Origin of the sequence: uncultured Sphaerochaeta sp. (assembly GCF_963676625.2) — a bacterium.
Taxonomy (GTDB): domain Bacteria; phylum Spirochaetota; class Spirochaetia; order Sphaerochaetales; family Sphaerochaetaceae; genus Sphaerochaeta.
Genome location: NZ_CAXXYB010000013.1, coordinates 115343 through 230685, shown reverse-complemented (window position 1 = coordinate 230685; position 115343 = coordinate 115343). Strand labels below are relative to the sequence as shown.

At 44.2% G+C, this 115343-nt stretch carries 109 protein-coding genes, 1 pseudogene and 1 riboswitch (2 of these 111 running past the window's edge); of the genes and pseudogenes, 39 read left to right on the top strand and 71 right to left on the bottom strand.

The genetic code is table 11. From position 1 onward, the window contains the following. Both ACHZBG_RS17470 and ACHZBG_RS17465 read right to left on the bottom strand, forming a co-directional pair. On the bottom strand, positions 1 to 655 hold the start of the coding sequence (locus ACHZBG_RS17470; protein WP_320130748.1) for a glutamine--tRNA ligase/YqeY domain fusion protein. It extends 1055 nt beyond the left edge of the window; only the first 655 of its 1710 coding nucleotides appear in the window; the start codon lies at positions 653 to 655; its stop codon lies beyond the left edge, outside the window. Between the two features lie 92 nt (positions 656 to 747). Next, positions 748 to 1281 carry a hypothetical protein gene (locus ACHZBG_RS17465; protein WP_320130747.1) on the bottom strand — a complete coding sequence of 178 codons (534 nt, stop codon included), beginning with the start codon at positions 1279 to 1281 and terminating at the stop codon, positions 748 to 750. A gap of 79 nt (positions 1282 to 1360) precedes the next feature. On the opposite strand from ACHZBG_RS17465, the gene ACHZBG_RS17460 reads away from it, so the two are divergent. The 4 genes from ACHZBG_RS17460 to uvrB are packed head-to-tail and all read left to right on the top strand — an operon-like array spanning position 1361 to position 6557. Continuing rightward, positions 1361 to 2167: a phosphohydrolase gene (locus ACHZBG_RS17460; protein ID WP_320130746.1), complete on the top strand. Its 807-nt coding sequence runs from the start codon at positions 1361 to 1363 to the stop codon at positions 2165 to 2167. Between the two features lie 13 nt (positions 2168 to 2180). Continuing rightward, positions 2181 to 3152 (top strand): carbohydrate kinase, encoded by a 972-nt coding sequence (locus ACHZBG_RS17455; RefSeq protein ID WP_320130745.1) that lies wholly within the window; start codon positions 2181 to 2183, stop codon positions 3150 to 3152. A 36-nt stretch (positions 3153 to 3188) separates the two neighbouring features. Continuing rightward, positions 3189 to 4481: a trypsin-like peptidase domain-containing protein gene (locus ACHZBG_RS17450; protein ID WP_320130744.1), complete on the top strand. Its 1293-nt coding sequence runs from the start codon at positions 3189 to 3191 to the stop codon at positions 4479 to 4481. Positions 4482 to 4487: 6 nt separating this feature from the next. Then, a complete protein-coding gene (gene uvrB / locus ACHZBG_RS17445) occupies positions 4488 to 6557 on the top strand; it encodes an excinuclease ABC subunit UvrB (protein ID WP_320130743.1) in 2070 nt (689 codons plus the stop codon). On the opposite strand, the gene ACHZBG_RS17440 is transcribed toward uvrB, so the two are convergent. Next, on the bottom strand, positions 6547 to 7536 hold the full coding sequence (locus tag ACHZBG_RS17440; protein WP_320130742.1) for a caspase family protein: 990 nt from the start codon (positions 7534 to 7536) through the stop codon (positions 6547 to 6549). The two genes, uvrB and ACHZBG_RS17440, sit on opposite strands and share 11 nt — an antisense overlap. Before the next feature lie 193 nt (positions 7537 to 7729). Here ACHZBG_RS17440 and ACHZBG_RS17435 point away from each other — a divergent pair. The 3 genes and pseudogenes from ACHZBG_RS17435 to ACHZBG_RS17425 all read left to right on the top strand — a co-directional run. Further along, a pseudogene (locus tag ACHZBG_RS17435) lies at positions 7730 to 8482 on the top strand (helix-turn-helix domain-containing protein); the annotation flags it as partial. Between the two features lie 22 nt (positions 8483 to 8504). Beyond that, positions 8505 to 9056, top strand: a complete 552-nt coding sequence (locus ACHZBG_RS17430) for an IS3 family transposase (RefSeq protein ID WP_320130753.1) — start codon at positions 8505 to 8507, stop codon at positions 9054 to 9056. Next, a complete protein-coding gene (locus ACHZBG_RS17425; RefSeq protein ID WP_394699429.1) occupies positions 9040 to 9120 on the top strand; it encodes an IS3 family transposase in 81 nt (26 codons plus the stop codon). The genes ACHZBG_RS17430 and ACHZBG_RS17425 overlap by 17 nt, the downstream gene beginning before the upstream one ends. A 3-nt stretch (positions 9121 to 9123) precedes the next feature. Here ACHZBG_RS17425 and ACHZBG_RS17420 read toward each other — a convergent pair whose 3' ends face one another. From ACHZBG_RS17420 to ACHZBG_RS17395, 6 genes are read right to left on the bottom strand one after another with little or no spacing between them, the layout of a single operon-like run. Continuing rightward, entirely contained in the window at positions 9124 to 9489 is a 366-nt protein-coding gene (locus tag ACHZBG_RS17420; protein ID WP_320130741.1) for a TfoX/Sxy family protein, read from the bottom strand. A 25-nt stretch (positions 9490 to 9514) separates the two neighbouring features. Beyond that, entirely contained in the window at positions 9515 to 10468 is a 954-nt protein-coding gene (locus ACHZBG_RS17415) for a caspase family protein (RefSeq protein WP_320130740.1), read from the bottom strand. Continuing rightward, positions 10465 to 11037 carry a hypothetical protein gene (locus ACHZBG_RS17410; protein WP_320130739.1) on the bottom strand — a complete coding sequence of 191 codons (573 nt, stop codon included), beginning with the start codon at positions 11035 to 11037 and terminating at the stop codon, positions 10465 to 10467. The genes ACHZBG_RS17415 and ACHZBG_RS17410 overlap by 4 nt, the downstream gene beginning before the upstream one ends. A gap of 26 nt (positions 11038 to 11063) precedes the next feature. Continuing rightward, positions 11064 to 12128, bottom strand: a complete 1065-nt coding sequence (locus ACHZBG_RS17405) for an ABC transporter ATP-binding protein (protein WP_320130738.1) — start codon at positions 12126 to 12128, stop codon at positions 11064 to 11066. Beyond that, positions 12118 to 13812, bottom strand: a complete 1695-nt coding sequence (locus ACHZBG_RS17400; RefSeq protein ID WP_320130737.1) for an iron ABC transporter permease — start codon at positions 13810 to 13812, stop codon at positions 12118 to 12120. Before ACHZBG_RS17400 ends, ACHZBG_RS17405 begins: the two co-directional genes overlap by 11 nt. Next, positions 13809 to 14852 carry a thiamine ABC transporter substrate binding subunit gene (locus tag ACHZBG_RS17395; protein WP_320130736.1) on the bottom strand — a complete coding sequence of 348 codons (1044 nt, stop codon included), beginning with the start codon at positions 14850 to 14852 and terminating at the stop codon, positions 13809 to 13811. The genes ACHZBG_RS17400 and ACHZBG_RS17395 overlap by 4 nt, the downstream gene beginning before the upstream one ends. A 44-nt stretch (positions 14853 to 14896) precedes the next feature. Next, a riboswitch (TPP riboswitch) is annotated at positions 14897 to 14989 on the bottom strand. 74 nt (positions 14990 to 15063) lie between these two features. Here ACHZBG_RS17395 and ACHZBG_RS17390 point away from each other — a divergent pair. Genes ACHZBG_RS17390 through ACHZBG_RS17370 form a run of 5 tightly spaced genes read left to right on the top strand, consistent with a single transcriptional unit; the run spans position 15064 to position 17408 of the window. Then, positions 15064 to 15729 carry an NAD(P)H-hydrate epimerase gene (locus tag ACHZBG_RS17390; protein WP_320130735.1) on the top strand — a complete coding sequence of 222 codons (666 nt, stop codon included), beginning with the start codon at positions 15064 to 15066 and terminating at the stop codon, positions 15727 to 15729. Between the two features lies 1 nt (position 15730). Beyond that, complete coding sequence (locus ACHZBG_RS17385; protein ID WP_320130734.1) at positions 15731 to 16120, top strand: NAD(P)H-hydrate dehydratase; 390 nt, start codon at positions 15731 to 15733, stop codon at positions 16118 to 16120. After that, a complete protein-coding gene (locus tag ACHZBG_RS17380) occupies positions 16065 to 16571 on the top strand; it encodes an ADP/ATP-dependent (S)-NAD(P)H-hydrate dehydratase (protein ID WP_320130733.1) in 507 nt (168 codons plus the stop codon). Before ACHZBG_RS17385 ends, ACHZBG_RS17380 begins: the two co-directional genes overlap by 56 nt. Then, entirely contained in the window at positions 16568 to 16993 is a 426-nt protein-coding gene (locus tag ACHZBG_RS17375; RefSeq protein ID WP_320130732.1) for a hypothetical protein, read from the top strand. The genes ACHZBG_RS17380 and ACHZBG_RS17375 overlap by 4 nt, the downstream gene beginning before the upstream one ends. Before the next feature lie 10 nt (positions 16994 to 17003). Further along, positions 17004 to 17408, top strand: a complete 405-nt coding sequence (locus tag ACHZBG_RS17370; RefSeq protein WP_320130731.1) for an NUDIX domain-containing protein — start codon at positions 17004 to 17006, stop codon at positions 17406 to 17408. A 42-nt stretch (positions 17409 to 17450) separates the two neighbouring features. Here the strand turns inward: ACHZBG_RS17370 and ACHZBG_RS17365 are convergent, their stop codons facing one another. Then, positions 17451 to 17675, bottom strand: a complete 225-nt coding sequence (locus ACHZBG_RS17365) for a hypothetical protein (RefSeq protein WP_320130730.1) — start codon at positions 17673 to 17675, stop codon at positions 17451 to 17453. A 128-nt stretch (positions 17676 to 17803) separates the two neighbouring features. On the opposite strand from ACHZBG_RS17365, the gene ACHZBG_RS17360 reads away from it, so the two are divergent. From ACHZBG_RS17360 to ACHZBG_RS17345, 4 genes are all read left to right on the top strand, one after another. Continuing rightward, positions 17804 to 18805, top strand: coding sequence for an ABC transporter substrate-binding protein (locus tag ACHZBG_RS17360; protein ID WP_320130729.1), 1002 nt, complete (start codon positions 17804 to 17806; stop codon positions 18803 to 18805). A gap of 71 nt (positions 18806 to 18876) precedes the next feature. Continuing rightward, positions 18877 to 20400, top strand: coding sequence for a sugar ABC transporter ATP-binding protein (locus ACHZBG_RS17355; RefSeq protein WP_320130728.1), 1524 nt, complete (start codon positions 18877 to 18879; stop codon positions 20398 to 20400). A gap of 2 nt (positions 20401 to 20402) precedes the next feature. Further along, positions 20403 to 21497, top strand: a complete 1095-nt coding sequence (locus ACHZBG_RS17350; RefSeq protein WP_320130727.1) for an ABC transporter permease — start codon at positions 20403 to 20405, stop codon at positions 21495 to 21497. Then, entirely contained in the window at positions 21497 to 22525 is a 1029-nt protein-coding gene (locus ACHZBG_RS17345) for a sugar ABC transporter permease YjfF (RefSeq protein ID WP_394699427.1), read from the top strand. The genes ACHZBG_RS17350 and ACHZBG_RS17345 overlap by 1 nt, the downstream gene beginning before the upstream one ends. A 143-nt stretch (positions 22526 to 22668) precedes the next feature. On the opposite strand, the gene ACHZBG_RS17340 is transcribed toward ACHZBG_RS17345, so the two are convergent. Then, the gene (locus tag ACHZBG_RS17340; protein WP_320130725.1) at positions 22669 to 23727 is read right to left on the bottom strand and encodes a LacI family DNA-binding transcriptional regulator; all 1059 of its coding nucleotides are present in this window, start codon (positions 23725 to 23727) and stop codon (positions 22669 to 22671) included. 261 nt (positions 23728 to 23988) lie between these two features. Here ACHZBG_RS17340 and ACHZBG_RS17335 point away from each other — a divergent pair, with 261 nt between their 5' ends. From ACHZBG_RS17335 to araA, 4 genes are all read left to right on the top strand, one after another. Beyond that, positions 23989 to 25077: a sugar-binding protein gene (locus ACHZBG_RS17335; RefSeq protein WP_320130724.1), complete on the top strand. Its 1089-nt coding sequence runs from the start codon at positions 23989 to 23991 to the stop codon at positions 25075 to 25077. A 145-nt stretch (positions 25078 to 25222) separates the two neighbouring features. After that, positions 25223 to 26779: a sugar ABC transporter ATP-binding protein gene (locus tag ACHZBG_RS17330; protein WP_320130723.1), complete on the top strand. Its 1557-nt coding sequence runs from the start codon at positions 25223 to 25225 to the stop codon at positions 26777 to 26779. A 2-nt stretch (positions 26780 to 26781) separates the two neighbouring features. Beyond that, the gene (gene mmsB, locus ACHZBG_RS17325) at positions 26782 to 27963 is read left to right on the top strand and encodes a multiple monosaccharide ABC transporter permease (protein ID WP_320130722.1); all 1182 of its coding nucleotides are present in this window, start codon (positions 26782 to 26784) and stop codon (positions 27961 to 27963) included. A 150-nt stretch (positions 27964 to 28113) separates the two neighbouring features. Continuing rightward, complete coding sequence (araA, locus tag ACHZBG_RS17320) at positions 28114 to 29598, top strand: L-arabinose isomerase (protein WP_394699426.1); 1485 nt, start codon at positions 28114 to 28116, stop codon at positions 29596 to 29598. Between the two features lie 153 nt (positions 29599 to 29751). On the opposite strand, the gene ACHZBG_RS17315 is transcribed toward araA, so the two are convergent. The 12 genes from ACHZBG_RS17315 to ACHZBG_RS17260 form a co-directional block, all read right to left on the bottom strand. Beyond that, the gene (locus ACHZBG_RS17315) at positions 29752 to 31353 is read right to left on the bottom strand and encodes an FGGY-family carbohydrate kinase (RefSeq protein WP_320130720.1); all 1602 of its coding nucleotides are present in this window, start codon (positions 31351 to 31353) and stop codon (positions 29752 to 29754) included. Positions 31354 to 31772: 419 nt separating this feature from the next. Next, positions 31773 to 33068, bottom strand: a complete 1296-nt coding sequence (locus ACHZBG_RS17310; protein ID WP_320130719.1) for a glucose-1-phosphate adenylyltransferase — start codon at positions 33066 to 33068, stop codon at positions 31773 to 31775. Beyond that, complete coding sequence (locus ACHZBG_RS17305; protein WP_320130718.1) at positions 33062 to 34525, bottom strand: glycogen/starch synthase; 1464 nt, start codon at positions 34523 to 34525, stop codon at positions 33062 to 33064. The genes ACHZBG_RS17310 and ACHZBG_RS17305 overlap by 7 nt, the downstream gene beginning before the upstream one ends. 61 nt (positions 34526 to 34586) lie before the next feature. Further along, positions 34587 to 35522, bottom strand: a complete 936-nt coding sequence (trxB, locus tag ACHZBG_RS17300) for a thioredoxin-disulfide reductase (RefSeq protein WP_320130717.1) — start codon at positions 35520 to 35522, stop codon at positions 34587 to 34589. Then, complete coding sequence (gene tsaB / locus ACHZBG_RS17295; protein ID WP_320130716.1) at positions 35515 to 36228, bottom strand: tRNA (adenosine(37)-N6)-threonylcarbamoyltransferase complex dimerization subunit type 1 TsaB; 714 nt, start codon at positions 36226 to 36228, stop codon at positions 35515 to 35517. Before tsaB ends, trxB begins: the two co-directional genes overlap by 8 nt. Continuing rightward, entirely contained in the window at positions 36225 to 36644 is a 420-nt protein-coding gene (gene tsaE, locus ACHZBG_RS17290) for a tRNA (adenosine(37)-N6)-threonylcarbamoyltransferase complex ATPase subunit type 1 TsaE (protein ID WP_320130715.1), read from the bottom strand. The genes tsaB and tsaE overlap by 4 nt, the downstream gene beginning before the upstream one ends. Before the next feature lie 7 nt (positions 36645 to 36651). After that, positions 36652 to 38010 carry a tetratricopeptide repeat protein gene (locus ACHZBG_RS17285; RefSeq protein WP_320130714.1) on the bottom strand — a complete coding sequence of 453 codons (1359 nt, stop codon included), beginning with the start codon at positions 38008 to 38010 and terminating at the stop codon, positions 36652 to 36654. 350 nt (positions 38011 to 38360) lie between these two features. Continuing rightward, a complete protein-coding gene (locus ACHZBG_RS17280) occupies positions 38361 to 38720 on the bottom strand; it encodes a hypothetical protein (RefSeq protein ID WP_320130713.1) in 360 nt (119 codons plus the stop codon). A gap of 37 nt (positions 38721 to 38757) precedes the next feature. Next, entirely contained in the window at positions 38758 to 39117 is a 360-nt protein-coding gene (rplT, locus tag ACHZBG_RS17275; protein ID WP_320130712.1) for a 50S ribosomal protein L20, read from the bottom strand. Positions 39118 to 39128: 11 nt separating this feature from the next. Continuing rightward, complete coding sequence (gene rpmI / locus ACHZBG_RS17270) at positions 39129 to 39326, bottom strand: 50S ribosomal protein L35 (protein WP_320130752.1); 198 nt, start codon at positions 39324 to 39326, stop codon at positions 39129 to 39131. 88 nt (positions 39327 to 39414) lie between these two features. Further along, positions 39415 to 39963, bottom strand: a complete 549-nt coding sequence (gene infC / locus ACHZBG_RS17265) for a translation initiation factor IF-3 (protein ID WP_320130711.1) — start codon at positions 39961 to 39963, stop codon at positions 39415 to 39417. A gap of 176 nt (positions 39964 to 40139) precedes the next feature. After that, positions 40140 to 41132, bottom strand: coding sequence for a class II fructose-bisphosphate aldolase (locus ACHZBG_RS17260; protein WP_320130710.1), 993 nt, complete (start codon positions 41130 to 41132; stop codon positions 40140 to 40142). Positions 41133 to 41255: 123 nt separating this feature from the next. On the opposite strand from ACHZBG_RS17260, the gene ACHZBG_RS17255 reads away from it, so the two are divergent. Continuing rightward, entirely contained in the window at positions 41256 to 42191 is a 936-nt protein-coding gene (locus tag ACHZBG_RS17255) for a hypothetical protein (RefSeq protein WP_320130709.1), read from the top strand. Here ACHZBG_RS17255 and ACHZBG_RS17250 read toward each other — a convergent pair. After that, the gene (locus tag ACHZBG_RS17250; RefSeq protein ID WP_320130708.1) at positions 42124 to 42912 is read right to left on the bottom strand and encodes a TatD family hydrolase; all 789 of its coding nucleotides are present in this window, start codon (positions 42910 to 42912) and stop codon (positions 42124 to 42126) included. The two genes, ACHZBG_RS17255 and ACHZBG_RS17250, sit on opposite strands and share 68 nt — an antisense overlap. A 117-nt stretch (positions 42913 to 43029) precedes the next feature. Between ACHZBG_RS17250 and ACHZBG_RS17245 the strand changes: the two genes are divergently transcribed. Continuing rightward, the gene (locus ACHZBG_RS17245) at positions 43030 to 43527 is read left to right on the top strand and encodes a flavodoxin (RefSeq protein WP_320130707.1); all 498 of its coding nucleotides are present in this window, start codon (positions 43030 to 43032) and stop codon (positions 43525 to 43527) included. A 44-nt stretch (positions 43528 to 43571) separates the two neighbouring features. Here ACHZBG_RS17245 and ACHZBG_RS17240 read toward each other — a convergent pair whose 3' ends face one another. The 6 genes from ACHZBG_RS17240 to ACHZBG_RS17215 form a co-directional block, all read right to left on the bottom strand. Beyond that, complete coding sequence (locus ACHZBG_RS17240; protein ID WP_320130706.1) at positions 43572 to 43736, bottom strand: hypothetical protein; 165 nt, start codon at positions 43734 to 43736, stop codon at positions 43572 to 43574. Between the two features lie 65 nt (positions 43737 to 43801). After that, positions 43802 to 44215: a hypothetical protein gene (locus tag ACHZBG_RS17235; RefSeq protein WP_320130705.1), complete on the bottom strand. Its 414-nt coding sequence runs from the start codon at positions 44213 to 44215 to the stop codon at positions 43802 to 43804. Continuing rightward, complete coding sequence (locus ACHZBG_RS17230; protein ID WP_394699424.1) at positions 44193 to 44357, bottom strand: hypothetical protein; 165 nt, start codon at positions 44355 to 44357, stop codon at positions 44193 to 44195. The genes ACHZBG_RS17235 and ACHZBG_RS17230 overlap by 23 nt, the downstream gene beginning before the upstream one ends. 145 nt (positions 44358 to 44502) lie before the next feature. Further along, positions 44503 to 45939: a Na+/H+ antiporter NhaC family protein gene (locus ACHZBG_RS17225; RefSeq protein WP_320130703.1), complete on the bottom strand. Its 1437-nt coding sequence runs from the start codon at positions 45937 to 45939 to the stop codon at positions 44503 to 44505. A gap of 30 nt (positions 45940 to 45969) precedes the next feature. Further along, complete coding sequence (locus ACHZBG_RS17220) at positions 45970 to 47145, bottom strand: aminotransferase class I/II-fold pyridoxal phosphate-dependent enzyme (protein WP_320130702.1); 1176 nt, start codon at positions 47143 to 47145, stop codon at positions 45970 to 45972. A gap of 51 nt (positions 47146 to 47196) precedes the next feature. Beyond that, positions 47197 to 48381 (bottom strand): aminotransferase class I/II-fold pyridoxal phosphate-dependent enzyme, encoded by a 1185-nt coding sequence (locus ACHZBG_RS17215; RefSeq protein WP_320130701.1) that lies wholly within the window; start codon positions 48379 to 48381, stop codon positions 47197 to 47199. Between the two features lie 187 nt (positions 48382 to 48568). Between ACHZBG_RS17215 and ACHZBG_RS17210 the strand changes: the two genes are divergently transcribed. After that, on the top strand, positions 48569 to 49219 hold the full coding sequence (locus tag ACHZBG_RS17210; protein WP_320130700.1) for a PAS domain-containing protein: 651 nt from the start codon (positions 48569 to 48571) through the stop codon (positions 49217 to 49219). A 168-nt stretch (positions 49220 to 49387) separates the two neighbouring features. On the opposite strand, the gene ACHZBG_RS17205 is transcribed toward ACHZBG_RS17210, so the two are convergent. From ACHZBG_RS17205 to ACHZBG_RS17195, 3 genes are all read right to left on the bottom strand, one after another. Then, positions 49388 to 50578: an IS256 family transposase gene (locus ACHZBG_RS17205; RefSeq protein WP_320130699.1), complete on the bottom strand. Its 1191-nt coding sequence runs from the start codon at positions 50576 to 50578 to the stop codon at positions 49388 to 49390. Positions 50579 to 50882: 304 nt separating this feature from the next. Beyond that, complete coding sequence (locus ACHZBG_RS17200; protein WP_320130698.1) at positions 50883 to 52283, bottom strand: radical SAM protein; 1401 nt, start codon at positions 52281 to 52283, stop codon at positions 50883 to 50885. A 435-nt stretch (positions 52284 to 52718) separates the two neighbouring features. Then, positions 52719 to 54821, bottom strand: coding sequence for a DUF5054 domain-containing protein (locus ACHZBG_RS17195; protein ID WP_320130697.1), 2103 nt, complete (start codon positions 54819 to 54821; stop codon positions 52719 to 52721). 86 nt (positions 54822 to 54907) lie between these two features. Here ACHZBG_RS17195 and ACHZBG_RS17190 point away from each other — a divergent pair, with 86 nt between their 5' ends. The 3 genes from ACHZBG_RS17190 to ACHZBG_RS17180 all read left to right on the top strand — a co-directional run bounded on the left by ACHZBG_RS17190 (position 54908) and on the right by ACHZBG_RS17180 (position 57734). Next, complete coding sequence (locus tag ACHZBG_RS17190; protein ID WP_320130696.1) at positions 54908 to 55813, top strand: AraC family transcriptional regulator; 906 nt, start codon at positions 54908 to 54910, stop codon at positions 55811 to 55813. A gap of 214 nt (positions 55814 to 56027) precedes the next feature. Beyond that, the gene (locus ACHZBG_RS17185; protein WP_320130695.1) at positions 56028 to 56417 is read left to right on the top strand and encodes a hypothetical protein; all 390 of its coding nucleotides are present in this window, start codon (positions 56028 to 56030) and stop codon (positions 56415 to 56417) included. 24 nt (positions 56418 to 56441) lie between these two features. Next, positions 56442 to 57734 carry a CehA/McbA family metallohydrolase gene (locus ACHZBG_RS17180; RefSeq protein WP_320130694.1) on the top strand — a complete coding sequence of 431 codons (1293 nt, stop codon included), beginning with the start codon at positions 56442 to 56444 and terminating at the stop codon, positions 57732 to 57734. A 39-nt stretch (positions 57735 to 57773) separates the two neighbouring features. Here ACHZBG_RS17180 and ACHZBG_RS17175 read toward each other — a convergent pair whose 3' ends face one another. The 10 genes from ACHZBG_RS17175 to ACHZBG_RS17130 form a co-directional block, all read right to left on the bottom strand. Further along, positions 57774 to 58487 carry a hypothetical protein gene (locus ACHZBG_RS17175; protein ID WP_320130693.1) on the bottom strand — a complete coding sequence of 238 codons (714 nt, stop codon included), beginning with the start codon at positions 58485 to 58487 and terminating at the stop codon, positions 57774 to 57776. Beyond that, entirely contained in the window at positions 58484 to 59167 is a 684-nt protein-coding gene (locus ACHZBG_RS17170) for an ABC transporter permease (protein ID WP_320130692.1), read from the bottom strand. Before ACHZBG_RS17170 ends, ACHZBG_RS17175 begins: the two co-directional genes overlap by 4 nt. Beyond that, the gene (locus tag ACHZBG_RS17165) at positions 59164 to 60009 is read right to left on the bottom strand and encodes an ABC transporter ATP-binding protein (protein ID WP_320130691.1); all 846 of its coding nucleotides are present in this window, start codon (positions 60007 to 60009) and stop codon (positions 59164 to 59166) included. Before ACHZBG_RS17165 ends, ACHZBG_RS17170 begins: the two co-directional genes overlap by 4 nt. A gap of 9 nt (positions 60010 to 60018) precedes the next feature. After that, the gene (locus tag ACHZBG_RS17160; protein ID WP_320130690.1) at positions 60019 to 60609 is read right to left on the bottom strand and encodes a TetR/AcrR family transcriptional regulator; all 591 of its coding nucleotides are present in this window, start codon (positions 60607 to 60609) and stop codon (positions 60019 to 60021) included. A 504-nt stretch (positions 60610 to 61113) separates the two neighbouring features. Continuing rightward, positions 61114 to 62094 (bottom strand): oligopeptide/dipeptide ABC transporter ATP-binding protein, encoded by a 981-nt coding sequence (locus ACHZBG_RS17155; protein ID WP_320130689.1) that lies wholly within the window; start codon positions 62092 to 62094, stop codon positions 61114 to 61116. After that, positions 62084 to 63139 carry an ABC transporter ATP-binding protein gene (locus ACHZBG_RS17150; protein ID WP_320130688.1) on the bottom strand — a complete coding sequence of 352 codons (1056 nt, stop codon included), beginning with the start codon at positions 63137 to 63139 and terminating at the stop codon, positions 62084 to 62086. The genes ACHZBG_RS17155 and ACHZBG_RS17150 overlap by 11 nt, the downstream gene beginning before the upstream one ends. Positions 63140 to 63149: 10 nt before the next feature. Continuing rightward, on the bottom strand, positions 63150 to 64274 hold the full coding sequence (locus tag ACHZBG_RS17145) for an ABC transporter permease (RefSeq protein WP_320130687.1): 1125 nt from the start codon (positions 64272 to 64274) through the stop codon (positions 63150 to 63152). Then, positions 64274 to 65284 (bottom strand): ABC transporter permease, encoded by a 1011-nt coding sequence (locus tag ACHZBG_RS17140; protein ID WP_320130686.1) that lies wholly within the window; start codon positions 65282 to 65284, stop codon positions 64274 to 64276. The genes ACHZBG_RS17145 and ACHZBG_RS17140 overlap by 1 nt, the downstream gene beginning before the upstream one ends. Before the next feature lie 68 nt (positions 65285 to 65352). After that, positions 65353 to 67395 (bottom strand): ABC transporter substrate-binding protein, encoded by a 2043-nt coding sequence (locus tag ACHZBG_RS17135; RefSeq protein ID WP_320130685.1) that lies wholly within the window; start codon positions 67393 to 67395, stop codon positions 65353 to 65355. Positions 67396 to 67451: 56 nt separating this feature from the next. After that, a complete protein-coding gene (locus ACHZBG_RS17130; RefSeq protein WP_320130684.1) occupies positions 67452 to 68795 on the bottom strand; it encodes a sulfatase-like hydrolase/transferase in 1344 nt (447 codons plus the stop codon). 287 nt (positions 68796 to 69082) lie between these two features. Here ACHZBG_RS17130 and ACHZBG_RS17125 point away from each other — a divergent pair, with 287 nt between their 5' ends. The 3 genes from ACHZBG_RS17125 to ACHZBG_RS17115 all read left to right on the top strand — a co-directional run bounded on the left by ACHZBG_RS17125 (position 69083) and on the right by ACHZBG_RS17115 (position 70652). After that, on the top strand, positions 69083 to 70123 hold the full coding sequence (locus ACHZBG_RS17125; protein WP_320130683.1) for a substrate-binding domain-containing protein: 1041 nt from the start codon (positions 69083 to 69085) through the stop codon (positions 70121 to 70123). A gap of 60 nt (positions 70124 to 70183) precedes the next feature. Then, the gene (locus ACHZBG_RS17120) at positions 70184 to 70345 is read left to right on the top strand and encodes a hypothetical protein (protein ID WP_320130682.1); all 162 of its coding nucleotides are present in this window, start codon (positions 70184 to 70186) and stop codon (positions 70343 to 70345) included. 91 nt (positions 70346 to 70436) lie between these two features. Continuing rightward, positions 70437 to 70652, top strand: coding sequence for a hypothetical protein (locus ACHZBG_RS17115; RefSeq protein ID WP_320130681.1), 216 nt, complete (start codon positions 70437 to 70439; stop codon positions 70650 to 70652). Here the strand turns inward: ACHZBG_RS17115 and ACHZBG_RS17110 are convergent. The 5 genes from ACHZBG_RS17110 to ACHZBG_RS17090 all read right to left on the bottom strand — a co-directional run bounded on the left by ACHZBG_RS17110 (position 70641) and on the right by ACHZBG_RS17090 (position 76852). After that, positions 70641 to 71126: a transposase gene (locus ACHZBG_RS17110; protein ID WP_320130680.1), complete on the bottom strand. Its 486-nt coding sequence runs from the start codon at positions 71124 to 71126 to the stop codon at positions 70641 to 70643. The genes ACHZBG_RS17115 and ACHZBG_RS17110 overlap by 12 nt on opposite strands. 300 nt (positions 71127 to 71426) lie before the next feature. Then, positions 71427 to 72662, bottom strand: coding sequence for an ATP-binding protein (locus ACHZBG_RS17105; protein WP_320130679.1), 1236 nt, complete (start codon positions 72660 to 72662; stop codon positions 71427 to 71429). Between the two features lie 424 nt (positions 72663 to 73086). Continuing rightward, a complete protein-coding gene (locus ACHZBG_RS17100; protein ID WP_320130678.1) occupies positions 73087 to 74214 on the bottom strand; it encodes a glycerate kinase in 1128 nt (375 codons plus the stop codon). A 25-nt stretch (positions 74215 to 74239) separates the two neighbouring features. Next, positions 74240 to 75511, bottom strand: coding sequence for a nickel-dependent lactate racemase (larA, locus tag ACHZBG_RS17095; RefSeq protein ID WP_320130677.1), 1272 nt, complete (start codon positions 75509 to 75511; stop codon positions 74240 to 74242). A gap of 219 nt (positions 75512 to 75730) precedes the next feature. Beyond that, a complete protein-coding gene (locus ACHZBG_RS17090; protein WP_320130676.1) occupies positions 75731 to 76852 on the bottom strand; it encodes a sugar diacid recognition domain-containing protein in 1122 nt (373 codons plus the stop codon). Between the two features lie 299 nt (positions 76853 to 77151). Between ACHZBG_RS17090 and ACHZBG_RS17085 the strand changes: the two genes are divergently transcribed. Further along, on the top strand, positions 77152 to 77937 hold the full coding sequence (locus ACHZBG_RS17085; protein ID WP_320130675.1) for an HAD-IIB family hydrolase: 786 nt from the start codon (positions 77152 to 77154) through the stop codon (positions 77935 to 77937). Positions 77938 to 78283: 346 nt separating this feature from the next. Further along, positions 78284 to 79909 (top strand): phosphoenolpyruvate--protein phosphotransferase, encoded by a 1626-nt coding sequence (ptsP, locus tag ACHZBG_RS17080; RefSeq protein ID WP_320130674.1) that lies wholly within the window; start codon positions 78284 to 78286, stop codon positions 79907 to 79909. 27 nt (positions 79910 to 79936) lie between these two features. On the opposite strand, the gene ACHZBG_RS17075 is transcribed toward ptsP, so the two are convergent. Then, positions 79937 to 80632 (bottom strand): MgtC/SapB family protein, encoded by a 696-nt coding sequence (locus ACHZBG_RS17075; RefSeq protein WP_320130673.1) that lies wholly within the window; start codon positions 80630 to 80632, stop codon positions 79937 to 79939. A 417-nt stretch (positions 80633 to 81049) separates the two neighbouring features. Between ACHZBG_RS17075 and ACHZBG_RS17070 the strand changes: the two genes are divergently transcribed. Genes ACHZBG_RS17070 through ACHZBG_RS17050 form a run of 5 tightly spaced genes read left to right on the top strand, consistent with a single transcriptional unit; the run spans position 81050 to position 86563 of the window. Continuing rightward, a complete protein-coding gene (locus tag ACHZBG_RS17070; protein WP_320130672.1) occupies positions 81050 to 81727 on the top strand; it encodes a TetR/AcrR family transcriptional regulator in 678 nt (225 codons plus the stop codon). Positions 81728 to 81785: 58 nt separating this feature from the next. Next, on the top strand, positions 81786 to 83399 hold the full coding sequence (locus ACHZBG_RS17065; RefSeq protein ID WP_320130671.1) for an FGGY-family carbohydrate kinase: 1614 nt from the start codon (positions 81786 to 81788) through the stop codon (positions 83397 to 83399). Continuing rightward, the gene (locus ACHZBG_RS17060; protein WP_320130670.1) at positions 83396 to 83845 is read left to right on the top strand and encodes a GtrA family protein; all 450 of its coding nucleotides are present in this window, start codon (positions 83396 to 83398) and stop codon (positions 83843 to 83845) included. Before ACHZBG_RS17065 ends, ACHZBG_RS17060 begins: the two co-directional genes overlap by 4 nt. A 59-nt stretch (positions 83846 to 83904) precedes the next feature. Next, on the top strand, positions 83905 to 85380 hold the full coding sequence (locus ACHZBG_RS17055) for an aminotransferase class III-fold pyridoxal phosphate-dependent enzyme (protein ID WP_320130669.1): 1476 nt from the start codon (positions 83905 to 83907) through the stop codon (positions 85378 to 85380). A gap of 13 nt (positions 85381 to 85393) precedes the next feature. Then, the gene (locus ACHZBG_RS17050; protein ID WP_320130668.1) at positions 85394 to 86563 is read left to right on the top strand and encodes a class II aldolase/adducin family protein; all 1170 of its coding nucleotides are present in this window, start codon (positions 85394 to 85396) and stop codon (positions 86561 to 86563) included. A 201-nt stretch (positions 86564 to 86764) separates the two neighbouring features. On the opposite strand, the gene ACHZBG_RS17045 is transcribed toward ACHZBG_RS17050, so the two are convergent. From ACHZBG_RS17045 to ACHZBG_RS17005, 9 genes are all read right to left on the bottom strand, one after another. After that, on the bottom strand, positions 86765 to 87841 hold the full coding sequence (locus ACHZBG_RS17045) for a M42 family peptidase (protein WP_320130667.1): 1077 nt from the start codon (positions 87839 to 87841) through the stop codon (positions 86765 to 86767). Continuing rightward, positions 87841 to 88602, bottom strand: a complete 762-nt coding sequence (locus tag ACHZBG_RS17040) for a creatininase family protein (protein ID WP_320130666.1) — start codon at positions 88600 to 88602, stop codon at positions 87841 to 87843. Before ACHZBG_RS17040 ends, ACHZBG_RS17045 begins: the two co-directional genes overlap by 1 nt. A gap of 119 nt (positions 88603 to 88721) precedes the next feature. Then, positions 88722 to 89570, bottom strand: coding sequence for a M55 family metallopeptidase (locus ACHZBG_RS17035; RefSeq protein WP_320130665.1), 849 nt, complete (start codon positions 89568 to 89570; stop codon positions 88722 to 88724). Beyond that, on the bottom strand, positions 89570 to 90436 hold the full coding sequence (locus ACHZBG_RS17030; protein ID WP_320130664.1) for a MurR/RpiR family transcriptional regulator: 867 nt from the start codon (positions 90434 to 90436) through the stop codon (positions 89570 to 89572). Before ACHZBG_RS17030 ends, ACHZBG_RS17035 begins: the two co-directional genes overlap by 1 nt. 68 nt (positions 90437 to 90504) lie before the next feature. Next, complete coding sequence (locus tag ACHZBG_RS17025; RefSeq protein ID WP_320130663.1) at positions 90505 to 91551, bottom strand: ABC transporter ATP-binding protein; 1047 nt, start codon at positions 91549 to 91551, stop codon at positions 90505 to 90507. Next, a complete protein-coding gene (locus ACHZBG_RS17020) occupies positions 91544 to 92572 on the bottom strand; it encodes an ABC transporter ATP-binding protein (RefSeq protein ID WP_320130662.1) in 1029 nt (342 codons plus the stop codon). The genes ACHZBG_RS17025 and ACHZBG_RS17020 overlap by 8 nt, the downstream gene beginning before the upstream one ends. A 6-nt stretch (positions 92573 to 92578) precedes the next feature. Continuing rightward, positions 92579 to 93430, bottom strand: a complete 852-nt coding sequence (locus tag ACHZBG_RS17015; RefSeq protein ID WP_320130661.1) for an ABC transporter permease — start codon at positions 93428 to 93430, stop codon at positions 92579 to 92581. A gap of 10 nt (positions 93431 to 93440) precedes the next feature. After that, positions 93441 to 94379 carry an ABC transporter permease gene (locus ACHZBG_RS17010; RefSeq protein ID WP_320130660.1) on the bottom strand — a complete coding sequence of 313 codons (939 nt, stop codon included), beginning with the start codon at positions 94377 to 94379 and terminating at the stop codon, positions 93441 to 93443. Between the two features lie 113 nt (positions 94380 to 94492). Continuing rightward, a complete protein-coding gene (locus tag ACHZBG_RS17005) occupies positions 94493 to 96103 on the bottom strand; it encodes an ABC transporter substrate-binding protein (RefSeq protein ID WP_320130659.1) in 1611 nt (536 codons plus the stop codon). A 232-nt stretch (positions 96104 to 96335) separates the two neighbouring features. Between ACHZBG_RS17005 and ACHZBG_RS17000 the strand changes: the two genes are divergently transcribed. Next, on the top strand, positions 96336 to 97664 hold the full coding sequence (locus tag ACHZBG_RS17000) for an aminopeptidase (protein WP_320130658.1): 1329 nt from the start codon (positions 96336 to 96338) through the stop codon (positions 97662 to 97664). A 249-nt stretch (positions 97665 to 97913) separates the two neighbouring features. On the opposite strand, the gene ACHZBG_RS16995 is transcribed toward ACHZBG_RS17000, so the two are convergent. From ACHZBG_RS16995 to iolG, 13 genes are all read right to left on the bottom strand, one after another. Beyond that, the gene (locus ACHZBG_RS16995) at positions 97914 to 98609 is read right to left on the bottom strand and encodes an MgtC/SapB family protein (protein WP_320130657.1); all 696 of its coding nucleotides are present in this window, start codon (positions 98607 to 98609) and stop codon (positions 97914 to 97916) included. 177 nt (positions 98610 to 98786) lie between these two features. Continuing rightward, positions 98787 to 99671, bottom strand: a complete 885-nt coding sequence (locus tag ACHZBG_RS16990; protein WP_320130656.1) for a PfkB family carbohydrate kinase — start codon at positions 99669 to 99671, stop codon at positions 98787 to 98789. Next, the gene (locus tag ACHZBG_RS16985; protein ID WP_320130655.1) at positions 99661 to 100764 is read right to left on the bottom strand and encodes an ABC transporter ATP-binding protein; all 1104 of its coding nucleotides are present in this window, start codon (positions 100762 to 100764) and stop codon (positions 99661 to 99663) included. Before ACHZBG_RS16985 ends, ACHZBG_RS16990 begins: the two co-directional genes overlap by 11 nt. A 10-nt stretch (positions 100765 to 100774) precedes the next feature. Continuing rightward, positions 100775 to 102466 (bottom strand): iron ABC transporter permease, encoded by a 1692-nt coding sequence (locus ACHZBG_RS16980; protein ID WP_320130654.1) that lies wholly within the window; start codon positions 102464 to 102466, stop codon positions 100775 to 100777. A 106-nt stretch (positions 102467 to 102572) separates the two neighbouring features. Next, positions 102573 to 103592 (bottom strand): ABC transporter substrate-binding protein, encoded by a 1020-nt coding sequence (locus ACHZBG_RS16975; RefSeq protein WP_320130653.1) that lies wholly within the window; start codon positions 103590 to 103592, stop codon positions 102573 to 102575. Between the two features lie 416 nt (positions 103593 to 104008). Further along, entirely contained in the window at positions 104009 to 104890 is an 882-nt protein-coding gene (locus ACHZBG_RS16970) for a sugar phosphate isomerase/epimerase family protein (protein ID WP_320130652.1), read from the bottom strand. A 63-nt stretch (positions 104891 to 104953) separates the two neighbouring features. Further along, entirely contained in the window at positions 104954 to 106219 is a 1266-nt protein-coding gene (gene larA, locus ACHZBG_RS16965) for a nickel-dependent lactate racemase (RefSeq protein WP_320130651.1), read from the bottom strand. Between the two features lie 157 nt (positions 106220 to 106376). Then, the gene (locus tag ACHZBG_RS16960) at positions 106377 to 107666 is read right to left on the bottom strand and encodes a phosphoglycerate kinase (RefSeq protein ID WP_320130650.1); all 1290 of its coding nucleotides are present in this window, start codon (positions 107664 to 107666) and stop codon (positions 106377 to 106379) included. Next, positions 107648 to 108688: a type II glyceraldehyde-3-phosphate dehydrogenase gene (locus tag ACHZBG_RS16955; protein WP_320130649.1), complete on the bottom strand. Its 1041-nt coding sequence runs from the start codon at positions 108686 to 108688 to the stop codon at positions 107648 to 107650. Before ACHZBG_RS16955 ends, ACHZBG_RS16960 begins: the two co-directional genes overlap by 19 nt. An 18-nt stretch (positions 108689 to 108706) precedes the next feature. Continuing rightward, positions 108707 to 109600 (bottom strand): myo-inosose-2 dehydratase, encoded by an 894-nt coding sequence (gene iolE / locus ACHZBG_RS16950; RefSeq protein WP_320130648.1) that lies wholly within the window; start codon positions 109598 to 109600, stop codon positions 108707 to 108709. 16 nt (positions 109601 to 109616) lie between these two features. Beyond that, positions 109617 to 111482: a 3D-(3,5/4)-trihydroxycyclohexane-1,2-dione acylhydrolase (decyclizing) gene (gene iolD, locus ACHZBG_RS16945; protein ID WP_320130647.1), complete on the bottom strand. Its 1866-nt coding sequence runs from the start codon at positions 111480 to 111482 to the stop codon at positions 109617 to 109619. 13 nt (positions 111483 to 111495) lie between these two features. After that, positions 111496 to 112302 carry a 5-deoxy-glucuronate isomerase gene (locus tag ACHZBG_RS16940; RefSeq protein ID WP_320130646.1) on the bottom strand — a complete coding sequence of 269 codons (807 nt, stop codon included), beginning with the start codon at positions 112300 to 112302 and terminating at the stop codon, positions 111496 to 111498. A gap of 2 nt (positions 112303 to 112304) precedes the next feature. Beyond that, on the bottom strand, positions 112305 to 113339 hold the full coding sequence (gene iolG / locus ACHZBG_RS16935) for an inositol 2-dehydrogenase (RefSeq protein WP_320130645.1): 1035 nt from the start codon (positions 113337 to 113339) through the stop codon (positions 112305 to 112307). 337 nt (positions 113340 to 113676) lie between these two features. Between iolG and ACHZBG_RS16930 the strand changes: the two genes are divergently transcribed. Together ACHZBG_RS16930 and ACHZBG_RS16925 are read left to right on the top strand one after the other, a co-directional pair. Then, positions 113677 to 115185 carry a sugar ABC transporter ATP-binding protein gene (locus ACHZBG_RS16930; RefSeq protein ID WP_320130644.1) on the top strand — a complete coding sequence of 503 codons (1509 nt, stop codon included), beginning with the start codon at positions 113677 to 113679 and terminating at the stop codon, positions 115183 to 115185. A gap of 14 nt (positions 115186 to 115199) precedes the next feature. Continuing rightward, a protein-coding gene (locus ACHZBG_RS16925; protein WP_320130643.1) for a Gfo/Idh/MocA family oxidoreductase crosses the window boundary here: on the top strand, positions 115200 to 115343 show its start. Its footprint extends 873 nt past the window's final position; only the first 144 of its 1017 coding nucleotides appear in the window; its start codon is at positions 115200 to 115202; its stop codon lies beyond the right edge, outside the window.

Sequence of the window (115343 nt, the reverse complement as noted above, 5' to 3'; positions counted from 1 at the left end):
TGGGATAAATACACCAGGTATCTCCAGTTCTGGGGTGCGTGGCATACTTGATTCGATAGAGGGCAGGGTCGCGCATATTGATGTTAGGGCTTGCCATATCTATTTTTGCACGAAGAATATACTTTCCCTCAGGACATTTTCCTTGGCGCATCTCCTCGAAGAGACGAAGGTTTTCCTCGATGGTTCTATCCCTATCAGGACTATTCTTCCCGGGTTCTGTCAAAGTTCCTCTATATTCTTTCAATTCTTCGGCGGAAAGACTATCAACGTAGGCTTTTCCCTCTTTTATAAGTCTTAATGCAATTTCATAGAGTTGCTGGTAATAATCTGAAGCATAAAATTCATACTTTCCCCAATCGAAGCCAAGCCAGTGGATATCTTCCTTTATGGAATCGATATATTCCATATCTTCCTTGGCTGGATTGGTGTCGTCCAAACGCAAATGGCAACGGCCACCGTATTTTTGGGCAAGACCAAAATTTATGCAAATCGATTTAATATGACCGATATGCAAATATCCATTGGGTTCTGGGGGGAACCTGGTGACAATGGTATTGTCAGGTACCCTACCGTTAGCTAGGTCATCCTCTATGATTCTTTCAATAAAGTTGAGGGAGACCTTTTCCTTCTGCTCTTCAGCATGCAGCTCTTCCATGAATTGTCCTTCCTTGATTACCCTTTCAAAGGGCTTGGTATGAAGATTTAGGAATAATATCATATCTACATTGCTTGTTACAGTGGGTTGAGTTATTGAACCTCTGTTTTTGTATAACGGATTGAATGCACCTGGGATTCATAGGAATCTTTGTTCTCGTTGGCAAAATATACCCCGAAACTAATAGCCTGTTGCATCCCAGGCAAGGAGGTCTTGGTTACAAGAGAAAAACAGGGATCCTGCATATCTTGTGCATATGAGATGGAGACATTTTCCCCGATCCTGTCCAGTTGCCAGAGAATTTGCGTGGAGGTAGATGAAAACGGAATATGACTTGAGGTTTCGTACCCCCTTATGGAGGTGTGGATCGTCAAGGTGTCAGTTGATAATCCAACAGCTGCATAGGAGAGGTCACTATGGTAGACGCAAATGCCGCTCTCTCCTCCCACTGGGGCGATTTCAAGGAGAAATCTGCAAGAAAAATCTTCGTCACTTACGGCCAATAGCAAAGGACAAGAGGGCAGCTCGGTTTTTCCTGAGACGGCCAACGAAACTTCCTTGAAATCTTTTTTCCAAATTTCCGGTTTGCCTTGCCATCGGAAATCTCTCATCATTACTTTCTTCATGTCGATAGTATATCCCTCTTATACTTTTTTTTCCACTGAAGGCTTTCCCGTCTTTGAAAGTTGTTGTACTCTTTATTGTATGAAGTCACCAAAAGAACATATTCTAGACAGACATCTGCTTGGTCTGCTTGATCAAGGAAAACCTAGTTATCAATTGGGAAAACTCTTGGTCTCCGATCCTGAAATCGGGGCTATCCAGGATTTTGCCAACACTGTATCCATAAAACGCCTTAATTATAACGATCATGGGCCTGTTCATATGCGCCAAGTTGCCTATAATAGTGTCCAGATGCTTTCTTTGCTTCAGGATGCGGGAATAAAGGGATCGATGGAAACCGAGGAATCGGGAACCTTTGATGACAGCGTTTGTGCCGTAATGCTGGCAGCCTTTTTGCATGACCTGGGGATGAGTGTGTCTCGAACCGATCATGAAATTACAGGCATCATTATTGCCAGACCCATTATGGAACGTCTCTTGAAAGAAGTTTTTCCCAATGATTTGGGAAAACAGGTCGCCATTATTTCGGTAGCTACCGAAGGAATCCTTGGGCATATGGCCAATAGAAGAATCAACAGCATTGAAGCAGGGTTGCTTCTGGTAGCCGATGGTTGCGATATGGAAAAAGGTAGGGCCAGGATTCCCATGAGTATAAGCTCTGCCCCGAAAACCGGTGATATCCACAAGTATTCGGCAAATTCAATCGAGAAGGTAACGATTCGCAAGGGCGAGCACAAACCGATTCTCGTTGATGTTGACATGTCCAGCGACGTAGGGTTTTTCCAAATCGAAGAAGTTTTGCTTCCCAAGATTGTCATGAGTCCTGCCAAGCAATATGTTGCGGTTTTTGCAGGAGTCGTAGGGCAACCGAAAAAGCAGTATCTATAGGAGGGTGTTTGTTATGATTGGAGTAATCGGAGAGGCATTGATAGATTTCATTGGGATTTCTCGCGAAGAGAGATCCTATAATTTTGCATCCTTTGTCGGTGGCTGTGGCTTGAATGCGGCAACCGCGGCTGCAAGACTGGGGTCGTCTGTCAGTTTTTTTGGAAAACTGTCAAATGATATGTTTGGAGTCAGGATACTTGACCATCTTGTAGACAACAAGATTCTCTTTGATCCGGAACTTTGCAACTCCTTTTTGCCTTCCATGATTGGCTTTGCCCAATTGGATGATCAAGGGAAGGCCCAGTATGCTTTTTATAGCAAGAACACCGCATCCGTTTGCCTTACTTCGGAAGAACTTTGCAATTCAATGTCCAATCATTCAAATCTAAAGGTCCTGCATATCGGCTCGGTCTCCTTGGCGATCAAGCCAGGATGTGATGAAATCCTTGATGCCATCGATTTTTATACCCCTCGTCCCATTGTCTTCCTCGATCCTAATGTACGCCCCACGGTCATCGAGGATTTTGAAGCTTACAGGGCCCGACTTTTCAAGGCTTGCAAGCTTGCCGATATCATAAAACTCAGCGATGAGGATCTCTTGTTGCTCTATCCCGGACTTGCTGTGGAGGAAGCGGCAAAAACGCTTTGTTCCGAAGTCTCGGCACATGTCATCCTGACTAGAGGGAAACAAGGCAGTACTTGGTTCAGTCCCAAGAAGTTCTCCGTAAATTCGCCGATCATTGATTTACCTGTAGTAGATACTGTAGGAGCAGGTGATACTTTCAGTGGAGCCATCCTCTCATTTTTGCACGAAAATAATTATTTTGGACAAGATGGTGAAGATCCTGTCTTGCATGACCTCGACAGGGAAATCATAGAGAAGGCCATGCGGTATGCAAATGCAGCTGCTTCCATCAATTGCTCCCGAAAAGGATGCAATCCACCTACACAAGAGGAAGTCGAAGCTCTGGTTGGCTCAATATAGTTGTCATCTACTGCTATTTGGCTGTAAACTTACTGTATGCTCAAGGATTCACGAAAAAGATTCATACAGGTTCTTGTTGCCTTGGCTCTCTTGGTTTTGGTAATCCTTTCCGCGGTCTTGCTTTGGCGGTGGACAGAATCAATCGGGGCTAGTGCAAAGCGCAAGGAATTGGAAAAAGTTCTCCACACCATCGTCAAGGACGAAGGTGAGGCAGGATTGCTTTCAATGGCAGGTGTTACGGTAGATAATATTTTTTATGGGGACGAGGGAGTATCCTTGTTTGAAGGACAAGATACTTCCTGGCGATATAGCGCCGATGAAATGCAGAATATCAAGGTCTATGAAAACTGCAACAAAAGCGTCGTACATATTACGACAACCTTGGATGTTACCGTGAACTCTTTTATGGAAGTTCTTCCTGCCCAGGGAACCGGCAGTGGTATAATTCTCTCTACCGAGGGCTATATCCTGACCAATGCCCATGTAGTGGAAAAAGCCACCAGTCTTACGGTAAAGCTCTTTGACCAACGTTCCTATCCTGCGAAATTGGTCGGCTTGGATAGTGAGGATGACCTGGCAGTCATAAAGATTTCCGTTGATAAGGCGACTCCTCTTTTTCCCATTACAATCGGTACGAGTGAGGATTTAAAAATCGGCCAGAAAGTGATAGCCATAGGAAATCCCTTTGGATATGACCGGACTATGACTGTCGGTATCGTCAGTGGTCTTAATCGTCCAGTAAAAACTGCCGAAGGCAAGGTTATCATGGATGCCATCCAGACAGATGCCTCCATCAATCCCGGAAATTCTGGAGGCCCTCTTTTGAATAGCAGGGGAGAGGTCATTGGCATCAATTCCTCGATTTACTCGACAACAGGCAGTTCCCAGGGACTTAATTTTGCCATACCCATAGATACAGCGATCTCCGTTATCCCTGATCTGATAAAACTTGGAAGAGTAATTCGTGGATGGCTTGATATAATTCCGGTGCAATTGACTCCGCAACTTGCTGCCTATGCAAAACTTTCCGTCAGCAAGGGAATTTTGATCAGCCAAGTGGTAAGTGGAGGGCTTGCAGAGAAGGCTGGACTTAAAGGTGGCACCCAGGTGGTGCAGTATGGTTCAAGTGTCATCTATCTGGGTGGTGATGTGCTTCTCTCTATCAATGGGCATCCTGTGGAAGAGCTCAACGATTTGTATCTTGCTCTTCTCAATACCCGTAGTGGTGACAAGGTAAAGGTATTGATAAATCGAAAGGGTGAAGAAAAAACCTTGGAAATTCAATTAGTCGAACGAAGTGCACAAAATGTAAGTGCCTTGGTACGGTAGGAAATAATGAAAGAAGTAAAAGTAGATGGATCCTGGGGTGGTGAAGCCGTGGAAAATATCCACGGAGAAGTATCCAATGAACAAAAGCGTTTTGTGGTCGTTGCCCCCTATAGTCCTTCAGGAGATCAGGCACAGGCAATAGAAAAACTTGCCCAAGGCCTTGTTTCCGGGGATAAATGCCAGACGCTCAAGGGTGTGACCGGTAGTGGCAAGACCTATACGATGGCCAAGATAATTGAACAAGTTCAACGTCCGACCTTGGTGCTTTCCCATAACAAAACCCTTGCCGCACAATTGTACAGGGAGTTCAAATCATTTTTTCCTGACAATGCAGTGGAGTATTTTGTTTCAACCTATGATTATTACCAGCCTGAAGCCTATGTTCCTGGCAGGGACTTATATATAGAAAAAGCCACCGATATAAACCAGGAAATCGATCGCCTTCGATTGTCTGCCTCGTTTTCCCTCATGGAACGGCGTGATGTCATTGTTGTAGCCACGGTTTCCTGTATTTTTGGACTTGCCAATCCTGTATCGGTAAGGGATATGGTACATACCTTTACCGTAGGGGAAGATTTCAATCATCATGATGTCCTGGACCAACTGGTTCGTATGCAATATGAACGAAACGATATGATTCTCAAACGGGGTGCCTTTCGCGTCAAGGGTGATATCATTGAAATTTGCCCTTCCTATTTGGAGAATGCCATACGCATTTCCATCGATTGGGATGAAATTGCTTCCATTCAATGGTTTGACCCAGTTTCAGGGGAAAAGCAGGAGTTGGTACATAGTTTTACTTTGTATCCGGCCAAACAATTTGTCATGCCCCAAGAACAGGTACGAGCTGCAATTGAACGAATCAAGAGTGAAATGAACGACCAGGTTGAATACTTCAATAGTCTGGGACGACCTCTTGAAGCAGAACGGATAAAAACCAGGGTAGAGTATGATTTGGAGATGTTGGAAGAAATCGGCTATTGTTCCGGGATTGAAAATTATTCCAGGCCTCTTTCCGATAGGAAAGCGGGAGAACGACCTGCCGTATTGCTTGATTATTTTCCTCCTGATTTCATTACGTTCATTGACGAGTCCCATGTGACGTTATCGCAAGTGGGAGCAATGTATGAAGGCGACCGTTCCAGAAAACTCAACCTGGTCAATTATGGTTTTCGATTGCCTTCGGCTTTGGATAATCGTCCTCTGAAAGCTTCGGAATTTGTGGATGTTGTCGGCCAGCGGGTATTTGTATCTGCGACCCCGGGGCCAGTGGAACTTGGCCAGAGTTCCCAGATTGTCGAGCAAGTCATTCGTCCTACCGGGTTGCTTGATCCCAAGATCGAGGTTCGTCCGACTGAAGGTCAGATGGAAGATCTCTATGGTGAAATCCGCAAGACCATAGCCAAGAAGCAAAGGGTGCTGATTACTACCCTGACCAAACGAATGAGTGAAGATTTGACCGATTATCTAGCAGGTCTTGGGCTTAAGGTCCGCTATCTGCACTCTGAGATAGAGACGATTGAACGTGTGGAAATTCTCAGGGATCTTCGTCTGGGAACTTTTGATGTATTGGTTGGAATCAATCTGTTGCGGGAAGGCCTCGATCTTCCTGAGGTTTCCCTTATTGCCATCCTTGATGCAGATAAAATAGGATTTCTTCGTTCCGCTACCTCGTTGATCCAGATAGTCGGACGGGCTGCCCGAAATTCTGATGGAAGGGTAATTATGTATGCTGATAAAATGAGCAGTGCCATGGAACAGGCAATCGGGGAGACTGAACGCAGACGTTCAATCCAGATGGCCTACAATGAAGAGCATGGCATTACCCCGACTACCATTATCAAGGCAATTCAGGATATCATTGAACGAGAGCAGGCAGATACCAAACAAAACCAGAAGCAAGATATTGCCATCCTCAAGGATGGGTACAACATGCTTAGTGCCAATGATCGAAAGAAATATATCAAGGCACTGGAAAAGGAAATGTTGCAGGCTGCGAAGAATCTGGAATTCGAACGGGCAGTCGTGATAAGGGATGAAATTGAATCGGTGCGCAATGGGCAGTTCAATACGTAAAGAGAATCAAGTCCCTGCATCCTCCGGTAACTTGGGGATGTTGATAAAGATATTTTATTTTTCCTTCCGTTGGAATCTTCTGGTGGTCGTGAATGTAGGCATAAAGGCTGTCAGTCGTGACAGCCTTTTTCTTGCAGGCAGGAGGAAGAAACTTTTCAGGGACTTCTTTTTCAGGATTCCAGCCCAAGCCTTTAAGCAGGGCTTCTGTGAAATATCCATGAGGATGAGAACTCTCTCGGGGTTCCTTGCTGGTGTTGTCGGCGGTCGTCGCGGCGAGAACAAACAATGATGGAATTGCATATTCCTTGGAAATGTATTGCCTGAAGGCCTCATGGATATAGGATGGATTTTCTATCAAGGAAACTGAAGAACCATTTCCTTTGACAAAGGAGCCACAATAGCAGCTATCCAGAATAAGGAGCTTCCTCCCTGGAAATTCTTTCAGGGTGCCCAGAAGGGTCTCGACATCCAGCAGACATTGGGTATCAAGAGTTCCGTCTTCCTTGAAGATATATCCCTTTTGATTCAGAGGGGCCACCACGAGCGATCCGTCGTTGTATCCATGGCCACTGAAGGAACATAGGAGAAGGTCTTCTTCTTTCATTGTCTTGCAGAGATTCTGTAAGGTATTGAGGATATTGATTTTGGTAGGAAGTATTGGATTGGTGATTTCATCATAATCATAGAGTGGGCGATATGATAGTTCCTCCCGTATTTTTCCACCAGTTTGGAGCATTGTCATGCCATGATAGCGCTTGTGGGAAAGGGTGCAGGCTGATTCAAGGGCTAGGGCAGTTTCCCTGGCATCATTGATGGTTCCCGATAGATAGGCGACATTTGTGCCATGATAGTTAAGGCCTATGGCAAGATGGTAGAGCTCTCCCCTGGCAGGTGGAATTCTGTTTAGCTCACACCCAGCGAAAAACAGTATGAGCATGATGAATATGCCCAAGATACAATTCATATACATTTTTTTCATTTCCATTCCTTTCATTGAATTGAAGGAGTGAAATATGGGTAATTACTTCAACTGATGGGAAACCCGGAAAATATGGATTTTGCCTAGGAGTTTGAAAGAAAAGGGTTTGCATGGATTGTAAAGAAGCCCTTTTGGTTATGTTGTGATGAACTTTCCCCCGTGAATTGGAGAAATCCAAACATGGGGGATTGTTATGTCAAAGATCAGCAAAAAGACGAAACTCAAGGCCTTGAAGTTATTCAAGCAAGGATGCAAAGGCAAGGCCACCGCAAAGAGACTGGGTCTCAATCCGTCAAGCACCAGGCGGTGGTGCAAGCAATACGAAGGTGGAAACGAGAGCTGGGTGTACTGTACCTACGACCGTAGATACGAGGCCATGAACGAGCAAGTAAAGGAAGGGATTGTCCTCAAGTCGCTGTCCAAGGAAGAAACCAAATCTGGTCTTTGCCGCAAATACGCCTTGTCGATTAGTGTTCTGAATGTATGGATTCGGAACTATACTGAGTACGGGGTCTGCACGAGAAAGAAAGGCAGAAAGAGGAAAGGTGGACACAATGACGGAATTGGAACGGAAGAAGATGGAAGAGCTCGAGAAGCTCGTAAGGCAACAGCAGTCAGAGCTCAAGGGGATGCACGACGGGATTATCTTCTACAGGACGTACTTCCAAATCTGCGAGGCAGAGGAGACGGATCCGTCAAAAAAAAAGTTCTATCAGCAGTTGCTGAGGCACGGAAGCTCGGAGTCCCTGTGACCCGTTCGCTCAAGCTGGCAGGCATCTGCCCGAGCACCTACTATTACTGGGAACAACACAAGGATGATTCGGTCAACAATGATGTCTCCATAGCATCGCACATCAGGCAGATACAAGAAGAGACAAACTGGTCCTACGGGATTCCAAGGATGACGCAGGAACTGAAGGCGAGGTTCGGGTACGTGCAACTGAACCACAAGCGCGTCGGAGCGGGTCATGAAGGAACATGCCCTGAACGCGAAGGTCCGCATCCGACGGTTTCCCAAGGGCTACTATCGGATACGGAAAGAAACTGCAAGGGAACTGCCACAAAACATACTGGCCAGGGACTTCTCGGCAGAGGGGCCCATGTGCAAGCTGGTGACCGACATCACGTACCTTCGTGTCGTGGGGGGCTGGTTGTTCCTGGCCGCGGTCAAGGATTTGTACGACAACGGGATCGTGAGTTATGTCATGGAGGAGCACCAGAGCCTCGCCATGGTCATCAAGGCCATCCAGCAACTGGTCGACAAGGGATTCGATCTCCATGGCGTCCTCATCCACTCGGACCGGGGATGGACCTACACGAACATGGCCTATGTCGACTACCTTAGGGGTCTCGGTGTGGTGCAGAGCATGTCCCGCAGGGGAAACTGTTGGGACAACGCCTGCATCGAGAATTTCTTCGGCCTCATGAAGTGTGAGACCATCTACCAGAACAGAAAGAGACTGCTAACCAAGGAAGAGATGGAACAGCTGGTAAGGGGAATACATCGCTTGGTACAATGACAAGCGAATACAAAAAAAACTAGGCTACCGGTCTCCGGTGCAATACCGTCAATCAGTAGCCTAGCTCTCAGAACTCTCCAACTCTATGGGGAAAGTTCATGATGTGAGTCTTCTTTGGGTATTTTTTTGATTTTTGTCCAACCAAGGCATTGCAGGTAAGGTTGGTCAATTGATGAAGGACCTGAGCATTTTCCAGGTCAGCAATGAGAAAACAGGGCTTTGCCCCAGGATAGGGGGCTGCCGTCTCGGCATCTTGCATGAGTGTCAGGCCCTGGTTGGTTATTTTTATAAAAAGTTGATCATCACAGACAGTTGCGAAGAATATCCCGTTGCAATAGAGTCCATATTCACCGAACATCTTTTTGTACGTGATGATTCCTGCGCTTTGCAATTGATTGCAAACATATTCCACAAATTCACTGCTTGATGCCATGACTGCCATCCTCCCAGCTCACTGTTCAATAGTTGAAGAGAACCATATCCATCGCACCACCATTGGTCATGGGGTGTTGATGGTAATACGAATAGCTATTTGAGGAAAGTGTTTGGTTGTCGATGACATATGCATACAGACTATCGACAGTAACAGCGCTGTCCTTTGCTGCAGGGATTGTAGGGGAGAATGAAAGTAGTGTGACGGAGGAATCATCAGTGGTTCCATACGTATGAACCAAACCAAGGCCTTCGAGCAAAGCATAGGTAAACACCCCATGATGATGGTCGTTGGTTGTATCGTCTGGAAATAACTCCCACGATACTGTATTGTTTGCACTTGCGCTGAGAACATACAAGTTTGATAAACCATAGGACTCATCAGAGAAATATTTTGCATAGAAATCATAATCGCTATAGACCGTACTTTCAGAAGAAGCACTTTCTCCTACGAATTGTCCGCTGTAGCAACTGTCCAGAAGAAGTAGCTTTTTCCCTGGTATATCGTTCATAAGAGAAAGCAGAGTCAAAGGGGCCATTCGGTCCTCTCCATGGAGAAGTCCATCTGTTGTAGCTAGAACCAGTTTTCCTGTGTTTTCTTCTCCGTGTCCACTATAGAAAAAGATGGTAAGGTCATTGTCAGCCGCTGAATCCTTGAGTTCTGCAAGCTTTGTTTCTACGTTGGTAATCGAAGGATATAATGGATCGGAAGTGGCAATATCACTTCCTTCCTGGATCATAAGATAGGCAGTTCCTTTGGGCCTATCAGTTTTGGTGATAAGGGCATCGAGGGTTGTACTCATTTCTTTTGCATCATTAAGTGTGCCTTTCAGATCATCACTACTACTGTTGTCATTCTTATAATCCAATCCAATAACGACATAATTTACCTTACCTTTGGCTGGTTCTTCAGTGAATAACTCACAACTGGTCAACAATAGGAGAGAGAGCAGGAGTAATAGGACAAGATGCTTTTTCATATATTGCCCTCCTGTTTGTGTTTCTGATTTGGAATGTAACTGTATCTGATTCCAACTCCTATCATAGGGGCCGTAATTTCTTTTCTCAGGTGAATGGAAAGGGGAAGGAGGAGATCAATGCGATTGTTCTTGTTTTTATAGAGAGTGAATTGGGGGCCTGCCTGGAGTGAAAACGAAGCAAAGCCTTCCGAAATATCGCTGTAATAATTCATTTCAGTCCCAAGGCCAAGGAAAAGCCCTGCAATGTCATTGAATTGGTAGGTTCCCCGCAGTTTTACCCCGATATTCCAGAAACCCCTGGCAATGTAGTTTCCGAAAAGAATGGAATCGGATACATGCAAGAATTGGACATCTGCACTGACAGTTCCTTTTTCAAAGCTGAATCCTATAGGACTACCGGAAAAGCCATAGGCATAACTGGAACGGAAGGGCAGTTCATCTGCAAAGTGAGGAATTGACATATAGTAGGAATTGGAAGCTTCCAAGGCAAACATATATTGGGCTCCTGCAAAGAGAGGAGAAAGAAGGAGAGCAAATAAAACGAGAGCAAAGGTTTTTTTACACTTCATGGTTCCCAGTATATTGGGAATAATTACTATTTGCTATTCCCCAGACTTGGTATTTTATTTCCCTGCAGGAACTCCTGTATATCTTGTTCCCTGATTCCCAGGCGTATCGTTGCTCCCCTTGGTTTTCGTTGGGACTCCACCATGATTGCATGGCCTTCCCAAAGACAGGAAAGCCGATAATGAGTTCCTTGGAACTCACAAGCGGCCACTTGGACCTGCTTGAACTCCAGATGTGGCAGAAACTCAGGGAGAGGAAGGGTTTCATCATCCTGTACCAAGATGTTTTCAGGTCGGAAGAAACATACATGGTCAGGATCCTCTACTGCATTTGTTTCTGCTTCTGGATGTCGCAATGTACGTATGGTATCGTAGGGAAGCAAGTTGCCTTCACCCATGAAAGTAGCTACAAATAGCGAAGTCGGGTTGTAATAAATTTCCTCTCCAGTACCAATTTGCTCGATCTTTCCTTCCTGCATGACAATTATTCTATCTGCAATTGCCAAGGCTTCTTCCTGATCGTGGGTGACATACAAAGTCGTGACCCCTGTTTCATCATGAATACGACGGATCTCTTCTCGGAGATGCTTGCGCAATTTAGCATCAAGGGCGGAAAGAGGTTCATCAAGCAACAGTAACTTAGGTTGGGAGGCCAATGCCCTGGCCAAGGCGACCCGTTGCCTTTCCCCTCCTGATAACTCCTGGGGTTTTCGTTTTTGATACCCTTGCAGGGCAACCAGGTCGAGAAGACTTTTGACTCTCTCTTTTCTTTCACGTTTTGAAACTTTTCTCAGCTTCATGGGATACGCAATATTCTGTTCGACAGACATATGGGGAAATAGGGCATAATCCTGGAAAACCATGGCTATTTCCCTGTCGTTGACTGGTTTCTCGGTAATATCCGTTCCGTTAAGGACTACAGCTCCTTCGTCGGGGAGAATAAGTCCAGTTATAAGCTGAAGGGTTGTGCTTTTCCCGCATCCTGAAGGTCCGATGATACAAACCAGTTCTCCTTCTCCGATGGAAAATGAGGCATTGAGCTTAAAATCCGGATAGGAAGCTTTCAAAGAACAAAAAAGACCACTAGCTTCCATTTTCATCTCCCTTTGCAAGTTCACTGATGGAGAACACTATACCACAAACCAGGATAAGTACGGAACCGAGAGCACACGCCCCTTGATAATTATAAGAACCTATCAAGCGGTACATCACGACGGGAAGTGTGACTATGGAACTATTTGCCAAGGTCAGGGTTGCTGTAATTTCACCCATACTCAACGCAAAAGCGAAAATCCCTGCAGTAAGCATTGCTCCTTTGAGCAAGGGAATTTCTATGCTGAGAAAAGTTCGTAGCGGGGTTGCTCCAAGAGTAAGAGAACATTGCATATAGGAGTCTGGAATTTTACGGTATTCAGGTAGAATGGTCCTGAGCACAAAGGGAATGGCAATTACCATATGGGCCAATACGACCAAGGTATAGCCGATACCTGTTCCTCCCCTGATGGTACTGGAAATGATGTAATACCCGAGACCGATGATAACCGAGCTTACCGTCATGGGGAGCATCGTAAATAGTTCTAGGGTTCCTGTCCATTTTCCTTTTCTTTTGATAGCAGTGGAAAGAGTCAAGGCAATGGGAATAGTGATTAAAGCTACTATAGTAGCTATTGCAAGGCTATTCTCCAAGGCTCCCAAGGCCGACCCCATGTGGCCGGTTCCTCGTTCAAGGGCAAATAATTGCCGGTACCATTTCAAAGAAAAGCTCTCGGCACCGGATCTTGTTGCAGAAGCCATGAAGGATCTGACAAGGATGGATAGAATTGGGCCGAGAACGAAGAAGAAGCAGAAAAAGGAATAGAGGAGAGCCAGGATTTTTCCGGTGATGGTTGCGGGTTTCTGTTCCAGATTCCTGTGGGAAACCGTATAGGTTTCGGTTCGGGTTATCATTTTTTGGGTATGGTTATACCAAACAAGAATAATGGTGGTAACCAGAATTGAAAAGATGGACATGGCAGCTGCACCCCCCATGTCCATGGACATTCGGGCCAATCGGTAGATCTCGACTTCCATGGTAGTGAATTTCGGGCCTCCACCGAGAACAAGGATGATTGCAAAACTGTTGAAACAAAACAGGAAGACCAGACTGGCAGCGGATAGTATTGCTGGCATAAGCCGAGGCAGGGTGATGGTCGTGAATGTCTTGACCTTGCCTGCGCCAAGGGTCCAGGCGGCCATCTCGCAATGCTGGTCCATATGCTCCCAGTAGGAGGAAACCAAATTCATGACGATAGGAAAATTAAAAAACGTATGGGCTAGTAAAATAGCCTTGAAGGAATAGAGTATTTTCAAGGGAGGTTCCGAAAGGTTGAAGACAGCCATGAGAGCTTTGTTGAGAAAACCATTGTTCCCGAAGAAAATCACGAAACCAAGAACTACCAGGATCGAGGGAATCACAAAGGGGATCGTACTGATAGCCTTTATCAGTTTTTTCCCACGGAAAGAATAGTTGGCGATCAGATAGGCTCCCGGAAGACCGATGGCCAAAGAACAGAGAGTACTCAAGCTTGCTTGTAAAAGAGTGAATAGCATGATCCGGATCGTATAGGCATCGGTAAATGTATCTACGATCCGGGAAAAGGTAAAACTTCCTTCTATGATGAAGGCCTTGGAAAGGGTAAGGCAAAGAGGAACCAAGAATAATACCAGCAATATTGCTGAGCCTGGAATGGGCATTGCCCGATATATTCCTTGACTGACCTGTTTGCCCTTTTTCTTCATTTACTCATCACCTGCGTCCATTCAGTAAGCCATCTATCAAGATTTTTATCAATGGTTTTTGCATCCAGGGAAAGATTCTTTGCTGGTTTCGGAGCCCATTTGAAAGCATCTGGCAGCACAATGGAATTGTTGGCCGGATACATGGAATTTGCGGTGGCGATTTCAAGTTGTGCATCATTTAACAAGAAATCAATGAAAGTCTTGGCATCCTGCTTATGTTGCGACGATGCGACTAACCCAACACCTTCGACAGTGGTGCTATGACCTTCTGTGAAAAGAACGGTCTGGTATCGTGTTGTATCCTCAAACATGACATGGTAGACAGGGCTGGTGGTATAACTGAGTACGAGTGGCGCTTCTCCTTCAGTAAAGAGACCATAGGCACTCGACCATCCCTCGGCAATGGTAAGGGCATTGTCTTTCATTGCTTTCCACCAGTCTAGATAACCCTCTTCTCCATATACTTCAATAGTCCAGAGAAGCAGTCCCAATCCAACGGAGGAAGTACGAGGGTCGATGAGAACTACCTTGTCCTTGTATTTAGGATCGGTAAGATCACTCAAACTTTTAGGGATATCTTTCTTTGCCATCTTTTCGGTATCGACGACAAAGGAAAAGTTACCATAATCAAAAGGCAGGAGTCTTTTCGAACTGTCAAATTGCAAGAAGGCAGGGATTGAGGCCAATTCAGGGCTATTGTATGTCTCGAAAAGATTTGATTCATACGCCTTGGAGGCCATGTCATTGCTGATACCGATGATTACATCTGCAACAGGATTACTCATTTCGCTCTTTGCCTTGGTGAGCATTTCAATGGCATCCCCGGCACTTACCAGGTTGACTTTGATTCCCGTTTTTGCTTCGAATTCAGGAATGATTGTCGGGCCGGGGCCCCAGTCCCCGCAAAAGGCATCATAGGCATATACGGTGATTTCCCTATTCTGTTGAGAAGAGGGAGCTTCCTTTGTTCCTTGTGCAAAAAGCACCATAGGGAGAAGGGAAATGGCTAGAACGGCACAAACGATTCGATGCTTATTCATAAAAGCACCTCCATATTGGTATTCTGCCATGGGGATCGATAGTATTGAGAATTGGCGTGTCTCCCTCCGCTGGTATTATCCAGATCAGGTTAACGGGTGTAATCTCAGGCCGAAGCGGCCACCCCAGGACTCTTCCAGACTAAACAGATTGCAAAAAACTGTCAAGGTAGGTTTAGTTGACCGCCTAGGAAACCTGCTGTACAGTATGGTCATGGATCAGCTTGTAACTTCCTCAGAAATGGCATCAATAGATAGCATTGCCCAGCACCGGTATAAAATTCCGGGGCTTTCCCTTATGGAAACTGCCGGGTTTAAAATCTGGGCGGCTGTAAAAGGCCAGTTGTATAAAGAGCAAAAACTAGTTTTCCTTTGTGGTGGGGGCAATAATGGAGGAGATGCCTTGGTTGTTGCCCGACTTGCGTTTGACGAAGGGTTTTTAAATCAAGTTTGCATTCTTGTTGGTTCCCATATATCACCTTCTTGCTTCACTCAACGGGAAATAGCCAAGGCCTATGAGCTTCCTTCCCTGGTATTAGGGCAAGATCTATTGCCTAATGCTGAACAAACCATTCTTGACGCAGAGGTTTTATTCGATGGCTTGTCTGGGACTGGATTATCAGGGGAACTGAAAGGGGTGTATAGGGATTTGGTTCTTCTTGCGAACAAAAGCAAGGCCTTGCGTATTTCTATCGATATTCCTTCGGGAGTAGGAGATGATATCTCAGCCCAAGCACCCCCATTTTTTTGCCCACCGCACAATTACCCTCGGGCTTGGAAAAAGTGCCTTGTTTCATCCTGCAATCAGACAGGACTGCGGACAACTTATGGTAGCAAATCCTTCATTTCCGAATATAGTATTGAAAACAGCCCACAGTGAAGTGAAATTAGCCAATATTGATACTCTACGAATGGAAGCCTTGTCTTCTTCTGCATTCAAGAATAGCCGCGGCCATGTGGCTTTGGTAGGTGGCAGTATCCGGTATACTGGGGCTGTCAGACTGTCAGCCAGAGCCGCCTTCTCTTCAAGGGCAGGATTGGTCTCCTTGTTTTGTGATCCTGAAGTTTTTCAGATTGCCGCAACCGAAAGTCCTTCTGTGATGGTTCACTCTCTTTCCGGGTATGATGATTTTTCATCGTTTCAGGGAATTCTGGCAGGTCCGGGGTGGGGAGAAGGTAGGGAAGCTTTGTTACGAAACCCTGCTTGCAACCAAGGTGCCCCTTGTACTGGATGCCGATGCCCTCAAGGCCTATGCAACTATATTCTCTGAGAATCCTGGCGTGATCCATGGCCCCCTGATCCTTACCCCTCATCTTGGGGAGCTGAGGATGCTTGCCCAGGCCGTGTTTGGTCAGGAAGCAGACTCCTTGGGAAAGAATGATTCTCCCCAATTCTATTTTTCTCATCTCAAAAAGCTTTCTGATATACTTAAAGCTACGATTGTAGCCAAGAGCTCCTTGGTCTATGTCGTAAGTCCAAATGAACCTATCATGATCCTTGAAGGATTGAATCCGTCCCTGGGAGTTGCCGGCAGCGGGGATGTCTTGTCAGGAATCATCGTAGGATTGCTTGGTAGTGGCCTGGAAAGCTTCAAGGCTGCTCTTCTTGGCGCGGCCGTGCACCAAAAAGCCGGTTCGTTGGCAAAGGATGCCCTTGGGTATTATGATAGTGAGGCTCTCTTGGGATTCATAGGAAAGTCTGTAGGAGGTATGGAGGTTTGATACAAATCTATTTGCTTAGCGTATTGTATCTGCTTCTTGGTGCGGGATTCCTCCTGAGCGATTCGTACGGGGTTCGGTTTTCCCTGCTCTTGTCTCTTCGTTATTATTTCAGGAATTCCAAACGATTTCGCAGGATTCTCATTCTTGGTGGCATCTTTCTGGTTGTCATGCTTTGCTTGTATCCTGTTGACCCTGGGCCTACCTTCTTGGGCGATTTGTTTCCTATGATCAATATTCTTGGCCTGACTCTCTGGTATATCTTCAAGGCTTTCAGAAGTGATGAACCAACAGTTGGAGACGATAATAACTCTGTATTGGAAGCTACCGGGCAGTATTTTGAAAAAAACAAACGGGTACTAGGGTATTGTACTATCCTAATAGCAGTATTGCATTTTCTGGTACCGGTTTCGGTATTATTGTAGGAGAATAGGTATGGATGAATATTCTGCAGAGCGAGTAACCACGGCAGGAGTCCTGGTGAAAGATCAAAAATATTTTATTGCAAAGCGAGACAAGGGTGGGGCAATCGGGGGATTGTGGGAATTTCCCGGTGGAAAGAATCGCTGGGGTGAGACAGAGGGCCAAACGCTCAAAAGGGAATATCTGGAAGAACTTGGCCTGAATATTGAAGTTGGGGAGCTGATACATACTCATGATTTTATCAATAAAGGAACATTGTATCATTTGAAGGCTTACCTGATTTTTTCAAAGGATTTCAATGATCTTCCCCTGTCTGTCCATACCGAATATAAATGGGTGGATAAAGAGGAACTGGCTTTATTTGATTTTGCTCCAAGTGACAGAAAAATCGTTGAGACAATACTTGGTTCCTCTTGATTATTTCATGACCAGATAGGAGTGAACGTTAACGTCCTGAATTCACTCGGATATGATTAGTGTCCCTGCCTCATCTCCTTTTTCTTTCTTTTTACCTGTTCCTTTGGCAGAAATTTTTAAAAAAAGGCCTTTGACAAGGGCTTTTCTTGCGTTATTTCCTTGTTTGTTCCACGTATATTTAAAAGGAAAAACAAGTTGCTGGAAAAAGTTAAATCTTTTTTGGGACGTATGTCCGAGAATATTTTTTTGACTTTGGCAATTCTTCATTATTATGTTTTTGATATATTCTAAACAAAAAACTTGACAAAATACTAAAACGGCTAATAAAATATCTTATATAATGCGTTAACGTTAACGCATTGCATGAAAATATTTTCACTCATCAGGAGGTTATGATGAAAAAGGTAATGGTATTATTATTGGTTTTGATGGTCACTGGTGCAAGTTTTATATTTGCCAACGGGGCTACTGAAGCTCCCGCAACTGCCACCTCTGCTCCAGCAAAGAAACTCATTGTTGTTGGTTATGCACAAGTCGGTGCAGAATCTGATTGGAGAACTGCAAATACAGAATCCTTCAAGAGTACTTTTGTCGAAGCCAATGGTTATAAATTGATTTTTGATGATGCACAGCAGAAACAAGAAAACCAGATCAAGGCTATTCGTAACTTCATCCAGCAGGATGTTGATTACATCGTAGTTGCTCCAGTAGTGGAGACTGGCTGGGAAACTGTACTTGGTGAAGCAAAGGCTGCTGGTATTCCCGTAATTCTTTCAGACCGTCAGATGAAACTTTCCGACGATAGCCTGTATACTGCTTGGGTTGGTGGAAACTTCCTCAAGGAAGGCCAGGATGGCGTAAAGTGGTTGAATGACTATGTAGCCAAGAATGGATTGGCAAACAAAGACTTGAATATGGTATTGTTGCAGGGAACCATCGGTTCTTCTGCCCAGGTAGGACGTACCCAAGGTATTACCGAAGGTATTGCCAAGAATCCTAAGTACCATCTTCTTGCAAAACAGACAGGTGAATTTACTCAGGCAAAAGGTCAGGAAGTAATGGAGTCTTTCCTCAAGGCATATCCTAAGATTGATGTTGTTTTTGCTGAAAATGACAACATGGCTTTTGGTGCCATCGATGCTATCAAGGCAGTCGGAAAGGTCCCCGGAAAAGATATCATCATCATTTCGTTTGATGCAGTACATGAAGCCTTCAACAAGATGATTGCTGGTGAATTGAATGCAGATGTCGAATGCAATCCCTTGCACGGCCCACGCGTAGCTGAAATTATCCAGAAACTCGAAGCAGGCCAGAAAGTTGATAAGATCATGTATGTTACTGAAGGTAGCTTTGATACTACCAATGCCAAAGAGATACTCCCGACCAGAAAGTATTGATTGTTGACTAAACAGGGCAGGGTACAACGAGTATCCTGCCTTGCTTTTTTGTTATCTCCTGGAGGACCTTGATGGATAATTCTGTCATTTTAACTATGCGCCACATCAATATGATGTTTCCTGGGGTCAAAGCCCTGAGTAATGTCGATTTTTCTTTAAAACAAGGTGAAATTCATGCCTTGATGGGTGAAAATGGTGCCGGAAAGAGTACGCTTATCAAGGTACTTACAGGTGTCCATGTCATGGATAGCGGTGAGATAAGGATGAGTGGAATAGATCATCCCATTATCAACCATTCCCCTGAGGAAGCTCAGGAGCAAGGAATAAGTACTGTATACCAAGAAGTAAATCTTTGTCCAAATATCTCGGTTTCCGAGAATATTTTTATTGGTAGGCAACCGATCACTCGATTCGGTGCTATTCGATGGGGCGAAATGAACAAACGTTCAAAAGAAGTCCTGGCCAATGTTGGACTGGATAAGATTGATGTCACCAAACCGTTGGGTGACTATTCGGTGGCTATACAACAGATGGTAGCCATTGCGCGTGCGGTTGACATAAAGTGCAAGGTATTGATTCTCGACGAACCGACAAGTTCCCTTGATGAACATGAGGTCAAGAAACTTTTTTCTGTAATGAACCAATTGAAAGAGAAAGGTGTAGGTATCATTTTCGTTACTCATTTCTTGGAACAGGTGTATGAGATTTGTGATTCGATTACTGTCTTGCGAAATGGAGAGCTGGTGGGGATGTATGAGATTTCGGAACTTCCCCGCGTCCAGTTGGTCGCAAAGATGCTTGGGCATGATTTTGATGACCTTGCCGAAATACGAAACACTGAAAAACAGTGTAGCGTTGAAGATGAAAAAAATGTGATTGTAAAGGCTGTTGGGCTCTCTCATACAGGGACAATACAACCTTTTGATATTACCCTCTGCAAGGGTGAAGTTGTTGGTTTGACTGGTCTGTTGGGTTCAGGGAGATCTGAGTTGGCCAGGGCGTTGTATGGAGCCGATCATGCTGACAAAGGAACCCTGTATTTCAAGGGAAAGCTACTGAAGGCGCATGTTCCCTTGGATTCCATGAAACAAGGAATGGCTTTTCTTCCTGAGGACAGGAAAGCCGAGAGTATCATTTCTGATCTTTCAGTGCGAGAAAATATGATTATCGCCCTGCAGGCAAAGACTGGCGTATTTAAATTGTTGCCGATTTCCAAACAAAATGAGTTGACTGAGAAATTCATAAAAGCCTTGAAAATCAAAACTCCCTCTACGGAAACCTTGGTCAAGCAATTATCCGGAGGGAATCAGCAAAAGGTAATACTTGGTCGTTGGTTGATTACCAATCCTGATTTTCTCATTCTCGATGAACCAACCAGGGGAATTGATGTCGGAACCAAAACGGAAATTCAGAAATTGATAATCAAGCTTTCGCAGTCAGGGATGACCGTGATGTTTATCAGTTCTGAAATAGACGAAATGCTTCGTACGGTCAATAGGCTTTGTATCCTTCGGGATGGAAAGAAACAAGGAGAATTGGAAAACAATCACCTTGATCGACAAGAGGTAATGGCTGCAATAGCAGGAGGAAAGTGATAATGAGTTTGGAAAAGAATGAGAACCCTTTGAGGGCAACCATAGGTGTTATCACGAAAAAACAATTGTTTTTACCTATTTTTGCTCTTTGTCTCATGATGATCGTGAATGTATTGGTTACTCCCTCGTTTTTCAAGATTTCGATTCAGAATGGGGTTTTGTACGGCTATATAATTGATATTATCAATAGAGGAAGTGAGCTTATCATCCTCTCGGTTGGCATGACCTTGGTTGTCGCCTCCTCAGCAGGAGCCGATATATCAGTGGGCGCCGTCAGTGCACTCGCCGCAGCAGTTTGTGTACGACTGCTAGGTTCGAGCTATGATGCCTATGCTACCCCAATGGCCATGGCGATCTTCGTTGCTCTTCTTGCGGGACTGTCCTGTGGGGCTTTCAATGGAATTTTGGTATCCAAGTTACATATTCAACCTATGGTTGCCACCTTGATCCTGTTTACTGCAGGTCGGGGAATTGCCCAGCTTATCAGTGCAAGGGAAATCAATGGAAAGATGGTTTCTGGTCAGATTTTGTATGTTCGTATGGATTCATTTAGGAAGTTTGGTGGTTTCCTGCCAAATGTCGTGATACCTACTCCTGTATTCATAGCCTTTGGTTTTGTTCTTGTAACCTATTTTATTCTGAACAAAACGGCTATAGGTCTTTACATCAAGACAGTGGGGATAAACCCAAAGGCCGGAAAACTGGTAGGAATTAATTCGGCATTGGTCATATTCTTCTGCTATGCGTTTGCTGGCATGGCCTCCGGTCTTGCAGGAGTTATATCTGCAAGCCGCATATATTCCAGTGATGCAAATAATATTGGATTGAATATGGAACTGGATGCCATTTTGGCCGTTGCCCTTGGAGGGAATAGCCTGGGCGGAGGCAAATTCAGCCTTATCGGATCTGTCATTGGTGCAATTACCATCCAGGCATTGACAACAAGTCTGTATGCAATGGGTGTTACTGCGGACCAAATACCAGTATACAAGGCAATTGTTGTTATTTTGATTGTATCAATACAATCAGAGGAATTCAAACACTGGATTGCACTGTATAAGTTGTCCAGACAGTCCAAGAAGGTGGTGGTCGCATGATGGCAAGTTCTTATTTCAAGAAAAAACTCAGTGGTAACAATTTCTTGCTGTTTGTCACGATTTTTATGTTCCTTGTCATGTATATATTGGGAATAATATTTTATCATGAGCAAGGCTTTGGGACGATGCAGACGTTCTTCAACATGTTGATCGACAATGCCGGTCTGATTATTGCAGCCTCGGGAATGACTTTGGTCCTTATAACCGGTGGCATTGATATTTCAATAGGTTCTGTTGTTGGCTTGATTTGCATGATGCTTGCCAATTTTATGCAAAACAAAGGGATGAGTGCTTCCCTTTCCATTATATGGGTACTCCTGTTCGGAATTGGCTTTGGATTTATCCAGGGATGGTTGATAGCCTATTTGAAATTGCAACCGTTTATCGTAACCTTGGCAGGAATGTTTTTTTGCAGAGGCTTGACTGCCATGATCAGTGTCGAGCAAATCGCAATAACCACGAATAAAGCTTTTCTGGCATTGGCCCACAAGAACATTAGCTTGTTCTTTGGTGCGACGGTGAATAAAAGAGGAATAAAACTATATCCGTTTATCCATCCAAGTGTCGTGATTGCGTTAGTCGCCCTTTTGGCAGTTTGGTATCTCTGCAAATATACCAAATTTGGCCGTTCACTTTTTGCAGTCGGGGGAAATGAGCAATCCGCATTACTGATGGGCATCAATGTACGGAAGATAAAACTTCTTGCCTATATGCTCAATGGTTTCTTGGCTTCTCTTGCAGGGGTTGTATTCTGTCTCAATACGACAAGTGGATTTGTTGAGCAGGCCAGGGGGTTTGAAATGGAAGCCATCGCCTCTGCTGTTATCGGTGGTACTTTGCTTACTGGTGGCGTAGGAACTGTGATCGGTACCTTTTTTGGTGTACTGATCAAGGCTTCCATCGAAACCTATATTCGGTGCAACGGAACCTTATCTTCCTGGTGGAATAAAATCGTATTGTCCGCCTTATTATGCTTCTTTATTGTGTTGCAAAGTGTTTTTGCAACTCTCAAGGAAAGACGAAAATAAAATTTTAGAGAAATTCATACAAAACGGCAATCGGTTTTGGAAACAAACTGATTGCCGTTTTACATGAGCAAATCTTGAGTCAATATTTAATGCTATGCAATAAGCCATCACCTATTTCTGTATTGATTTCCTTGGGAGGTGCTTTATTCAACTATACCGGATGATGGATCGGTGAGAAGAAACTGGGAATGCTCATCCTGAAGATTCTCGGGAAGTATGATATCAATGGGGAGGTCGATGACAACTTCTGGATTTTGTCCCAGCATATTTTTCCTGTATAATTGATAAATAGCTGTATAACCCTGAAAATCAGGACGCTGTGACAAAAGGCAGTCAACATTTCCTTCTGACATTGCCTTACGGTTTTGGGCAATAAGGTCGTATCCTATCAAGATTGTTTGTGATTTACGGCCCAAAAGAGAAATAATATGGGCTACTCTGTGTACCGCATCATTTACCACAAATATGCCCTGTAGGTCAGGATACTGTCGATAGGCCTTTTCTATGATATCTTCCCCGCCTTCGGCAAGGTTTATGATAAGTTCAATAGTCTTGTAGCCTTCTTTATTTTGGAAATAATGAAGGAAGCCCCTGGATCGTTCCGAGGAGTTATAAGCGGATTTATGGGTTTGAATCGTGATATAGGTTCCCTTTTGGGGACTCAGCAAATTCATCATTCTACCCGCAAGATATCCTCCTCTAAACGGGTTTTGCACTACAGAGGCCACTGGTTGGGTATCAGGAAGAGGGGAGTCTATGAATGCAAAATCCAAGGTACTATGGGTCTCTATAAATATTTTGGATACATCAGGAAGGACTGGGGGAAAAAGAATGGCATCTGGGTTTTTCAAGAATAATTTTTTTCCTGACTCAAGAAAGGTTTCTGGTTTTGCCCGGTCGAATTCAACTAAATCAATAGAAACAGATAATGGGGACAGCTCTTTGGCTGCCTTAAGAATTCCATCATATATCAAGTTCCAATACCCATATTCAGAATGAAGTTTTGGAAGAAGTACTCCAATATGGAAGGTTTTGCTCAATTTCAGGTTGCGGGCATATGTATTGGGTTGGTATCCATAATCCTGTACGATGGACATGATTTTCTCCACCGTCTCTGGGGCAACTCTTCCCCGGTTATGTAATACTCTATCCACTGTTCCTATGGAAACCTTTGCTAATTTAGCAATCTCAGAAATAGTCATATCGAAAATTTATCCTTATAATCTTATGATTCTTTGACTTACGATAACGCAAGTATATCATAGGAATTGTTTCTGTCTATAGAAGAGATTAAGAAGATACCATAAATTGTATATAAAACTTTATAATATTTATAGATAGAAATATTACTCCGTTGAAAACGAAAATAATTCTTGACAGAATATAAAAACAGCTGGACACTATACACATGGTTGCGTTAACGTAAACGCAAAGCGGTTATTTTGAAAATGGAGGATTTTTAAATGAAAAAAGCAGGAATGTTCTTGCTCGTGCTTGCCCTTGTAATGTCTGGTGTCTGGGCAAATGGATCGAAGGAAAGTGCAGCGGCCAGTGGAAAACTGACTGTTGGTGTATGTATGCCTACACAATCGTCGGAAAGATGGATCAATGATGCGGCAAACATGAAAAAACAACTGGAGGCTGTTGGCTATAATGTAGATGTCCAATTCGCCGAGGATGATGTACAGGCCCAGGTTTCACAGATCGAGAACCTTGTTGCCAAGAAAGTTAACTGTCTGGTTGTTGCCGCAGTTGATTCTTCTGCTTTGGTAAATGCATTGGCCCAGGCAAAAGAAGCTGGCATTCCAGTAATTGCCTATGACCGTCTCCTCATGGATACTGATGCTGTATCATATTACGCAACTTTTGATAACAAAGGTGTTGGCACCAAGATTGCGCAATATATCGAAAAAGCTAAAAGTTTGAAGACTGCTAAAGCTGAAGGCCGTTCCTATACGATTGAATTCTTTATGGGTTCTCCTGACGATAACAATGCATTGTTCCTGTATAATGGCGTGATGGAAGTCTTGCAACCATACCTGGACAATGGCGTTTTGGTTTGCAAGAGTGGAAGAACTGCTTTCAAGGACACTTGTATTCTTCGCTGGTCACAGGAAACTGCTCAGCAGTGGGCTGAAAATTATCTGTCTGCATTCTATGCCGATGGAAAACTTGACATTGCCTGTACTGCTTTTGATGGTTTTGCTTATGGTCTCCGTTCTGCTCTTGAAGGCGCCGGTTACACACTCGGACAGGATTGGCCTTTGGTTACTGGTCAGGATGCCGAATTGATGGCAACCAAGAATATCATTACTGGATACCAGACCATGAGTATTTATAAAGATACTCGTCTTTTGGCTGAAAAGTGTACTTCAATGGTTCAGGCTGTACTCAAGGGATCAACTCCTGAGATCAATGATACCACCCAATATAATAACAACAAGCTTATTGTACCTTCCTATCTTTGCCAGCCTGTGGCAGTTGATAAGAGCAACTACAAGGCAATTATCGTTGATGGTGGTTATTACACTGAAGACCAGCTCAAGATCTGATTGAAAAACCGATGATGTTCACTTTTGTGCGGGTTGCCTGGCAATCCGCACAGATTTAAGTTTAGGTTATTGCTGAACATTGGGAGTATCGTCGATAGGGAAACCTAGACTGAAAAATCGGGAAGAAACCAGGAGCAAGGTATTTATGGCTGACAATATTTTGGAGATGAAGGATATCACGAAGAGATTTACCGGCGTCCAAGCTCTTACTGAGGTAAATCTTCAGGTGGCACGTGGTGAAATTCATGCGCTATGTGGTGAGAATGGGGCTGGAAAGTCCACTTTGATGAATATTCTTTCGGGAGTTTATCCCTATAAATCATACTCAGGACAGATAATTTACAATGGTAAGGAATGCCAATTTCACCAGATTCGTGACAGTGAGGATCAAGGAATTGTAATCATTCACCAGGAATTGGCTTTGATTCCTTTTCTTTCTATTGCCGAAAATGTTTTTTTAGGCAATGAGCAGGTTAATGGAAAGGGAGTGATTGATTGGTGGAAAACACGAAAAAGAGCCCAGGAAGTATTAGCTGAGGTTGGTCTCTTTAACGAAGATGTCTCCAAACCGATCAACAGTATAGGAGTTGGAAAACAGCAGCTTGTTGAAATAGCGAAGGCTCTGACTAAAAAGGTAAGTCTCCTTATCCTTGATGAGCCAACCGCTTCGCTCAATGATGAGGAAAGCGATCATTTGCTTTCCATCCTTTTAGAGCTCAAGAAAAAGGGCATTACCAGCATAATCATTTCCCATAAGCTTGCGGAACTGACAAAAGTAGCCGATACCATTACAGTTATTCGTGATGGCCAAGTTATCAAGGATTTGGTTCGTGGGCAGGATGTGTTTGGTGAAGATGTAATCGTTCGGGCCATGGTAGGCCGGGAACTTACCCAACGGTACCCAGCAAGGGAAAATTGCAAGATTGGCGAACCTATAATGGAAGTCAAGCATTGGACTACCTATCATCCTGATGATTCAACAAGAATTGTCCTTGATGATGTCAACTTTAATGTTCGTGCAGGTGAAGTCGTAGGCTTTGCAGGACTTATGGGTGCGGGAAGAACAGAATTGGCGATGAGTATTTTCGGAAAATCTTATGGGCAAAAGACTTCCGGAGAAATCTGGATGCATGGAAAACTTGTTGCTATTGAATCTGTGGGAGATGCAATTCGTAATAAAATTGCATATTGTAGTGAAGATCGTAAACAGTATGGTTTGGTATTGACTGATGACATGAAACATAATATGACAATGGCAGCATTGCCGTTTTTCTTTTCCAAGCATGGAGTCATAAATGAGAATGATGTTATCCTGGAGTCTGAGAAGTATAAAAAATCCATCAATGTAAAAGCCTATTCCATAAACCAAAAAGTTGAGACCTTATCGGGAGGCAACCAACAAAAAGTGGTTTTGGCAAAATGGATAATGACAGCTCCGGATGTGTTGATCCTGGATGAACCGACAAGAGGTATTGATGTCGGAGCAAAACATGAAATCTATTTGTTGATCAATGAACTTGCAAAAAGTGGAAAGGCTGTTATAGTCATATCCTCTGAAATGCCGGAAGTCATTGGTGTTTCAGACAGACTTTATATCCTTAATGAAGGCCGTATTATCGGCGAAATGCAGAAAAATGAAATATCCCAGGAAGCAATTATGACTCGTATTATCAGGGATGCAAATAGTCGGAGGAGAAAATAAGCATGGAAACCCTTGCAATCAAGAAATCAAAAGGACATATCGATGTCAAACAATATGGAATGGTGTTGGCCCTGATAGCAATCTATCTGTTGTTCTTTTTTCTGACAGGTGGGACGAATGCATCTTCAACCAATATCAATAACCTTATCATGCAGAATGGTTACATCATCATCCTCTCAGTTGGTATGTTGCTTTGTGTCTTGACAGGAAACATTGACTTGGGAGTAGGTTCTGTTGTTGCTGTCTGTGGAGCCTCTGCTGCCATCATGGTGGTTGATTTTCATCTACCGGTTATCGTAGGCTTCATTGCCGCTTTGGCTGTAGGTGGTTTGTTCGGTGTTTTTACCGGATTCTTTGTTTCGGTTTTGAGTATTCCCCCTTTTATCGTAACCTTGGCTACTATGTTGATAGGTCGTGGTTTTACTTACACTATCTTGCAAGCACAGACAAAAGGGCCTCTTCCTCCCAGTTACACTAAGATCGGGGCTGGTTTCCTTCCCTCTACAAAGGTAACCATATTTGGCAATAGTCTTGATCTACTTTGTATTATCATAGCTTTGGCTGCATCTGTATTGATTATTTTCTCGACTGTACATGCAAACACTACAAAGAGGAAATATGGATTTCCCATTCTTCCCCAATGGCAGGAATTGTTCAAGATAAGTATTATCCTTTTCTTGGTTTGGTTCGTGTTGATGAAACTTGCCATGTATAAAGGTATTCCTTATGTATTGGTACTGATGGGAGTCTTGGTTGCTTTTTATCATTTTCTTACAGAGAAAACTGTAGCCGGTAGGCAGATTTATGCGTTGGGCGGCAATGCAAAGGCTGCAAGGTTATCGGGAATCAATACGAAGAAAGTCTATTTCTGGGTTTATGCAAACATGGGACTTCTTTGTGGTGTAGCAGGTATCGTACTTTCGGCAAGAAATGCTTCCGCTACTCCAAAGGCAGGGGATGGTTTTGAAATGGATGCCATTTCAGCTTGTTATATCGGTGGTGCGGCCATCGCTGGTGGTGCCGGTACTATCATTGGTGCTGTTGTCGGTGCCTTGATCATGGGAATTCTTAATAATGGGATGTCCTTGGTAGGACTTTCTACTGATATCCAGAAAATTGTCAAAGGTATGGTCCTTTTGGGCGCCGTTACGGTTGACTTGGTTTCAAAACAAAAGAAAGCCTGAGCAAGAGAAAAAATGATGGATGGGGAATTGTTTCCTGCGGTAGCATGATTTTCCCCACCTCAAATAAAATATGTTGGACGTTTGAAATAAATTAAGTTTGGATATGCCTGTGGGATGGAGTGAATTGAATCCCAAAGGAAGGGAGTTATGATGGATAAGAAACCTTTACGGGATTATGAATTCTGGCTACTGGTCGGTTCTCAGTTCCTCTATGGACCAGAAACTTTAGAGCAGGTTGCAGATCATTCTACTATTATTGCAAAAGGTTTGGATGAGGCAAAGGAAATTCCTTGCAAAGTTGTGTATAAAGCAACGTTGAAGACCCCTGAGGAAATCACAAAGTGGATCAAGGAAGCAAATTATGACGATTCCTGCGCTGGCATAATTGTTTGGATGCATACTTTTTCTCCTTCAAAGATGTGGATCAACGGCCTTGAGCTCTTGCAAAAGCCATATTGCCATCTCCATACCCAATTCAACAGGAATATTCCTGATGAGGGTATTGATATGGATTTCATGAATTTGAATCAATCGGCACATGGAGACAGGGAACATGGCTTCATTGCTGCCAGAATGCGTTTGAAACGTAAGATTGTCGTCGGATACTGGGAAGACGAGGATGTACGTCAGGACTTGGGTTGCTGGATGCGTTCTGCAATCGGTGCAATTGAAAGCAAAAAACTCAAAGTTGTACGGTTCGGTGACAATATGCGTAATGTTGCCGTGACAGAAGGGGACAAGGTTGGAGTGCAAATGCGACTTGGGTGGCAAGTGAATACCTGGGGAGTAGGGGATCTTATCAAAGAGATAGACAAGGTAACCGAAAAAGAAATTGATGAAAAAATGGCTTCCTATGCAACTCTCTATACCTTTGCTACCGAGGAGCTTGTTACCGTACGCTATCAGGCTAGAGAAGAGATTGCCATGCGTCGGTTCCTGGATAGGCAAGGGGCTTGTGCCTTTACCAACACCTTTGAAGATTTGCAGGAAATGAAGCAATTGCCTGGTCTTGCCTCCCAGAATATGATGGCCGATGGCTATGGTTATGGTGGGGAAGGCGACTGGAAGGTTTCTGCCATGACAGCTTTGATCAAGAGGATGACAGAGGGTATGGAAGGTGGTACTGCTTTCATGGAAGATTATACATATGATCTTCAGAAAGGCAAGGAATTGTCTCTTGGTTCCCATATGCTTGAAGTCTGTCCTTCTCTTGCCGCTGGCAAGCCTCGGATTGAAGTTCATCCCTTGGGCATAGGCGGAAAAGAGCCTCCAGCCAGACTTGTATTTGAAGGGCATACGGGAAACGCCGTAGTAGCCTCTCTCATCGATATGGGAGGCCGCCTAAGACTTATTGTACAAGATATCACAGTTGTCAAACCTATTTATAAAATGCCAAACCTTCCCGTGGCTCGGGTCATGTGGAAACCGGAACCCGATTTAAAGACTGGTGCACATCTTTGGATACTCGCCGGCGGTGCCCACCATACTGTTCTCAGCTTTGATGCCAATGCACAGATGCTTGAGGATTGGTGTGAGATCGTGGGGATAGAATTTGTTCACATTTCTGTTTCCTCGACGGTAGAAGGAATGAAGCAGCAATTATTCCTTTCTGACTTGGCCTGGAAATTCCAATAGACTCCTCCTATTTTTCTCCTCTTAGGCTTGCCTTGGCAATATTGTCAGGGCAAGCCTTTTTAATATGGAAGTTTTTTATATATATATAAAAACCTCCTACTGGATTATTCCAATAGGAGGAGTATTTCAAAAAGCATTTTTGATGAATTGGTATTAGTCCAGGTTTTCAACTGCTGCTTTCTCAACCGCCAAGCCTTTTTTATAATTGGCAAAGAAAACATTGAAACCTTCGATATCTTCAAGGGAGGGAACGACAGTAGCTGCTTCACTGGAAGCAAATACCTCATTTGCCAAGAAGTCCTGTAATCTGGCATCCTTTGCATTGACAAGATAGGAAGCCAATAAAGCAATGCCCCAAGCTCCTCCTTCACCAGCAGTCTTTAGTACTGAAATGGGCGTATGCATGGCTGCTGCCATCATCTTTTGGCCAACTTCGGCCGTCTTGAAAAATCCTCCATGTCCATTGATTGCATCGACTTGGACATGTTCTTTCTCAAAGAGGATGTCCATGCCAGTTCGCAATGCTCCCAGGGCAGTGAATAATTGAGCACGCATGAAGTTCTCCAAGGTGAAATGATTATTTGTCAGACGAACAAATAAAGGACGTCCTTCATAGATTCCTGTCATTGTTTCACCTGAGATATAGTTGAAGGGAAGCAGGCCACCGCAATCCTTGTCTCCTTCCAAAGCCTTTCCCAAGAGAATATCATAGAGTTTTCCTTTCGGAATGGAATTACCTGTTGCCTCTACGACTTGCTTGAAGAGCCTGATCCATTGGTCATATTCTCCCGTGCAGTTGTTGGCATGGGCCATTGCTACCAAGGAACCATCAGGTGTTGTTACCAGATCGATGAATTTGTTATAGCTTTTGGAAAGTTCCTTTTCAAGGACAATCATGGCAAACACGGAAGTTCCGGCCGAGACGTTACCTGTTCTCTGGGCAATGCTGTTAGTGGCAACCATCCCTGTCCCTGCATCGCCTTCCGGTGGACAAAGGGGGATGCCTGCCTCAAACGTCCCTGTGGGATCAAGCAATAAAGCTCCTTGCTTGGTGAGTTTTCCTGCTGCTTCTCCTGCAAGTAAAGCCTTGGGAAGTAGGGAACTCAAATCCCATGAATAATTATAGTCCTTGATCAAAGTGTCGAACTTTTTAACCATTTTCTTGTCATATGTATGCGATTGTACATCAATGGGAAACATGCCAGAGGCATCACCGATGCCAAGTACTTTTTCTCCGGTTAGTTTCCAATGCACATATGAGGCAAGAGTACAGACGTATGCTAAATTTTTTACATGTTCTTCCTTGTTGAGAATTGCCTGATAAAGATGGGATATGGACCAACGTTCAGGAACTGGGTAGTCAAAGAGCTCAGACAATTGTTCGGAAGCGTCCCTTGTGATGGTATTTCTCCAGGTCCTGAAGGGAACCAGAAGTTCATCATGTTTGTCAAAAGCGAGGTATCCATGCATCATTGCACTGATTCCCAAGGCTTTGGTCTTGGTCAAGGAAACGCCGTATTGGTTTTGGACATCTTGAGTGAGGTTCTTGAAGCTAGTGGCAAGTCCGGTATTGATTTCATCCAAGGAATAAGTCCAGATACCATTGACCAAGGAATTCTCCCAATCGAAGCCACCTTGGGCAATGGGCTCATTCTGGGAATTGATCAACACTGCTTTTATTCTTGTAGAACCAAATTCTATGCCTAGAATGGTGTTACCTTCAAGAATTTCATTGCTTACCTTGTTTTGTTCCATAGATTTTTCCTTTTATCATTCTTTCTTGATTATCTGCTTATTCTGGTATTGAAAATACTAATTCTTTGTAATATATGAATTCAAAAAAAGTGTATAGTTTTTGGGTAAGAAATAATGGGAAAGTATCAGGAAAAGGTAGTATTGCAGGACCTGAATACTATCTGTCTTAATTTTTGATAAATAACCCCTCACAATATATTTCCTTTATCGTAATGCCCTAATTGTAATATAGAAATGCACTTGAAACAACTATGTGTTTGGGAAAATCCGGAATATGCTGGATATTCTTGGTTCTCACAAATGTATTATTAGTATATAGTAACGTAAAAAATTATCCCTGCCATTCTGAAAATAAAAGAAGCTGTTATCTTGTCTTTTTTACATCTGATAACAGCTTCATATTTTTGCGTGAGGTTGTCTTACATCACCGTACCATTCTTGATAACGGCATTCTTGTTGATAATGATAATTCCGTCATGGATGGAATACATTGCAAAGTCTCCCTCCTGACGTGGAATGTCGTCAATACCAATGCGGCAGCCATCTCCGATACGGGCATTCTGGTCGATGATAGCCTTTCTGATAATAGTACCCTTGCCGATTCCGATGTTTGGAATTCCTTTCCTTGAGTTTTCATTCTTTTGTTCGTCTGTCTCATAGAATGAAGCACCCATACAATAAACTCCATCCAAGCTAGCTCCTGATTCAATAAGGGTACGGACACCAATAATTGAATTGACAATATAAGCATTGGTAATGATCGAGCCCTCGGAGGCCAGGGAACAACTTATATTACAGAAATTGACCTTGGTAGCCGGAAGATGGCGGCGATGGGTGTAGATCGGCATTGCTTCATCATAAAAATTGAAATGTGGGTTGATCGAAGCTAAGTCAAGGTTGGTTTCATAGAAAGCCTTGATCGTTCCAATATCTTCCCAAAAGCCATCAAACAGGAAAGCTGCTACCTTTCGGGTCTTGATGACTTCAGGTATTACTTCCTTTCCGAAGTCAGTTTTGTCATTGTTAAGGACCTCTTCCATGGTCTTTGCGTTGAAGATGTAAATACCCATGCTTGCAAGGTATTCGTTGGAGGTGTCAACTTTTTTGCCCAAGGTTTCTTCCATGTAAGCGTTAGGGGTTTTATACTCAGAAATATCCAGATCATTGGCCGGTTTTTCGAAAAACTTCGTGATATATCCTTTCTCGTCACTGCCGATGATGCCAAGGCCTGTTGCGTCCTTTCGGCTTATTGGTTTTGCGGCAATCGTGAGTTCTGCACCGCTGGCAATATGACGGTCAAGCATTTCCTGGATATCCATCCGATAGAGTTGATCTCCACTGAGGATGATATAATAATCAGCATTCTGGTCGTGGAAATGTTTAAGGTTTTTGCGCACGGCATCAGCAGTACCTTGATACCAGCTTTCGCTATGATAGGTCTGTTCGGCTGCAAGTATCTCTACGAATCCATTGGAAAAAGTATCGAATATATATGTATTGGAGATATGGTTATGCAAGGAAGCTGAATTGAATTGGGTCAAGATATATATTTGCCTGATTCCGCTGTTGATGCAATTTGATATAGGGATATCAACCAAGCGATATTTCCCGGCAAAGGGTACTGCGGGTTTTGATCTATCCATGGTCAATGGATAGAGTCTCGTTCCCTTACCACCTCCGAGAACAATTGCGATTGCTTTTTCCTTTTTTACCATGATTCTTTCTCCCTTAAACTGGTTTCGTATATTTTTATATATGACCGAGCTGATTGTTCCCAAGTCGAGTCAAATTTCATGCATCTGGTTTGGATATGTTCCAATTCCCTTGGCCCTTTACTCCACCAGAGAAGAGCTCTTTCAACAGCTTCAATTATAGCATCTCCACTTATTGTTTTAAAGAGAATTCCGGTTCCCTGAGTAGGACTTTCATCAAGATCAACAATGCTGTCAGCTAGTCCTCCCGTCTGACGGGCAATGGGGAGAGTGCCATATCTAAGCGAATAGAGTTGGTTCAAACCACAAGGTTCGTATCGGCTCGGCATTAAAAAGAAGTCCGAAGCGGCTTCAATTCTGTGAGCCGCTTTGTCACTGAACAGGATGTTTACCGAAAGATTCTCATACTGGGCACCCAATTCGATAAGCTTTTTTTCCATTGCCTGGTCACCGGTACCTACAAGGATAAATTGCAAGGGATAATCCCGAACAATCTTCTCCAAGGCACAGGGACATCCCTCCAATAACTCCACAAAGCCTTTCTGGTCGGCAATCCTGCTTATCATGCTGAATAGGGGAATTGTCGGGTCTTGTTTTAGGTTGTACTCATTCTGGACCAAAGCCTTGGTCTCATGCTTTCCTGAACGATTTTCAAGGGAAAAGTGATTCTCCAGGAAAACATCGGTCTCAGGATTCCATTCAACATAGTCTATTCCATTGATGATGCCTTGCAAATCACTGCTTCGACGCAAGAGGAGTTGCTCAAGATTACATCCTAATTCCTTGGTCTGGATTTCCTTTGCATAGGTAGGGCTTACCGTAGTAATGGCATCGGCAAATTCAATGCCCGTCTTGAGAAAATTGACCCGCTTTCCCGGGGTCTCTCCACTGAACATCCTCTCATCAGGTTCAATGTTTGCATCCAGAAGTTGTAATCGAGAATAATCTCCTTGATAGGCAAGGTTGTGGATAGTCATGATACTTTTCGTATTGGCAAAGAAGTCATCGTTGCTTTTTTTCAAAAAATAAGGAATGAAACCACACGTCCAGTCATGGCAGTGCATGATGTCAGGAACCCACTTCAAGGCCTTGCACAGGGGCATGGCTACTTTATTGAGCAACATATAACGTTGTAAGTTATCAGGGTAGGGGGAAAAGGAATTTTCTCCGTAAATACCATTTCTTTTTTGGAACCAAGGATGACATAAAAGGTAGAATCTGACCTTGTCCAGTTCTTTTTCCATAAAGAAGACGTGTTCTGTTTTTCCTAAAAGAGATACTTCCACATCAATGGCAAGATCGGAAAAACCACTGGTATCAATACTGCCGTAACAAGGTATCAACACCCGAACATCAGAACCGAGGGTGGACAATGCAGTGGAAAGTGCACCCACAACATCAGCCAAACCCCCGGATTTTGAAAAAGGGACCGATTCACTGGAAACCATGAGAATATTCATAGCTTAATTAGAACACTAACGATAGGGCATCGTCAAGGATAAAAATCAAATTGTAAAAGTTCTAATGATATTCACGGCCCTCGATTTCATCTATGTATTCACTTGCACAGTGGGCCGCGATTGCACCATCACTGGCCGCAGTTACCAATTGCCTAAAAACAGTGTCTCTTACATCACCTGCAGCATAGAGACCTTTTTGCTTGGTTTCCATTCGTTCATTTGTAGGGATATACCCTCCCTTGTCAAGCAGGCTTGCTACAAGAAGGGCTGTCTGGGGAATCATGCCTACAAAAATAAATACTGCATCGAATTCCCTGGAGTACTCCTTTCCTGAAACCAGGTCCTTGAGGATCACTCCTGTTACATGGTTTTCATCACCCTCGATCTTTGTAATTGTCTGTTGCATCAACGTTTCGATATGAGGGTTGCGGCTAATTTGTTCAATGAGATTCTCTTGTGCACGGAAACGTTCCTTTCGGTGTACGATCGTGACATCATCCGAGAGCTTGGAAAGGTATATTGCATCAGTGAGTGCAGTATCTCCTCCACCTACTACCAGAATTTTCTTTTTTCGAAAGAATGGTCCGTCGCAGGTCCCGCAGTAGGAAACCCCTTTCCCCTGATACGTCTCTTCTCCCTCGACTCCAAGATGACGGTGTTTTGCCCCTGTGGCCACTATAACGGCTTTTGCCTGATAGCTTTCACTGCTGGTAGTAACGGTAAACCTGTCGTTTTCTTTTGAAAGGGCAGAAACCGAGGCATATACGATCTTGGCCCCGAATTGCTCTGCCTGAGCCTGGAACTTCATTCCCAGCTCATATCCGCTGACCGGTTTGTCGAAACCAGGGTAGTTCTCTACCATATCGATATACATTGTCTGCCCGCCTGGGGCAAGTTCCTCTATCAGGGTGACACTTCGCCCAGCTCTTGCTGCATATTGGGCTGCAGCCATTCCAGCTACTCCTGAACCTATGATGATTATGTCTTGTTCAACCATGGACTTCCTCCGATTTACGAATCTTTTCCTGCAATGCAATTTCTGCATCGCTCTTTCGGACATAAGCAGGTCCAGTACCGATATCATCGGCTCCGACTGTCCTGAATTTTTCCAGTCCTATCCTGACCAAGATCAAGGCAAGGTTGGCAGAAGGGTTGCCATCGACGATGAGTTTTCCCCTGTACGTTCCCAATTGTCTTGCAAAAGCTTTTGCATCGGGACCGATGACCAAGGTTCGTTCATACCCCTCGAGTAGTTTTGCAAGTTCTTCCCCAGCACAGTCAAGATCCGGGGTTTGTCGTTTTCCTTCAGCAAATACCGCTGAGTAAAAACGATTTTTTCTTGCGTCAATGGCAGGTACTACTGCTCCATCAAAGAAACTGAAGCCTTCATAGATTGCATCCATGGTAGATACTGAAACCAAGGGAATTCCTGCTGCAAGGGCTATTCCCTTGCAACTACTCATTCCTATTCTCAGTCCGGTAAAAGATCCAGGGCCGTTGGTGCAAACCAACAGATCAATATCTTGCAGCCTGAGCTTATTGCGTTCACATAATTCCAGAATTTCCGGAATTAGCTTTTCTGAATGTTGGGAACCGTTGACAAGGGTTCTTGTCTCAAACCGGGAAAATAGATTTTCCTCGGTACTTTGGGCGAGACATAGACCCAGGGCTTCGGTTGAAGTATCTACACTCAGGATGTTCATATTACTATTCCTTCGATGGTTATAACCCTTTCTTGGTTGGGCATAATGGAAATATCGACATAAATTGTTGAATCGGGAAGCATTTCCTGAATCTTTTCACTCCATTCGATCAATGTCACGCCATCACCATACAACATTTCCTCGCCACCGATCATTTCAAACTCATCGGTTCCGCTCAATCGGTAGAGATCCATATGGTACAACTTGTATTTTCCGTCATATTCCTGCATCAAGGTAAAGGTTGGGCTGACAATGGCTTCTTGTATATCCAAAGCCTGAGCAATTCCTTTTGCCAGCACGGTCTTTCCTGCTCCAAGACTTCCACGGAGGGAGATGACTGTGCCTTTTTTGCAGGCAGAGCCCAGACGACGTCCTAATTCTACTGTATCCTGTGCACTCTTACTAATCACTTGCATGATAGTTCTATTCCTCGTGGTGGTGATGTCCACAACTGCAATCATCACCGCAGTCACATGGTTCATCTCCATGGTCATGACCGCAGGAGCATGCATGTTCTTCTTCCAAGGCTTCTTCAAAGTCTACTTCAACGTCATCTGAATCTTCCTTACCCGGAATATGGAAGGGTTTTTCATTTTTCGCCTTAAGTCTTTCCTTTTCCTTCAGTGTAGCTGTATCCACAAATTCCTGGACGATGGGAGCACTGAGAGTATCTCCGGAAGCAGCCTGATAATCTTCCATGAGTTTGAGAATCACTGGGTCATTGCCATCGACATTTCTGGCCATTTCCAGAAATTCCCTGGCTTCATCCCATTCCTGGTCCTTGAGGTGAAGGTAGGCAAGATTGGAAAGCAAGGTAAGATTTTCTCCATCGAGATCAATGGCGGTATTGAGATAGTTCTTTGCCAATTCAGTATTGTGTGCCTCGAGCGAACAGAGGGCAAGTTCATTATAAATATCGCTATTCGTCTCTCCCAGGGAAAGACAGGTAAGGAAAGCCTTTTCGGCTTCTTCGAAATTCTCAAGTCTCCTGAGTGCCCAACCTTTGAGAAACCAGCCATTCCAGACCTTTGGGTTTTGTGTCAGATAAGGAGCGAGCAGGGAGAGGGCTTTCTCCTCATTGTTCATTTGAATCTCATCATATGCCTGCATCAAGGACTTATCGTCATTCAGCTTATTATTGATATCGGCCATGATGTTCTGAACGTGTTTGCGTTTATCGGTATCTGTGCCAACTTCAAGATAGCGGTCAAGATACGTTTTGGCAATCTCGATGTTTCCCTGATACATATGGAAGAATCCGAGTTCACTGAGCAGGTTCTCGTCTTCACCAAGTAATTCAAGTCCCTCGGTGAGGGTGTTGAGTACTTTCTGTTGGTAGAAGTCATAACTGGTTCCCTTGGTCGTATCTTCTGTGGCTCGTTTGCTGTATAGGGTTGCCAGATTGATAAACGTGGCACTGATCGGTTCCAGATGATTGACAGTAAGAAAAAGTTCCTCGGCAAAATCGAGGGAATTGTTTTTTTCCTTGGAGATGGCCGCAATGTTCAGTTCTTTTACGGCATCCGGCTGGGAAGCTAGCACGAACTTGCGGTAATAATCAAAATGCGGGTGTTTTGTATCATAGGCAATGATCTTGAGCATTCCAGCTATGATTTGTTCAATGCTGATTTCCGTAGAAGAATCAATTTTCTGTTTCCCGTCGGGAAATTGTACCGGAATTTCGATTGAACTGTCGATATGGAAGTCATTGATATCCCTCTCCATTGAAGGGGGAAGGTTGATGAAGAGTAAATCTTTAAGGTTTTCGTTAGATGTTGTCATGGATTTTATTTCCTGTATGCAAGAAAAACCTGCGGCGCCGATACCGGAGTATGCTCTTGAACCTGTGGTTCAAGGGGGATGCCAGTTGAGCTGAAGATTCTGTTCCGTTAAACCCCGAAGGGTTGGATCAATGCAAATCAGCTATGCCGTATCCCGTAATTGTAATTTGAGCCAAGAGACTATGGCCCCGGGCCAACACCGCAGGAACTTGTCAAATATCAAAGGGCAGGTTTCCCTGTCACCCGTACATGGTACAATAAGAAATGCGTTTGTAAAAGGGGTATGAGAAAAAGAAAACGGGGCCCGAAGGTCCCGTTTCCCTGGACATAGCCCAGACTCTGAAGGTTTCTCTAGAGTGTATGGGAATCATCAAGAAGGGAATCAAGATCAATATCTTCTTCCATGGCAAGTGCATCCCCTGAAGTGAAGCCTTCCGCGGCCTCCAATTCAAGTGCAGTGTCATCCATCAAAAGAACATCATCCAATCCATCGATACTTGAAAGATTTTCCATAGCCTTGGAGATACTTTCCTCGATAAGCTTGTTGCTTGTCGAAAAAGTCTCTGCATACTCTTCGAGTTCGGCGTTGTGGGTGTTGACCAAGTCGAACTTTTCTTGGAGTTCTGCTTTCTCCTTACGGAGCATAGCAATCAAACCTGCGGCTTTCTTGGTACGCAGTTCCAATAATTGAACGGTATCAACAACAGACATAACCACTCCTTAATAAATCTGGACGAATTGTCAGGGGTTATTTCCCCAAGACAACTTTTACTTGTGCAACGAGAGCGGAGAAAGAAGTCTTGTCTTCAATAGCCATATTGGAGAGAGCCTTTCTGTTGATCTCGATATTAGCAAGCACCAAGCCATGCATGAACTGTGAGTAGTTAAGACCCTCAGCCTGTACGGCAGCACTAATTCTTGCGATCCAGAGCTTGCGGAAATCCCGCTTGCGCTCTTTACGACCACGATAAGCATATTTACCTGCTTTTGCAATTGCATCTTTTGCGACACGATTGTTGGTACTTCTGCGACCATAGTAACCTTTTGCAAGGTCAAGAATCTTTTTTCTTCTGTCCTTGTGTTTTGTTCCGTCTACTGCTCTTGGCATTTTCCCACCCCCTACGCGTAAGGAAGCATAGTCTTGGCTATTTTTGCTTCCATTTTGGCGAGAATCCCAGGCGCACGAAGGTTACCCTTTCGCTTGCTGCTCTTCTTGGTGAGAATATGGCGGAGGCCCTGCTTTTTATAGCGAACCTTGCCAGTCCCGGTAACATGGTACCGCTTTGCTGCGGACCGTCTTGTTTTCATTTTGGGCATTTTTGCACCTTCCATCTTGCGCTCACAAGGAACAAGAACCCCTTGGAGCAGCATATTCAACATCCTATGCAGGATACTGTTTCAAAAATTAGTCTTTCTTGACAGGATTTACATTGTTTTTCAGGGGGCTGACGATCATACTCATCATTTTGCCTTCCATCACTGCATCTCTGTCAATGTTGAACCCTACACCATTTTCAGTAAGCTGGGCAAGTATCTTATTCAAGACAACTTTTCCTAATTCTGTATGGGCCAGTTCACGGCCTCTGAATCGAATGCCTACCTTGACTTTATTGCCTTCGGCAAGGAAATCACCTATGAACTTTGACTTGGTCTCAAGATCGTGTTTCTCAATCTTGGGCTGCATCCGGATTTCCTTGATCTTGATTACGGTTTGGTTTCTTTTTACATCCCGAAGCCGCTTCTCCTGTTCATACCGATACTTTCCAAAGTCGAGTACCTTGCAAACAGGAGGGTTTACATTTGGAGATACTTCCACCAAATCAAGCCCTTCGCTTTCGGCAAGCAATACTGCATCAAAAACGTTCATAATGCCTTTCTGATTTCCTTCAGCATCTATGACGAATACTTCTTTAGCACGGATCTGTCTATTGATCCTCAAATCCTTCGTAGCCAATCGAGCTCCTTGTGTTTTCGCAGAAAACCACTGTAATTTTGTGAGGGTAAGCCAGCCAAATAGCCAGCATGAACAAATATAACACATGCTGTAGTATATGTCAAAGTACTGCATGCCAAGAATAAACGAAAAAGCCATCTGATTAATTACAGATGGCTTTTCGAAACTTGTAGTTATCAGGCCTGGCCAGCGGAACCGAGTACATCGATGTTTTTATGCATATACATCTTTTTCAACTCTGCACGAGCGGGTCCGAGGTATTTGCGGGGATCGAATTCACCCGGTTTGTCGTTGAAGACTTTGCGAACCATGGCAGTCATTGCAAGGCGAGCATCGCTGTCGATGTTGATCTTGCAGACGGCACTCTTGGAAGCAAGACGAAGCTGCTCCTCTGGAATACCGACGCTATCCTTGAGTTTGCCACCATTTTCGTTGATCATGTTTACATATTCCATGGGGACTGAGGAGGAACCATGCAATACGATGGGGAAGCCGGGGAGTTTCTTTTCGATTTCCTTGAGGATGTCGAAGCGAAGCGGAGGTGGAATCAGTATGCCCTCGGCATTACGGGTGCATTGCTCAGGGGTAAACTTATTTGCCCCATGGCTGGTGCCGATGCTGATCGCCAGGGAATCTACGCCGGTCTTGGAAACGAAATCGATGACTTCGCTGGGTTGTGTGTAATGGCTTACGGCTGACGATACCTCATCCTCGATACCGGCGAGGACTCCCAGTTCACCTTCTACGGTTACATCGAACTGGTGAGCATATTCCACGACTTTTTTGGTCAATGCAACATTTTCGTCATAGGGGAAATGGGAACCGTCAATCATGACAGAAGAAAATCCATTGTCAATACATTCCTTGCAGGTTTCGAAGCTGTCACCATGGTCAAGGTGCAATACTACAGGGATATCGTAGCCGAGTTCATGGGCATATTCCGTTGCTCCGCGAGCCATGTTTCTCAAAAGGTTGATGTTTGCATAGTCTCGAGCACCTTTGGAAACCTGAAGAATTACCGGTGATTTCGTTTCGACGCAGGCCATGATGATTGCCTGAAGCTGTTCCATGTTGTTGAAGTTATAAGCAGGAATGGCATAGCCACCTTTTACTGCCTTGGCGAACATGTCCTTGGTGTTTACAAGTCCGAGTTCCTTATAGGACGTCATATTTTGCTCCTTCCGTGATAATGAGGTTTTGTATCGATACAAATCTACCCAATCTGCCCAAAGTGGTCAACCTGTATACAACCAAATGTTGACCTTAACCCAGCTCACTGCTACAGTTTGGCCATGAAAAGCAAAGTCCGTATTCTCTTATCAAGCCTTTGCCTGGTGGTGCTAGCCATCAGTCTTTCTGTTTTTGTTGTGCCCCTGTTTTTCCCGCGGGTAGCTGTTTTTCTTGACGCCCAGTATGCAGATACCCAATGGAAACAAACAAGTCAAGAAACCAAGAAATTATTTCTTCGAGCAGGCTATACCACCAAGGTATTCATTGTTGATCCTCTCCCCTTGGACGATGATCTGCTCTCTCAGGTGTTCTCGGATAAAAAAACAAAAATGGTTCTTTTTTCTCCCTTATTGACAGCGCTTGAGAAGAAAGAAAATTTTCAGGAAGGGCCTGCTCGACCCTTTGTCGTTGGGATGGGGCCCCTGGGCCTTGAAAATGTTTTTTTTGATGTGGTCCTGACAGCAGACGACGATGCAGGCTGGAGTGATGCCGCGTTGTTTCTGAAAGAGGAACAGCGAAAGCATCACTTGCCTACTGCATTGTTGTTTCAGCAAGGCGATGAACGGTCAGAAGCCTCTGCAAAGTCATTTGAAGCTTCCTTTCCGGACGCTTCTCTCCAGGTGCTGGAACAGACAGAGGAAACCACCGGGAAAGCCTATGCCCAGTCGGTGCTTAAGAAGATGCAAAACCAAAAGATACTGCAAGTAGCTGCTCCAGGGGTACATCAATTGGAAGACTATTTCGGCTCAGATACTACCTTGCAATGGGTGGTCGATGTCCGTTATTTGATGCTGGTTCCCTATAGCCAACAGCTTGCCGTTGTTGCTGATGATCTTTCCCTTTCAGTGAAGCCTTTGCTCCCTTTGCTCAAAGCCAGAGCGGAGAAAAGAGAGACTCCCTTACCGCTTCCCTTGCTCAGAACTTGTTATCCTAGGACAAAAACGCTTGGAAATTGGTTTGAATCTGTGTTGCAAGCTCTTCGACACTCATTGCTTTGACAGAAGCTGCCGTTTCGTAGATGTGGCTCATCATCAAGGGTGTATTTATCTGTCCCCGATAGGGTTCCGGGCTAAGATACGGGCTGTCGGTTTCCAAAAGTATTCGGTCGAGCGGAATTTCTGATAGGATATCCCGCATTCCTTGATTTTTCTTGAAGGTCAGGGGACCCGCGAACGAAATGTAGAATCCTTGTTCGATTGCCAGCAAGGCAAGCTCCAGGGTTCCCTGGAAGCAGTGGATGAGCCCAGGCTTCGCGAAGGTTGTTTTTGCAATGATATTGCCAAGAAGAAGGTCAGCCTGCCTGTTGTGAATGATTATAGGAAGGTTTTTTTTATTTGCCATCTCGATTTGTTTGGTGAAAAGTTCTTCTTGAAGAGCTTCCGTCCCATATTTCCAATGATTGTCGAGTCCTATTTCACCAATGGCACAAGCTCCAAAGGTGTCAATCTGGTGCTCAAGGATTTCAAGTTGGGCGTCAATGGAGGGTTTTCCCTCATCAACTCCCCAAGGACCGATCCCTGCACTTTGCTTGATGAAAGGGAAATCTTTCACCAGGAGCGACCGTTGTCCAAGATCATCACAGTCGACACCGATATCGATGCCTCCAGCCATATGGTATTCGCTCATCTGTTTGAGTAGCACTTGGCTATCCATTCCCTTTTTTCCCAGGGATTGCAGATGAAAGTGTGAGTCTATCAAATTTGCATACAAAGTATTCATAATCTTGTTATAGACGAGATAGGGTGGGCTTGCAAGAGACTCCTGTAAAAAGCGATGCAGGATGAAAAAAAATGTGTTACTATATTTCTACTTAAGGAAGTAAGGAAAACCCAGATTATGAGTATAGCAATTGTGTATTATTCAATGGAAGGGCACACCGATTTCATTGCAAGAAAGATCGGAGAACAAACGGGAGCCGTCCCCATTCGTCTGTTTCCCAAAAAGAAATTTCCCAAGGAAGGCTTCCAAAAATATTTTTTCTGTGGGAAAAGTTCCGTCTTTCATGAAAGACCTATTTTGGAAAACGAGGACATTGATCTGAAGAATTATGATTGTCTGGTCGTGGGAACCCCTACTTGGGCAGGTTTGATGACAGCCCCTGTACGTTCCTTTCTTTCCCAGGAAAATTTCAAGGGAAAACAAGTGTATCTATTTTCCTGTAACAGTGGGGGGGATGGCGAAAAATGTCTGGCAGATATGGGTACCTATTTACAGGACAATACGCTCAAGGGTTGGATTTCCTTCAAGCAACCTACAGCCCAGACGTATGAGGAGATAGAGAAAACTTTGACAGTTTTTTGCAAGGCTATCCAGGAAGGACGACAATATCCCTAGTGTTGATTCCAAAAAAAATAAAAATTGCAAATGCCTATTTAAAATTAAAAATAAGAGATAATTGCAAAACTACCACAAACCAGGGTTTTCTGATACTTGGGCCCTGTTTCCGATAGGTTCGGAATGAGGATCCTGGGGTTTGGCAGGTCGATAACAAAATCTTTTCTTGAAGTGTACGCCAAGGCATCCTTCTTTCCAAGGATTTTCATTTATTCGCTGTTTCCCAAAGGCTTATGCCGGTCTGGCTACGGCTATTCCGGAGATCTGTATGACGCTAACCATCGCAATTCCCACGATGAATTTGAACGTTCTGTATCCGTAGGTGAATTATCTGCGGGAGATAATGCAGTTTCATCTGGCCGTTTGTCCTTTTCACCGTTGTCCTGGCCTTGAAGTGCAATGTCTCGTTCGGAGCGAATGGCATGGAATTCCTCTGTTTTACAGGATCGGTGAGATGCTCCTTGCTTTGCAATCGTATGAAGGATTTTATTTTGCTGTCTGTAATAGGGGTATGTAGGGAGGTGACATATCTGTCGGTGAGTTGCTCCAACGGAATGGACACCTGGTTATCATTGACATTGGCGCCAGTGATCACAAAGGTGGTGAGGAAAAAACCGTCGTCGATAACATCAATAGAGACCTTGTAAGCCCTTGGCGCCGAAGGCTCAGTGCCTGTTGGGCAAGGCAATTGATTCCTCAGTAGTCTGGGCCCACCTGCCTGTTCTTATTACCTTGTCGTCGGCGGCGATGGTTGTGCTGTCCCTGCAGATGTTCCCGACTATGGAGTCGCCATAGAACCCTGAAGCCAACTTCCCTCTGGTATCGTTCATGTCCAGCAGGGGAATTCTCCAAGCTGGTCCCGATTGAAGGATGAGGCATTGGAACGAAAATCCCCAAAACATTTAGTGAGGCCATTATTTTCCAGGATTTTCAGATGAATTCAGGGTTTTGCAATTGCTTCATAAACTAGTATTATCAGGCTTTTTTTCTTCTCCAGAAAGGGCGATACTTTACTTCATCATCTTTGTGGAAAAGACCGATTCCAAGGAAATTATTAACTAATGATATGATGGGACATAACATACAAAGGAACGTATAAGGAATGAACTCCTGAACTGTGACGCCACCAAGAACTACTCCGTAGCCTATTACCCATGCACTCCAAGGAATAATGGCCGCGACCATAGTACCTACATCTTCGAGGGTACGAGATAATACTACTCGATGAATATCCATTCTGTCACAGACGTCCTTATAAGCAACAGCCGTAATTGCAATAGCAGGATATTGACCACCAATTAAACAAATTAGCAGAGCGGAGAACCATACTCCGAGCAAAAGAGTTCCCGGTGTGTTGAGTCTGCTTGATAACTTGTTTACCAGAATATTGAGAACACCTGTCTGCGAGAAGAGGCCGCTCAGCATTCCAAGAACCAGCAAAATTCCAACGAGTGAAAGCATGCTTGAGAAACCCCCTCGGTTAACCAAGGTATCAACGGCAGCAACACCGCTATTAACAGAGAAACCGCTCATTATGAATCCAAGATTTTCTATAAATCCGTGTCCCTGAAAAACCATGGACCAGATAATGGCTGAACCGATACCGATACCAAAGGAGATAAATGCCGGTACTTGTTTAATAGAAAGAATCAATACGAGTACAACAGGAATTATATGGATGATATTGATATTGAAAGTTGCTGAGAGCCCGTTTGATAATTCATTTACGGCTTCAACATTGATATTTCCAGAAGCCCTGATTCCAAGAATTGTATAGAGTATTAAAGAAATAATTGTTGCAGGAATTGTTGTATACCACATAGATTTGATGTGATCAAACAAAGGTACTTCCACCGAAGAAGCTGCAAGCAATGTTGTATCGGAAAGAGGACTCATCTTGTCTCCGAAAAAAGCACCGGAGATAACGGCACCGGCAGTCATTCCAAGAGGGATTCCAAGTCCAGCAGACATGCCGCAAAGGATTACTCCAATGGTACTGATAGACCCCCAGCTGGTTCCTGCGCAGACTGCCATGAATGCAGGAAGGATGAAGCAAATTGGAAGAAACAGTTTAGGGGTGATAATCTTCATTCCGTAGTAAAGCAACGTAGGAATGGTACCTGATGACATCCAGACAGCAATCAAACATCCTACCAGAAGCATAATCATGGATGCTGTGGCAATTTGGCGAACACCCTCGGCCATGGCTTCATCTATAGTTTTCCAGATGTACCCCATGTAGACGCAGAATGCAATCATCAAGAACAATGCTACTAATGCAGCAATGGTCACCTCAGCTCCAACTCCAATTAAAAAAACCAACACTAAAATTGGAGCAAGAAAGCCAAATAACGCACGCTTTGTGGTCATTTCCTTGGGCTCGCGATTTTTCTTTTCAATTTTCACGCTCATAACTACTCCCTCCCCTTAAAATTGCATGAGTCATAATTCTTCAAAAGCCTTTTTTATTCTACCTAAGGCTTCTTTTAATATTTTGTTGGTAACGGCGAAGTTGATTCGAATAAATCCCTTACCTTCCGATCCGAAATTTTCTTCTCCGTCATCCAGAAGGATGTGAGCTTTTTCCATGAAGAATTGAGCCAATTCCTCCGTTCCGATACCTGCTTCGTGGCAGTCTATCCACAAGAGATAACTTCCTTCAGGTCTATATGGAATCAAAGGGAGACGTTGTTCCTTGATATAATCCAGAGTCTCTTCAAGATTATTGAAGAGATATGCGTTGAGTTCATGCATCCATTCGTCTGCTTCTCCTTTCAGGATGGAAGTGACAGCTGCAATGGAAAAACTATTGGTAGCGTAGCCGAAAGAATATGCTTGGATCTGGCGCATCCATGCTTTTTGCATGTCTGGGTTCGCTATTGTTATGATTGCGTGAGGAAGGCTCATTACATTGTAACCCTTACTGAGACTTACAATCTGTACGCTTATCTCCTGTGCCTTATCATTAACGGCAAGAATCGGAATAAACTTATGTTGATCGTAGATAATCATTCCATGAACTTCATCGGAAATAATGGTTACGCCGTTATCTGCACATATTTCCACCAAATGTTCAAGTTCCATTTGATTGAACACTCTTCCAGTTGGATTGTGAGGGTTTACCATTAGATAAATAGATGGGTGATATTTTTTTATTTTAGCTTCAAAATCATTAAAATCTATCTCATAGTGACCTTTTATAGGCGTCAATGGATTGGCAATAAGTTTGCAATCTGCACCATTGATGGCCCAGTCGATCGGACTGAATAAAGGCGTTTGAACGATCACGGTATCACCAGGTTTTGCATAAACCCCAAGAGCTATTCGTATTGCACCAATTGTACTGGGAACGCTACTTAACCATTCTTTCTTTACAGTCAGTCCATAATTGCGACTATACCAGTCGCTGATTGCCTTGTAGTATTCATCAGGTCGTTGTCTATAGTTGTAACAATTCTCCTGTGCAATGGGAATCAGTGCCTCGCGTATACATGGAGCACAGTTGAAATCCAGGTCTGCCGTTCCCATACCGATTACATCATTGGGCATATCAGACATTCCCCAACGATAAGAGCCGTTATTTTTATGGTCTAGTGTTGTGTCAAAATCGAATTTCATATAATTTTTTTTCTCTCCTGGTTATTGTTGTATTATTGGATCAGATATATCTTAGGAGCTATGTTGTTCCCAGAAGTGCTTGAGTCTCTTTGCGCCTTCACGTAGGTTTTCTTCTGAAGTTGCTAGATTGATGCGGATGAAACCGGCACCTCCTTTCCCGAGGACTGCCCCATTTTCTATAATTATGTGTTCTTCCTGTTCTATCAGATAGCTGATCTGTTGATGATGTATCCTGAGTTGGCGCATATCCACCCATGCAAAATATGTAGCTTCAGATTCCGCAACAATTGCCCCTTGTAGATGTTCGGCAAAGTAGCCCTTGATAAAATGATAGTTTTTCTGAATCTGCTTTATTACTATGCTCAGCCATTCATCACATTCGTTGAACGCAGCAATGGTCGCTGCAATTCCCATGATATTTAGGCCATATCCTAGGCCGACTTTTTCAAGGGATTCTCCATACTCTTTAAATAGTTCCGGGTTTTCCGCCACGATGAAGGAATGCCTGAGACCTGTTGTGTTATAGCATTTGCTTGTTGAATATAAAGTGATTGTTCGATAGGATATTTTCTTTGAAAGAGAAGCAATAGGTGTGTATTTTTTACCAGAGAAAACTAAGCCGCAATAGACATCATCTGACATGATGAGTACATTGTACTTACTGCAAAGTTCTGCAATTTTCTGTAATTCCTCTTTGCTCCATGCCCGACCTATAGGATTGTGTGGATTGCACAGCCAGAACATTTTACTGCCACTTGTAAAACAGGCTTCCAGAGAGCTGAAATTAATCATATACTTGCCATTCTCTGAGATTAGCGGACACTCAATTACAACGCGGCCATTCAGGTTTATCATCCGCTTGAAGCAAAAATGGACTGGGGTCAGAATTGTGATCTTATCTCCTGGTCTGGTCAGGGTTTCTAGAATATTCCAGGCTGACATATAAATTCCTGCATTTTGACTTACACAACAATGAGCGTCAATATCCCATGATGTTGTGCGAAGAAGCCAGTCATGAATTGCATCATAGAATGTATCGGAAGCTAGAGGGTAGCCTAGATGTCCTTTGCCTACTACCTCACAAAGTGCTGAAAGAATGGGTTTTGGTGAGGCATAGTCCATATCAGCGGTTCCAAAGCAAAGTAGGTCGTCATATGACGTTCGTTTTTGCTCATATTCCCATTTGAGTCTGGACAATCCTTTATTTGGAATAAGCACTAGATCTTGATTCTTCATAGCGTACTCCTTCGACTCTTCCTATTTAAAATTCTATTACGTTAAAATATTAATGTCAATGTTAAAAAATTCATTTAATAGGGGGCGTTTGTTTCATTGCCAATCCTTTTGCCATGTGTTAAAATCGTAAAAAACCGAGGTTGAACATTGTTTATCTGACCTCCCGGTCATGAATAAGGAATGAAATATGAAGCTTTCAAAAACGAATAAATTAATCATGGATTCATATGCTAACATGATTGAGGGTTTGTCTACATATCTTGGTTCTGCTTGTGAAATCAGCTTGCATAGCCTTGAGGATTATAATCATTCTGTAGTCAAAATCATGAATGGTTATCATTCGGGGCGTTCAGTCGGGGCGCCACTCACAGATTTGGCGCTGAATATGTTGAAACGCATATCTGACCAAGGACTTTCCGCCACAGAGTCCTATACTTCCTATAATGCAATTAACCAAGCTGGAGAACATCTGAAATCTTCCACAATTTCTGTCATTGGGGAAAACAATTGTGTAATAGGAATGCTCTGTATCAATTTTTACATGGACTCCCCACTTTCCGAGATTTTACAGTCCCTATTGGAAAGCAAATCTGAACAACCGAAAAATGAGTATTTTGCCAACAGCATGTCAGATGCCATTACCGAAGCCGTAAACGATGCACGGAATCAGGTTATGCTAAATTCCAATATTCCGGCAATTAACAAAAACAAAGAACTAATCCGTATTCTCTATGGAAAAGGCGTTTTCCGTATCAAGGATTCTGTTTCTAGAGTTGCCGATGCCCTTGGGATTTCAAAAAATACTGTGTATCTTCATCTACGGCATATTTCCGAGTGAAAAAGAGTAGTTTTGATTATAAAATAACATACCCTCCTCTCAATATAGAGGAAAAGTCCTTATTATTCGAATTATTGTAAGTAATTAGCCCAGTTTCTAGGTAGGTCGCGTCAAGTTTAGTTTGCAATTTCAAAATCGAAGGGGCTTGAAAGTTCCTCCATCTGATGATCATGCCGCGTGTCTCAGCCGCCGCTGTTCCTCTATTGCCTCTGCTTTCAGGTAACACCTGTTGCTCTGGTTGTCGTCCTCATATTCCATCAGATAGCAGACCAACAACCTCAGGTAGGACCCGGCACTGGGGAAGACCCCCACCACACGGCTTCTCCTGCGGATCTCGGCATTGGCCCTCTCCGTGCCATTGTTGGATGCGATCTTCCGGGAATCCAGCAACGGGTAGTCGTAGAACTGCAGCGAATCCTCAAGCCCTCCCATCAGGCATTCGATGGCCTGGGGGAACGTGTCCCCGTATTCGGCCTCGATCGCCCTGGCATAGGAAATGGCATGCTGCTTGTCCGGCTGCTGCCATATCTGCTTCAGCTGCCTGGCGAAGTCCTCCTTCGCCTTCTGTCCGACGTGGGCGAGGATGTTGCGCATGAAATGCACCTTGCACCGTTGCCAGGAGGCCCCGAGGAAACACTTGCGGATTGCCGCCTGCAACCCGGGATGGGCGTCGGAGACAACCAGCCATACCTTTTGCAGGCCACGTTCCCTGAGCTTGTCGAACAGCTGTGAATAAGAGGCCTCTGATTCCCCATACATGGGCTCCACGGCGATCATATGCACCACACCGTGCAAATCGACTGCCCTGACCACCAATACTGCGGCATTGATCACCTTGCCGTCGTCCCTGATTTTCTCATAGAGCGCATCCACCCAGAGCACCGGGTATTCCTCTTCCAGTGGCCTGTTGCGGAACTCCGTCACCTGGCTGTCCAGCTCACCGGTGATGTTGCTTACCTGAGTGGCACTGATGCCCTCGATCCCGATGGCCTTGGCAAGGCGATCTATCTTCCTGGTGGAGACCCCGTTGGTCCAGGCTTCCTGGATGACATTGATCAGTGCCTGTTCACTCCGTTTCTTCTCGGTCACGAAAAAGGGGACATACCCCCCGTTGCGGAGCTTCGGGACCAGCATGTACAGTGTCCCAAGCCTGGTATCGAAACGACGGGGGCGGTATCCGCTGCGATAGGCCTGCCGTTCCTTCTCGTGGGTACCCTTGGATGTGTTGCACTTCTGCTCCACCTCAAGTTCCATCATCTGATTGGTCATCCACTGGATCATTGCCAGCAAAGGATCCTCTGCATCCTCGAATTCCAGTAGTTTCATTGCAAAAAACGTGCTATCATTGGTCTCGGTCATTGGGTAAGTCCCTCCTGTTGGTGTCGTTATCAAACAGTATGGAACTCCCAGTGACCTTTTTCAACTCCAAATTGCAAACTTGATTTTACACTACCTCTAGGTAAAGCCCCCAAGCTGATTCCGAATGAAGGATGAGGCATTGAAACAAAAAGCCCCAGAAACATTTGCAGAAGCCAGTGTTTTCCCGGATTTTCAGATGAATTCAGGGGTTTGCCATTGCCTCATAGCTTAATGCAATTTATGCAATAAAAGCCCTTCTCCGCCAGTATTGCGAAAAAGGGCTTTTGCTTCTTGAATTGGATGGCTATGCGTTTTTCTTGGCTTTTTGAGATGCAGTCCAGAGTTCATCTGCTACTGGGGTCCATTCCTTTGCATAGTCCTTGCATTTGGCACAAAGATGATCGACGCTTTCAGGAGAAGCCAAGTCAGTTGACTTTGCTCCGGTTTCCTTGACCATTCTTTCCAAAAATTCAGGATTTTCCAGCATGGGGCAAGGTCTGAGCATATTGTCGTTGAAAGCCTGGTTGTCGTGATACGCTTTGAACAGAGGCTGCTTCAAGGCTTCCAGCAAGGACACTTCCTTGATATTTGCCGTGGAGTAGTGAATGAAGACACAAGGTTCAACATCGCCATTTGCATTGATGTGCAGGTAGTTTTTGCCTCCGGCTATGCATCCACCGACAAATTCACCATCGTTTTGGAAATCCATGGGGAATATCTGGGTCTTGTTTTTCATGCTTCTGATTTCCCTGATCCTATGGTACATATAGGTACGTTGTTCGACTGTGGGGATCAAGTCCACCGAAGCGTCATTCCCTACTGGCATATAATGGAAATACCAAGAGAATTTGCATCCCTTCTTGATGATCAAATCCAAGAATTCATCAGAGACAACTGTTTTGTAATTCTTGCTTGTATAACAGATCGAGGTGCCGAACAAGAGTTTGTTTTTCTTCAGCAAATCCATGGCTTCCATGGATTTGTCGAAAGCTCCTATTCCTCTTCGTGAATCATTTGATTCCTCGAAACCTTCGATGCTCAGATTCAGGAACAGGTTGCCTGCATCTTTCATGTCCTTGCAGAAAGCCTCATCGACCAAGGTCCCGTTGGTAAAGGCGCTGAAGATACAATTCTTGTGTTTTTTGCAAAGCTTGATCACGTCGTCTTTTCTGACCAGCGGTTCTCCTCCTGTCATCATATAGAAATAAATCCCGAGTTCCTTTCCTTCTGTTACGATCTTGTCCATGTCTTCAAAGGAAAGGTTCAATTTATGTCCATATTCTGCCGACCAGCAGCCAGTGCAGTGTCTGTTGCAAGCGCTGGTAGGGTCAAAGAGAATGACCCAGGGAAAATTCAAGTGATACTGATCTCTCAAGGTCCGAGCTCGCTCCAATCCGCAATAACCTGCTTCGAATCCCAGATTGAGAATGAAGGTTTTTAAAATCTTCGGGTCAAGGTCATTGAAAAGGGAAGTACCGTATTTCAACCATTTTGAGTCAGGATCGTTTATGAAACGCCTGAAGTTAGTGTATGCGTTGCCCGAATCCGTGTAGGTTTCATCATGTTTGGTTGAGGGCATATATTTTTCAACCAAGTCGATGATATCCAGAATTCCTTTCTGTGGGTTTTTCTCGATATGTTTGGATGCATAATCAATACCGGCTGAAAGGGCCAACCTCTCTGCGTTGTGTTTGATGGTTGCCATGTAGTCGCCTCCCGTGTTTTCTAAAGTACAAAACAATCTATTATTATAGAGTTTGTACTTCTAGTCATGAAAGTGCAATTCGCAACTTGTGAATAATGTCCCAAATATGGACACTATATGAATATTGTAGCATATTTTCAGGAAGAAGCAGGAGAATTTAGAGAAAAAACTGTAGGTCTGAGGTTTTTCTTGTCATGTGATTGTCAATTCTAGGGGAATATCTGTACTGATTGAAATATCCCATTCCAAAGCACACCAAGAATATCTTTCAAGGTATTTGTTGCTTTGAAAAGATTTTGATGACCATAAATTATCAATTAATTTTATACATGGCAGATAAGAAAAGTCAATGATCAAGGTAAATCAAATTGTTTTCGATTCCAGGGAGTCTTTGGGGCAAATGGAGTTACGGGAAGATCTGGTGCAAAACTACCATCATGGGGCGTTCTTGCTAGGATCTCTCTCTCCATGATTGGTGTTCCACTCTATTTCGAACCGGGTCCTTCCATCTTGTTCATACCATAGAGGATGATTTGTTCCCCAAATATTATTCTGGATGATAAAAACATATTTACCATTGTTTTGTGCAGGAAGATTGTCATAGGCAAGTATGGCTTTGCCCCCGATCGATACCAAGGGCGAGTCGAGGGGGGTGAGGCTCAGATCATCATGTTGGATGCAATCGACGCAATGGATACTTCTGGCTCCATTTGATACAGTCCTGTCTGGTTGCAGGGCATACCCAAGTTTTATCATTTTCCAATTGCTATGGGCCGGACGCCCCAGGTCAAACGAAAAAAGCATGCTTTCAGGTAATCGAGTAGCCTTTTTATCGAACCAATCGAGTGCTATCCTTACAGGGAGTCCGTTTTCATTGAAACTGTATCGCAAGGTCAATTTCCTGGGAGCGCTTTTCGGTGCCTCGGCAAGTTGTCCAAGGGATATGATCACTTCATTCTTGCGCAAGATCCTTTGTATTGTCCTTGGAAAATAGGTTTTATTTTGAACTGGAGGTTGGACTGTTTCCATGCCTGGTTTTCCGAAATCGGGCCATATCCATATTTTGTGTTTTTCGAAATCCCTGTTGTAGTGCAAATTATAATACAGGTAATCCTCAGCGCTGAAAATCTGATAGTAAAAGGCTCCGAAACCCTCGCTACAAAGAATTTGCAGATTGTTCTCATCTTTGATGGACATGATTGCTCCTGAATCGGAAAAAATGATGGTTTTTCCAAATAAGTGAAGCGTGTTGGTGTCGGAAAAGTCTTTATCCCCTGTTTCCTGGCAAAAAGGTTCAGGAATCAAATCCTTCTCAGCTTTTAATGCACGGGTTTTTAGATAGGGGGGGAGTGTCTTCAATGCAGAATCAAGATAGGCTCGTTGTTCCTTCCAGGAGCTCTCGAAAAATGAGTATGTCAAGGCGTGGCGGTCAAGCATCTTGTCCTTGAAAATCGAAGCGACCTCTTTTTGGGTGAATTCCTCTATGAAAGCGTAGGCTTGCGGAATTGCCTCAATGGAAATCTTGTCTTCCTTTCTGGCTTTTTCAAAGTCCTTGATGTCCCAGTTTTTATAATCAGGAAGGTATTTCTTCATATCCAATCCCCAGGTATGTTCCGGTATCATTAGCAATTGTCCCATGAATTTCCGGTACGTTACACTGTTTTTGGAGAATAAACCTTTTTGAAGCCATTTTCTCGAGATGGAAAGGAATAATCGATATCGTGCCAATTTGTAAGGATCCGAGGCGATTCCATGTATCCAGGTATCCCCAATTTCCTTGTCCAGAATAGGAAATGCGTCTTTCAGTGGTAGAATTGAACGTGCATAATCATCTAGGGACGATGCGACGATCCTAGCTCCTGGATACGTATGTTCAAGTTTTGTATATATCATTTTGATTTCCGCGACCGAAGGGGGACCCGAATTATCAGCACTGTTTTCAATGGCCAGGATACTGTTGGAACCAGGAAATAATCCCTCCCCCCCATAGCTGGCACTATACTGGACAAGAATTTCTTCCCCGCTTGGAGCTACCCACCTGAATATAGGTGGTACATCAGGGATTGCCGAACCTCCGTTGATCCCTATATGGAGAAACTTGATACCGCTTTTTGCCAGATACGGAACCATGGAAAGCGTATGTCCGGGGACATCTGTCATTTTGGCAGCTATCGTATCGAATCCAAATCGGTTGTCCAAATTCTTTCCTATGGACAGTGCATATTCGAGTAGGTCAGGTGTCATTGCCTCTGTGTAGGTAGTGAAGGGTAATCCGTGATAGGCTATATCCTTGTTCTGGATACTTTTTTCCAATAAGGTTGCCTGCTCCGGTGTAGCGTTTGTCAGATAATAATCAACAAGCCAGGAACCAACTGTCCAGCAAAGCCTTTCTTTTGCACCTGATTCCTTGAGCAGCGAAGAAGTATGTATTGCATTGGGTATGAATTGTTCCATATATCTGTGTATCGTTACTGAAGAGAGAGCCGTGAATCCAATATCGAGGTGCGTTTTATATACTAGATAAACAGTTTTTTCCATTTTCTTGCCTTTCCCTTATATCACTTGTATGTCATTGCGCTTGCACTTTTCAAATTCCTTCTGCATACTAAAAAAAGAGGCAGTTTGTGGAACTCGATTATAAAAAAGCATCCAGGCGTCTTTCGGAGTTAAATATCAGTTGTGAAATCAATGGTTTGACGATTGATGTCCAATGGTTCCGTGTTATGCTTAAAAATAGGGAATGGAGCATTTCCCGTCATGCCCATTCCAGCTATGAATTCCATATCATAGCGCAAGGAGATTGCATCGTAGAAACCGACGATGGTTCTTTTTATGCAACCGAAGGAACTGTTTTCCTTTGTGGTCCCGGGGTGTACCATAGCCAGAAATCAGGTAACTGCGAGAATTTGATAGAATTCAGCCTTGATTGCAAGTTCAGGACCCATAAAGATGCAGAAAGCAGTCATATCGATCTGGTAGACCTTTTCAAGACGACTCCTTGTTTGCCCTTCCAATGTGATCCTCATATTCTTGATCTTTTTGGATCAGCTTTGAAAGAAGCGCTGAATCAATCGGCAGGGTATGATATAATCATCCAATCAATTGTTCCTTGTATCATAGTGGCTTTGGCAAGGACCATGGGTTACTTGAAACAGGTTCCCAAGAGCACGGAGCTTAACAGAACCAGGATGGATGTCATCGCTGATTTTGTTGATGATAATATTTTCAAATCCCTATCACCGGCCGATATAGCAGGGTTCTTGAATTTAAGTGAAAAACAAATATCCAGGGTGCTTATGGCTGCTGAAGGTGTATCGACCAAAAAATTCATTACCGTATCAAAAATCAATAAGGCAAAACAGTTGATGGTTGAAGAGAACTATAGCATCGTTGAAATTTCAAATATGTTGGGTTTTTCCAATACCTCCCATTTTACCAATGTATTCAAGGCTCTGGAGAACATTACTCCAGGAGTCTATAAAGAGAAATACAAAAGCAAACCAATTGCCAATCATGTGTCCATAATATAATACAAGTCTTATATCTGTAAATAAGTATTGTCTACTATTTGCATGTTACAATAGTATTATTTTTAATAATTTTACATAAAAAATTAATAAATATATAAAATATATAAAATTAAACAGTTTTTTCTATTTTTATATATTTTTAATAAAATTATTGTTGTCTAAAATTTGCAACTAGCATTATACTCGTGATAGCTACTCATAAAAGGAATGCATTATGGATACTTCTTCTAGCAATGATTATAAAAACACCTATCAAGGGAATATCTTTATCAATGATAATCATTTCAGAATGAATCCTTTTATTCGACCGATTTCAGCTATGAGTGTTGCAAAGGCAAAAGAATTTTTACCAAAACCTTCTTGGGAAGGCCATGATGAATATATCGGAATGTGTTGGAAAACTTGGGGCTTGGACTTTTCTCTTATTCATGAACTCGGGCAAGGTAAACGTTGCAAATGCCATGGAGCTTTGAAATTTTACATTGATTGTTTGCGTGGAACAAAACCGTTGATGAGGCAGAAATGGGATTTCCTGTACTGGTTTGAAGGTTTTATTCTTGCAAAAAGGATGGGAAACAAAGCCTTGTTACCTATTGCAATGTAAAAATACCGAAAAAGGAAAGATGCTATGAAATATGTATTTACACTAAGCTTTACCCAAGAACAGGAAAGAACCTATAGGGAAATTCCATTTTCTGTACCTGTTGATGCAGATTGCATTCGGGTTTGTTATTCATATTCCAGGTTCAAGGAAGAAATTCATGACAAAGATTCCACTAAAACAGAAGTCAATATAATCGATTTGGGATTGACTGATCCTTCGGGAGTATTGCAGGGTTGGTCGGGATCGGAGAAGAATGAGTTTTTGTTTAGTAACTATGAGTCAACCCCTGGATACCGCCAATCCAAAGTGGTCGAGGGGGAATGGAAGATTGCCTTGGGAATTTATAAAGTAACCGAGCAGGTGTCTGTTTTTCTTGAGGTGGAGGTTGTCCTCAAGGTCTCCCGTTGGCTCAAAGGTGATTTCCATATGCACTCCATCAACAGCGATGGACGTTTTACGGTACATGAGACTATTGAAATGTGCAAGAAAGCCAATCTGGACTTTATTGCATTGACTGATCATAACAATACAGAGCAAAACACAGAAATCGGAAGGCCAGAGGGCATTACGGTAATACGAGGGATGGAATGTACCAATTATCGGGGACATGCAAATTTTTTCTATCCTGAGGGGATTTCCTATCTTGGATGTAATCTACTCCCGAATTCAATAGAAGCAATGCACAGGATACTTTTGGAGGCGCAGAGCAAAAATGTTGTGATTTCCTTAAACCATATAATGGATGTGCATTGTCCTTGGACGTTTGGGTTTGATGATATTCCGTACGATATGGTGGAAGTCTGGAATGGTCCTATGAAGCAATCGGAGATGGATGCGATTGCCTGGTGGCATAACCGGCTAAAAACGGGTATGCATCTCAGTGCTATTGGTGGAAGCGATACGCATAAGACTGAATTGTTCAGGACCCATGGGACTCCAATGACTCTGGTATTTTCTCAATCCAGGGATCCCCAGGACATCTTGATGGCGGCAAAGCAAGGTAGGGTCGTTATTACCTATGCACCCCAAGGACCGACCTTGGATCTTCATATACAGAACTATGGTATTGGTGACGAAATAGTTTTTGAACATGGGCTTGAAGGAACGTTTGTGGCAGATGGATTACGAGAGGGAGATACTGTTGTTCTCATTGATAGTAACGACAACCGGACACTGTATGCAACGAGGGAAGCTTCTCGGATACAGAGAACCTTTATAGTACCCGAGAGTAAGTTCGTCCGTGCCGAAATCTATCGGATATTGCTTGATAAGGAAATTCTTGTAGCGCTCACCAATCCCATCTATATCAGAAAATAAGTAAAGCTTTACTATGAAAAAGGAGTTTTATTGGATGGATCAGGTAAGTTTTGTCTGAAACTTCCTGTAGATTCCAACTATTGCTGCCATTGAAAGCAGTAAGCCAGGTACCAAGAGATTGAAATTTTCTTCCAAGGCATATCTGGCTATCCAGTAGGAAGGCAGGAACGCAAAACAATAACTGAAGCCGGTATGGAGGAAAAAAGGTATGGGGAAACCGAGCATGAGCAGGCCAGAAAGCTTGGCTACTGCCATACCCTCCACCTTGTTCCTGGAATAAGAAAAGACCAACAGTGCCTCGATGATGGCGGACAAGCTTGAAAGCAAGGTTGTCCAGACCTGGGCCTTTGCAGTCCAGTCAGTCAGGGAAAAACCTTTGAGCAACAGCAATGATAATAAACAGGAAACAAGGGCGGGCAATCCCAACCGGGAGATTAAGTATCCTTTTTTTCCTAGAGGGGTGACCGAAAGATAACTTGAGAGGTTTACGTCATATTCTTCCAACATTACCATAGCTGAGGCAAAACAAAACATGAACGGGGTAAGCATTCCCAGCATGAGGTCAAAGAGCAGGTAATACGGGGCGAGAATCGAGCTTGAGCCAAAGTAACTGCACAGTAGAAGCTCCACCTGTGGTATGCCGAAACGGAAGAAGAAGGCCGCAAGCAAGGAAGCTAGGCAAACGATGACAAGCATGCTGTCCTGCAGGACTTGGCGAAGAAACATGACAAAGGATTTAAGAATGGGTTTCACTCTTTGTTCCCTCCCTGAGAATGGAAATAGGTTTCCATTTGTTTGGTTGCAAGACGTATGATTCCTGCATTCCAGGCCAATAGCACAACTATTGCCAGGAAAGGGTGGTTGCCATTGCCACACAATTCCAATATGCAGACACCGGGGTGAAGCAACAAGGCAGGAATCTTCCAGCCAAAAAGATAGGCAAAGGCAGGTAGATTGATGACAAGTTCAAAGGGAATCGTGAGTACTATGAATTGATTGAGGGTTTTTGCCTTGGTTGCCACTAGCAGTCCGATTGCCGAAAAAAGGCACGAGCCCAGAAATACACCCAAAAAAAAGAGAAGTGGGTTTTCAATTCCGGTAGCAGAGAGGGCAATGCAGAATCCGACCAGATTAGAGAGCAAGGCAAGGGAACCTAGTTTTGCAAGAACATATTCCACCGGTTTAACCGGTGATACTGCAAGGCTTTGCAGTGTTTGCTCGCTCTTTTCGAGAAGCAAGATTGCTCCCATGAAAAACAAGCCCATTGCGGCAGGGTCCGAGAAAACCATGATGAGGGCAACCTTTTGTTTCCAAGCCTCAGGAACTATTCCCAAAAGAAATATATAGAAAAGAGAAAATATCAGATAGAGGAAATAGAATCCGTATTTCCATTGGAAACGGATATCGCCAAGAAGCAGGGCCTTGATTCTCATTGAAGTTTCCTTCCTGTCAATTCGGTAAAGATATCATTCAAGGTAGGCTCGCTGCTATGAATTGAAAGGAGCTTGTTTTCCTTGATCAAGGTTCCCAGGAATTGGTCGTCACCTGTATTTTCCAAAGCAGTTTCCCGACTCACTTCCTTATCTTCAAAAAGATATGAATATACTATTTTCGAGGCTCCCCGTTCCATGATGAGATTTCTGGGAGAATCAAGGGCACGAATTTTTCCATCGACAATGAAGGCTACATGGTCGCAAAGTTCTGTAGCATCATACATATTATGGGTGGTGAGCAAAATTGTCTTCCCTTGTTTTTTCTGGGAGAGGATCATGTCTTTCATGACCCTGGCATTGGAAGGATCGAGTCCTGAGGTAGGTTCATCCAAGAAGAGCAACAAAGGGTCATTGACAAGGGCCTTGATGAAATTCAGACGAGATTTCATTCCCTTGGAATAGGAAGCGACTTTCTTGTTGGCTTCAGTGAGCAAGCCCACACTTTCCAGCAAAGGATCGAGAGGGAGGGTGGTCTTGTAGAGAGAAGCAAAGAATTTGAGGTTTTCTTTTGCAGTCAACTTCTCATACAAACTAGGGAATTCAAAATCAACACCAATGGTTTCATAGAATTGGTGGTCGTGGTTCTTGATCTCGATGCCGTTGACCTTTGCAGATCCTTTGTAGTGTGGCAACAAGCCGGTCAAGATTTTTTGCACGGTACTCTTTCCTGCCCCGGAGGGTCCAAGAAAACCAAAGATTTCCCCTTCCTGAACGGAAAAATCCATCTGTTCGATGAAAGGTTTATGGGTATAACTGAATTGAAGTCCCTGTACGGCAATCATGGAAACCTCCTAGAATAATTGGAGCACTATACCGTTGATCATCAGGTACAGGGCTTTGTCGAATACTGCTTCACCAATTTCCTGTTTATGAAGCAGGGAAGTGAAAATTGCACGCAGGGCAGCGCTGGATACTTCCACCGATTCCTTGGTTGCCGGGATGTAAAGCAAGTTGAGAAGTTGTTCCACACTGAAGTCATCTTTTTGCGCATGGGCAGATACGATCTCTGGGGGTAACTTGCGCATGAGCAGTTCCAAGTCTCCACTGGCAATGAAAGAGGGAAGGAAGGTTGCATCAATTGCCTTATAGAGGCTGTAGATGAAATCTGTTACTTCCTGTGCTTGCAAGGGACCTTTTGCTTGTTGTATCTGGGAAAGCAAGGTTTGTTGAAAGGAATCGTGCAGATCCATGAGGATGTCAAAGAACAAGAGTTCCTTGGAATCATAGAAGAGATAAAAAGTCCCCTTGGGTATATGTACCCGTCTAACCAATTCATCCACGGTTGTTTTTTTCATTCCGTAGAGACCAAGACAGATTTTTCCCTCTTTTTTGAGTTGGTTCCTTATGGCAAGTCGTTCATGTTCTGAAAAGGTCTTTGGCAAGATTCTCTCCTATAAGAATATATTTGACTAAATATATATTAATAGTCAATATATACTGCATGGATCATTTCCTTGTCAATAGAAAGGTTTTATTTCTAGGATATTTGCCAAAAAGGAAGTTAGAATTACGTTCTTGCTTGTGATGGTTTGCTTAATTTATAAGGGCTAATCTGCACCGTGTTGATAAATACACGTTGAAACAAAACCAGCTAGAGCCTTGTACTGATGAAGCAATTTACAAAGTCAGATTGTTGGATGGTTGCGATGTGATAGTAGTTTTTATCCGGCCTCTGTCCTCTTGCAGAGGACTGCCACATGAAGAAAATCATATCGAAATCCAGGAGAAGGACTCCTTGGAGTGATATACCTGACGCTGCAGAGCTTCAGATTCTCATAAATGAATGCAACCAGCGCAACTACAGCAAAAAGGGGTATACCCTTGAACCAGGAAAGGTAGGAAGAAAAAGATTACGTTGTTTTTCATTGTTTTCTTCCTACCATCATTCATGCTTTCTGCAGGTTTTTGTAGTTCCAACAGGCAACAAGTCTTCCCCCAACGTCCTCTAAGGGTGGTACATCATAAGTACATTTTGCAGTTTTGTATCTGCATCTGGGATGGAAATGACATCCTAGCGGCGGATTTGATGGATTTGGGACCTCGCCATTAAGCATTATCCTGTTTACCTTGTAATCAGGATCCGGCTGAGGCGCCGCACTAAGCAATGCCTGAGTGTAAGGATGTAACGGATTTACAAAAAGGCTATCAGTTTCAGACATTTCAACGATGCGTCCGAGGTACATGACAATGACCTTGTCAGAGATATACCTGACAACTGAGAGGGAATGACTGATGAATATGTATGTAAGTCCGTACTCATCCCTGAGCTCCTTCAGGAGGTTGATTATCTGTGCCTGTATTGAAACGTCAAGAGCGGATACTGCTTCGTCGCAAACAATGAGTTTTGGTTGGAGAATCAGTGAACGTGCTATTCCTATTCTTTGGCGCTGACCTCCAGAAAAGGCATGCGGATAACGTCTGAGCAGGTTCTTATTGAGTCCTACTTTTCCAGCGATATCGTCAACCGCCTTCTTTATTTCATCCTTTGTGTACCCGCTCTTGTATGTTAACGGCTCGCTGATTATGTCAAAAACGGTCATTCTGGGATCGAGACTTGCATAGGGATCCTGGAAAATCATCTGGATTTCACGCCTGTAATTCCTCAGCATGGCACCCTTGAGTTGAAGAAAGTCAACTACACCGCCATCCTCAGTATGCAACAGGATTTGACCGCTGGAGGCCTCGATTCCACGAGCTATGCACCTACCCAGGGTTGTCTTTCCGCAGCCGCTTTCACCGACAATACCTATCGTTTCTCCCTGTTTGACTTCAATCGAAACGTCATTCAAGGCATATACCGGTTTTTTTCCTGAAAAGTACGTCTTTGTAAGATTCTTTACCTCTAAAATGATTTGCCTAGAATTCATTTTTCGCTCCTCCTTCAAGGATACATTTGACGAAATGTCCATCATTAACCTCAAGGGTGTCGATTTTTCTGCAGTCACAAATCCCCTGCTTATGTAGCGTACATCTGTCATAGAAACCACAACGGACGGGGAAATCAATAGGAATAGGAACCGTTCCTTCAATCGTGAAGAGTTTATCATTGGAATTCTGGTTCATTTTCGGCAGTGAACGAAGGAGGCCTCTCGTATAGGGATGTCGCCCATCTTTGAATATCTGCCGTACGGAACCAGTTTCTACGATCTCTCCGAGATACATGACTGCAACCCGGTCACACATGCTGGCTACAATTCCAAGGTCATGCGTGATGAAAAGGATGGACATGTTGTATTCCCTCTGGAGCTTGATCATGAGCTCGAGTATCTGGGACTGGATGGTGACGTCAAGCGCTGTGGTTGGCTCGTCTGCAATGAGTAGTACCGGATCGCAACAGAGCATCATAGCAATCAAGGCCCTTTGCAGCATTCCCCCGGAAAACTCGTGCGGATATTGTTCAAACCGATTTTGCGGATCTGCAATTCCAACCTTTGCCAGCATTTCTATTACACGTCTCTTCGCCTCGTCTTTCTTCGTTTCAGGTTCATGGATCAATATGATCTCGGAAATCTGATTTCCTATCGTAAATAAAGGTGAAAAAGCTGTCATGGGCTCCTGAAAGATCATTGCTATCTCCGTTCCTCGTATAGAGCGGTAGAGTTCACCGTCTTTGTCCAGATCGAGAAGATTGATCACCTTTCCGGATTTCGTCTGGTAAAGAATCCTGCCACTCGAAGCGCAGTTGCTGGGATTGATTCCCAGGATTTCCTTGCTGGTCACGCTTTTTCCGCATCCGCTTTCACCTACCAACCCAAGAGTTTCCCCTTTTTTAATGGAGAAATTTACTCCGCGTACGGCATTGAGCATATCAGCCTCGATGCGAATATTTACCTTGAGATTTTCCACTTCAAGGATGTCCTCGGAATTCTTAAGGACAAAGTTTTCTTTAAGTAAGTTTTTTTTCTTTATCATATCACGGTCCTCATTTGTATGGATCTGCGGCATCCCTGAGACCGTCTCCAAGGAAGTTGAACGAAAGGACTGCAAGGAATACGAAAATCATCGGAATAAGCTTCCATGGATAGAACATGATGGTTTCCAGCTTGTTTGTTTCCTGAAGTAGTACACCCCAGCTTGTTGCAGGAGATCTCAGTCCGAGGCCAAGGAAACTTAAGGTTGTTTCACCCACTATGAGACTTGGAATCGAGAGCGTCATGTTAATGATAATGTAGCTTAAAAAACTTGGAATCATATGTCTAGTGATGATGGACTTTGCAGGGGCACCTGAAATACGGGCCGCCATTATGAAGTCCTCCTTCTTGACCGACAAGAACTTGCTTCGAACCGTTCTGGCAAGATCAGGCCAGGAAATCAACGATAAAATGACGGTCATGAGCATGAAAACTTGAGCAGGTTTCAATGTTGGAGGAAGAGCTGCAGAAAGAGCCATCCAAAGTGGTACGTTGGGGAATGATCTTATCACTTCAATCAGCCTCTGAATCACGTTGTCGATCCAGCCGCCGAAATATCCTGCAATGGAGCCTATGAGAAGTCCTAAGAATACGGTCAAAATCATCCCAACGACTGGAATAAAGAGTGAAATCTGGGCACCAAGAAGAATTCTTGAGAACAGGTCTCTTCCCATGGAGTCTGTTCCAAGAAGGAAGACAACACCATCACCTTCCGCTTCAAACAGATGGAGGTTGCTGTTGATCAGTCCGAACCACTTGTATTCGTCGTTCGTTCTTCCATGAGCAAAGAACTTGATGATGTAGATATTGTCCTTATCCTCAGTGAATATGTTCATGAACGTTTCGGGGTCCCTGACACGCTTAAGACCGTAGACAAAAGGACCCTTGAACTTTCGTTCATGAAAGTAGTGGACCTTCATGGGACCGCAATTGGCGTAATTACTGTCATAGTGCTCCGTTCCCTGTGGGGCTATAAAACTGCTTAAAAGCGTACATGTATAGAAGATTATTAGCAGTATTCCGCTAAATACAGCTAATTTGTGCTTGCGAAACTTCTGGCCCATAAGCGTCCACTGGGATGCATAGAAATAATTTGTTGTTGATTTTAATTTTTTCTTTGAAATTGCCACAATCATCACCCCATGAGATATTCTTGTCTGGTTCTTGGATCAAGCCAGGCAAGGAGAATGTCGGATATGAAGGTTCCTATGACGGTGATTATTGCCATGAGAAACAGCCAACTGCCGGCAAGATACATGTCCTGATCCATCAAGGCATCGTACATAACACGTCCCATGGAGGGTAGGTTCAGGACTATGGCAACAATCGTCGTACCGGTGAAAATGTTTACCAGTGACCATCCTATCGAAGCGACGATGGGATTCAATGAAGCCCTCACACAGTATTTCATGCGTATTGCTTTTGCCTTCATACCTTTTGCGCGTGCGGCAAGAACGTAGTTCTTTCCAAGCTCATCAAGCATCTGTCCGCGCATCTGACGCATAAGGCTGCACGTGTTCATAAGCCCTATGACAAGTGTTGGAATGATGCAGTGTTTAGCAAGGTCAAGGAACTTGACAAACGACCACGGGGAATTCTCCATGCCTGCAGAATAAAAACCGAGCATGGTGTCCCCTGTCAGTTTGAATGCAATAAACATGAAAACGATTGCAAGGAGGAAGTTTGGAACCGCCATTCCTATAAAACCTATGCTGGTGAATAGGTAGTCTCCTACAGAATACTGATGTACAGAACTGTAGATTCCAATGGGGATTGCTATCAGATATGTGATTGCCATAGTAAAGAGGGAAAGTGTCAAAGTGGGCCAGATATAGGCCTTAATAACCGTCCCTACCGACATTGACAATGTAAACGAGTACCCAAAGTCACCATGGAAAAGGATTTTTGAAATCCACCTCCAATACTGGACGAGGAAAGGTTGGTCCAGGCCATATGTTACGGTAAGCTGTTTTATCACATCTTGGGAAACTGATACACCTGCAGCGGTCATCTGACCTATGTAGGTTGTCAGAAAGTCTCCAGGAGGAAGAGTGATAATGAAGAAAACGCAGAAGGAAATTGAAAGAACAGTGATTAACATGATGCCTAGTTTTTTCAAAATGAAACGAATGAAGTTATTAATCATTTTTATTTCCTAATATCAAACGGAACCTGCCGGCTGTCAGGCCGGCCAGATTCCCGGTAAATTGGAATTTATTTCTCAATGAACCATGTGTATGGTTTAGCATTTCCGTAGAAACGAAGTTCATCACAAGATAAGAAATTGGAGTCAAAGTTCTTCACCTTATTGCTCATTGCAGTGTACTTGTACGGATTGCTCAGGTACCCTACGATCCATGTATTCTCATACATGCTCTGAAGAAGCTGGTCACCTGCCATCTTGGTAGCTTCAGTCGTCTTGGCTGTCTGGAGTTTGTTTGTAGCATCAACAACTTTTGCAATTTCCGTCCCCGCCGTTGGAGTAAGGGCCGTCTTGTGTTCCTGTCCGTAAAGACCAATCCAGCAACTGATGTTTCTATTTGAACCGAGGCGGTCAGGACGTACCGACGCATTGAAGACATTGAGCAATTCTTCATATATTGCCATGACCTGGTCACCGGTGTAGATTTTTTCGTTCCTTTTTGGTCTTGAAGTGTTGGATGACTCGATAAGTTGGATACCAATCACCTTATAGTACTGGGCTAGAAGAGCAGCAGCTGCACTGGAATTGTTGGTTGCAGTGGTATCGAGGATGATTGTCACCGCCTTGCCTGCGTTTGCTCCGTCTACAAATTCTCGATAACCGTCTGAGTTACGTGTGTTGGAAATTGAAGTGATACCATCAAGAAGTTTGTTTGCAGTTTCAGGATCGTAATTCGTCCATTTCTCCGTTGCTCCCTGGATGTGCTGGCTGTTGCCTACAGGAGCTGCACACTGCTGGATCACTGCAAGTCCGTTGAAGAGGATTTCGTTCAATTGATTGCGGTCTGCCGCAATAGAGAGGGCATGACGGAAATCGATCTTACTGAAGAGGTCTGCATATTGTGCATCCTTATAAGTCTGGTTGAGCTCGATAGAGCAGCATGTCCAGTTCGGCATCGGGCTTGTGTATACGGTATAGCCTCCAGTCTTTTCACCTGATTTATAAGTTGGGAAATCTGAGAGTTCAACAGGTGCCATGTCAAGGTTCTTTGCGATGATTTCCTGGGCATAGAGCTTAGCATCCATCTTGACCATTTCCACGATGTCAATGTACGGAAGCTGGCGGCCCTGGGCGTCTGTCTTCCAAAAGTACGGGTTACGTTTGAATGTCAGGGTCTGGTCGTTCAAAGAGGAAGTGATGCTCCAGGCACGGAGTGTCGGACGTCCGGCGTACTGCCAGTAAAGATAACCGAGCTGATCACCGAGTTTTGCATAATTGTCAAAGTCATAGAGGGAATTCTTCGCCTTTGCGTTCGCAACTGCCTGAGTCTCGGTCGTATCCTTGAGGCCTGCGCCGCCAAGAGCCTTAACATCACTGATCCCGCTCCAGTGAGGCTTAGATGAATTATACGCCACTATCCCGTTGTAGAAGTGCTTCGGAGCGAACATCCACTTATTGTCGATAGCCATTGACTGGAGAAGCAACGGTTTTGGACTATAGAGCTTAATCTGGAATGTCGTGTCGTCAATCATGGTTATGATTGCCGGCTTCACAATTCCATCAGCTGGATCTTTAGACTTGTACCAGTTGTAGTAGTTGCCATTGTAGGAAGATTTGACTATTCCGGTTGCATTGTCAACACTCGTTATAAGCATGTAGTTATAGTAGAATACACAGTCCTCCGCTGTGAACGGTTCACCGTCAGACCATTTCATTCCCTTTCGAAGATGGATAGTCCATATAAGACCGTCGGTACTGACGTCATAGCTCTTTGCTACGTTTGGTGTTACACCGCCATCTTCAGTCAGTCTGAATAACGGTTCTTCACAGAACGGACCGTAATCCCACATTCCATCGTTGTTGCGACGGAGGGTCCCCCCGTACTGTAGGTTTTCAGGTGTCTTGTCCGTTTCCACCATGATGTCGGAAACGACCGGCAATCGGTCTTCAAGCTTTGGAAGGGCTCCGCTTGCAACCAGTGACTGCAGCATCGAAGATTCCTTGGCATCTGCAGAAGTTGCTTTCACTGTTGTCGTAGGTTCTTTTGAACCATTGGCAAAGACCACAGTAAGACATACGAGCATGATTACAAACAATGTTGTAATTTTCTTCATGTTTTTCTCCTTTTTTAATTTCCTCGGTTTTCAAGCACAAGCTATAAACCGCTGATTTATGTAATGTTTTTGTTCCTACGAGACTTATCCTCCCACGTCTTTTCTATTCCGGTCCTCCAAGCTTCAGCTATTTGCCGAAGGTCTTCGGCCATATCTGGCATTTCATCAACTAGGTTGTGAGTTTCTCCCTCATCCTTGGATAAGTCAGTGAGGAATACTGGCGCTTCCACATCAGACTTCTCCACAAGCCTTCCATTGAGTACCAGTTTGTAGTTTCCATGGCGAACCGCAGTTTGGTTCTCCATTTCCCAGAAAATATAATCGTGAGGAGACTTTGCACCATCTTCAAGAACAGGGAGGATATCAGTTCCGTCAATCCTGTATTGATCGGGGTTTCCCCCGGCAAGCTTCAGCATCGTGGGAAAAACATCCATAGCAACACATGGTTCATCTATCACCTGGCCTGCTGAAATATGTTCCGGCCATGAGAAAATTCCGGGAACCCGTATTCCACCCTCAAAAAGGCTGAACTTGTTTCCCTTCAGGCTTCCAGGCATGCCGCCATAGTAGGGATCTGGTGTTCCGTCCATCCAGTTCCTTGACTCCCTTGAGGGTCCGTTGTCGCTTTGGAAGAACACGACTGTATCTTCAAGGATGTTGCGACGTTCGAGTTCATCAAGGATATCGCCCACGCCGTCATCCACCGCACTGAGCATTGCAGCCATGATGCGCCTGTCCGGAGGAAGTTCCGGAAACCTGTCTAAATACTTCTTTGGAGCATGCAGGGGATAATGCGGTGCATTGTATGCAACGTAAAGAAAGAAAGGTTTGTCCTCCATGCTCATTTCCCGAATTCTCTCCACGGACTTTTCAGTTACCATCTCGGTAAAGTACTCTCCGTTATCGTAGATTGCCTTATCGTTCTCCCAGAGGTCATGGGTGGGATTCGTATTACCGTCCGCCATGGACCAGTAAAATATGTGCGAATAGTAGTCGATACATCCTGCCATGAATCCGTAGAAGTAGTCGAATCCGTTCTGGTTGGGTCTACTGTCATATTGCAATCCAAGATGCCACTTACCCACCAGGGATGTGGAATACCCGATATCCTTGAGTGCCTGTGCTATGGTAGGCGTCTCTGGAAGAATGCCGGAAGCCTTTCTGTGGCCGGAGATTATTGAACGCACACCTGCGTTTGCAGGATAGCAACCCGTAAGAAGAGATGCTCTTGACGGAGAGCATACCGGACAGTTTGAATACCAGTTGGTGAATCTTGCCCCGCTGTGTGCCAGCCTGTCTATGTTTGGAGTCCGTAAATCCGTGGCGCCCATGCACGACAAATCCCCATAACCCTGATCATCAGTCATTATTACAATAAAATTTGGTCTATTTTTTTTCACAACCCACCTCTTTCCTGTTCGGCCGCAGGTCTACGGTCTGTTTTTGCAAGTATTATGTGTGCAATGCACACTAGGTACCATTGGTTTTTATTATACTATGGTTTTTTTAGTTTTCAAATATTTTTATGCAAATATTTATTTCTATATTATATAACTATTTAATAATTATAAAAAAACAATAACCCACTTGCTTTCTAGTACCATATAGGTTACTATCAAAGTGTGCACAAGCACATTTGAATGTGAGCTTGTACCCATAATACAGAAAGAATATAAAGGGGTAGCATATGATACTTACAATCCAAGACATTGCAGATCTGGCCGGGGTTTCAAGGGGAACTGTGGATAGGGTGATACATAAAAGAGGCAAGGTCGATCCGAAAGTGAAAAAGAGGATAAATGCAATAATCTCTGAATATAACTACAAACCTAGCATGACAACACAACAGATTTCGTTGAGGAAGCAGAACATAAAGATAGGATTCATTTCCAAGACAGACCAGTTTGGATTCTGGTCCATTGTAATCAGAAGTATGGAGGATGCGGAACGCGAACTTGAGCAATACGGAATTACCGTGGAAAAAAGATTCTTCGACTATTGTTTTCCAGAAACCCAGCTTAAAATTATCAATGAAATCATGGATCTCGGAATCTCAGCCCTTGTCATAGCACCTCTTGATGACCCAAGCATTGCATCAAAGCTCAGCCAGATACGCGATTCCGGAATTCCGATAGTGCTTCTCAATACAGAGGTAAAGGAGTTCGAACCCATGTGCTACATCGGAAGCGATTACTACGTAGGCGGAAGCACCGCAGCAGGGCTCATCAACAGTTTTTCAGGAGGGAAAAAACTCAACATCATGGTTTTTGGGGGGAACCAGTTCATGACAAGCAACACATTACGTAGCCAGGGCTTCGTTGATGAGATGAAGAAATTATCTCCTGGCAGTACCATCTACACGGTGGAGAACCTCACCACGGATGTGGATTACGCATATCGTCTGGCATATGACCAGTTGGTATCCCATCCTGAAACTGAAGCCGTCCTTACGATTCCAAATACGGGAGCTTCCGTTGCAAAAGCCATCAAGGATATCGGAAAGGTAGGCAGAATAATTCATGTTGCCTACGGGATGACCGACTCTACGCGACCCGGAATCCAGGACGGTTCAATCAGCGCAATAGTCGGCCACAGGGCGGAGCAGCAAGGACGTATACCGTTCAACATTCTCCTCGATTATTTTCTTTCAGGCAAGTTGCCGGAATCGAAGCGGATACTCATGCTGAACGACATATTTATCAAGCAGAATTCAATCTTCTCCAGATAAGGAAGCTCTTCTGGAAGAAACAACCTGAACAATCATCGAGCACATAGACAAGGGTACTCAATGAAAACTATAAGGATATCTTCAACCATGAGTGCTGTGGGGCTTGCCGAGTTTGACGTCCTTGGTGATTTTATTGTAGGACTGCTGATAGTATTTAAGGAGATTCTCACATTCCTCTCAACTAGATTTCTTACTTCTTTGAAAGAGAAGTTGTTGTTGTAGATGGTTTTATTGGTAACTGGGGCGTACTTACTGATGCAGACTGTATGCGTAAATTCGATCCCATTTTTATCAAAATAGATTCTTCCCTATAATGAGTGGCGTAGGATACGGTGAAAAAAACAGACGGACCAGTGAGGAAGCGGAGGCAAGGACGGAAATCCTTGCAAAATGGGATACGTTTCAAGACCAAAAAGGCAGGAAGGCACAATTTCTGCAAGGGGAAGAACAAGAAGGCAGACACTGGCTTTGTCGAACTGGAGAAACCCTTGCCAATCCCATCCAAGGAACAGGAATTCTACTTGATTAAAAGCACCTCTTCCAGTGGCCTGTTGCGGAACTCCGTCACCTGGCTGTCCAGCTCACCGGTGATGTTGCATACCTGGGTGGCGCTGATGCCCTCGATCCCGATGGCCTTGGCAAGGCGGTCTATCTTCCTGGTGGAGACCCCGTTGGTCCAGGCTTCCTGGATGACATTGATCAGTGCCTGTTCGCTCCGTTTCTTCTCGGTCACGAAAAAGGGGACATACCCCTCGTTGCGGAGCTTCGGGACCAGCATGTACAGTGTCCCCAGCCTGGTATCGAAACGACGGGAGCGGTATCCGCTGCGATAGGCCTGCCGTTCCTTCTCGTGGGTACCCTTGGATGCATTGCACTTCTGCTCCACCTCAAGTTCCATCATCTGGTTGGTCATCCACTGGATCATTGCCAGCAAGGGATCCTCTGCATCCTCGAATTCCAGTAGTTTCATTGCAAAAAACATGCTATCATTGGTTTCGGTCATTGGGTAAGTCTCCTCCTGTTGGTGTCGTTATCAAACAGTATGGAACTCCCAGTGACCTTTTTCAATTCCAAATTGCAAACTTGATTTTACACTACCCGGATGGAAGCTTGGCTGAAAGATGTACGATAATTTCAATCGATTGTACAACCTTGGGACATCAGACTGTGAATTCTTTATAGTGATGTGAAATCCCTTGGACTATTGGAGACTGCCATAATCGATTTATCTATTTTTAGAGGTGTTGGCTAAAAGGAAAGTTAATAAAAGTTTAATGATAGCCTATGATAAGATTCTTTTTCTTTATTGTACTTCCTTGAGCCAGTGTCTGAGGCTGAATACCTTGATCCCATCCTGCATCATACCATCCATAGAGGTATCAGCAGTTATCATGAAACGAGGGTATACATCCCTGGGTATCAATAAATTCCCGAATTCTGTCTCCGTCTTTTCCTTTGTCTCAAAACGCTCGCAAACCTGGAGATACATTTTTTTCTCTCCCTTGGTAGCAATGAAATCTATTTCTTTGCCTTTTGGGCCTCTGCCGGTAGTGACTGTATAACCGTTCTGTATTAGAGACAGATAGACAACATTTTCCGTCACTTTTGCCCTGTCCGATACCTTGAAGCCTCCACAGAGGTGGTTTCGCAACCCCAAATCCTCGTAGTAGTATTTGGCAGAGATATCCAGAAATTGTTTTCCCTCCAAATCATAGAAGGAGGTCTGATGCACTAGGTAAGCTCTGCCGAGCGTCTCCAGAAAAGAAATTATCGAAGGAACAGTAATACTCATGTGTTGGGACTTCATATACTTCGAAATTGAGTTTGCCGAGACAGGACTTCCAATATTGTCTGCCAAGAATCGTACCAGAAACCGGAACAACTCTTTGCTTGAACCCTTATGAGCATTCAACACGTCATTGAGCAGTATTGTCTCCTCGACAGTGTTGAAATAGTCTTGCACCAGTTCATGATCTTCCAAAGATATATGGCAGAGGTAGGGGAGTCCTCCGAGGCGGAGGTACTTTCCCAGGCTTTCTTCCGAATCCTCCAGATTGTGGAAGGAAAGAAATTCCAAATACGATAGTCCATGTATCTCCAACTCTGTATACCGCCCGGAAAGCAAGGTTGCCAGATCACCGCTGAGAAGGTGACTGTTGCTGCCTGTCACATAGATATCGTATTCACCATGCTCATACAAGGCGGATAAAACTTGCTCAAAACCATCAATTTCCTGGACCTCATCCAGTAATACTACTTTATGGGTATCGGTATCCTTGAACTGGGAGACAATATATTTGTAAAGATCCTTGCTGCTGGTTCCTATAGGAAGATCGAATCGATCCTTTGGTATGTTGATACTGACAATTGTTGCCTTCGGATCTTCTTTTTGTATTTCATCGATTACCTGGAACAATAAATAGCTCTTGCCCACACGTCTTTGGCCAGTGAGAACCTTGATGAGGCTACTGCCTATATGGGGTTTTATACGGTTCATGTACATAGGTCTTGTAATGTAATCGGGATGTTCTATTTTCATGACAATAGTATTGCATCAATATTAGTTATTGTAAAGTATACTTTATACCAGTATGAAAAAACACCGTTGTGTAAAGTGTATTTTAAACCATGTTATGCTATCAAGAAAATCCCTTCCGCGGATGAAGCACCAAGAACATCAGGTATCCAATACTTTCGCTATCTAGTTTTACCTAGTCGATGAGTAAAGTAGTGCGGTTAGTGGTAGTTTGCTCAGCTTTGCTGAAACGCAAAAGTTTCTATATGTATCCTCTGCAAATTACTGCATACAGAAAGGCATTGCCTGCATGGATACAATTCAATTAACACTTCCTCTCTTCCAAAGAAAATTCGGGAATTAAGGTCCTTTAGATTAGGGTACTTACGAATACCTTATTGTTGGGCAACAGGTATTCGCTTCAGAACCTTTTTCCATGCTTATTTTTTCAGCATCGTAATTCCATGCAAGTCCTGATGAGGTGAAAAGTCCTGAAAGCGGCATCTTCGGTAAGTTCCAACGACCTTGCCATTGCCTTTTCAAGAGGCATTGCAGCATTGGTGGTGCTTACGATTGCATTGATGCCGAGTTCATAAAGACTCTCGGTCCCGTTTCCGATATCCCCGGCGAAGGCGATTACCGGAACGTTGTACTTCTTGGCCAGTTTGGCTATCCCAACAGGAACTTTCCCGCATTTGCTCTGCCCGTCGATCTTACCTTCCCCTGTAAAACAGAGGGTGGCACTTTTCAGGGACTCTTCCATGCCGATGACGCTCAAGACAAGGGCGATGCCGCTTTCCAGCTGAGCATTTGCAAACGTCATCAAAGCAAAGCCCAGCCCACCGGCGGCCCCGGCACCAGGATAATCAGCAAGTTCTTGTTTTTCCATAATTTTGGAAAAGGTGTCCATGGCACTGTCAAGGATTGCTACCATTTCGGGTGTAGCACCTTTCTGGGGGCCATAGATCGCTGAGGCGCCATTGGGACCACAAAGAGGATTGTCTACGTCGCAGGCAACCCGAATCTTGGCGTTTGCGAGGGCAGGGTGCATCCTTGAAGTGTCTATGCTTGCTATGGAGGAGATGTTTTTTCCAGTAGGAATTACAATAGTTCCCTCTTTATCATAGAAGAGAGCTCCCAAGGCGGTTGCCATGCCAATACCGCAGTCATTGGTGGCACTGCCACCGATACCTACGATAAGATCGTCGCAGCCCTTTTGAAGTGCATCAAGAATGAGTTCCCCTGTTCCAAGGGAAGTAGTGTCCATCGGATTTCTCTGGCTGATTGGAACGAGCGGCAAACCGCTGGCAGTGGCCATCTCGATAATTGCCAATTTCCCTCTTCTGAGATAGGAAGCCTGCCTCTTTTCAAAAAGAGGACCATGAACGGTTATCGTTACTTCTTCATCTCCCTCTTGCTGCAGGGTTGCAATAAGACCTTCTCCTCCATCGGCTACCGGGAATTTATCACAAATTACCGTTGGGTCGACTCGATGGATACCTCTCTCCATTGCCTTGGCAACCTCAAGAGATGATGCGCTACCTTTGAATGAGTCACTTGCTATTGTAATTTTCATGCTATGGTTTCCTCTATAGTAGATTTTATTCGATTACCATTACCGAAACTCCATCAGGAATTGCAGTAATGGTTGCTTTGTCGCTACCGACAATTTTTTCGGCTATTGCCATTGCTTCTTCAAGGGAGTGTGCAGGTATCATATGCAAATCCCTGACGATTTCATCAGAGGCCTCACAGATGTAAATTACCTGGGCCTTCAAGAGAAGGCGGATAAAGATTTGGGTCTGCCATTGGTCTGCTTCGGTATGATTTCTATCCCTACCAAGAAAGAGTGCCATTGTCTTGTTGATATCAGGTTCATCTGCCATCTGATGATAGAAGCCGTCGCCTCCGATACCATCATTGGATTTGGCGAGCATGATGATCACCCCACCTTTCTTGACCGTAGCCTCAGCGGCAGTCATGCCTTTCACAGCCTGGTAGATGTTTTGGTCGAGAGGGTATCCCCCGTTGGAAGATATAACTATGTCTGCCGGTTTTGCATCGACCTTGCACAGACTGCTCAGGAATTTGCACCCTTTTTCATGGGCCTCTAGCATATCGCCGGCAACCGCAAAGATTGCCTCTTTTTCGGAATTGATAACTACATTCACAATGAAAGCCAGTTTGGCTTTTCTCGCAGCCCAGATCATATCAGCGTGGATTGGGTTCCCCTCAAGGATACCTGTCCTGGCTTTTGGATGCGCGATAAACTCGGAACAATGATTGGCCAGGACTGTTTTCCTGCTTGCAACACCTGGAAGGATGCTCTTTCTGGAACCGGAGAATCCGGCGAAGAAATGGGGTTCGATAAAGCCCTCTGCGACAACAAGGTCGGCCTCTGCTACAAGCTTGTTGATGATGCATTCGCCACCACTGGGAAGAGTTCCTATCTTGACTAGGGGAGAAGTCTCGCTGTCATGGACCAGGATTTTCTCCTGCTCGACTATCGTTGAACCAAATTTGTTGACGAGCTCCTCTCTTGAGGTTTCCCTGTGGCAACCAGTAGCAATGAGAATCGTGATATCGGCATCAGGATTACCTTCCCTGATCTCCCTTAGCATAGGTGGAATGATTGCCTTGCTTGGAACCGGCCTGGTGTGGTCGCTTGCGATCAGTACAATATTCTTCTTGCCTTTGGCTAATATGGAAAGTTTTGGCGTCCCGATTGGATTGAGAAGTGCATCCTCTACCAGTTCTGATTGTGTTTTTTCTGTCTTGAAACTATGTAAATTAGATACGAGGACTCCTTGGAGACGGTCTTCTGGAATATCCATTGAAAGGGTTTTCTTGCCGTAAGGAAAATCTATGTTCATGGAAAATCACCTCCAATAATATATATCAATATGCAAAAAGCCTAACTGCATTAAATAGGTAGTAAAAAGTCTAACATAAGAAAATGAGAATGGAAATTAGTATATAACATGAAATAAAACTAAAATAATTGTTTTGCAAGATAACAATATTTTAAAAAAGGCTAAAAAAGACTTCCTTTATAGTTCGAAATTATGGGTTTATATTCTGTTGAATGGAATTTACAAGTTGTTCATTTCGACTAAAAAGAGTTCTGCAAGGGAAAAAGGTGCCGCAAATTTAAGTTTCCTTGGGTCGAGTCCTGTTCTTGCTTCGATTCGTTTGAGTTTGTACTGGAGGGTGTTCGGGTGGATATTCAGTCTAGCAGCAGCTCTCTTGATCGATCCATCTTCTTCATAGAATACCTTGATAGTATTGACGGATTCGTCAATTTCTTCCTTTGAAAAATCCTTGAAGATCTTTGAAATATAGAGCTGTTTTGCATTGAGAGGTATCTCGTCGAGAACCAGCTCTATGTTGAGATTGCTGTAGAAACAATACCTTTGGATACCCAACTGGCTGCAGGAAATCAGGGCTTTCTTTGCCTTGTTGTATTGATCATGGATCTTGAGCATATCTGTAAAGCCATCATCGACACCAATGAAAAATTTCATGTCCTTGTCTCTATATTTAGCAATTAGCCTGTCAATGAATATTTCAATTTTGTCATCTGGTCTATCATTTATTGCCGCGACGATAAAATTAAGGTTCCTGAATGCTATGGTATCAGGGTCCTGCCTGCGAATATCGTGCAAAATGTCAGTCTTGAGATCGCTTTCTTCGTTTGCTTGTGCCATGCAGAGGAGTAGCAGTCTTCTTGGTTTTTTTATGTCAATGTTGAATTCCTGACCTTTTGCCCTAAGACTGTCTGTAATGACTGTCTGGGGGTCGCAAATCCATTCAATTTCAAATCGTTCCTTGTCCTGTTTGAATTTGAGAATTCTTGAATCCCTGTCTTTTCCTTGGATAAGGATTTCAGTCATCTTCTTGATTATCTGTCCATAGGCCCTAGCTTCCTCATAGGGACCGGTAATGCCGACAACTCCAATAATCTGACCGTCGATGACCAGTGGCAGGTTGGTTCCTGTTTGGGTGCCAATAAATTGATCATCTGTTACGACAACCAGTTCTTCGAGTTTGTTCTGGATTATCTGGTTTGCCGCCTCATGGAAATCTCCGACCCGTTCCCTGTCAGAATTGGCAATGATGATTGCATCGCTTCCCACAATGTTTATCTTGAGTTTAATCAGGTTTGAGAGTTGGTCGACTATATCGGCGGCATCTTGTTTGGATATCTGTAGCATAATAAAACCCTTATTGTAAAAGTATATCATGGAACTTGTCTGAAAATACTATGAAATGAATTCCTTATCTATTTTATTCCATGATCAAGAATCCTGTCGTGTCGTTCCAAGCTGAAAAAAATACATTTCAGCGTGGAAGAATTGTAGTCAATTGTTTGCTTGGCGATGCAATTACCAGGAGCAAATTCTTCAACTGGGTATCCAGTGTTCTTTATTGACCTGTTCGGTATACTATGCAGAGTGAAAATGCATTTGTTTGTTGAATTCAAACTTGCAAGATTGATGAGGAGACTGAATCTTTGGAACAAACTGTATTGAAAGGAATTTTCTTTTGTGATGTCGACGGAACCTTGCTTCCCTATGGAAACAAGAGCCTGTCCACTGAGTTGATGGAGCTTATACACCAGATAACGAAAGAAGGTTATCTGGTTTGTATTTCGAGTGGACGTCCGTATCTGGCCCTTTTGGAATTGTTTTGGGAAGTCAGGGACGAAGTGGCATTTTCTTGTTGCAATGGAAGTGCTTTGTTTTATAAGGAAAAACCCTTGGCAGACGAGGTCTTCCTTCAAAGATCCGTGGTTGAGGGGATGTATGACGATTGTCTTGCCAGGGGTTGCCAGGCGATTATCGCTACATCAAAACGAATATACCTTTCACCCAGAAAAGAAACTTCTTCAGGTAAAAAACATTATGTTGGCAAGCCTTATGCGCAATCGATAGAGAGTCTAGCGGAAGTAGCGCAGGAGGCCCATCAGATAACGATATGTTGTAATGAAAATCTTGGGGAAACCTTATCGTATTTCAAGGACACCTGGGCAGACAAGGTTCATATTGCGGTCAGTGGGCATGCCATGTTCGACTTGTCTGCTTCCAATAAAGGAATTGCCCTGAAACGGGTTGCTTCATGTTTTTCCCTTCCTCTCGACCGGACCTTTGCTTTTGGGGACAGCGAAAACGACTTGTCGATGTTGCGTCTTGCAGGAAAGGCCTTCGTAATGGAAAGTAGCTGTGAAGCCTTGAGAAACGAAATTCCCGATCATTGCCAGGATGTTGGAGAGACCATCCGTTCGATTGTATTCAGCTGATTTTGTAGCTGTCATAGGGTTTGCTTGTGTCTTTGCATATGAAAACTCCTATGAGTTTACACTCCACACTTCAGTAAAAGCATGGTATCTTTTTAAAGGATTAAAAGATATGAGGATATTGCCTTCCTGTTGTTTGCAGGGAAATTGGATGAAAAACCTCGTATCTGAAAAAAAAGATAATCATTTACTGTGAAATTTTGAAAAGAAATAGTACTTTATTCAATGCCATGCAGAATCTCAAGAGCATAGGAGACCCCGAAAGAATGGAAAACCACCCTGGTAGTGCAAGTGCGACTGTACGGGTAACGATATCTTTGTTTACGTGTTTTTCTGGAGAATGGATATAATGAATAGAAAAATGAAACGTCTGGTCGGCAAGGTTGCCGTAAAGGGAATTGCCATCGGAAGAATTGTCTTCCATATTCCTTGTGTCTATCGGGTCAACCGGCAAGTAATCGTAGACGAAGAAGCAGAATTGATCCGCTATATAAAGGCAAGGAAGCAGGCAAACAAAGAATTGCAACAATTGTATGAAGCTGCCATTATCAGGACTGGAGAAAAGGATGCAAGCATTTTTCAAATTCACCAGATGATGGTCGAGGATGCTGATTTTTGTGAATCCGTAGAGAATATGATACGCAAAAATCATGTCAACGCCGAATTTGCAGTGCAAACCACGGGAGACCGGCTGGCCAAGACCTTTTCTGCCATGGATGACGAGTATATGAAAGCGCGTTCTGCTGATGTCAACGATGTTTCTAGGCGTCTGATCGCCTTGCTTTCCCATGTCAAGGACTCCTCCTCGATCCTGAAAGAGCCTGCAATCCTCGTAGCTGAGGATCTTTCTCCCAGTGAAACCATGCAAATTGAACCCAGTATGCTTTTGGGGTTTGCTACCCGATTGGGTTCCCATAGTTCCCACACGGCCATTTTGGCAAGGAACATGGGTATTCCTGCCTTGACCGGAATTGCCGTGGATCCTTCCTGGGATGGTCGAATGTGCATTTTGGATGGATATGAAGGTGTCTTGTATATTGATCCTGATGATGAAATGCTTTTGCAGATGCATGAGCGTCAGAACAAGGATTTAGAACAGCTTACATTGCTCGAGTCGGTCAGGGGTGAACAGACCATTACCAAGAGTGGGGTATCCATTAAGCTATTTGCAAACATCGGGAATGCGAAGGATGCCGTCTCGGCCTTATCGAACGACGCCGAGGGCATCGGTTTGTTCCGAAGTGAATTCCTGTTCTTGAATGCTACTGATTATCCGAGTGAGGAATCACAATTTCAGGCCTATCGAGAGGTCGCGGAGAAAATGAAGGGGCGAAAGGTAATCATAAGAACCCTGGATATAGGCTCAGACAAACAGGCGGGGTATTTTCATATCGATCCTGAGGATAATCCGGCCTTGGGCTTTAGGGCCATACGGATATGCCTGTCTGACATCACCTTGTTCAAGACCCAGCTTCGGGCAATATTGCGTGCCAGTGCCTTTGGCAATCTTTCCATCATGTATCCAATGATAACCTCGGTACAGGAAGTACGGGAAGCCAGAGCCCTTGTCAAGGAAAGCAAGGAAGAGCTGAAAAAAGAAGGAATTGCCTTTGGGGAGGTCCCCGAGGGAATCATGGTCGAAACCCCCGCTGCTGCCTTGATCAGTGACCAACTGGCCCGGGAAGTCGATTTCTTCAGTCTGGGTACCAATGACCTTACCCAGTATACCTTGGCCTTGGACCGGGAGAATGAGAAGCTGGAAAGATTTTACGACCCCTATCATCCTGCTGTTCTCGCTCTGATACGCATGACCATCGCAAATGGTCATAAAGAGGGTATCGAGGTAGGCCTTTGCGGAGAACTTGGCTCAGATCCCCTGATGGTTGAATCCTTGGTGAGAATGGGAATTGATGAATTGTCGGTTGCCCCTCCTGCTATCTTGCAGGTTCGTTCACTCATACGCGCAATGGTTTGATAGAGGAACCTCCATCATTTAGAAGAGCTAGATCAAGTCGACGTACGCAACATCCTGGCAACTGCTCACTTCTGCTGCCACCAGTTGATGGTCGGTGATTTTTCCTGTCTTGAGCGTCATGATAGCAATCATTCCCACATCCTCTCGCTTTTCTATATCCATGACATCCCAGTTGGATACAACCCAACCTTTTTTCTTCAGATCGTTGAAAAGCTTGCTGAATCGTCCCCCCGGGGCAAGTTCAACATAGAGACGGGTAATGGGAGATCTGTTTACCACTGCTTCATCAAGCCGATGCATCCCGGTGACCACCAGGACAATGAATATGCAACCGATCAGAGCTCCTGAATAAAACCCGATACCTATTGCCAGTCCCAGGCATGCCGATGCCCAAAGGCCGGCAGCCGTGGTCAGTCCCTTTACTTGATGACGCCCGGTTACCATGATCGTTCCTGCCCCGAGGAAACCTATGCCACTGATGACCTGGGCTCCCATTCTGGCAGGATCGCCTGTCTGATAACGGGTGAAGGTGTATTGGCTAACCAACATTACCAAGGCAGAACCCAGGCAGACAAGAATGTGGGTACGAAGCCCCGCGGTTTTTCTTGTGCGCTCGCGTTCAAAACCAATCAAGCCACCACAGATCGTTGCAAGAAACAACCGAACGATAATGGATAGGAGATTCAGATCGGCAAGAGTGGTTTGTATATATTCCAAAGACATGCTACCTCCAATGAAATAGGTATACCTTGGTTATTCCATGTATACGTAGCAAGTAGTATATCCTTAATTTCAGGAATGTGGGTATTGAAAAATGAAAGAGGCTTATATTTTACTGGATTGCAGGATCCTCTATTTCTTAATTGGAATATGCAACGAGCAAAGAATGAAACAAACCTTCCATTTAGTGATCATTTTTGCAAAGGAAACGAAGAAGCTTTCCCTTACAGTCTTGCTTCGTCTGCAAAGAGATTCTTTATAGCACATATTTGTCCATTATTTATAGATATTGTCATATGTTTTGCTACCCATAAGAAATACAGTATCAATTATGTTGCACTATGAAAAAACGTGTGCTACTATCGTTTGTGTGAGTGACTGCTCACTCATTAGCATTTTCCTGTAGGGAGGTATCTATAAATGGAAGTCATTGGCCGCGAAACAAAGTTCAATAAACCCACTTTTAATAAAATTCCCAAGGAAAAACAAGACCATATCCTGGAAGTTGCGACCAAGGAATTTGCCACCAATGGTTTTCAAAATACAAACATCAATGTAATAGCCGAGAAGGCAGGCATCAGTATCGGTTCCCTCTACAAGTACTTTGCTTCAAAGAAAGACCTTTTTCTTATGACCATCCATACAGGAATAGCAATTCTTGGGGAAACCCTTGATGCAATCATAGATTTGCCAATCAGCGTAACTCAGAAATTTGAGAAGGTCATACGTGCCGTCCAAAAGACTTCACGGGAAAAAAGCGACTTGATACAGCTATATAGCGAAATGACTGCAGTGGGGAACGCGGAATTGGTGCAGAAAATTTCCTTTGGCATTGAATCAATCTCGGCGGCAACCTATACCAAGATCATCAAGGATGGGCAGGCAACCGGGGAAATACGAGCGGATATCGATCCGGCGATGGCGGCCTATTTGTTTGATAGCCTGCTCATGAATCTCCAGTTTTCCTATGCCAGTGACTATTTTAGGGAGCGATTCAAATTGTATGTCGCCCCCGACATTTTGGAACGTGATGATTTTGTCGTCGAAGAGACGATGAAATTCATTGCCTCGGCATTATTGCTTCCATCTTCACGATAGCTTTGTGTAGGGATTAGCGTCCCTTGAGCATAAATCCAAGCAATCCAGAGGTCTGACCATGGAAAACCCATTGTATGTCATTACCTATGATGTTGGAACGACTGGAGTGAAGACCTGTCTGTTCCAATTGTCGTCGACTCTTATCTTAGTTGCATCTTCTTTGTGCGGGTATGGACTATACCTGACAGGTGAGGGAGGAGTGGAGCAAGATCCCCAGGAATGGTGGGATGCCATGTGCACGACTACCCGCCATATTCTAACAGAAACCACGATTGATCCTTCGTTGATAAAGGGCATATCCTTCTGTTCCCAGATGCAGGGGTTGGTTCTTGTTGACAAGGAAGGGAAACCTGTCAGACGGGCAATGAGCTACATGGATCAACGCTCAGTGGATGAGCTTCGAAAAGGAATGGCCCACGGGATTCAGATTGCAGGAGCCAATGTTGGCAAACTGTTGAAATCCATTGCCATAACAGGCGCTGTTGCACTGAGTGTCAAGGATCCTGTCTGGAAATACCATTGGGTGAAAAACAACGAACCAGAATTGTTCAAAAAAATCTATAAGTGGCTTGATGTAAAGGAATACCTGATATGCCGGATGACCGGTTCCTTCATCATGACAGAGGATTCCGCCTTTGCCACTTTGTTGTATGATATCCGTTCCAAGCAAAAGAGATGGAGCAAAAGCATCTGCAACATGCTTCAGGTCGACATGGCCCATCTACCTACTATTGTACAGTCAACCGATAATGTAGGGGGGGTAGCTACGCAGGCAGCCCAAGAGCTTGGGTTGGCTGCCGGCACTGCTGTCTTTGGCGGTGGGGGGGATGCAGCCGTTACAGGGTTGGGAGCGGGAGCCGTATTGCCTGGTGACAGCTATATTTATATGGGTACCTCAGGTTGGCTCTCTACCGTAGTGGAAAAGAGCATTGTTGATTCCTCTTCCATGACAGCTGCAATAGTCAGTTTCCAACCAGGGCATTTCAATTATTTCTCGGAATTGGAGACAGCAGGGAAGTGCTTGGAATGGGTGAAGGACCATCTTGCCTTGGATGAGATAAATATCTATTTGAAAAAGACTTCCGTTATTGAATCCGATGAATCTGTCTGCACCAATCTGTATGAGTATCTTTCTTCCACTATCAAGGATATGCCTGCAGGTAGCAATGGAGTAATCTTCACTCCTTGGTTGCATGGAAACCGGTGTCCTTTTGAGGATCCCAACGCTCGTGGAATCTTTTTCAACATTGGTTTAGACACGGGAAAAACCGATATGATACGAGCTGTCACCGAGGGGGTCTGCTTCCATATGCGTTGGTTCCTGGAGACCCAGGAAAAAAGGGTGAAGACCTCCAATACCATACGGTTTGTCGGAGGGGGAGCCCTCTCTCCCGTTACCTGTCAGATTCTTTCCGACTGTCTTGGACGAACGATAGAGACCATCGACAATCCCCAGAATGTAGGAGCTATAAGTGCTGCCCTGCTTGTCGGCATGGGCCTCGGAAAATTGTCCACGGTACAGATGGCAAGCCGAATGGTCCCTGTCACAGGTACCTATTACCCGAATTCTGACAATAAAGCGATATATGACAGGAATTTTCACGTATTCAAGCAACTGTACAAAGCGAACAAGAAAAACTTTGCCCTCATGAACCAAGGGAGGATCATATGATCGAAGTAGAAACAAAAGCCTTGACCGGAAAACAAAATGCCATACAATTTTTCAAATTTGTCCTTTTCTCGATCAGCGCAGGAATTATCCAGATTCTTGTATTTGCCTTATTGGAAGAACTTGCCAAATTTCCTTATTGGCCCAGTTATCTGATCGCACTTATTGCAAGTGTCGTCTATAACTTCACGGTCAATAGACGGTTTACATTTAAAAGTTCCAACAACATTCCAAGGGCGATGGCGCAACTGGGACTCTACTATCTGATTTTCACTCCCCTGTCCACGTGGTGGGGAAATGCCCTGGTATCTATCAATTGGCCTGATTATGTAGTTCTCGGAGGAACCATGGTCATCAATCTGGTAACCGAGTTTTGCGTGAACAGGTTCATCATCTACCGTACTTCCATGAATTCACGACCAATGGCTAGAAAAGCATGCATTGAATGAACAGATGACCAATTTCAAGGATTGGAATCAAAATAAAATAGACCATGAAGGAGAAAAAAATGGACAATAGATATGCAATTTCCCAGTATCCTGATGCAGCAAAGGTGACTCATCAACTTGATGAGTTGATAAAAAAACCTATCTACAGCATAAAGCCTGAGGTTCTCAAGAACTATGAAGAGAATTATTTTGACAAAAAATGTGCAAAGTCAAAGGCACTTATCCAAGAGGCAAAGAAAGTAATTCCCGGGGGAGTCCAGCACAACCTGGCCTTCAACCATCCGTTTCCCTTGGTAATCGAGAAGGCTGAGGGTGGATATCTGTATGATATCGATGGCAATACCTATTTTGACTTCCTACAGGCAGGAGGACCTACTGTATTGGGTTCAAATCCTCCCCAGGTACGGGAAAAAGTCATTGAGTTGCTCAATAATGGCGGTCCTTCCACGGGGTTGTTCCATGAGTTTGAATATAAAATCGCCAAGAAAGTGTGTGACAGCATTGAGAGCGTGGAGATGTTCCGGATGTTGAATTCAGGTTCGGAAGCTTGTATGGCTGCCATAAGGGTAGCCCGTCTGGCAACCAAGAAGAAAAACATCATTAAGATGGGGGGAGCCTATCATGGCTGGAGCGACCAGCTTGCCTACGGCATCCGTATTCCTGGTTCCAAGGCTACCCAGGCCCATGGTGTTCCGTCCTTTGTCTTCAAGCATACCCAGGAATTCTTTCCGAACGATCTGAAGGATTTGGAGAGGAAGCTCAGGACAAATCAACTACGCGGAGGTACTGCGGCTGTCATGATCGAACCGGTAGGTCCCGAGAGCGGAACCCGCCCCGTGGACAAGGACTTTAACAAGGGAGTCGAACGACTCTGCCATAAGTACGGGGCCTTGTTGATTTTTGATGAAGTCGTGACAGGTTTCCGTATCGGAATGGCCGGGGCCCAAGGGTATTTTGGCGTATCACCTGACCTGACTGTTTTTGGCAAAGTCATTGCCGGAGGATATCCTGGGGCAGGCGGACTTGGTGGCAAGAAGCAGTATATGAAATACCTTGCAGCAGGGATCCAGGCAGGGGAAAAAATTCATAAGGCCTTGGTGGGAGGCACCATGGCGGCAACCCCTATCAGTTGTGTGGCAGGTTACTATACCCTGGAGGAAATCGAGCGGACGAATGCTTGCCAGAAAGCTGGACAAATGGGTGATCTTCTTACAGTGGGATTGCAACAGCTGATAGATACATATCATCTTCCCTTTGTTGCTTACAACCAAGGTTCAATCTGCCATCTGGAAACAGTGGGTGCCATGCATTTCAGTCTGAATTGGCATAAAATCTGGACTATCCCGGCAGTCATCGAGGCAACATCGGTTCGCAAGAAGCAAATGGAATACATGGGAGCTGCGTATATGGCTGAAGGTCTGGTGACGTTGGCCGGAAGTAGGTTGTACACAAGTGCTGCCTATGATGAAAAAATGATCAAGGAAGCTTTGTCTGCTTTTGAGCGTGTATTTCAGGAAGTTGCTGTAATTGTCTAATACAGGAGGAACCATGGATATTTTGCAAGCCAAGGAATTGGTGATACAGGCGGGTAAGCAATTGGTAGCCTCGGGCTTGATCGCGCGTACCTGGGGGAATGTAAGTTGCAGGGTCAGTGACACGCAATTTGTCATTACCCCAAGTGGCCGACTGTATGAGTCGTTGCAAATTGAGGATATCGTTTTGGTAACCATAGCCGATCTTCACTATGAAGGGACGGTAAAGCCTTCTTCCGAAAAAGGTATCCATGCCGCAGCGTACCGATTGCGCAAGGATATACACTTTGTCATCCATACACATCAGAATATTGCCTCCATGGCGGGAATCCTGGGTAAGGAAATTCCCCTTACCAATCCACAAAGCTATCAGGTGATCAAGGAAAAGATTCCCACAGCTCCCTATGGATTGCCTGGAACCAAGAAACTTTGCAAAGGAGTTTCCGATACCCTTGCAAAATTTCCGGGCAAGGCAATCCTGCTTGCCCATCATGGAGCACTTTGCCTAGGTAAGGATCTGGATGAAGCTTTCTCGGTGGCCGAGGAACTTGAGACGGTGTGCAGGGACTATCTTTTTGCAACCTGTACTCAAAGGACAGGGAAAAAGACACAGGATTTTTCCCTGCTTGAAAAATATTTCCGCTCTGCTTTTCATCTGAAGGCAGAAAACCAAAACGTAGTCTCTTATTGCCTGAGCAGACGAGAAGGTGAGAGCCTAGTGTTTTTCGACCAAAAGGGCAGCAAAGTTGAACAAGATGTGCTTGGCAATGAGGAACTTGTCTTGCATCAAAGAGTGTATGCCTCGCGCCCTGATATCTCTTGTATCATCCATGTCAATGATTCTTCCGTGCTTGCTCTTTGTGAAACAGGAAAAACCTGGTATCCGTTACTTGATGATTTTGCCCAGATTGTTGGGGTATCGGTAAAAACGGTTGATCCAAGGAAAAAGCGTGCCTTGTTGCAGGGTTTATCTGGACGCAATGCAGTTTTCCTGCTCCATGGGGGAGCCTTGTGCTGTGGTGGAACACTAGGTGATGCTGAGGCTGTTGCATCCATTCTCACTAAGAATAGTAAAGCTCAGATTGCTTCTTCCTTGTTTGGGAACATAAAACCGATCAACTCTCTGGATTCTCGATTGATGAGGTTTGTCTATACGGTCAAATACTCCAGGCAAGCTGGAAAATAAAGTCTTGCCTCCGGCTTTTCCCGTGTTTTAAATAGATAAATAAAGAGCCCGTATACAGTGCCTTTGACTCCTTTTTTGCAACGGAGTAGTATACATGGAAATTATGCAGGGCACAGCACCCAGATATATACCGTCTGAGAACTGTGCTCCTCCTCAAGGAACCCTTTTTGGGTATACCTACCTTTGATACGACTTTTTATCCTAGAAACCTCTGATTATCGATTCGTCCAGCTTTTTAATAATCTCGATGGCAAGCTTTATTCCATTTTCTACATCACTGTAGGCACTGATTCCATAGTGGGTATGGGCGTAACGGACAGGAACTCCAATGACGATGCAAGGAATGCTGTCATTGGACAGATGAATGGGAGCCCCATTGGTAGATCCGGCACTTCGTACTGCTTCCTGTACAGGAATGTTGTATTCTTTTGCCAAGTCGAGGGCAAAGCGCTGGAAACGCGGATTGGTTATCATTCTGGAGTCGATATGACGGAGCATAGGGCCTTTTTTCAAGCAAGTCTGGGCTTGGTAGGCAGGTACCACGGTATCATCAGCAGGACATCCCTCGAACACAATGGCAATATCTGCCTTGATGGTATTGGCACTGACAATGGAACCGCGGGTTCCCACTTCTTCCTGGCTGGAAAAGTCGCCTACCAGGTTTACCTTGAGTTTCTCTCCTTCCAGTTCTTCCAAGGTAGAAAGGATAGAGACGCATCCAATGCGGCAGTCAAAGGCTTTTCCCAATAGGATATCATGTTTTTCATCATAGGAATAAGTTGCTTCAGGTACTACCGGGGCTGCAATGCCTACCCTGTAGTCGTTGATAACTTCCTCGGCACTGACTGCTCCGATGTCAATTACAAGGTTGGCAATTTCCAGTGGAGCTTTTTTTTCCGCCTCTGTCATAAAATGAGGTGGTTTACTGGCAACCAGTCCCGGAATATATACTCCTTCTTGATTCTTGACCCTTACCCTGTGGGCAGGAATATTGGTGGGTATCCAGCCACCGATAGTGATGAATTCCAGCATCCCGTCGGGACGTATGGCTTTGACCATGAAACCAACCTCATCGGTATGGGCATTCAGTTGGACAACCGGTTGTCCCTCAATATTTTCCTTGCGGTAGAGATACAGGTTACGTATCCTATCTTCTGCAAAATTGCCCAAATCCTTGCCTTCCTCACGGATGACAGAGAGAACCTCATCTTCAAAACCGCTGATGCCGTTTGCATCACTGATTTTCCTGATCCTTTCGATTGTTCTTAATTTGTCCATTAAAGTGTTACCTTCTCAAATTCTTCAATAAATGAAACTATATAGTCGGCCATAGCCTGTAACATTTCAGTACCCCATGCCTCGGTGGCATATTTTGGATGGTCAGTTCCAATCCATCCATTATCGGTGATATGGTTGGTCAAACGTGGGATAGTCAGGGTGACATCCTTGAATTTGACTGTATTGAACCCTGAAGCCAGGATAGTGGCGCTCACATCTTTCATTTCAAGGGGAAGCTCAATCTGGGTCTTGTCGACCAGGCCTGGATCGATAGCCAAAACAGCGGCGGTTTCCTCGCCGCCTCCATGTCCGCCTTTCCAGGAGGGATTCATTTCCCAGACATTCTGCCACCAGTTAAGCAAAGCCATCATGCAACCTTGGCTGTCCAGTTCAAGTCCAATGCGCTCCAAAGCTTTGATGTTTCCTCCATGTCCATTGAGTACAAGGAATTTTCTGGCACCATGGCGCTTGAGATTCATTACTATTTGCTTTACCAACTGGTAGAGCAAATCGGATCCTAGATTGATTGTACCAGGAAAGGGCCAAAGGCTTTCGCAGGCCCCATAGGGAATAGTAGGGATGATCATGACATGATCGTTCTGTTTTTCGACCAATTCAAGGATTTTGTCAGGAATCATGGTATCGGTACCGAGGGGCATATGTCTCCCATGGCATTCGATGCTACCGATAGGAATGATTACCATATCGGATTGCTTGAAGTATTGCTCGGCCTTTGGCCAGGTAACATTTGATAAATACATAACTTGCGACTCCTTTCAAATGCAAAGAACCGGCTCTGGATAAGTTCCTTGCAAAAATAAATGCTTATAATCAGTAGTCTTTTGGTTGTTTTTCGCGTAAAGATGCATACTAAGGTAGGTCATGAATATTGAGCAAAACGTCCACCTACCATGGCTATAGTGAGAATCATGCGGAAAATATCTGAATAATCTTTTGAGTGGTAAGAAATTGTTCTTCCTGATATGCGGGTAATTCCAGGGACAATGGATACAGCATCCGCAACCACGGTTGAGGAAAGGTCCACCTCCAGGAGAATAGGTTCTGAAATATGTTTTATTTCAAGATTATTCCTGTTGCGGAGGCTTTTTTGCACCTGCTGTTGAAACGTTTGTTGCAGTAATTCAGGAGAATACATCTTCCCGGAAAAACGGCCGAGCCCTTCCTTTGTCCTGACATAGGGAACCTTGAAAAAATCCTGGAGTTGTTTTTCCAGAATATCGTCCCCGCTTACCAATGCGATGGGAACTCCAAAGAGCCCTGCAAAATAGGCATTGATTTCGACTTCCCCGACATTTCTGCCATTCAGGCGGATATTGTAAATACACGATGCAGAGTAAGAGTGGTCCATCATTCCATTTTTACTGCCAATACTTGCATGATAACCAATCAGAAATACCAGATCGAATGATGCATCCAAGCCTTCCATCATATAGAAAGGTCTGGGATACCCTTTTATATGGGTTATACGCTTGTCTCCAAAGGATCCATAGACGAGGTTTTCACCCCGTGAATGAGAATCGCAGATACAGATTTCTTCAATGCTGAAGGTTTTTTCTTCCTTTTCCAACCGGAATATTTCATCAATGATCCAGTTCAATTCCTGTTTGAGCAAGGAAGTGCAGTTTGCTCCTTGGCTCACGTTATCCATTTCGTTCCAGGAAGAGATTCCTTCGATTCCTTCCATATCGGTAGAAATAAAAATTTTCATCAAATTGTATCCTTTAGCGATTTCATGAATTTATATCCACGCTGTTCATCTTCTGCCACCGTTTTCATGCTTTTAAGCAGATTCTTTTTGCTATTTATCAGTAACATGTTTATAAAAACCTGTATTACGGCCACCATTCCAACATATGAATTCGTCAATAACAATGAATTGTTTTCGCAACGGACGACAGCCGTGGCAATGGAATATATCGGACAAGCTGGGGAATCCGTAAACAAGAATACTTCAGCGCCCTGTTTCTTCGCAAAATTGGCTACATGGATTGCTTCAAGGGAATAGGGGGGTAAGGTCATGACAAACAGGCTGTCTTCCTTTCCAAGTGAATGAAGGCGTGGATTGTAATCGGAAATGGACCCCGTGATACTGACTACATCGGTAATTTGCATGCTTACCAACGCATATTCAAAGATTTGCATGATATTCCGGCTTACACCAAAACCACTGATGAAGATTCTTCGTGATGCGTACGCTTTTTGGACCATTTCCGAAAGAATCTGTACATTGATATCCTTGAGGGTTTTCGAGAGATTGTGGATTTCATTTTCAGAGAGTTTCTGCAACTGTATTGTGGAAGGGAGCACGTCAAGTTCATTCAAAACCACCTGGGAATCTTTGTTAAGTTTATTTTTAACTTCTGCCTGTGCAGCCTCCCGAAATTCCTTGTAGCCCTTGAAGCCGAGGAATTGGGTAAAACGGACCAGTGATGCATTACTGACCCCGATGCTTTTACTTAAATCATTTACTGAAGTAAAGCCAATCTCATCATAGTTGTCGATAATATAAATCGCTATATGATTGAAAGAAGGAGACATGTTGGATAATGTTTCGCGAATTTTTTCTCGTACCATAAAAATACCTCCTTAAAAATATCCGAAAGTAAAATACCAATAGCAAGGCAATCCATTTGTACATTGTCTCAATCCCTGACAGTATTCGTCAATGGGTAGTGACAGGCTACAAACCGGCCTTCCGATATTTTGGAAAGAGGAGGGTCTTGCTCTGTACATTTTGACTGGCAAAACGGACAACGAGAATGAAATTTACATCCAGAAGGTATATCAATCGGGCTGGGAGGTTCTCCGATAATGGAATATTCCCTGTCACGATCCAAAGGGTCAAGCACAGGGGCCGCTTTGATCAATATCGAGGTATAGGGGTGATAGGGATTCTGGAATACTTGTTCTGTTTCACCCAATTCAACAATACTTCCCAGATACATTACGGCAACCCTGTTGGTAATATAACGAACGAGTTGCAAATCATGGGAAATAAAAAGTGTTGTCAAATGTAATTCCTTTTGCAGGTGAGAAAGTAAATTGATTATTTGTGCCTGGATGGAAACATCAAGGGCTGAAACAGGTTCATCAGCCAGAATTATTTCTGGTGAAACAGCAAGACTTCTTGCGATTCCTATTCTTTGACGCTGTCCACCAGAGAACTCTCCTGGAAAACGGGTGGCTATATCCATTGAGAGCCCGCACATAGTAAGTAATTCCGAAACCTTTCCGGGGATTTGGTTCTTGGGAACGATTTTATGAACGGAAAGAATTTCAGCCAAAATACCATAGACTGATATCCGGGGATTCAGGGAGGAATAGGGATCCTGGAAAATCATTTGCATCATTGTTCGCTTTTTTCGTAGGTCAGAACCTTCTAAATTGCTGATATCATTTCCCTTGAGTAGTATTGAGCCTTTTGTTGGCTTATAAAGTCTGATAATGCATTTTGCCAATGTGCTTTTCCCACAGCCTGATTCACCCACTAATCCAAGACTTTCTCCTTGTTCGATTATCAGGTTGACGTTGCTAACTGCCTTTACGTACCGTTTAGGTTTTCTCCTGAGTACATCCGAAAGAGAATGTTTCAACGGAAACCACATACATAAATCCTTGATATCCAATAAAACGGTAGGTTTTTTTTCGTTTCTTGTTTCTTCTGTAGTGATAGTCTTTTGGTCAGGCATCAATATCACCTCTGCTTTTTTTGGTAGTTGTATCAGCAATGATTCCTGGGAACTTGGATACTATTTCCAGGCGATGACACCGGGTTAAATGACCTTTTTCTATAGCCACCAACTCTGGAAGTTTCTTCAAACAAATATCGATTGCATATTTGCATCGAGGTGCAAAGGGACACCCCGAAGGCATGTCAACCAGATTTGGAGGAGAACCGGATATAACTTCCAGATCCGAGCCAATCTTGCTCTGGTCAGGAAGTGATCCCATCAAGGCATAGGAATAAGGGTGTCTGGGCTTGGAAAAAAGAGTTGTTGTATCGGTTAATTCAACAATGATGCCTGCATACATTACTGCAACTCTGTCACACATCTGGGCTACTACTCCTAAATCATGGGTAACAAGTATGATGCTCATATTCAATTCTTGTTTAAGTTTTGCAAGAAGTTTAATGATTTGGTCTTGGATTGTTACGTCCAAGGCAGTTGTGGGCTCGTCAGCAATCAATAATTCAGGTTGGGAACAAAGGGCTACTGCAATCATCGCCCGTTGTCTCATTCCTCCTGAGAATTGATGGACATATTCGTTGATGCGATTTTCAGGTGAAGGTATTCCTACCAGTCTCAAGAGCTCAATGGAACGTTGTAGTTTTTCTTGCTTGGTCATGTTGGTCTGGGAGAAAGCCTCAAACATTTGCTTTTTAATAGTCAATACGGGGTTTAATGATGTCATCGGTTCTTGGAAGATAATACTCATCTCTTTGCCGCGTATCCTGCGAAGCTCATCTTGGGACATTTTTATGATATCCTGTCCTTTGTAAAGTATTTCTCCCCCGACAATTTTACCGGGTTTCTTGATAAGCGAAAGAATTGCCCGGCAGGTTTGGCTTTTGCCGCAACCTGATTCCCCGACTATTCCAAAGGTCTCTCCTTTGCAGACAAAAAAACTAACACCATTAACGGCTTTGACCGTACCCGTGTTGGTGAAAAAATAGGTTCGCAGATCTTTAACTTCAAGTATTTTATTCATAGTGTTTTAATGTCCTTTGGTTCTGATGATGTCGGTAAGACTGTCTCCAATGAGACTGAACCCAATTCCTGTGATAGCCATGAATAACCCAGGGAAAAAAGTTATCCACCAAGCATAACTGATATAGAGTCTCCCTTCGTTCATTATGGCTCCCCACTCTGGGGTAGGTACCTGGACTCCCAATCCAAGGAAACTCATACTTGCTCCGGTTAGCATGCATAAGACGACATCTGATGTTGCAAAAACAATGGAAGAGCTGATGACATTGGGAAGGATATGTCTAAATAGGATTCGTTTGTCGGAAAAACCTGATACCCTGGCAGCTTGAATGTATTCAGAGTTCTTTACCGAAAGAGCGTCTCCTCGAACAAGTTTCGCGTAGGAAACCCAACCGACAAGCCAAAGTGAATAATAGACGTTCTGGATTCCTGGTCCCATTATTGTCATGATGGCAATGACTAGGACGGTAAAGGGAAAGGCCATGAAGATATCGATTATTCTCATCAAGAGGTTGTCAAGGAATCCTCCGTAGAACGCAGAAAACAGGCCAAGAATACTTCCAAAGACCAGAGGGATCAGCATTCCGAATATACCAATTTTCAAATCGATTGCCGTGCCATATATAACACGGGAAAAAATATCCCTGCCATAATTGTCTGTGCCAAAAAAATGGAGTGAAGACGGTGCTTCCATGCGCGCTGAGGTATTTACTTCCAGTGGATCATGATGAGTAAACAATTGGGGGAAAAACGCAATGAGAATAGCGATAAAAACGATTACCATTCCCAAAACCAACGCAGGGATTACGGCGCTATGGGGAATTCTTGTTTTTCTTTGAGTATTGATTTTCCGTATCATGATACCACCTTTAGAATTTTACCCGAGGGTCCAGGAATGAATATAGCAAATCAGTCAGAAGATTGATTATCAAGACGATGAAGGCAAAAAGGAAAACCAGTGCTTGTACTACCACATAGTCCCGTCCGAAAATGGAATCAACCATGAGTTTTCCTATTCCTGGAAGTGAGAAAACGGTTTCTATGATTACACTACCACCAAGCATTCCTGCTATACGCATGGAAAGCAACGTGACAGTCGATATCAACGTATTGCGAAGTATATGGCTGTTTCTTACCGTCCGTTCTTTCAACCCTTTGCTTCTGGCAAAATTGACGTAATCCATGACAGATATCTCCACTACAGAATTTCGGATGTTTCTGATAAGAAGGGCGGAAGTCATGAGCGATTGGGTAAAAGCTGGCAATATGAGTGATTTGAAATGTCCTATAAAGCCGTCTCCCCATCCACCGACTGGCAACCATCGCAATTTGACCCCGAACAGAATCATAAGTAACAATGCAATCCAGAAGGATGGCATGGCTATAGCCACCAATGTAGTACCACGGACAATTTGATCTCCTAAGCTATCTTTGTGCATGCCAGCGAAATAGCCAAGGATAAAACTGATCAACAAGGAAAAAAGAGTTGAAGCCAGAGTCAATGAGAGTGTTACGGGAAGATGGTCCTTGAGAAGTTGTATTACAGGCCGCTGGTAGGTGAGGGAAGTTCCCAGATTGAGGGATATCAATCCTTTTACATAATTTAAATATTGAGTGAAAAGGGATTGGTTCAATCCAAGCTTTCCCCGTAATGCCTCTACGGCCTCATTTGTTGCTTTTTCTCCCAGCATAAGGCGTGCAGGATCTCCGGGAACGAGCCGGATCATTAGAAAAATAAGAATGGTAACAAGAAAAAGTACTGGTATTATCTGAAGGATTCTTTTTATGATGTAATTTAGCTGGTTCATGATCCTTTTCCCTTTATTTAGTTCTTCGGCTTGTTGCCATTCTGGAAATTCTTGCAACAGGATATCAAATCTGTGTCAGATATCCTGTGCAAGGACGCAAATGCTGATTTTTCTTATTTTGTTTTTGTGATGTTCTTGGCAAAGAACACAGAGAAGGGGCTAACATGCAAACCCGATATATTTTTTGAATAGGCATAGGCAAAACCATTGCGGAAAAGTGGAATGACATTGGCATTGTCATAAATTTGTTTCTGGATTTCATGATACATTTCCACACGCTTTGACTCATTAAGTTCTTGGCTGGCTGCTTTATTCAAGTCTTCAAGTTCCTGGTCCTTAAGGCCGGTATACCAAGCATCGCACTGGTCATAATCTACCGTCCACCCTGTTATTCCTGAAGGATCTGTGATGTCATCAACCCATTGCAAGATAGTTGCCTGGTGACTTAAGGTTGTATATTTCTGGGAAATACTTGCACGTTCCAGCGTTTCGATGGTAACTGCGAATCCGGCTTTATCCAATTCGGATTTCAATAGTGTTGCAACTTGTTCATAGATAGCAGACCCAGAGTAAACGCTGATGGTAAATGGGATAGGTGCAGTATACCCTGCATCGGAGAGCATTTTCTTTGCCTTATCCGCATTGTATTCGATAACTTTTAAATCGGAATTATGCCATTTGCCTTCAGATTCGGAAACCAAAGCAGCAACAGGCGCTCCATATTCCCCGGCAACCAAATCCGAGATTTCTTTCTTGTTGATGCCATAGGAAAGTGCTTCACGAACTTTAGGGTCATTGAACGGAGCCAATGTAGTGTTGAGGATCAAATATCTGATCTGTGTCGAGGGGAAAATCTCTACCGCCAGTTTTTTGTCTGCACGGATTGGATTGATAAGTGTGAAGGGAATGTCATTTGCAATGTCAATCTGTCCGGCCTGCAACTGCATTAATCTTGTATTGTCGTCGGGAATGACCGAAAACTTGATTTCTTTTGTTTTTGGGAGTCCCTCTTCATGATAATAGGGATTTGCTTCCAGCAAAATATAGTTTTCTTTTTTCCACTCCTTCAAACGATAAGGTCCAGTTCCAAGTGGATTCTGTTGGTAGGCGCTTTCTCCGACCTTGTCAAAGTATGATTTGGAACCTACTACCATATTAAAGCAGCACAAATCAGCAAGGAAAGGAGCCCAGGGATAAGATAGGGTAACGATGACCTGGGAATCAGTTGCTTGCACATCTTTGATTTCTTCAGCGATAAATCGGTAGGACGAGGTTTTCAAGTCTCGGGCACGAAGGAATGACCAAATCCAATCGGCACCGGTAACAGGGGTACCGTCAGAGAATTTTACATTTGGTTTTAAATTGAACGTGTAGGTGAGACCGTCATCGCTGATTGTCCAGTCCGTTGCCAAATTAGGAATGATGGTTGTTCCATCATCATTGACTGTAACCAATCCTTCATAAATCTGCTGGGTTACCGTTACTTCAGATCCTCCTACGGTTGGTGCATTAGGGTCAAGATAAGCAGAATCACCCAAACGTCCAATAATGATTTGGTTAGCAAGTTCTGGTAATTGCTTTGCATCAACTGCTGTAGAAACCGTAGTCTTGTTTGTTGGTATGCTTGCGGTATTCGTTTCGTCTTTGCCGGAACACGAGGCAAAAACAAACAGAACAGAGGCAAGTACCAAAACCGTACAACTCTTTGTCAACGTTCTTTTCATTGTGATTTCCTTTACCTGTTAAGATTGATGTAAAAATATTTACTTAATATACATAAATATTAATAAAATATACAAGTATTTGCATAAACTATCTTCCATATTTTCTTGAAATACATATAGAATATTGCAATGTATATGGATAAGTATGAAAAATAACTTACATATATATAGAAAAAAGAAAAAAATTGACAATAAATCAAATAATTTGATAATTGCAAGGAGAAAAAGAATCATGGATAACAAGGTATTTTTTTCAGATTACAAGGATTTTCTCATTTCTTCAAAAACAGAAAGGCTTTGTACAAAGGAAATCATAAACCGTTTGGAAGCCTCTGGATTCAAACCAATGGACAGCTTTAAAAATTTTTCAGCTGGATCTCGGTTCTATAAGGTGGTGAAGGGACGTACCGTACTGGCCGGAGTTGTGGGAACCCATCCCGAAAGGCTGAGAATTATTGGGAGTCATGTGGATTCTCCCAAACTTGATTTAAAACCCCAGCCATTTTTTGAAAAGGGAAAATTGGCGCTTGTTTCTCTTCATGACTATGGAATGATCAAACCTTACCAATGGGTGACGACCCCCTTGGAACTGCAGGGGATCATCATGCTCAAAAATGGTACGGAAGTCCAGCTGTCAATTGGTGAAAATGAAGGAGAACCTCTTTTTTCCATTTCTGATATTCCTCCTCACATTGCAAGCGCCCAAATGAAACAGCCCATGTCAGAAGGATTTAATGTCGCTCAATTAAATGCAGTCGTAGGGTGTCTGGATAAATCATGTTCTCAAGACAATGCTATCAATAAGGTTAATTCGCTGTTGAAAGAAAAATATGGTATTGAACCTGGAGACTTTACGTGTGCTGACCTTTGTCTTGTTCCTCATAATGCACCGGTTGACATCGGTTTTGATAGTTCGCTTATAGGTGCCTATGGACATGATGATCGTGTTTGTGTCTATACATCCTTGATGGCTTTGCTGAGATGCGAGGTCAATGAAAAAACTTCCATTTGCTTCTTTGTTGATAAGGAAGAAGTGGCTTCGACAGGGGATACCTCGGCCCAAAGCTTTGTTCTCAGAAACTTCATACGGGCATATGTACGGCATTTGGATCCTAGCGAAACTGGTACCAAGGATTGTTATGATGCTGATGATCTTCTGGAACAGGCCCAGGCGATATCTGCAGATGTGACCACAGCTTTTGATCCTAATTTTCCTGAGAAATTTGATGAAGTAAACAGTGCTTTCTTGGGTAGTGGAGTTGTCGTTGAGAAGTATGGTGCTGCAGGTTCTGGTAAATTCAGGAGCAATGAAGCCAGTGCAGAGTTCATGCAGACAATCAGGTCTATCATCTTGAAGGAGTCCATTGCTTGGCAAGTTGGTACGTTGGCTCGTCTTGGAATAGGTGGTGGAGGGACAATAGCGCAATTTTTATCTCGATACGGAATGGATTGCGTCGATGCAGGTCCTTGCTTGCTTAGCATGCATTCTCCTTTGGAAATTTGCTCTAAATATGATATATATGAGACCTATCGCCTTTATTATGGATTCTTCATTGGATAGGGATTGGGCCGAATCCTATTGGCAATTGCCTCTATCCAGTTTGAACCATTAATGATTAGGCTATGGAATCACGGTATTTTATCAGAGATCCGTAGCCTAAGTTTTTTATATCCTTGATCCAAGGTACCCTTTGATATAGTCATCAACAAGGTTTTTTTATCGAACATCCAGAGAGTTTTTGCTTTTCAAGTATTGAAAACCCAGAAAGTGAGAGAATGAATAGCTGTTTTCCTTGCAAGGAAAACAGCTCTAGATCAAGTCTACGAAGGCAACATCCTCACATGCGCTGACTTCTGCCGAGACCATCTGATGGTCTGTCATTTTTCCTGTCTTGAGAGTCAGTACGGCAATCATTCCCACATCATTTCGCTTTTCGATGTCCATGACCTCCCAGCTTGAAACCACCCATTCCTTTTTCTTGAGGTCATTGAACAGTTTGCTGAACCGTCCGTTAGGAGCCAGTTCAACATACAAACGAGTAATGGGGGATCTATTTACCACTGCGTCATCGATTCGGTGCATCCCTGTTACCACCAATACGATAAACAAACAGCCAATCAGTGCTCCCGAATAAAATCCGATACCTATGGCCAGTCCAAGGCAGGCTGAAGTCCAGAGCCCTGCTGCCGTAGTCAATCCCTTTACTTGTTGACGACCAGTTACCATGATAGTTCCTGCGCCGAGAAAGCCAATGCCACTGATGACCTGTGCCCCCATACGTTGGGGGTCTCCGGTCTGCCACCGGGTAAAGATGTATTGACTTACCAACATGACCAAGGCCGATCCCATACAGACAAGAATATGCGTACGTAAGCCGGCAGTCCTTCTCATGCGTTCTCGTTCAAAGCCAATCAATCCGCCGCATACTGTGGCAAGGAGCAACCGGACAATGATAGATACTATATTCAACTCTGCAAGAGTGGTTGCTATGGATTCAAATGACATACGGCCTCCAATAAAAAACGTATGCATTGCCTTGCAATGCATAATCATAACCTTCAATGTAGCTTTTAAAATGGTACAGAAAAAGAAGAAAGTAGCTTCATATCCTTGGCATATTTTTGTCTTTTATTAAGATAGAAATATGCCAGTACTCAGGTTGTACGAAATATATCAAGAAAATTAACTTATATTTTTATCATTCCGTATTCGGTTCAAAACATCTGTGCTTGTTCCTTTGAAAGGGCCGGGGTTTTCCATCTTGATGCTGCAAAGAGCTGCTGCATACGATGTTGATTCCTCTATTCCATGATCTTTTCTCCAAGCTAGATAGGCTGCAAATGTAGTGTCTCCGCGGCCTGTTCTTCCAGAATTATTGGTATTCGTAAATGGGGCGGTAAAGAATTTTTTATCAGCGCATACCAACACCTCCGAATTATGGGTAAGCATGACTTCCTTGGCACCCCAACGATTGAGAGTCAAGGCGGCCATTCGTCGATCGGAGAAACCTGTCAGAATTTCCGCCTCAGCGGCATCGGTCTTGAAGAATGTCACAAGCGGAAGCAACTTCCGTTTTCTGTCCCAATCGTTGAAGGCAAGATTGCCTTCGCTATCCAGGCATCGCAGGACTCCCTGGGCATCCAGGGCAACCAACCCCCTTTTTGAAAGCGGTTCAATGAAGGAGTCCGGTATTTCTCCTGCAAACAGTCCTGCCAAATGATAGATGGATGCAACCTCGGTTTCCAAATCCCCAAGAATAAAAGGGTCAGCCTGAGATACCAGCTCAACTTTTCTCCGTTCCTTGTCAGCAGTATAGTAGGTGTTCCTGATGGATGTACTTGCCCGAGAACCTAATACTTCCCAATCGATGCCTTCCCTTTGGAGATCTTCCAAAATAGAGGAATCCTTGAGGGACAACTTGGTAACAACTTTGACTTTGTTTTTTGAACAAGCGGCAGCAAAGGAAGAGTATACTACGGCTCCTCCTATAAGTTCCTGACGCACTCCCTCATGGTCAATGAGAATATCCTTGGAAATGTGGCCGACCATTAAAATATCATAATCCATTGCAATTTTCCTCCAATGGCAAAACATGAAGACTCCTATCCTTGAACGACAAGCCTACCTTATGGCCTTTCTCGAACTGCCTTTGGTATTGCGGGTCAGCAACTTCAATTTGCAACGTCCGTCCATCACTGAGTTGCACCTCATAGAGCATCTGGGAGCCAAAATAGATGGAATTTGCAACTATTCCCTCAACCAGGTCAGGAGAGGGGAGCTCGGGAATAATGGATTCCGGACGAGCCACAACCAGGACTTGATCCTTTTCCTTGATGCTTTTGTTCCAGCGTGGAGCTGCAATCTTTTTTCCAAGATACTCGAGAATGATCTGATCCTCAGTCAGGCTCGATACCACTGCCGGAAGGAAATTGGCTTTTCCTATGAAACCTGCTACAAACTGGTTTGCCGGATGGCTGTAAATTTCGGCAGGAGTACCTATTTGCTGAATCTTTCCTTTGGTCATGATCACTACTTGATCGGAAAGCGTCATTGCCTCTTCTTGGTCATGGGTGACATATACTGAGGTAATCCCGACCCTCTGCTGTAGTTTGCGTATTTCCAATCTTGTTGAGATACGTAATTTTGCATCCAGATTGGACAAGGGTTCGTCGAAAAGCAATACCTTGGGTTCCATTACCAAGGCCCTTGCAAGACTGACTCTCTGTTGTTGGCCTCCTGATAATTCCCGAGGCTGGCGATTGCCCAGGTTCTCGAGGCCTATGAGGTTCATGATATTCTCGACTTTCTTTGTTATTTCCTCTTTGCTTTCCTTTCGAATCCTCAATCCATAGGCAATATTTTCAAATACCGTCATATGTGGAAATAGTGCATAGTTTTGGAAAACCATCGCCGTGGGTCTTTTGTTCGGAGGCATGTCATTGATACCTACCTCATCGATCAAAACGTCTCCCGAAGTCGGGGTGTGGAAACCCGCGATCATCCGTAAGGTAGTCGTCTTTCCACATCCTGAAGGTCCTAGCAAGGTAACCAATTCACCTTCCTTTACCGTAAGATTGATATGGTCGACTGCTACAAATTGGGAATCCCCTTTGCCAAATACTTTTGTCAGTTCTTTCAATTCCAGATAGTTTTGTTTCATGGTATGCTTCCTATTCAATGATTTGGGAGGAATTCATTCCCTGTCCCATTTTATCCGTAACCAGTTTGATTGCTCCCAAGGCTATCAGTACGATAGTGATGAGCAAGAGACTCATAGCAGCGGCCTGGGCATACTGGCTGTTATCTACAAATCCGAGAACGGCAACGGTAATCAAATTCCATCGTCCCGAGACCACGAAGATAATGGCACTTATGGCCGTCATGGATCGGACGAAACTATTGGCCAGCCCAGAGAAAAAGGCTGGGGTTATCATCGGGAGGGTAATCTTTCGAAAGGTCAAACTGCTATCTGCCCCGAGGTCAATCGAAGCTTCTTCTATGGAAGGGTCGATTTGCTGGATTGCAGCTATTCCGTTTCGAATTCCAACAGGAAGATTCCTGAAAATCAAAAGAGTTATGATTATGAAACCTGTTCCTGTAAGGGTTACAGGCAAGAGCAGCGAAGGGGTGTTGAATGCCAGGATATATCCGATACCGACAACGGTCCCCGGAACAGCAAAGGTCAACATGGAAGAGAATTCAATGAAATTTCTTCCGATGAAACGTTTTCTGGTAATAAGATAGGCTATGAACATACTCAGAACTCCAGTAATGGGAGTGACAATGACAGAGATGATCAGGGAGTCCATGATATAGCCCTTTCCAACCTTCCACATATTTATATAGTTGTTGAAGGTCAACGTGGAGTCAACTCCCCAGAGTTTCTGGAAAGATCCCCATACAACCATGCTGTAGAAGAGAACTACCATAAAGGCAAAGATGACGCAAATCGTATATACGGGTAGTTTTATATACCATTCCAGGTTCTTTATCGTGGCTGAAGTCGGTTTTCCCGTAACGGTGACATAGGACTTCTTGGAAAGCAGATATTTCTGCAGGTAAAAAGCCACGAACGTAGGAACCAGCAAAAGGATTGCCAAGGTAGATCCTCTGGCAAGGTCATACATTCCTGTGATTTGCAAATAGGCTTGTACGGACAATACTGAGAAATTACCTGAAAGAATCATGGGATTGCCAAAATCGGCCAAGGATTGAATGAACACCAAAAGCCAGGCACTGACAATACCGGGAGTTGCCAGAGGGAAAATGATGGTTTTGAATATCTTGATCCTGGAAGCTCCGCAATCCATGGCGGCTTCTTCCAAGGAAGGGTCTATGGCATGCAAGACTCCCACCAAGGCAAGGAATGCCGTAGGGGTATAGGCAATGACTTCTACAATTGTCAAACCGGTGAGGCCGTAGATGTTTCCGATGGCCCCTGCAAAAAATCCGGATCTACCGAAAAGAAGAATACAAGCCAAGGCAACCACAAAAGGAGGGGATACCATGGGAAAGGTCGCGATGGTTCGAAATATTCCCTTTCCTTTCATGGGAGTCCTGGTAATTGCGTAAGCAAACGTAAAACCAATGAACGTTCCGATGGTTGCCGTCAGGATTCCCAATATCATGCTATTGATGAGAGGTTGTATATAATAGGATTGCTTGAGAACGTCAGTGTAGTTTTTCAGACTGAATCGCCCGTCGTAGGAAAGGCTTGTCTTGAAAACCTTGAAAATGGGGAAGATGACAAATAGGATGAGTAGGTAAAATACTACGAGAATAGCCAGCATGAGAAAGGGTTCCCCGAGCATTTTCCGTACATCATTCATTCTGGTAGTATTGCTGAATTTGAATTTTTTCATAGCTTGACCTCAAATAGATAAAGAAATGCAATTCCTGCCAATACCTATAGGGTACAAAAGTGTATAGAGTATTATCGCAAGAATTGCATTGAAGCAACCAAAGGAATTATTTTCCGATTCGATTCCGCCAAGCTTCTACGTTGGCATCTTTTTCCATACCCATCTTTACTGCATTGTAATTGATAAGTTTGATATCGCTCAGTTTTACAGCTCCCTCAGCAACAGTAGCCTTTGGATTTACGGGAAGCCTGGAATATTTCTTGAAAAGATTTTGGGCTTCTACGCTGAAACACCAGTCCATGAAAATCTGTGCTTCCTTGACCTGTTTTGCACCTTTGAGCATAGATACGGCACCAACTTCGTAACCTGTTCCTTCCTTGGGGAAAGAGAGAACGAGAGGATATCCCAGGGCAATGCCCTTGGCTATGATGTCATGCGAAAATCCAATTCCGAGGCCGCATTCGCCAAGTCCTGCACGTGCGATACAGGCAGTTCCTGATTTTGTGTATTGGTGAATGTTCGCATCGAACTTTTGCCACCAATCAAGTGCTCCCTCAAGTCCTTTCATCTGGATAATCGTTGCCAAGGTAGTGTAAGCTGTCCCGGAGGTGTACGGGTAAGCCATTTCAATTTGTCCCTTGTAAACTGGATTGAGCAGGTCATCCCAGGATGTCGGTGGATTGAGATTGTTTTTTTTCAAAAAGTCGGTGTTACTGACAAACCCGATTGCCCCGGTATAAAAACCATTCCAACTATAGTCATCCGCATGCAACATGGGTTCAAGTTCAAAATCTGTTTTTGGTTTGTAAGGAATCAAGAGATCCTTGGACTTTGCATTGATGTGGTCGGTATTCGAACCTCCGAACCAAACGCTAGCCTGAGGATTCATCTTCTCCGCTTCAACCCTGGCCAGTACTTCTCCGGAGCTCATCCGTACGTACTCAACCTTGATCCCTGAGGATTTCTCAAAGGCATCGAGATAGTATTGGGCCTCTTCCGTATCAAGGGCCGTATACATCTGAAGAGTTTCATAGGATTCCTTTGTGGTTTGTTCCTGTGTTGCCTGTGCAAACAATGGCATGACCATCAAGGCCGCCATCGTCAGGACAAGAATAAGTTTTTTCATTTTTCCTCCTGTTTTTATGCATTATTCGGGCATTCTTTCATGCTCGAATAATTTTGCTTTTCGTATCCACCTTAATTCCCTTGGTACTTGCTACCTCCTTCTTGGTAAGTTTTCCTTTTTAAAACGTTTTTTCCCTGTGACTGACACTGGCAGGAAACCTTGGTGGATGATTGGGACTATGTTCTCGATATTCCTGATACCCTGGATTCATGTATTGAACAATATAAGAAAACGTTATCATAAATATATGATTACACTGGTTCATTATTTTGTCAAACTTTTCTGCATTATTTTAATAAAACTTTGATATAGCATAAAATAACATAGTTTTTTATCTGTTAATAAAAGTGTTAATATATGATAACGTTTTCATAAAAATCGTACAAAAGTCCTATACTGATACCAGTATGAATGGTTCATGCCTTCTTTCGTGATTCCAAGATTTTTTTCCGTATTTCCTGTTGTATGCCGGCATTCAAAGGGCCAAATGCCTCTGAAGTATATTCGCATATGAATTTGCCGTGGTATGACTGCGGAATACGGGCGAACACCTCTTTGAAGGGAACTGTGCCGAAGTAGGGTGGAAGGTGGATGTCTCCACGACCAAACTCCCTTCTTTGGTTCATGGACAGCCCATCATAGGTCGGTCGATTGGTAATCCTCAATTCCTCAAAGGTCCCTGTGTTGTCATTCAGATGCATATGGCCCAAAAGTGGCACCATTCTCTCCACAGCCTTGAGAAAATCAAAGTGAAAATAATGAGCGGCCAGGAAAGCATGGCCCGTGTCCAAGTTCAATCGGAGATTGGGATGATTGATGGTTTCCACCAACTGCACAACGGGTTCAACCAATTCAACCTCGATATTTTCCACACAGATAGTTAAACCTAGTTGCATGGCTTTCTTGGCAGCCTCTCTATGGGCTTCAAGAAACTGCTTCTCTGCAAGTTGATTCTGGGATTGCACTTCATAGTGGAGAACCAAGGGATTCAGTTTCAGTTCAGCGCAGATATCCAGGGAGGCATTGAGCACTCGTTTGTGTAGTTGGGGATTCGAAAGATTCCTGAGGTCCAATCCTCTCCCTATATGGGCTGAGTATGATAAGTCATGCTTTTGCAGGCTTGCCTTGAGCACATCGACCCAAGGTCTGCAAATTTCTCCTCCGATGATCAGGGGGAAGGTTTCTATATTGATTTCCACCGCGTCAAATCCGTTTGTCTTGATTGTATCAAGTGCTGTATCAAGAGCCTCAAACGAAAGAGTCCTTGGTAGGTTGATACCAATAATGGGTTGTTGCATATATAGTTGGCTCCTTTTTTATGCTGATTGTGCAATCTTTGGCAATAACCATTGTTTGTCGAATCAAATTTCAGGTACAGTGACACACCCATCAGGCAGGACAAGTACTTTCGGTTCTGAAATTCCCCTCTTTTTCGCTTCGTCCAGAGCTTGGTCAATTGCCTTCTGCAAATCATGAACGGGTGTTATGAATAGATCCGATAAATGGGAGTCTTCCAATTCTGTTAGGGCTTCGAGCTTTATCCGCTTGGCTACCGCTGCCATTTTTGCTGCCTTGTGATACCCCAGCTTGTATTCTGCAGAAATTTTCAACAGGGCATCGTCAGGTGAGGATGATTGTGAAAGCAACTTTGCAAAGGTTTCATCGCCGAGTCCTTCTCGGCAAGAGGAGACCAGAATGAGTGTCCCACCATCCTTTACTGCAAGAGCTCCATTGTCGATTGCTTTTTGTGACTGGTAGAGGTTTATGTCCATGGGAAACTTGGCTACCGAGACAACGACATCAGCTTGTTCTGGAATGGATACACAAAAGATTTGTTTTGCGATCTTGACGGCTTCAAAGAAAGCTTCTTGTATATTCCCTGCTGTCATTGCTGCAATTTTCTGCTCGCTGTCCAGAATTGCCATCAAGGAGAATATAGGAACTTTGATCAGATTCAAGGCATCCATCATATCCTCATGGACAGGATTTCCTTCCAGGGCCAGAGAATGTGCCTTGGGCGACAAAGCCAACTTATGGTTTGCCACAATCGTGTCATAGCCGGCAATTCCTGGCAGAAAAGCTTTTCGGCCTCCTGTGAATCCAGCAAAATAATGAGGTTCCACACTTCCCGTGACAATAATCCTGTCTGAATTAAACAACAGTTTGTTGAGGATGATAGGGGTTTGGTTTCGTGTTGTCCCAAGATATACCAAGGATTCCTTGTCCCTTGCATCATGGGATATGCAACAATTTCTAAGACTTGGTTCCAGGGATCCGAGGATTTGGGAGAATTCTTGATCCTTGGCACCCCTATGGGCTCCCGTGGCTATCAGAATGGTAAGTCCCGATTGAGAACCAATGCCATGTTTTGCCAAAACAGGAAGCAGGGCCTGAAGCATCTCGGAGGTAGGAGTCGGGCGGGTTGCATCGTTTACGATGACCAATACCGTTTTTGCACCTTCCAAAAAGGCATCGAGCTGTACTCCTCTGGAAGGTTGTTTACATGCCTGTGTTATTGCTTCGAAGGGGTTCCCTGCAAGGGGAAAGGGGTTCGGCTCAAAGGTCCCGAGCAAATTTTCTGTCCCCACTGAAAAAATTTGGCTTTTCCTTTTGTATTCTACTTGCATGCTGCTACCTCCTTTTCGAGGGTAAAATCGTGAATTTTCCCATTGGGACAAGAAAGAAAAGCCTTCCCCAGGTTTTGTTTCCGAAAAAGGCTTTTGCTACTGAGGCGATCAAGATTTTCCTTATTCCACTTTTCCAAATCAAATGCAATTGATCTGGCTAACGAATAGGCTCAAGGAGGTTTCTTTCATACGCCTTTTCCATGGCTTCAATAAGAGGCAATTTTTTCCCCGAAAGGAATCTTACCATCGCACCACCTGCGGTACATACATAGGAGAAATCCTTGAGTTCCGTGAACTTGGCGGCAGCGCTGACGCTATCTCCTCCTCCGATGACAGTAAAACCAGGAGCTTTTGCAATGGCCTTCCATATTCTTTGGGTTCCTTTTTCCCAGCGTGGGTCCTCATAGACTCCCGCCGGTCCGTTCACGAATATGGTGCCTGCCCGTGCTATTACCTCAACATATTGTTGAATTGTCTGCTCCCCGATATCCAGAAAAAGATTCTCTTGGATGGCAGGTGTCGTAGCAAACGCCTGGATAGTGGTTTCTGCCCTTTTCCCTTCCTTTTCATAGGCAAGATCTTGTGGAAATAGAAAGGAATCTCCCCATTCCTGGAGAAGTGACTTGGCTTCTTCTATAAACACTGTCAAATCCCTGTCAGATAGAAACTTTTCTGTCTTTGCCCCAAGTTTGACTCCTTGTGCCAGCAACATGACCAACCCGGTGATTCCCGTGGTAAGTATCTTGTCCGCTGTCCCTGATGCCAATACATTTCTCATCATCCCAAAGGCATCGGAAATTTTTCCTCCTCCCAGGACAAATATACAAGGGCGAAGGGGAGTTGCCGCTACACTAGAAAGGGCTGAGTACTCTGCAACGAGTTGCCGTCCTCCCGCGGTCGGCAAGAATTCCTGGAAAGCTACCATGGAGGGAGCATTTCGATGGGCCGCTGCAAAGGCATCATTTACGTAGAGGTCCACCAAAGGTCCCAGTGATCTTACTAGCCAAGTATCTTGCATCTGGCTTGGAGTCAGTTTCACCTCTTTCTCGAAGGCGGTCACCTCTTCTGATAGATACCGGAGATTTCCGAGTATGATTGCTTCCCCTTCCTTGAGTGCCTTGACAGCCGAAATAGCTGCCGGGCCGCAGACATCGTCAATATATGCGACCTTGGCTCCTGTAAGCACTGAAAGAATGTGAGCATGTTCTGTAAGGGGAATGAGATTCTGGTAATCCAGGGTGTCTCCTTGATGGGCAATCAGGGCAACCTTTGCTCCTGCCTCAAGGAGTGCCTTCAAGGTAGGGGCTGCTTTTTCCAGTCGATTCGTGTTTGCAATCTTTTTTGTTTTTACATCAATGGGGGAATTGATATCGGGACGGAACAATACAGTCCGTCCCTTCAGGTCGAAATCCTCCAAAGTCTGTATCTTCAGTCCTGATTTTTCCATTTTCCTATTCCTAAATATCTATTTGTCGTGGAAGTTCCGTCCTCTCTGGTAAGTTGCATTTTCATGGAAGAACGAATTGCATCCATATTCTCCGGGATGACAACAGATTCCTGGGGAATGTTGATGGCGAACATCAAATCCCTCCCACTCTTTACGACGGTATCTTTCCATAAGGCTATTTCATACATATCCCCTCGAGGATTGCCCAAATCCCTTGCGTAGCGGAAGAGACTTGCGTTTCCCAAAAATCCTTCGTCAATGGATACCACCCTGATACGCGGATGTTTCTCAAAAGTCTCTATGGCTTCCTCGATGCTGATATCCTTCTTGGGGGTAAGCACTACGGTGATGATATGTCCATGGGTGACAGGAGTATGGATAAGGATGCCCGTTGCCTGTACATGGGGCATGATGGTCATCAGGTCAAGGGCTTGGTGACTCGGGGCCTTGTCTACCTTCAGGGCATTGGTCAAGCCTCTATGATAGTCGCCGGGGTCTGCCACACGACGAATGATGGTAATGGCTACCTTCTCGACTCCCACGGTGCGATCCAAGCAGTCGACTGCCCTGATAAGGCCGGTGGTGTTGCAGGAAGTCAACTTGAGGTAGTCGACTCCAAGTCCTTTCTCATAATTGGCATATCCATGGAAGAATACATTGGCAACATCATTGCTTTCTCCTCCCTGGAAAATGGCATGCTTGCCATATTTTTCATACAGGACCTTGTTTTTTGCACCTATTCCTGCGCTGGTTGCATCGAGCATGATGTCTACTTGCTGTACCAGATCCTCCAGCATCCCACTGACAGGAATATGTGCTTCCTCAAGAGCTTGCTTGCCGTCCTGGGAAGCCGCAAATAGCTTGTAGGGCATTCCTTTTTCTTTCAGGGCCCGTACACTGAGAGTGGGAAAGACATCGGCTACCCCAATCAGTTCCATATCGCCCTGCAACGCTACGCCATCAGCCAGTCTCTGCCCAATCACTCCATATCCAGCGACACCTACACGAATTTTTTTGTCCATTTTCTTGATTCTCCTGCTTTAGATTCCTGCATTATCCAGGATGTATTTTCTTGCCTTCATGGCATAGGTAAGGGGATTGGCCTCTGCTGGGTCCTGTTCTGCCTCTACGACCCACCAGCCACTGTATCCTCGATCCTTCAGTTCGGTAAAAATTGGTTTGAAATCAATGCATCCATCACCAGGGACGGTGAATACACCTTTTTTCACTCCCTTGAGGAACGACCATTTTTCCTGTATTGCCAGATTCCTGCGTTCCTTGCGCACGTCTTTCAGATGGACGTGCCGGATGCGGGGAAACCAAGTATGAAGGGTATCCATCGGATCTTCTCCTGAGAAAGCGATATGACCGCTGTCGTACAGGAGACCGACCAGATCTGGGTCTGTCGATTCCATGAGTCTGTTGATCTCTTCGGTTGTCTGCACCCCTGTTCCCATATGGTGGTGGTAGGTAAGTCTGAGGCCTTTTGACAGGGCTACTTTGCCCAATCTGTTCAAGCCTTGTGTTACTTGTTGCCATTGATGCTCAGAGAAGTGAGGTTTTGCGTCAAATACAGGAAGGTCCTGCCTACCTTGAATGGAATTCCCTTGTTCTGCGACTCCCACAATGGTGGCACCCATCGTATGCAGAAAATCACAATGCTTGATAAAGGCCTTTTCCACTTCTTCGTAGGGAAGGGTAGTAAGATAGGTACTGAACCAGGCATTGCAAATGGAAAGGTTTCGCAGTTCCAAAGCCTTTTTCAAGATATTCGTATCCTTGGGATACTTATTTCCTACTTCGCATCCGCGAAACCCGGCAAGAGCCATTTCACTGACACATTGCTCGAAGGGAATATCCCCTCCGAGTTCCGGAAGATCATCATTTGTCCATCCAATCGGAGCGATTGCCAACAAAATCTTATTATTACCCATTGTATTTTTCTCCCGCCTAGAATTTTCGTACAGTTTTTATTTCTTGTTGCATTGAGTCCCAAGCTTTGACAACCTCAGGATTGTCAGAGACCTGGGCCGTTCCTACGCGCCACCAGGATTCATATCCCTGGGACATGGATTTAGGTGCCACATGGACATGAATGACTACCGGTCGCTTTTCTTGCAAGGCAGTATGTACGCAGGTCTTGAGTTCTTCTATGGTATCTGCATGCAGACCCACCGCACCCCAACTTTCGGCATTCATTGCATAATTGACTGAAAGGGAAGGTCCCGTTAGTTTTCCAGTATCCGCTTCCCTGGTCTTCCATTCATTTCCATAGTGAACGATACCTTGGCTGTGTTGCAGATTGTCTATACATTGGAACCCTTCGTTGTCCAGGACGATGACAATGATTTTTTGGTGCTCCTGCACCGCGGTAAGCAATTCCGTGTGCAACATTGTATAGGCACCATCTCCGACCAAGGCAACGACTTGCCTATCCTTATGGGCAAGCTTTGCTCCCAAGGCAGCGGCTATTTCATAACCCATGCAAGAAAAGGCATATTCAACGTGATAGGTTCCCTTTACCCGTGCTCTCCATACCCGCTGCATATCACTGGGAATGGATCCCGACCCTGAGATGACGATGGTGTCCTTTGGTAAAAGGTGTTCATTCAATTCCCCGAGTACCCGTACCTGGGAGAGCCTTTCAGGTATGTCTTCGCAATAGAGGCGGTTGACCTCTAGGTTCCATTCTTTTTTCACCTTGGCTATCTGGTCTTCCCAATGGGCTTGGTATCCAGTGGGTTGCAGGGCTTTGGTCACATCTTGCAACGTGGCCTTTGCATCTGCGATGATTGGCTGTCCATTCATTTTATAGGCATCGAATCCAGAGACGTTGATAGAGAGGAACTGGCATGCAGGATTCTGGAACAACCATTTTGAGCAAGTCGTGAAGTCGCCGAGCCGAGTTCCCACTCCAATGACCAGGTCTGCTTGTTTGGCAAGTCTGTTTGCGGCAAGCCCTCCCGTGCTCCCTATGCCTGATAGGTTGTATTCGTTATCCCAAAGAATGCATCCCTTCCCTGATTGTGTCTCTGCAAAAGGAATTTTGAACGTTGCACAAAAGCGTTCCAATTCTTCCCCGGCTTCGGAATAGCGAACTCCACCGCCGCAAATAACCAAGGGTTTTCTGGATTTTTGTATTGCTTCGACAGTCCTTTGAATTTGCCCTGAGGTAGGTTCCCTTCGGTCGATGTGATGTACTCTCTTTTCCAGAAATTCAATTGGATAGTCATAGGCTTCCCCTTGGACATCCTGAGGCAATGCTACGGTAACTGCCCCCGTTTCAGAGGGGTCGGTCAAAACCCTCATGGCGTTGATCATTGCAGTCATGAGTTGTTCCGGTCTGTTCACCCTGTCCCAATACCGGCTGACCGCACGAAAGGCATCGTTTGAGGTGTTTGTATAGTCATAAGGAATTTCAATTTGTTGGAGAACTGGGTCAGGTTGCCTGCAGGCAAATGCATCGCCTGGAAGCAAGAGTACAGGGATATGGTTCGCTGTTGCAGTTCCTGCCCCTGGTACCATGTTCAAGGCTCCTGGACCGATGGAAGTGGTAACTGCCATGATCCTGCGCCGATTGTTTTCTTTCGCGTATCCACAGGCGGCATGTACTGCCCCCTGTTCGTTCTTTGCCTGATAGAAGGGAAGGGTATTCTCTTTTGCTGCCAAGGCTTCTCCCAAGCCGACCACGCACCCGTGCCCGAATATACCAAAGACTCCCTGTACGAACTTTGTAGTTTCGCCATCGAATTCTATGTACTGGTTGTCCAGAAAACGGAGCAATGCCTGGGCCATTGTCAATCGAATAGTTTCCATAGTGACTCCTTTTCTATTGGGGATCTTTTGGGGACCATATTGATGCCCCTGGTTTTGTTACCCATTGGTATTGCTCAGGAACGGTCTGGACTCCATATCTATTGCCCTCGAGATGCCTGATGACCCAGAGATACCACAGGGCATAGCCTGGGGCCGTAACATGGGGATGTACTTCTTTCTCATGGATAAGGATTGTATCCTTGTCCTTGATGAGGTAGGGGGTGTCTCCGATCGCACAGAAACCGAACCCTTGTTCCGGAAGAACCCTGTAATGATAAATTTCCGGTTGAGGATGATGGTGAGGTGGATAGCTCGACCACTTTCCCGGGATTCCTATGACTTCACCGATTACAAGATTGGATTCAGGTCTGTTGGTATCGTCAAAGACAGTCCTTACGATTCTTGTCGAGGTTTCATTCATCATTCCTGCGCCGCGAAATTCACTTTTGCATTCCGGTGGAGTGTACATGCGTGAGGCAAACTGCAAGGGATTGTCTGTTGCGCAGCGATAAAACTCCGCTCCGCTTTCCCCTGCCTCGATTGCAACTCCCACAGTGGAGGGGACTGAAAGGACCCAGGGTTCCTGGTTGAACAGATCGGTTCGTGAAATCTCGCATTGTTCCTTTTCCCAGGAAATTGTTGCACTTCCCTTTGCCAGCAACCATATTCGTTCATCCCTGCTATCGCCTTTATCTTGCCAGGCCTCACCGGGGGCGAGAACCAATACGCCAAAGCTCATGAACATGTCAGCGGTTTCTCCCGAACGGGGGACCAATTCAGTATATCCCTGTACGTAAGGACCTTTATGCCTGATTTGCATTGCTATACTCCAAGTTCTTTTTTCATTTCATCTATTGTTACCGGACGATTTTCCTTCAGTGATTTTCCTGCAGCCAAGGCGGCAATCATATCCTCAAATCCATCTTCGCCCGAAACTTGGACTTCAGTATCATTGAGAATTGCATCTGCAAAGGAAGTGATTTCCCTGATGTAGGCATCTTTGTAACGCTGCAGGAAGAAATAAAGGGGCTTATCGCTTGATACTCCCTCGACAGTGGAGAGCTTGACCGAGGTAGCCGTGTCATTCTCTGCCTGGGCTGAGCCCTTCGAACCAAAGACCTCGACCCTTTGGTCGTAGCCATAGACTGCCTGGCGAGAATTGTCGATTACACCAAGGGCTCCATTTGCAAATTTGAGGGTGACGATTGCCGTATCGATATCGCCGGCTTTCCCGATTTCAGGATCTACCAGTACCGCACCGGTGGCATATACTTCCTTTATTTCGCTGCCAGCCTGGAAACGTGCCATGTCAAAATCATGGATCATCATGTCCAAAAAGATGCCGCCCGAAACAGCGACATAGGCAGGGCTTGGAGGAGCGGGATCCCTGGAAGTAATTTTTACGAGGTGGATATTCCCAACTTTTCCTGATTCCGCCAGGTCTCTTACTTGTTGGAAATTGTGGTCAAAGCGTCTGTTGAATCCAAGTTGCAATTTTACGTGATGTTTTTTTGCTACCCGTATTGCCTCAAGGCCTTTTATAACCGACAAGTCGATGGGTTTCTCGCAAAATACATGTTTTCCGGTTTTTGCTGCGGCCATGATCAAGTCAGCATGCGTCGCTGTGGAACTGCAAATAATGACAGCCGTGATTTCTGGATTATTAATGATATCCATCGAATCCTTTGAGATAAGAGGGATGCCAAGTTCCGTTGCCCACACACGGATATCTTCTGTCATATTGACATCCGATACTGCAACTATTTCTACACTCGGAACCATACGTGATATATTTTCCGTATGTAAACGTCCGATTCTACCCGCTCCGATAATACCAATTTTTAATTTCCCTGTCATTTGATTCCTTCCTTTATTGTTAGGATGTTCCGTATTTATTAATTCTTTCATGAAAACGTTATCAGACATATTTGAGTATACTACGAAGAAATTGTTTGTAAAGCATTTTCTTTATTTGGAACTAATAAATAGATTGTAAAATAATTTAAAGTATTATTTGACAAAGTAATAAATTGATGCAACCATAACATTATGGTAACGTTTTCACTAAGTCTGAACAAATATCTGCTAGCTTAGAGCCTTACCTTCATCGTAACTGGTCAACCTGTGAATACCGTGCCTGACCCCAAACATAGTTGCTCAATAATGGAAAATTCAGTTTTGTAAGGAGGAGTAGGTGAAAGAGGATTTGAACTTACTGGAATTGCGTACAATTACAAAAAGATTTCCTGGGGTGCTCGCCTTGGATAGTGTAAGCATGGTAGTCAAGAAAGGGGAAGTCCATGGGTTGGTGGGAGAGAACGGTGCAGGAAAGTCAACACTGATAAAGGTCTTGGCCGGAGCCCATTCTCCTGATTCCGGGGATATACTCTTTGATGGTCAATCCTATCCCTCCTTTACGCCCCATCAGGCGATGGATCTGGGTATTGCCTGTATATATCAAGAATTGAATCAGGTTCCCTATATGACAGTCACCGAAAATATTTTTCTCGGCAGGGAGCTGAAAAAGAATAATGTATTTCTTGACCGGGCCGAAGCAAAGCAGCAGACACTCAATCTATTGAAAGATTTTGAACTTGATATCGACCCTAACCTTGCAATAGGGCTGCTTGGAGTTGGTAGACGGCAGATGGTGGAAATCTGTAAGGCTGTCCATGCCAATGCAAAATTGATAATTATGGATGAACCTACGGCCAGTTTGAGTGAAAAAGAGACGAAAGAGCTTTTTCGAATAGTGGAAAAGCTCAAAAAAAAGAATGTAACGATGATTTTCATCTCACATAGGTTGGAAGAGATAAAGTTGATTTGTGATTCCCTGACTGTCATGCGCGACGGAACTGTGGTTGCCGAAGAACAAATGCATTCAGTCGCTATCGATACCATTATCAAACAAATGGTAGGCCATGATATCAAGCATAAATATCCAAAGAAAGAATTTCCCATTGGTCCAGTTTCCCTAGAGGTAAAAGGACTTTCAAGAAAAGGTTTGTTCAATGATATCTGTTTTTCAGTTCATGAAGGAGAGATCCTTGGGGTTTCCGGTCTTGTCGGTGCCGGACGTACCGAGATGGCAAGGGGACTTACCGGCGCAGATCCCCTGGATTCAGGAGCGATTTTCATCGGTGGAGAAAAAGTAACAATAAAATCACCCAGGGATTCGATTCATGCCGGAATAGCCTTCCTTACTGAAGACAGAAAAAACCAAGGATTGATCTTGCTGCAATCAGTGGAATTCAATTCTACCTTGGTAAATTTGGAGGACTTCAAGAAAAGGAAATTCTTCATTGATCTCAAGAAGATCAAGGAAGCTTCGCAGAAAATGGTAACTGACATGAGGATCAAAGTTCCCAGTGTCGCCACGCTTGCCGGTCAATTGAGCGGTGGAAATCAACAAAAGGTGGTCATTGCCAAATGGCTGATGACCCAAGCCAGGATCTTTATTTTCGATGAACCGACCAGAGGCATAGATGTTGGAGCAAAGATAGAAGTGTACAACCTGATCAACGAACTGGTCAGCAAGGGGGCTGCTGTCATCATGATAAGTTCTGAGATGGATGAATGCATGGGTATGGCTGATCGCATCATTGTCATGCATGAAGGTGAGATAACAGGGGAGTTCCTGCGAGATGCCTTTACTCAGGAAAACATTATGTATGCTGCTTCCGGTATACGGGTAAATGCTTAAATAAAGAGGACAATATGACAAAGATACGGTGTGGTGTAATAGGATTGGGGCGACTTGGTTCTCAGCATGCTGCAAATATTGCAGGTTGTATCCTTGGCTCTGAATTGTTGGCTGTGTCAGATTCTTCCCCGGAGGTACTGAATCGTTTCCAAAGTCAG

Coding starts and splice junctions, on each gene's coding strand:
- ACHZBG_RS17465 (WP_320130747.1), bottom strand. CDS start 1,281: ATGAAGAAAGTAATGATGAGAGATTTCCGATGGCAAGGCAAACCGGAA.
- ACHZBG_RS17460 (WP_320130746.1), top strand. CDS start 1,361: ATGAAGTCACCAAAAGAACATATTCTAGACAGACATCTGCTTGGTCTG.
- ACHZBG_RS17455 (WP_320130745.1), top strand. CDS start 2,181: ATGATTGGAGTAATCGGAGAGGCATTGATAGATTTCATTGGGATTTCT.
- ACHZBG_RS17450 (WP_320130744.1), top strand. CDS start 3,189: ATGCTCAAGGATTCACGAAAAAGATTCATACAGGTTCTTGTTGCCTTG.
- uvrB (WP_320130743.1), top strand. CDS start 4,488: ATGAAAGAAGTAAAAGTAGATGGATCCTGGGGTGGTGAAGCCGTGGAA.
- ACHZBG_RS17440 (WP_320130742.1), bottom strand. CDS start 7,536: ATGAAAAAAATGTATATGAATTGTATCTTGGGCATATTCATCATGCTC.
- ACHZBG_RS17430 (WP_320130753.1), top strand. CDS start 8,505: ATGAAGGAACATGCCCTGAACGCGAAGGTCCGCATCCGACGGTTTCCC.
- ACHZBG_RS17420 (WP_320130741.1), bottom strand. CDS start 9,489: ATGGCATCAAGCAGTGAATTTGTGGAATATGTTTGCAATCAATTGCAA.
- ACHZBG_RS17415 (WP_320130740.1), bottom strand. CDS start 10,468: ATGAAAAAGCATCTTGTCCTATTACTCCTGCTCTCTCTCCTATTGTTG.
- ACHZBG_RS17410 (WP_320130739.1), bottom strand. CDS start 11,037: ATGAAGTGTAAAAAAACCTTTGCTCTCGTTTTATTTGCTCTCCTTCTT.
- ACHZBG_RS17405 (WP_320130738.1), bottom strand. CDS start 12,128: ATGGAAGCTAGTGGTCTTTTTTGTTCTTTGAAAGCTTCCTATCCGGAT.
- ACHZBG_RS17400 (WP_320130737.1), bottom strand. CDS start 13,812: ATGAAGAAAAAGGGCAAACAGGTCAGTCAAGGAATATATCGGGCAATG.
- ACHZBG_RS17395 (WP_320130736.1), bottom strand. CDS start 14,852: ATGAATAAGCATCGAATCGTTTGTGCCGTTCTAGCCATTTCCCTTCTC.
- ACHZBG_RS17390 (WP_320130735.1), top strand. CDS start 15,064: ATGGATCAGCTTGTAACTTCCTCAGAAATGGCATCAATAGATAGCATT.
- ACHZBG_RS17370 (WP_320130731.1), top strand. CDS start 17,004: ATGGATGAATATTCTGCAGAGCGAGTAACCACGGCAGGAGTCCTGGTG.
- ACHZBG_RS17365 (WP_320130730.1), bottom strand. CDS start 17,675: ATGAAGAATTGCCAAAGTCAAAAAAATATTCTCGGACATACGTCCCAA.
- ACHZBG_RS17360 (WP_320130729.1), top strand. CDS start 17,804: ATGAAAAAGGTAATGGTATTATTATTGGTTTTGATGGTCACTGGTGCA.
- ACHZBG_RS17355 (WP_320130728.1), top strand. CDS start 18,877: ATGGATAATTCTGTCATTTTAACTATGCGCCACATCAATATGATGTTT.
- ACHZBG_RS17350 (WP_320130727.1), top strand. CDS start 20,403: ATGAGTTTGGAAAAGAATGAGAACCCTTTGAGGGCAACCATAGGTGTT.
- ACHZBG_RS17345 (WP_394699427.1), top strand. CDS start 21,497: ATGGCAAGTTCTTATTTCAAGAAAAAACTCAGTGGTAACAATTTCTTG.
- ACHZBG_RS17340 (WP_320130725.1), bottom strand. CDS start 23,727: ATGACTATTTCTGAGATTGCTAAATTAGCAAAGGTTTCCATAGGAACA.
- ACHZBG_RS17335 (WP_320130724.1), top strand. CDS start 23,989: ATGAAAAAAGCAGGAATGTTCTTGCTCGTGCTTGCCCTTGTAATGTCT.
- ACHZBG_RS17330 (WP_320130723.1), top strand. CDS start 25,223: ATGGCTGACAATATTTTGGAGATGAAGGATATCACGAAGAGATTTACC.
- mmsB (WP_320130722.1), top strand. CDS start 26,782: ATGGAAACCCTTGCAATCAAGAAATCAAAAGGACATATCGATGTCAAA.
- araA (WP_394699426.1), top strand. CDS start 28,114: ATGGATAAGAAACCTTTACGGGATTATGAATTCTGGCTACTGGTCGGT.
- ACHZBG_RS17315 (WP_320130720.1), bottom strand. CDS start 31,353: ATGGAACAAAACAAGGTAAGCAATGAAATTCTTGAAGGTAACACCATT.
- ACHZBG_RS17310 (WP_320130719.1), bottom strand. CDS start 33,068: ATGGTAAAAAAGGAAAAAGCAATCGCAATTGTTCTCGGAGGTGGTAAG.
- ACHZBG_RS17305 (WP_320130718.1), bottom strand. CDS start 34,525: ATGAATATTCTCATGGTTTCCAGTGAATCGGTCCCTTTTTCAAAATCC.
- trxB (WP_320130717.1), bottom strand. CDS start 35,522: ATGGTTGAACAAGACATAATCATCATAGGTTCAGGAGTAGCTGGAATG.
- tsaB (WP_320130716.1), bottom strand. CDS start 36,228: ATGAACATCCTGAGTGTAGATACTTCAACCGAAGCCCTGGGTCTATGT.
- tsaE (WP_320130715.1), bottom strand. CDS start 36,644: ATGCAAGTGATTAGTAAGAGTGCACAGGATACAGTAGAATTAGGACGT.
- ACHZBG_RS17285 (WP_320130714.1), bottom strand. CDS start 38,010: ATGACAACATCTAACGAAAACCTTAAAGATTTACTCTTCATCAACCTT.
- ACHZBG_RS17280 (WP_320130713.1), bottom strand. CDS start 38,720: ATGTCTGTTGTTGATACCGTTCAATTATTGGAACTGCGTACCAAGAAA.
- rplT (WP_320130712.1), bottom strand. CDS start 39,117: ATGCCAAGAGCAGTAGACGGAACAAAACACAAGGACAGAAGAAAAAAG.
- rpmI (WP_320130752.1), bottom strand. CDS start 39,326: ATGCCCAAAATGAAAACAAGACGGTCCGCAGCAAAGCGGTACCATGTT.
- ACHZBG_RS17260 (WP_320130710.1), bottom strand. CDS start 41,132: ATGACGTCCTATAAGGAACTCGGACTTGTAAACACCAAGGACATGTTC.
- ACHZBG_RS17255 (WP_320130709.1), top strand. CDS start 41,256: ATGAAAAGCAAAGTCCGTATTCTCTTATCAAGCCTTTGCCTGGTGGTG.
- ACHZBG_RS17250 (WP_320130708.1), bottom strand. CDS start 42,912: ATGAATACTTTGTATGCAAATTTGATAGACTCACACTTTCATCTGCAA.
- ACHZBG_RS17245 (WP_320130707.1), top strand. CDS start 43,030: ATGAGTATAGCAATTGTGTATTATTCAATGGAAGGGCACACCGATTTC.
- ACHZBG_RS17240 (WP_320130706.1), bottom strand. CDS start 43,736: ATGAAAATCCTTGGAAAGAAGGATGCCTTGGCGTACACTTCAAGAAAA.
- ACHZBG_RS17230 (WP_394699424.1), bottom strand. CDS start 44,357: ATGAACGATACCAGAGGGAAGTTGGCTTCAGGGTTCTATGGCGACTCC.
- ACHZBG_RS17225 (WP_320130703.1), bottom strand. CDS start 45,939: ATGAGCGTGAAAATTGAAAAGAAAAATCGCGAGCCCAAGGAAATGACC.
- ACHZBG_RS17220 (WP_320130702.1), bottom strand. CDS start 47,145: ATGAAATTCGATTTTGACACAACACTAGACCATAAAAATAACGGCTCT.
- ACHZBG_RS17215 (WP_320130701.1), bottom strand. CDS start 48,381: ATGAAGAATCAAGATCTAGTGCTTATTCCAAATAAAGGATTGTCCAGA.
- ACHZBG_RS17210 (WP_320130700.1), top strand. CDS start 48,569: ATGAAGCTTTCAAAAACGAATAAATTAATCATGGATTCATATGCTAAC.
- ACHZBG_RS17205 (WP_320130699.1), bottom strand. CDS start 50,578: ATGACCGAGACCAATGATAGCACGTTTTTTGCAATGAAACTACTGGAA.
- ACHZBG_RS17200 (WP_320130698.1), bottom strand. CDS start 52,283: ATGGCAACCATCAAACACAACGCAGAGAGGTTGGCCCTTTCAGCCGGT.
- ACHZBG_RS17195 (WP_320130697.1), bottom strand. CDS start 54,821: ATGGAAAAAACTGTTTATCTAGTATATAAAACGCACCTCGATATTGGA.
- ACHZBG_RS17185 (WP_320130695.1), top strand. CDS start 56,028: ATGGATACTTCTTCTAGCAATGATTATAAAAACACCTATCAAGGGAAT.
- ACHZBG_RS17180 (WP_320130694.1), top strand. CDS start 56,442: ATGAAATATGTATTTACACTAAGCTTTACCCAAGAACAGGAAAGAACC.
- ACHZBG_RS17170 (WP_320130692.1), bottom strand. CDS start 59,167: ATGAGAATCAAGGCCCTGCTTCTTGGCGATATCCGTTTCCAATGGAAA.
- ACHZBG_RS17165 (WP_320130691.1), bottom strand. CDS start 60,009: ATGATTGCCGTACAGGGACTTCAATTCAGTTATACCCATAAACCTTTC.
- ACHZBG_RS17155 (WP_320130689.1), bottom strand. CDS start 62,094: ATGAATTCTAGGCAAATCATTTTAGAGGTAAAGAATCTTACAAAGACG.
- ACHZBG_RS17150 (WP_320130688.1), bottom strand. CDS start 63,139: ATGATAAAGAAAAAAAACTTACTTAAAGAAAACTTTGTCCTTAAGAAT.
- ACHZBG_RS17145 (WP_320130687.1), bottom strand. CDS start 64,274: ATGATTGTGGCAATTTCAAAGAAAAAATTAAAATCAACAACAAATTAT.
- ACHZBG_RS17140 (WP_320130686.1), bottom strand. CDS start 65,284: ATGATTAATAACTTCATTCGTTTCATTTTGAAAAAACTAGGCATCATG.
- ACHZBG_RS17135 (WP_320130685.1), bottom strand. CDS start 67,395: ATGAAGAAAATTACAACATTGTTTGTAATCATGCTCGTATGTCTTACT.
- ACHZBG_RS17125 (WP_320130683.1), top strand. CDS start 69,083: ATGATACTTACAATCCAAGACATTGCAGATCTGGCCGGGGTTTCAAGG.
- ACHZBG_RS17120 (WP_320130682.1), top strand. CDS start 70,184: ATGAAAACTATAAGGATATCTTCAACCATGAGTGCTGTGGGGCTTGCC.
- ACHZBG_RS17115 (WP_320130681.1), top strand. CDS start 70,437: ATGAGTGGCGTAGGATACGGTGAAAAAAACAGACGGACCAGTGAGGAA.
- ACHZBG_RS17110 (WP_320130680.1), bottom strand. CDS start 71,126: ATGACCGAAACCAATGATAGCATGTTTTTTGCAATGAAACTACTGGAA.
- ACHZBG_RS17105 (WP_320130679.1), bottom strand. CDS start 72,662: ATGAAAATAGAACATCCCGATTACATTACAAGACCTATGTACATGAAC.
- ACHZBG_RS17100 (WP_320130678.1), bottom strand. CDS start 74,214: ATGAAAATTACAATAGCAAGTGACTCATTCAAAGGTAGCGCATCATCT.
- larA (WP_320130677.1), bottom strand. CDS start 75,511: ATGAACATAGATTTTCCTTACGGCAAGAAAACCCTTTCAATGGATATT.
- ACHZBG_RS17090 (WP_320130676.1), bottom strand. CDS start 76,852: ATGCTACAGATATCCAAACAAGATGCCGCCGATATAGTCGACCAACTC.
- ptsP (WP_320130674.1), top strand. CDS start 78,284: ATGAATAGAAAAATGAAACGTCTGGTCGGCAAGGTTGCCGTAAAGGGA.
- ACHZBG_RS17075 (WP_320130673.1), bottom strand. CDS start 80,632: ATGTCTTTGGAATATATACAAACCACTCTTGCCGATCTGAATCTCCTA.
- ACHZBG_RS17070 (WP_320130672.1), top strand. CDS start 81,050: ATGGAAGTCATTGGCCGCGAAACAAAGTTCAATAAACCCACTTTTAAT.
- ACHZBG_RS17065 (WP_320130671.1), top strand. CDS start 81,786: ATGGAAAACCCATTGTATGTCATTACCTATGATGTTGGAACGACTGGA.
- ACHZBG_RS17060 (WP_320130670.1), top strand. CDS start 83,396: ATGATCGAAGTAGAAACAAAAGCCTTGACCGGAAAACAAAATGCCATA.
- ACHZBG_RS17055 (WP_320130669.1), top strand. CDS start 83,905: ATGGACAATAGATATGCAATTTCCCAGTATCCTGATGCAGCAAAGGTG.
- ACHZBG_RS17050 (WP_320130668.1), top strand. CDS start 85,394: ATGGATATTTTGCAAGCCAAGGAATTGGTGATACAGGCGGGTAAGCAA.
- ACHZBG_RS17045 (WP_320130667.1), bottom strand. CDS start 87,841: ATGGACAAATTAAGAACAATCGAAAGGATCAGGAAAATCAGTGATGCA.
- ACHZBG_RS17040 (WP_320130666.1), bottom strand. CDS start 88,602: ATGTATTTATCAAATGTTACCTGGCCAAAGGCCGAGCAATACTTCAAG.
- ACHZBG_RS17035 (WP_320130665.1), bottom strand. CDS start 89,570: ATGAAAATTTTTATTTCTACCGATATGGAAGGAATCGAAGGAATCTCT.
- ACHZBG_RS17030 (WP_320130664.1), bottom strand. CDS start 90,436: ATGGTACGAGAAAAAATTCGCGAAACATTATCCAACATGTCTCCTTCT.
- ACHZBG_RS17025 (WP_320130663.1), bottom strand. CDS start 91,551: ATGCCTGACCAAAAGACTATCACTACAGAAGAAACAAGAAACGAAAAA.
- ACHZBG_RS17020 (WP_320130662.1), bottom strand. CDS start 92,572: ATGAATAAAATACTTGAAGTTAAAGATCTGCGAACCTATTTTTTCACC.
- ACHZBG_RS17015 (WP_320130661.1), bottom strand. CDS start 93,430: ATGATACGGAAAATCAATACTCAAAGAAAAACAAGAATTCCCCATAGC.
- ACHZBG_RS17010 (WP_320130660.1), bottom strand. CDS start 94,379: ATGAACCAGCTAAATTACATCATAAAAAGAATCCTTCAGATAATACCA.
- ACHZBG_RS17005 (WP_320130659.1), bottom strand. CDS start 96,103: ATGAAAAGAACGTTGACAAAGAGTTGTACGGTTTTGGTACTTGCCTCT.
- ACHZBG_RS17000 (WP_320130658.1), top strand. CDS start 96,336: ATGGATAACAAGGTATTTTTTTCAGATTACAAGGATTTTCTCATTTCT.
- ACHZBG_RS16995 (WP_320130657.1), bottom strand. CDS start 98,609: ATGTCATTTGAATCCATAGCAACCACTCTTGCAGAGTTGAATATAGTA.
- ACHZBG_RS16990 (WP_320130656.1), bottom strand. CDS start 99,671: ATGGATTATGATATTTTAATGGTCGGCCACATTTCCAAGGATATTCTC.
- ACHZBG_RS16985 (WP_320130655.1), bottom strand. CDS start 100,764: ATGAAACAAAACTATCTGGAATTGAAAGAACTGACAAAAGTATTTGGC.
- ACHZBG_RS16980 (WP_320130654.1), bottom strand. CDS start 102,466: ATGAAAAAATTCAAATTCAGCAATACTACCAGAATGAATGATGTACGG.
- ACHZBG_RS16975 (WP_320130653.1), bottom strand. CDS start 103,592: ATGAAAAAACTTATTCTTGTCCTGACGATGGCGGCCTTGATGGTCATG.
- ACHZBG_RS16970 (WP_320130652.1), bottom strand. CDS start 104,890: ATGCAACAACCCATTATTGGTATCAACCTACCAAGGACTCTTTCGTTT.
- larA (WP_320130651.1), bottom strand. CDS start 106,219: ATGCAAGTAGAATACAAAAGGAAAAGCCAAATTTTTTCAGTGGGGACA.
- ACHZBG_RS16960 (WP_320130650.1), bottom strand. CDS start 107,666: ATGGAAAAATCAGGACTGAAGATACAGACTTTGGAGGATTTCGACCTG.
- ACHZBG_RS16955 (WP_320130649.1), bottom strand. CDS start 108,688: ATGGACAAAAAAATTCGTGTAGGTGTCGCTGGATATGGAGTGATTGGG.
- iolE (WP_320130648.1), bottom strand. CDS start 109,600: ATGGGTAATAATAAGATTTTGTTGGCAATCGCTCCGATTGGATGGACA.
- iolD (WP_320130647.1), bottom strand. CDS start 111,482: ATGGAAACTATTCGATTGACAATGGCCCAGGCATTGCTCCGTTTTCTG.
- ACHZBG_RS16940 (WP_320130646.1), bottom strand. CDS start 112,302: ATGCAAATCAGGCATAAAGGTCCTTACGTACAGGGATATACTGAATTG.
- iolG (WP_320130645.1), bottom strand. CDS start 113,339: ATGACAGGGAAATTAAAAATTGGTATTATCGGAGCGGGTAGAATCGGA.